At 64.1% G+C, this 108992-nt stretch carries 116 protein-coding genes, 1 tRNA gene and 2 pseudogenes (1 of these 119 running past the window's edge); 92 read left to right on the forward strand and 27 right to left on the reverse strand.

Going from position 1 to position 108992, the window contains the following annotated elements; all coding sequences use genetic code 11:
* From IVA81_RS09045 to IVA81_RS09285, 49 genes are all read left to right on the forward strand, one after another.
* Positions 1-68 carry the end of an SIS domain-containing protein gene (locus IVA81_RS09045; RefSeq protein ID WP_247314849.1) on the forward strand. The gene continues 520 nt to the left of window position 1, outside the view, so only the last 68 of its 588 coding nucleotides appear in the window; the start codon falls outside the window, past its left edge; its stop codon occupies positions 66-68.
* A gap of 12 nt (positions 69-80) precedes the next feature.
* Complete coding sequence (locus IVA81_RS09050) at positions 81-1097, forward strand: lysylphosphatidylglycerol synthase transmembrane domain-containing protein (RefSeq protein WP_247314851.1); 1017 nt, start codon at positions 81-83, stop codon at positions 1095-1097.
* Positions 1098-1182: 85 nt separating this feature from the next.
* A complete protein-coding gene (locus IVA81_RS09055) occupies positions 1183-2451 on the forward strand; it encodes a class I SAM-dependent methyltransferase (RefSeq protein ID WP_247314860.1) in 1269 nt (422 codons plus the stop codon).
* A gap of 372 nt (positions 2452-2823) precedes the next feature.
* A complete protein-coding gene (secE, locus tag IVA81_RS09060; protein ID WP_007602984.1) occupies positions 2824-3015 on the forward strand; it encodes a preprotein translocase subunit SecE in 192 nt (63 codons plus the stop codon).
* Complete coding sequence (nusG, locus tag IVA81_RS09065; protein WP_007602985.1) at positions 3015-3569, forward strand: transcription termination/antitermination protein NusG; 555 nt, start codon at positions 3015-3017, stop codon at positions 3567-3569. The genes secE and nusG overlap by 1 nt, the downstream gene beginning before the upstream one ends.
* A 132-nt stretch (positions 3570-3701) precedes the next feature.
* On the forward strand, positions 3702-4130 hold the full coding sequence (rplK, locus tag IVA81_RS09070; RefSeq protein WP_007602986.1) for a 50S ribosomal protein L11: 429 nt from the start codon (positions 3702-3704) through the stop codon (positions 4128-4130).
* A 6-nt stretch (positions 4131-4136) separates the two neighbouring features.
* Positions 4137-4829 (forward strand): 50S ribosomal protein L1, encoded by a 693-nt coding sequence (gene rplA / locus IVA81_RS09075; RefSeq protein ID WP_014494487.1) that lies wholly within the window; start codon positions 4137-4139, stop codon positions 4827-4829.
* A gap of 89 nt (positions 4830-4918) precedes the next feature.
* Positions 4919-5872 carry a 2-hydroxyacid dehydrogenase gene (locus IVA81_RS09080; RefSeq protein ID WP_247314862.1) on the forward strand — a complete coding sequence of 318 codons (954 nt, stop codon included), beginning with the start codon at positions 4919-4921 and terminating at the stop codon, positions 5870-5872.
* 584 nt (positions 5873-6456) lie between these two features.
* Positions 6457-6975 carry a 50S ribosomal protein L10 gene (rplJ, locus tag IVA81_RS09085; protein ID WP_247314864.1) on the forward strand — a complete coding sequence of 173 codons (519 nt, stop codon included), beginning with the start codon at positions 6457-6459 and terminating at the stop codon, positions 6973-6975.
* Between the two features lie 54 nt (positions 6976-7029).
* Entirely contained in the window at positions 7030-7407 is a 378-nt protein-coding gene (rplL, locus tag IVA81_RS09090; protein ID WP_247314866.1) for a 50S ribosomal protein L7/L12, read from the forward strand.
* A 485-nt stretch (positions 7408-7892) separates the two neighbouring features.
* Positions 7893-12011, forward strand: coding sequence for a DNA-directed RNA polymerase subunit beta (gene rpoB / locus IVA81_RS09095; RefSeq protein WP_247314868.1), 4119 nt, complete (start codon positions 7893-7895; stop codon positions 12009-12011).
* A 128-nt stretch (positions 12012-12139) separates the two neighbouring features.
* A complete protein-coding gene (gene rpoC / locus IVA81_RS09100) occupies positions 12140-16336 on the forward strand; it encodes a DNA-directed RNA polymerase subunit beta' (protein ID WP_247314877.1) in 4197 nt (1398 codons plus the stop codon).
* A gap of 193 nt (positions 16337-16529) precedes the next feature.
* The gene (locus IVA81_RS09105; RefSeq protein WP_247314887.1) at positions 16530-18590 is read left to right on the forward strand and encodes an FAD-dependent oxidoreductase; all 2061 of its coding nucleotides are present in this window, start codon (positions 16530-16532) and stop codon (positions 18588-18590) included.
* Positions 18591-18722: 132 nt separating this feature from the next.
* Positions 18723-20747, forward strand: coding sequence for an ABC transporter ATP-binding protein (locus IVA81_RS09110; protein ID WP_247314890.1), 2025 nt, complete (start codon positions 18723-18725; stop codon positions 20745-20747).
* 860 nt (positions 20748-21607) lie between these two features.
* Complete coding sequence (gene rpsL, locus IVA81_RS09115) at positions 21608-21979, forward strand: 30S ribosomal protein S12 (protein WP_007603006.1); 372 nt, start codon at positions 21608-21610, stop codon at positions 21977-21979.
* 15 nt (positions 21980-21994) lie between these two features.
* The gene (gene rpsG / locus IVA81_RS09120; RefSeq protein ID WP_200455588.1) at positions 21995-22465 is read left to right on the forward strand and encodes a 30S ribosomal protein S7; all 471 of its coding nucleotides are present in this window, start codon (positions 21995-21997) and stop codon (positions 22463-22465) included.
* A gap of 30 nt (positions 22466-22495) precedes the next feature.
* Positions 22496-24568, forward strand: coding sequence for an elongation factor G (fusA, locus tag IVA81_RS09125; protein ID WP_038950207.1), 2073 nt, complete (start codon positions 22496-22498; stop codon positions 24566-24568).
* Positions 24569-24608: 40 nt separating this feature from the next.
* Entirely contained in the window at positions 24609-25799 is a 1191-nt protein-coding gene (gene tuf / locus IVA81_RS09130; RefSeq protein ID WP_008136415.1) for an elongation factor Tu, read from the forward strand.
* An 83-nt stretch (positions 25800-25882) separates the two neighbouring features.
* Positions 25883-26191 (forward strand): 30S ribosomal protein S10, encoded by a 309-nt coding sequence (gene rpsJ, locus IVA81_RS09135; RefSeq protein WP_002712302.1) that lies wholly within the window; start codon positions 25883-25885, stop codon positions 26189-26191.
* Between the two features lie 52 nt (positions 26192-26243).
* Positions 26244-26960, forward strand: a complete 717-nt coding sequence (rplC, locus tag IVA81_RS09140; RefSeq protein ID WP_246916903.1) for a 50S ribosomal protein L3 — start codon at positions 26244-26246, stop codon at positions 26958-26960.
* Between the two features lies 1 nt (position 26961).
* Positions 26962-27582: a 50S ribosomal protein L4 gene (gene rplD, locus IVA81_RS09145; protein ID WP_020508797.1), complete on the forward strand. Its 621-nt coding sequence runs from the start codon at positions 26962-26964 to the stop codon at positions 27580-27582.
* On the forward strand, positions 27579-27881 hold the full coding sequence (locus IVA81_RS09150; RefSeq protein WP_194402791.1) for a 50S ribosomal protein L23: 303 nt from the start codon (positions 27579-27581) through the stop codon (positions 27879-27881). The genes rplD and IVA81_RS09150 overlap by 4 nt, the downstream gene beginning before the upstream one ends.
* 12 nt (positions 27882-27893) lie before the next feature.
* Positions 27894-28727, forward strand: coding sequence for a 50S ribosomal protein L2 (gene rplB, locus IVA81_RS09155; protein WP_247314892.1), 834 nt, complete (start codon positions 27894-27896; stop codon positions 28725-28727).
* A 12-nt stretch (positions 28728-28739) separates the two neighbouring features.
* On the forward strand, positions 28740-29018 hold the full coding sequence (gene rpsS / locus IVA81_RS09160) for a 30S ribosomal protein S19 (protein ID WP_008136357.1): 279 nt from the start codon (positions 28740-28742) through the stop codon (positions 29016-29018).
* Between the two features lie 10 nt (positions 29019-29028).
* The gene (gene rplV / locus IVA81_RS09165; protein WP_008136353.1) at positions 29029-29415 is read left to right on the forward strand and encodes a 50S ribosomal protein L22; all 387 of its coding nucleotides are present in this window, start codon (positions 29029-29031) and stop codon (positions 29413-29415) included.
* A gap of 17 nt (positions 29416-29432) precedes the next feature.
* Entirely contained in the window at positions 29433-30158 is a 726-nt protein-coding gene (gene rpsC, locus IVA81_RS09170; RefSeq protein WP_129268065.1) for a 30S ribosomal protein S3, read from the forward strand.
* Between the two features lie 30 nt (positions 30159-30188).
* Positions 30189-30602: a 50S ribosomal protein L16 gene (rplP, locus tag IVA81_RS09175; protein ID WP_008136349.1), complete on the forward strand. Its 414-nt coding sequence runs from the start codon at positions 30189-30191 to the stop codon at positions 30600-30602.
* Between the two features lie 5 nt (positions 30603-30607).
* Entirely contained in the window at positions 30608-30814 is a 207-nt protein-coding gene (gene rpmC / locus IVA81_RS09180; RefSeq protein WP_026202715.1) for a 50S ribosomal protein L29, read from the forward strand.
* Positions 30815-30827: 13 nt separating this feature from the next.
* Positions 30828-31076: a 30S ribosomal protein S17 gene (rpsQ, locus tag IVA81_RS09185; RefSeq protein ID WP_007603028.1), complete on the forward strand. Its 249-nt coding sequence runs from the start codon at positions 30828-30830 to the stop codon at positions 31074-31076.
* Between the two features lie 83 nt (positions 31077-31159).
* Positions 31160-31528: a 50S ribosomal protein L14 gene (rplN, locus tag IVA81_RS09190; RefSeq protein ID WP_007603030.1), complete on the forward strand. Its 369-nt coding sequence runs from the start codon at positions 31160-31162 to the stop codon at positions 31526-31528.
* Entirely contained in the window at positions 31528-31842 is a 315-nt protein-coding gene (gene rplX / locus IVA81_RS09195; protein ID WP_247314894.1) for a 50S ribosomal protein L24, read from the forward strand. Before rplN ends, rplX begins: the two co-directional genes overlap by 1 nt.
* Positions 31835-32392 carry a 50S ribosomal protein L5 gene (rplE, locus tag IVA81_RS09200; RefSeq protein ID WP_247314903.1) on the forward strand — a complete coding sequence of 186 codons (558 nt, stop codon included), beginning with the start codon at positions 31835-31837 and terminating at the stop codon, positions 32390-32392. Before rplX ends, rplE begins: the two co-directional genes overlap by 8 nt.
* A gap of 46 nt (positions 32393-32438) precedes the next feature.
* On the forward strand, positions 32439-32744 hold the full coding sequence (rpsN, locus tag IVA81_RS09205) for a 30S ribosomal protein S14 (protein ID WP_074116736.1): 306 nt from the start codon (positions 32439-32441) through the stop codon (positions 32742-32744).
* A 14-nt stretch (positions 32745-32758) separates the two neighbouring features.
* On the forward strand, positions 32759-33157 hold the full coding sequence (gene rpsH / locus IVA81_RS09210; protein WP_246916889.1) for a 30S ribosomal protein S8: 399 nt from the start codon (positions 32759-32761) through the stop codon (positions 33155-33157).
* Positions 33158-33173: 16 nt separating this feature from the next.
* On the forward strand, positions 33174-33707 hold the full coding sequence (gene rplF, locus IVA81_RS09215; RefSeq protein WP_028152982.1) for a 50S ribosomal protein L6: 534 nt from the start codon (positions 33174-33176) through the stop codon (positions 33705-33707).
* Between the two features lie 11 nt (positions 33708-33718).
* Positions 33719-34081, forward strand: a complete 363-nt coding sequence (gene rplR / locus IVA81_RS09220; RefSeq protein ID WP_007603036.1) for a 50S ribosomal protein L18 — start codon at positions 33719-33721, stop codon at positions 34079-34081.
* Between the two features lie 44 nt (positions 34082-34125).
* Positions 34126-34716: a 30S ribosomal protein S5 gene (rpsE, locus tag IVA81_RS09225; protein ID WP_015685409.1), complete on the forward strand. Its 591-nt coding sequence runs from the start codon at positions 34126-34128 to the stop codon at positions 34714-34716.
* A gap of 24 nt (positions 34717-34740) precedes the next feature.
* Positions 34741-34935, forward strand: a complete 195-nt coding sequence (gene rpmD / locus IVA81_RS09230) for a 50S ribosomal protein L30 (protein WP_011088137.1) — start codon at positions 34741-34743, stop codon at positions 34933-34935.
* Between the two features lie 76 nt (positions 34936-35011).
* Positions 35012-35497, forward strand: a complete 486-nt coding sequence (rplO, locus tag IVA81_RS09235) for a 50S ribosomal protein L15 (protein ID WP_011088136.1) — start codon at positions 35012-35014, stop codon at positions 35495-35497.
* Positions 35498-35645: 148 nt separating this feature from the next.
* The gene (gene secY / locus IVA81_RS09240; RefSeq protein WP_246916884.1) at positions 35646-36977 is read left to right on the forward strand and encodes a preprotein translocase subunit SecY; all 1332 of its coding nucleotides are present in this window, start codon (positions 35646-35648) and stop codon (positions 36975-36977) included.
* Between the two features lie 107 nt (positions 36978-37084).
* Positions 37085-38185: a preprotein translocase subunit SecY gene (locus IVA81_RS09245; protein ID WP_247314905.1), complete on the forward strand. Its 1101-nt coding sequence runs from the start codon at positions 37085-37087 to the stop codon at positions 38183-38185.
* On the forward strand, positions 38182-39075 hold the full coding sequence (locus IVA81_RS09250; RefSeq protein WP_247314906.1) for an adenylate kinase: 894 nt from the start codon (positions 38182-38184) through the stop codon (positions 39073-39075). Before IVA81_RS09245 ends, IVA81_RS09250 begins: the two co-directional genes overlap by 4 nt.
* A 184-nt stretch (positions 39076-39259) precedes the next feature.
* Positions 39260-39628, forward strand: coding sequence for a 30S ribosomal protein S13 (rpsM, locus tag IVA81_RS09255; protein WP_008549231.1), 369 nt, complete (start codon positions 39260-39262; stop codon positions 39626-39628).
* A gap of 132 nt (positions 39629-39760) precedes the next feature.
* Complete coding sequence (gene rpsK, locus IVA81_RS09260; protein WP_007603045.1) at positions 39761-40150, forward strand: 30S ribosomal protein S11; 390 nt, start codon at positions 39761-39763, stop codon at positions 40148-40150.
* Positions 40151-40262: 112 nt separating this feature from the next.
* A complete protein-coding gene (locus IVA81_RS09265; RefSeq protein WP_247314908.1) occupies positions 40263-41294 on the forward strand; it encodes a DNA-directed RNA polymerase subunit alpha in 1032 nt (343 codons plus the stop codon).
* 142 nt (positions 41295-41436) lie between these two features.
* The gene (gene rplQ / locus IVA81_RS09270; protein ID WP_247314910.1) at positions 41437-41853 is read left to right on the forward strand and encodes a 50S ribosomal protein L17; all 417 of its coding nucleotides are present in this window, start codon (positions 41437-41439) and stop codon (positions 41851-41853) included.
* 116 nt (positions 41854-41969) lie between these two features.
* Positions 41970-42806 carry a c-type cytochrome gene (locus IVA81_RS09275; RefSeq protein WP_247314912.1) on the forward strand — a complete coding sequence of 279 codons (837 nt, stop codon included), beginning with the start codon at positions 41970-41972 and terminating at the stop codon, positions 42804-42806.
* A 206-nt stretch (positions 42807-43012) separates the two neighbouring features.
* Positions 43013-43801 (forward strand): SDR family oxidoreductase, encoded by a 789-nt coding sequence (locus IVA81_RS09280; RefSeq protein WP_247314920.1) that lies wholly within the window; start codon positions 43013-43015, stop codon positions 43799-43801.
* Positions 43802-43809: 8 nt separating this feature from the next.
* On the forward strand, positions 43810-44103 hold the full coding sequence (locus IVA81_RS09285; protein WP_247314922.1) for a DUF1330 domain-containing protein: 294 nt from the start codon (positions 43810-43812) through the stop codon (positions 44101-44103).
* Positions 44104-44199: 96 nt separating this feature from the next.
* Here IVA81_RS09285 and IVA81_RS09290 read toward each other — a convergent pair whose 3' ends face one another.
* On the reverse strand, positions 44200-45213 hold the full coding sequence (locus tag IVA81_RS09290) for a zinc-binding alcohol dehydrogenase family protein (protein ID WP_247314924.1): 1014 nt from the start codon (positions 45211-45213) through the stop codon (positions 44200-44202).
* A 121-nt stretch (positions 45214-45334) separates the two neighbouring features.
* On the opposite strand from IVA81_RS09290, the gene IVA81_RS09295 reads away from it, so the two are divergent.
* Positions 45335-45712, forward strand: a complete 378-nt coding sequence (locus IVA81_RS09295) for a helix-turn-helix domain-containing protein (RefSeq protein ID WP_246916867.1) — start codon at positions 45335-45337, stop codon at positions 45710-45712.
* Positions 45713-45750: 38 nt separating this feature from the next.
* Here IVA81_RS09295 and IVA81_RS09300 read toward each other — a convergent pair whose 3' ends face one another.
* Positions 45751-47370 (reverse strand): OprO/OprP family phosphate-selective porin, encoded by a 1620-nt coding sequence (locus tag IVA81_RS09300; protein ID WP_247314926.1) that lies wholly within the window; start codon positions 47368-47370, stop codon positions 45751-45753.
* 324 nt (positions 47371-47694) lie between these two features.
* Between IVA81_RS09300 and IVA81_RS09305 the strand changes: the two genes are divergently transcribed.
* From IVA81_RS09305 to blaOXA, 7 genes are all read left to right on the forward strand, one after another.
* Positions 47695-49101 carry a DegQ family serine endoprotease gene (locus tag IVA81_RS09305; protein WP_247314927.1) on the forward strand — a complete coding sequence of 469 codons (1407 nt, stop codon included), beginning with the start codon at positions 47695-47697 and terminating at the stop codon, positions 49099-49101.
* Positions 49098-50435, forward strand: a complete 1338-nt coding sequence (locus IVA81_RS09310) for a replication-associated recombination protein A (RefSeq protein WP_247314929.1) — start codon at positions 49098-49100, stop codon at positions 50433-50435. Before IVA81_RS09305 ends, IVA81_RS09310 begins: the two co-directional genes overlap by 4 nt.
* A gap of 52 nt (positions 50436-50487) precedes the next feature.
* Entirely contained in the window at positions 50488-51702 is a 1215-nt protein-coding gene (locus tag IVA81_RS09315; protein WP_247314931.1) for an RluA family pseudouridine synthase, read from the forward strand.
* 137 nt (positions 51703-51839) lie between these two features.
* The gene (locus IVA81_RS09320) at positions 51840-52634 is read left to right on the forward strand and encodes an ATP12 family protein (protein WP_247314933.1); all 795 of its coding nucleotides are present in this window, start codon (positions 51840-51842) and stop codon (positions 52632-52634) included.
* Between the two features lie 57 nt (positions 52635-52691).
* Positions 52692-54284 carry a flagellar hook-length control protein FliK gene (locus IVA81_RS09325; RefSeq protein WP_247314934.1) on the forward strand — a complete coding sequence of 531 codons (1593 nt, stop codon included), beginning with the start codon at positions 52692-52694 and terminating at the stop codon, positions 54282-54284.
* Entirely contained in the window at positions 54281-54544 is a 264-nt protein-coding gene (locus tag IVA81_RS09330; RefSeq protein ID WP_247314936.1) for an EscU/YscU/HrcU family type III secretion system export apparatus switch protein, read from the forward strand. Before IVA81_RS09325 ends, IVA81_RS09330 begins: the two co-directional genes overlap by 4 nt.
* A 75-nt stretch (positions 54545-54619) precedes the next feature.
* Complete coding sequence (gene blaOXA, locus IVA81_RS09335; protein WP_247315462.1) at positions 54620-55438, forward strand: class D beta-lactamase; 819 nt, start codon at positions 54620-54622, stop codon at positions 55436-55438.
* A 223-nt stretch (positions 55439-55661) separates the two neighbouring features.
* Here the strand turns inward: blaOXA and IVA81_RS09340 are convergent, their stop codons facing one another.
* Positions 55662-56666 carry a dienelactone hydrolase family protein gene (locus IVA81_RS09340; RefSeq protein WP_247314938.1) on the reverse strand — a complete coding sequence of 335 codons (1005 nt, stop codon included), beginning with the start codon at positions 56664-56666 and terminating at the stop codon, positions 55662-55664.
* A gap of 73 nt (positions 56667-56739) precedes the next feature.
* Entirely contained in the window at positions 56740-57159 is a 420-nt protein-coding gene (locus IVA81_RS09345) for a hypothetical protein (protein WP_247314940.1), read from the reverse strand.
* Between the two features lie 95 nt (positions 57160-57254).
* Between IVA81_RS09345 and IVA81_RS09350 the strand changes: the two genes are divergently transcribed.
* Positions 57255-58187 carry a LysR family transcriptional regulator gene (locus tag IVA81_RS09350; RefSeq protein WP_247314942.1) on the forward strand — a complete coding sequence of 311 codons (933 nt, stop codon included), beginning with the start codon at positions 57255-57257 and terminating at the stop codon, positions 58185-58187.
* Between the two features lie 36 nt (positions 58188-58223).
* Here the strand turns inward: IVA81_RS09350 and IVA81_RS09355 are convergent, their stop codons facing one another.
* Positions 58224-58817 carry a hypothetical protein gene (locus tag IVA81_RS09355; RefSeq protein ID WP_247314944.1) on the reverse strand — a complete coding sequence of 198 codons (594 nt, stop codon included), beginning with the start codon at positions 58815-58817 and terminating at the stop codon, positions 58224-58226.
* A gap of 136 nt (positions 58818-58953) precedes the next feature.
* Entirely contained in the window at positions 58954-59358 is a 405-nt protein-coding gene (locus IVA81_RS09360) for a DUF4260 domain-containing protein (protein ID WP_247314946.1), read from the reverse strand.
* Positions 59359-59507: 149 nt separating this feature from the next.
* Here IVA81_RS09360 and IVA81_RS09365 point away from each other — a divergent pair, with 149 nt between their 5' ends.
* Positions 59508-61040, forward strand: a complete 1533-nt coding sequence (locus IVA81_RS09365) for an acyl-CoA carboxylase subunit beta (protein ID WP_247314948.1) — start codon at positions 59508-59510, stop codon at positions 61038-61040.
* Between the two features lie 97 nt (positions 61041-61137).
* Positions 61138-61485 (forward strand): CsgG/HfaB family protein, encoded by a 348-nt coding sequence (locus tag IVA81_RS09370; protein WP_247314949.1) that lies wholly within the window; start codon positions 61138-61140, stop codon positions 61483-61485.
* 21 nt (positions 61486-61506) lie between these two features.
* Here IVA81_RS09370 and IVA81_RS09375 read toward each other — a convergent pair whose 3' ends face one another.
* The gene (locus tag IVA81_RS09375) at positions 61507-61659 is read right to left on the reverse strand and encodes a hypothetical protein (protein WP_247314951.1); all 153 of its coding nucleotides are present in this window, start codon (positions 61657-61659) and stop codon (positions 61507-61509) included.
* A 76-nt stretch (positions 61660-61735) separates the two neighbouring features.
* The gene (locus IVA81_RS09380; protein WP_247314953.1) at positions 61736-62389 is read right to left on the reverse strand and encodes a glutathione S-transferase family protein; all 654 of its coding nucleotides are present in this window, start codon (positions 62387-62389) and stop codon (positions 61736-61738) included.
* Between the two features lie 129 nt (positions 62390-62518).
* On the opposite strand from IVA81_RS09380, the gene IVA81_RS09385 reads away from it, so the two are divergent.
* Entirely contained in the window at positions 62519-62833 is a 315-nt protein-coding gene (locus IVA81_RS09385) for a hypothetical protein (RefSeq protein ID WP_247314955.1), read from the forward strand.
* A gap of 221 nt (positions 62834-63054) precedes the next feature.
* Positions 63055-63333 carry a twin-arginine translocation signal domain-containing protein gene (locus IVA81_RS09390; RefSeq protein WP_247314957.1) on the forward strand — a complete coding sequence of 93 codons (279 nt, stop codon included), beginning with the start codon at positions 63055-63057 and terminating at the stop codon, positions 63331-63333.
* 161 nt (positions 63334-63494) lie between these two features.
* Here the strand turns inward: IVA81_RS09390 and IVA81_RS09395 are convergent, their stop codons facing one another.
* The 3 genes from IVA81_RS09395 to IVA81_RS09405 all read right to left on the reverse strand — a co-directional run bounded on the left by IVA81_RS09395 (position 63495) and on the right by IVA81_RS09405 (position 65780).
* The gene (locus IVA81_RS09395; RefSeq protein WP_247008038.1) at positions 63495-63743 is read right to left on the reverse strand and encodes a hypothetical protein; all 249 of its coding nucleotides are present in this window, start codon (positions 63741-63743) and stop codon (positions 63495-63497) included.
* 191 nt (positions 63744-63934) lie between these two features.
* Entirely contained in the window at positions 63935-64942 is a 1008-nt protein-coding gene (locus IVA81_RS09400) for an alpha/beta hydrolase (protein WP_247314959.1), read from the reverse strand.
* A gap of 139 nt (positions 64943-65081) precedes the next feature.
* Entirely contained in the window at positions 65082-65780 is a 699-nt protein-coding gene (locus IVA81_RS09405) for a winged helix-turn-helix domain-containing protein (protein ID WP_247314960.1), read from the reverse strand.
* A gap of 193 nt (positions 65781-65973) precedes the next feature.
* Here IVA81_RS09405 and IVA81_RS09410 point away from each other — a divergent pair, with 193 nt between their 5' ends.
* The 3 genes from IVA81_RS09410 to IVA81_RS09420 all read left to right on the forward strand — a co-directional run bounded on the left by IVA81_RS09410 (position 65974) and on the right by IVA81_RS09420 (position 67568).
* Positions 65974-66282, forward strand: coding sequence for an NIPSNAP family protein (locus IVA81_RS09410; RefSeq protein WP_247314962.1), 309 nt, complete (start codon positions 65974-65976; stop codon positions 66280-66282).
* Between the two features lie 74 nt (positions 66283-66356).
* Positions 66357-66707: an antibiotic biosynthesis monooxygenase gene (locus IVA81_RS09415; RefSeq protein ID WP_247314964.1), complete on the forward strand. Its 351-nt coding sequence runs from the start codon at positions 66357-66359 to the stop codon at positions 66705-66707.
* Between the two features lie 51 nt (positions 66708-66758).
* The gene (locus tag IVA81_RS09420) at positions 66759-67568 is read left to right on the forward strand and encodes an isocitrate lyase/phosphoenolpyruvate mutase family protein (RefSeq protein ID WP_247314971.1); all 810 of its coding nucleotides are present in this window, start codon (positions 66759-66761) and stop codon (positions 67566-67568) included.
* Between the two features lie 49 nt (positions 67569-67617).
* Here IVA81_RS09420 and IVA81_RS09425 read toward each other — a convergent pair whose 3' ends face one another.
* Positions 67618-68046, reverse strand: coding sequence for a hypothetical protein (locus tag IVA81_RS09425; RefSeq protein ID WP_247314973.1), 429 nt, complete (start codon positions 68044-68046; stop codon positions 67618-67620).
* 173 nt (positions 68047-68219) lie between these two features.
* On the opposite strand from IVA81_RS09425, the gene IVA81_RS09430 reads away from it, so the two are divergent.
* Positions 68220-68864 (forward strand): trimeric intracellular cation channel family protein, encoded by a 645-nt coding sequence (locus IVA81_RS09430; RefSeq protein WP_247314975.1) that lies wholly within the window; start codon positions 68220-68222, stop codon positions 68862-68864.
* A 154-nt stretch (positions 68865-69018) separates the two neighbouring features.
* Here IVA81_RS09430 and IVA81_RS09435 read toward each other — a convergent pair.
* Positions 69019-70244: pseudogene (locus IVA81_RS09435) on the reverse strand (cytochrome c).
* A gap of 283 nt (positions 70245-70527) precedes the next feature.
* Between IVA81_RS09435 and IVA81_RS09440 the strand changes: the two are divergent.
* The 9 genes from IVA81_RS09440 to IVA81_RS09480 all read left to right on the forward strand — a co-directional run bounded on the left by IVA81_RS09440 (position 70528) and on the right by IVA81_RS09480 (position 83789).
* Positions 70528-74019: an indolepyruvate ferredoxin oxidoreductase family protein gene (locus IVA81_RS09440; RefSeq protein WP_247314977.1), complete on the forward strand. Its 3492-nt coding sequence runs from the start codon at positions 70528-70530 to the stop codon at positions 74017-74019.
* Positions 74020-74420: 401 nt separating this feature from the next.
* Positions 74421-75578 carry a thiolase domain-containing protein gene (locus tag IVA81_RS09445; protein WP_247314979.1) on the forward strand — a complete coding sequence of 386 codons (1158 nt, stop codon included), beginning with the start codon at positions 74421-74423 and terminating at the stop codon, positions 75576-75578.
* Positions 75578-75967, forward strand: a complete 390-nt coding sequence (locus IVA81_RS09450) for an OB-fold domain-containing protein (RefSeq protein ID WP_247314989.1) — start codon at positions 75578-75580, stop codon at positions 75965-75967. Before IVA81_RS09445 ends, IVA81_RS09450 begins: the two co-directional genes overlap by 1 nt.
* A 228-nt stretch (positions 75968-76195) precedes the next feature.
* Positions 76196-77056 (forward strand): MaoC family dehydratase, encoded by an 861-nt coding sequence (locus IVA81_RS09455; protein WP_247314991.1) that lies wholly within the window; start codon positions 76196-76198, stop codon positions 77054-77056.
* A 153-nt stretch (positions 77057-77209) separates the two neighbouring features.
* Positions 77210-78088, forward strand: a complete 879-nt coding sequence (locus tag IVA81_RS09460) for an SDR family oxidoreductase (RefSeq protein WP_247315010.1) — start codon at positions 77210-77212, stop codon at positions 78086-78088.
* Positions 78089-78214: 126 nt separating this feature from the next.
* Positions 78215-79168 (forward strand): dihydrodipicolinate synthase family protein, encoded by a 954-nt coding sequence (locus tag IVA81_RS09465; RefSeq protein ID WP_246922994.1) that lies wholly within the window; start codon positions 78215-78217, stop codon positions 79166-79168.
* 4 nt (positions 79169-79172) lie between these two features.
* Positions 79173-79988, forward strand: a complete 816-nt coding sequence (locus IVA81_RS09470) for an NUDIX hydrolase (protein WP_247315012.1) — start codon at positions 79173-79175, stop codon at positions 79986-79988.
* A gap of 80 nt (positions 79989-80068) precedes the next feature.
* The gene (locus IVA81_RS09475) at positions 80069-80983 is read left to right on the forward strand and encodes an EamA family transporter (protein ID WP_247315014.1); all 915 of its coding nucleotides are present in this window, start codon (positions 80069-80071) and stop codon (positions 80981-80983) included.
* Positions 80984-81101: 118 nt separating this feature from the next.
* Complete coding sequence (locus IVA81_RS09480) at positions 81102-83789, forward strand: PAS domain S-box protein (RefSeq protein WP_247315016.1); 2688 nt, start codon at positions 81102-81104, stop codon at positions 83787-83789.
* On the opposite strand, the gene IVA81_RS09485 is transcribed toward IVA81_RS09480, so the two are convergent.
* On the reverse strand, positions 83790-84143 hold the full coding sequence (locus IVA81_RS09485; RefSeq protein WP_346659380.1) for a GrlR family regulatory protein: 354 nt from the start codon (positions 84141-84143) through the stop codon (positions 83790-83792).
* Between the two features lie 257 nt (positions 84144-84400).
* Between IVA81_RS09485 and IVA81_RS09490 the strand changes: the two genes are divergently transcribed.
* The gene (locus tag IVA81_RS09490) at positions 84401-84913 is read left to right on the forward strand and encodes a hypothetical protein (RefSeq protein ID WP_247315020.1); all 513 of its coding nucleotides are present in this window, start codon (positions 84401-84403) and stop codon (positions 84911-84913) included.
* A gap of 41 nt (positions 84914-84954) precedes the next feature.
* Here IVA81_RS09490 and IVA81_RS09495 read toward each other — a convergent pair whose 3' ends face one another.
* Complete coding sequence (locus IVA81_RS09495; protein WP_247315022.1) at positions 84955-85341, reverse strand: VOC family protein; 387 nt, start codon at positions 85339-85341, stop codon at positions 84955-84957.
* Positions 85342-85526: 185 nt separating this feature from the next.
* Here IVA81_RS09495 and IVA81_RS09500 point away from each other — a divergent pair, with 185 nt between their 5' ends.
* The 3 genes from IVA81_RS09500 (at position 85527) to IVA81_RS09510 (ending at position 87012) form a co-directional block, all read left to right on the forward strand.
* On the forward strand, positions 85527-86099 hold the full coding sequence (locus IVA81_RS09500) for a hypothetical protein (RefSeq protein ID WP_247315024.1): 573 nt from the start codon (positions 85527-85529) through the stop codon (positions 86097-86099).
* A 161-nt stretch (positions 86100-86260) separates the two neighbouring features.
* On the forward strand, positions 86261-86782 hold the full coding sequence (locus IVA81_RS09505; RefSeq protein ID WP_247315025.1) for a hypothetical protein: 522 nt from the start codon (positions 86261-86263) through the stop codon (positions 86780-86782).
* Between the two features lie 153 nt (positions 86783-86935).
* Positions 86936-87012: transfer RNA gene (locus IVA81_RS09510), tRNA-Arg, on the forward strand.
* A 71-nt stretch (positions 87013-87083) separates the two neighbouring features.
* Here the strand turns inward: IVA81_RS09510 and IVA81_RS09515 are convergent.
* Positions 87084-88038: pseudogene (locus IVA81_RS09515) on the reverse strand (helix-turn-helix domain-containing protein).
* 449 nt (positions 88039-88487) lie between these two features.
* Positions 88488-88778, reverse strand: coding sequence for a hypothetical protein (locus tag IVA81_RS09520; protein WP_247315036.1), 291 nt, complete (start codon positions 88776-88778; stop codon positions 88488-88490).
* A gap of 234 nt (positions 88779-89012) precedes the next feature.
* Between IVA81_RS09520 and IVA81_RS09525 the strand changes: the two genes are divergently transcribed.
* A complete protein-coding gene (locus tag IVA81_RS09525; protein ID WP_247315038.1) occupies positions 89013-89423 on the forward strand; it encodes a DUF3775 domain-containing protein in 411 nt (136 codons plus the stop codon).
* A gap of 39 nt (positions 89424-89462) precedes the next feature.
* On the forward strand, positions 89463-89924 hold the full coding sequence (locus IVA81_RS09530) for a host attachment protein (protein WP_247315040.1): 462 nt from the start codon (positions 89463-89465) through the stop codon (positions 89922-89924).
* Between the two features lie 29 nt (positions 89925-89953).
* Here the strand turns inward: IVA81_RS09530 and IVA81_RS09535 are convergent, their stop codons facing one another.
* Positions 89954-90214, reverse strand: a complete 261-nt coding sequence (locus IVA81_RS09535) for a hypothetical protein (protein WP_247315042.1) — start codon at positions 90212-90214, stop codon at positions 89954-89956.
* A 291-nt stretch (positions 90215-90505) separates the two neighbouring features.
* Between IVA81_RS09535 and IVA81_RS09540 the strand changes: the two genes are divergently transcribed.
* The 3 genes from IVA81_RS09540 (at position 90506) to IVA81_RS09550 (ending at position 92758) form a co-directional block, all read left to right on the forward strand.
* Positions 90506-90949: a hypothetical protein gene (locus IVA81_RS09540; RefSeq protein WP_247315044.1), complete on the forward strand. Its 444-nt coding sequence runs from the start codon at positions 90506-90508 to the stop codon at positions 90947-90949.
* Between the two features lie 96 nt (positions 90950-91045).
* Positions 91046-91918, forward strand: a complete 873-nt coding sequence (locus IVA81_RS09545; RefSeq protein WP_247315046.1) for a DMT family transporter — start codon at positions 91046-91048, stop codon at positions 91916-91918.
* 96 nt (positions 91919-92014) lie between these two features.
* Positions 92015-92758: a hypothetical protein gene (locus IVA81_RS09550; protein ID WP_247315048.1), complete on the forward strand. Its 744-nt coding sequence runs from the start codon at positions 92015-92017 to the stop codon at positions 92756-92758.
* A 54-nt stretch (positions 92759-92812) separates the two neighbouring features.
* Here the strand turns inward: IVA81_RS09550 and IVA81_RS09555 are convergent, their stop codons facing one another.
* Both IVA81_RS09555 and IVA81_RS09560 read right to left on the reverse strand, forming a co-directional pair.
* Entirely contained in the window at positions 92813-93130 is a 318-nt protein-coding gene (locus IVA81_RS09555; protein WP_247315050.1) for a histone, read from the reverse strand.
* Between the two features lie 54 nt (positions 93131-93184).
* A complete protein-coding gene (locus tag IVA81_RS09560) occupies positions 93185-94576 on the reverse strand; it encodes a deoxyribodipyrimidine photo-lyase (RefSeq protein ID WP_247315464.1) in 1392 nt (463 codons plus the stop codon).
* Positions 94577-94742: 166 nt separating this feature from the next.
* Between IVA81_RS09560 and IVA81_RS09565 the strand changes: the two genes are divergently transcribed.
* Positions 94743-96473 (forward strand): Cache 3/Cache 2 fusion domain-containing protein, encoded by a 1731-nt coding sequence (locus IVA81_RS09565; RefSeq protein WP_247315053.1) that lies wholly within the window; start codon positions 94743-94745, stop codon positions 96471-96473.
* A gap of 119 nt (positions 96474-96592) precedes the next feature.
* Here IVA81_RS09565 and IVA81_RS09570 read toward each other — a convergent pair whose 3' ends face one another.
* The gene (locus tag IVA81_RS09570) at positions 96593-97252 is read right to left on the reverse strand and encodes a peroxiredoxin (protein ID WP_247315055.1); all 660 of its coding nucleotides are present in this window, start codon (positions 97250-97252) and stop codon (positions 96593-96595) included.
* A 391-nt stretch (positions 97253-97643) separates the two neighbouring features.
* Here IVA81_RS09570 and IVA81_RS09575 point away from each other — a divergent pair, with 391 nt between their 5' ends.
* Positions 97644-98216, forward strand: a complete 573-nt coding sequence (locus IVA81_RS09575; RefSeq protein ID WP_247315057.1) for a hypothetical protein — start codon at positions 97644-97646, stop codon at positions 98214-98216.
* Between the two features lie 67 nt (positions 98217-98283).
* Here the strand turns inward: IVA81_RS09575 and IVA81_RS09580 are convergent, their stop codons facing one another.
* The 5 genes from IVA81_RS09580 to IVA81_RS09600 all read right to left on the reverse strand — a co-directional run bounded on the left by IVA81_RS09580 (position 98284) and on the right by IVA81_RS09600 (position 105004).
* A complete protein-coding gene (locus IVA81_RS09580; protein WP_247315059.1) occupies positions 98284-100149 on the reverse strand; it encodes an alkaline phosphatase family protein in 1866 nt (621 codons plus the stop codon).
* A gap of 1113 nt (positions 100150-101262) precedes the next feature.
* A complete protein-coding gene (locus IVA81_RS09585; protein ID WP_247315061.1) occupies positions 101263-101580 on the reverse strand; it encodes a LuxR C-terminal-related transcriptional regulator in 318 nt (105 codons plus the stop codon).
* A 51-nt stretch (positions 101581-101631) separates the two neighbouring features.
* Positions 101632-102855, reverse strand: coding sequence for an ABC transporter permease (locus IVA81_RS09590; protein WP_247315064.1), 1224 nt, complete (start codon positions 102853-102855; stop codon positions 101632-101634).
* On the reverse strand, positions 102852-103577 hold the full coding sequence (locus tag IVA81_RS09595; protein ID WP_247315067.1) for an ABC transporter ATP-binding protein: 726 nt from the start codon (positions 103575-103577) through the stop codon (positions 102852-102854). Before IVA81_RS09595 ends, IVA81_RS09590 begins: the two co-directional genes overlap by 4 nt.
* Positions 103574-105004, reverse strand: a complete 1431-nt coding sequence (locus IVA81_RS09600; protein WP_346659381.1) for an efflux RND transporter periplasmic adaptor subunit — start codon at positions 105002-105004, stop codon at positions 103574-103576. The genes IVA81_RS09595 and IVA81_RS09600 overlap by 4 nt, the downstream gene beginning before the upstream one ends.
* 603 nt (positions 105005-105607) lie before the next feature.
* Between IVA81_RS09600 and IVA81_RS09605 the strand changes: the two genes are divergently transcribed.
* From IVA81_RS09605 to IVA81_RS09630, 6 genes are all read left to right on the forward strand, one after another.
* A complete protein-coding gene (locus IVA81_RS09605) occupies positions 105608-106255 on the forward strand; it encodes a response regulator (protein WP_247315073.1) in 648 nt (215 codons plus the stop codon).
* A gap of 178 nt (positions 106256-106433) precedes the next feature.
* Positions 106434-106835 carry a curlin subunit CsgB gene (locus tag IVA81_RS09610; RefSeq protein ID WP_247315076.1) on the forward strand — a complete coding sequence of 134 codons (402 nt, stop codon included), beginning with the start codon at positions 106434-106436 and terminating at the stop codon, positions 106833-106835.
* A gap of 121 nt (positions 106836-106956) precedes the next feature.
* A complete protein-coding gene (locus tag IVA81_RS09615) occupies positions 106957-107349 on the forward strand; it encodes a curlin (protein WP_247315079.1) in 393 nt (130 codons plus the stop codon).
* 26 nt (positions 107350-107375) lie between these two features.
* Positions 107376-107786, forward strand: coding sequence for a curlin (locus IVA81_RS09620; RefSeq protein ID WP_247315082.1), 411 nt, complete (start codon positions 107376-107378; stop codon positions 107784-107786).
* 87 nt (positions 107787-107873) lie between these two features.
* Positions 107874-108293, forward strand: coding sequence for a curlin (locus IVA81_RS09625; RefSeq protein WP_346659382.1), 420 nt, complete (start codon positions 107874-107876; stop codon positions 108291-108293).
* A 12-nt stretch (positions 108294-108305) separates the two neighbouring features.
* Entirely contained in the window at positions 108306-108599 is a 294-nt protein-coding gene (locus tag IVA81_RS09630) for a hypothetical protein (protein WP_247315084.1), read from the forward strand.
* A gap of 53 nt (positions 108600-108652) precedes the next feature.
* On the opposite strand, the gene IVA81_RS09635 is transcribed toward IVA81_RS09630, so the two are convergent.
* A complete protein-coding gene (locus IVA81_RS09635; protein ID WP_247315085.1) occupies positions 108653-108934 on the reverse strand; it encodes a hypothetical protein in 282 nt (93 codons plus the stop codon).
* Between the last annotated feature and the right edge of the window lie 58 nt (positions 108935-108992).

Below are 108992 nucleotides of genomic sequence, written 5' to 3' on the forward strand. Positions count from 1 at the left end.
CGCACCAGTTCTGGATGATGGCCGCGATCGACCTCGTCATCGGTCGCGCGGAATATCCGGCATCCTGAGGCGGGCACCCGATGCAGTCGCGGTTCAAACAGGCGGCCCTGTTTTCGGTAAAGCTGCTGCTGTCGATCGCCGTGCTGGTCTACATCGCGCGCGGTCTCGACCTGCAACGATTGCGCAGCCATCTCGTCTCGGTCGATCCTTTCCTGTTCGTCCTCGCGCTGGCGCTGATCTTCTTCCAGACCTTCGTGCTCAACGGCCGGTGGGAGCTGATCATGCGCGCGCTCGGCGTGTCGCTGGACTGGCTCGCGGGCTGGCGCATCCTCATGATCAGCCTCTGGTTCAATCAGGTGTTGCCGTCATCGGTCGGCGGGGACGCGGTGCGGATGTGGCTGCTGCGTCAGCGAGGCGTGCAGTGGCCGGAGGCGGTCAAGGGCGTCGCGGCCGACCGTTTCACGGCATTGATCGGGCTGATCGTGCTGATGGTGGCCGGATTGCCGTTGCTGCTGTCACGCGTGTCCAATCAGGCAGCGATCCTGGCCATCGGCGGGCTGACGCTGGCAGGCGTCGCCGGCACCGTGGTCCTGTTGACGCTCGACCGTCTGCCGAGGCGCCTCATTGCGCATCCGGCGATCGCAAGTTTCGTCCGGTTCGGAACGCTTGTCAGGTTTCTTCTCCTGCAGTCCGAGCGCCGCGCTTTGCTGTTCGGATCGGCGCTCCTCATCCATCTCGTGACCGCGGCGGCCTGCTACGCCTTGGCGCGCGGTGTCGGAGCGCAGCTCTCGGTGCTGGACGCCGTCGTCCTGATTCCGCCGGTGGTGCTGTTGACGGCCGTCCCGATCTCGATCAGCGGCTGGGGCGTTCGTGAGGGGGCGATGGTCGCCTGCCTCGGTCTGGCGGGCGTGCCTTCCGAGGAGGCGCTGTCGGTTTCGCTCCTGCTTGGCGCCATCAGCGTGATCATCGGGCTCGTCGGCGGTGCGATCTGGCTGGCAAGTCCGGAGCGCGGCTCGTATTCCGCGGACAAGGCTGCCAAGGCGGCGGAGGAAGCTCCCAGCTACGGGCTGGGCAAGGAAGTCTCGAGCCACCCATGACCCTTTTGCGCTCGTTGCTGCAGGTCTGGTTTTCACAGGGTGGGATTGCCTCACCCGCCCGCGCATCTCATGTTTCGGTTCCACGATGAAAAATCTGTTCTACGTCCGCCATACCTGCCGCCTCTGTCATTCGGACAAGCAAGAGCTGGTCGTCCCGATGGCAGGCATGCCCATCGGAACGCCGAACTTCCAGGTCCCGGACGCCAGCGTCGACGATCCGGTGTTCCGGGCCGCGGTGCCGATGGCGCTGCATCTGTGCAGGGATTGCGGCCATCTCCAGATTCTCCATGTCGGCAATCCGGAGATCCAGTACCGCAACTACGTCTACACCACCTCGCTCTCGCTCGGCCTGCGGGAGCACTTCGCGGGCTATGCCAACGACGTCGTCAGCCGCTTCGCCATCGCGCCGGGCTCGCTGGTCGTCGAGCTCGGAAGCAACGACGGATCGTTGCTCGGGTTCTTCAAAGAGCGCGGTATGCGGGTGCTGGGTGTCGATCCCGCCGTCGACATCGCGCGGCGCGCGACGGAAGCGGGGATCGAGACCATCGGCGATTTCTTCACCGATGCCATCGGTCACCGCATCCTGCAGAGCCACGGTGCGGCGAGCGTTGTGATCGCCAACAACATGATCGCCAATGTCGACAATCTCGATCCGCTGGTGATTGGGGTTCGCGACGTGCTTGCGCCGGACGGGTTGTTCGTCTTCGAAACGCAATACGGCGTCGACGTCACCGAGAAGAACCTGCTCGACACCGTCTATCACGAGCATCTGTCGTATTTTAACATCAAGCCGCTGATCCGTTTCTTTGCCCGGCTCGGCATGGAGCTGATCGACGTCCAGCACATCTGGACCAAGGGTGGCTCGATCCGCGTGACCGTGCAGCGTGCCGGTGGCGCCAAGAAACCGTCGGCCGAGGTCGCTCGCTTCGTTGCCGAGGAAGAACGGCTCGGCGTCGATCAGCCGGCCTATTATGCGCCCTACGTGAAGAGGATCGCCGCTATCCGCGACGAGCTGGTCGCGATGGCTGATGCCGCCCATGCGCGCGGGCAACTCGTTGCCGGCTACGGCGTCTCGGTCGGCACCACGACCCTGCTGCCGCAGTTCGGCCTGGAGAACAAGATCGACTTCCTGGTGGACGACGACCCCAAGAAGGGGAGCGTGATGGCCGGCCCGGGCTATGACATCCCGATCCTGCCGCCTGCCGCCCTCTACGAGCGCAAGCCGGCATTCGTCGTCGTCTTCGCCTGGCGTTATGTCGACCCGATCCGGGCCAAGCACGCCCGCTATTTCGCCGAAGGCGGAAAGTTCGTGGTGCCGCTGCCGGGCACTTCGATGGTCGACCGGGCCGACTGAGCGCGCGAGGGCGCCGAAGAGGCGCGAGCGCTCAAGTGGAGCGTTCTGAAGGAACCGGCTGGAGCTGCGGTCAGGCCTTTGCGAGGGTGGGGCAGATAAGCTCTTGATTCGCCTGGGCTCTGCTTTACCGCCCGGGAAGGGCGGCTCGTCGAGGCTATCCCCCTATATCTTGACCTTTGGTCCCATCCGCAGTAGATACCCCGCACTCGCAGCCGGCCCGTTAGACGCGGATCTCCGGCGCGGCTTTGAAATCCCCGAACAATCGAGCCCGGTTTCCGGCTCATCCTTCGAGACAGAGGGCTGGGCCAACGGCGGCTGTTCGGATCCCTGAAATTCATTCGCGTCTGTCGACGGACGTTGGACATCAAAACGATGGCAGTCAGCCCGTTCAAGTTCTTGCAGGAAGTGCGCTCGGAGACGGCCAAGGTCACCTGGCCGACCCGCCGCGAGACCACGATCACCACCATCATGGTGTTCGTCATGGTCGCCGTGGCCTCGATCTTCTTCTTCGCCGCCGACCAGATCATCCGGGTCCTCATCACCTTCCTTCTGGGCATTCACTGATGGCAACAGCAACCGCTCAACTGTCTGACAAGCGCTGGTACATCGTCCACGCCTATTCGAACTTCGAGAAGAAGGTCGCCGAATCGATCCGCGAGCAGGCCAAGCAGCGCGGGCTCGAGGAGCTGTTCGAGCTGGTGCTGGTGCCGACCGAGAAGGTCACGGAAGTGCGCCGCGGCCGCAAGATCGACGCCGAGCGCAAGTTCTTCCCGGGCTATGTGCTGGTGAAGATGAAGCTGACCGACGAAGCGTTTCATCTGATCAAGAACACGCCGAAGGTCACCGGCTTCCTCGGCGCCGAAAACAAGCCGATGCCGATCTCGGAGGCCGAAGCCATGCGCATCCTGCACCAGGTGCAGGAGGGCGTGGAACGGCCGAAGGCGTCGGTGTCGTTCGAGATCGGCGAGAACGTGCGCGTGGCCGATGGCCCGTTCGCCTCGTTCTCGGGTGTCGTCGAGGAAATCGACGAGGCGCGCTCGCGCGTGAAGGTCGCGGTGTCGATCTTCGGCCGCGCCACGCCGGTCGAACTGGAATTCGGTCAGGTCGAGAAGGTCTGATCGGGAACGCGTGAGGCTTCGGTCTCGCGCAGCAAGAGGCCGTGGGAGGACGAGGGCGGTTGCCAGCCGCCTGTTGATCCCGACCACGAACCTGAAACCGCCGGCGACATGCCGGCACAACAGGAGTGATACATGGCAAAGAAAGTGACCGGATACCTGAAGCTTCAGGTCCCGGCCGGTGCGGCGAATCCTTCGCCCCCGATCGGTCCCGCGCTTGGTCAGCGCGGTCTCAACATCATGGAGTTCTGCAAGGCGTTCAACGCCCAGACCCAGAAGGAAGAGAAGAACACCCCGATTCCGGTGGTGATCACGATCTACGCCGATCGTTCGTTCACCTTCGAGATGAAGACGCCCCCGATGTCGTTCTTCCTCAAGCAGGCCGCCAAGATCCAGTCCGGCTCGAAGGCACCGGGCCGCGACAAGGCCGGCGCGGTGACCAAGGCGCAGGTGCGCGAGATCGCCGAGAAGAAGATGAAGGATCTGAATTGCGACTCGATCGAATCGGCCATGAAGATGGTCGAGGGCTCTGCCCGTTCGATGGGTCTGGAAGTGGCGGGGTAAGCGGTCATGGCAATCGGAAAGCGTTTGAACAAAGCCCGCGAAGGTGTTGACCGCGAAAAGCTTTATCCGCTCGCGGACGCCATCAAGATGGTCAAGGAACGCGCGAAAGCGAAGTTCGACGAGACCATCGAGGTCGCGATCAATCTCGGCGTCGATCCGCGTCACGCCGACCAGATGGTCCGTGGTGTCGTGACCCTGCCGAACGGCACCGGCCGTACGCTCCGCGTCGGCGTGTTCGCCCGCGGCGCCAAGGCTGATGAGGCCAAGGCTGCGGGTGCTGACGTCGTCGGCGCCGAAGATCTGGTCGAGAAGGTGCAGAACGGTTCGATCGATTTCGACCGCTGCATCGCCACCCCCGACATGATGCCGCTGGTCGGCCGTCTCGGTAAGGTGCTCGGCCCGCGCGGCCTGATGCCGAACCCGAAGATCGGCACCGTGACCATGGACGTCACCGGTGCGGTGAAGGGTGCCAAGGGCGGCTCGGTCGAGTTCCGTGTCGAGAAGGCCGGCATCCTGCAGGCCGGCGTCGGCAAGGCCTCGTTCTCCGAGGAGAAGCTGGTCGAGAACATCAAGGCTCTGGCCGATGCTGTCTCCAAGGCCAAGCCGGCCGGTTCCAAGGGCACCTACATCCAGCGCGTTGCGGTGTCCTCGACGATGGGCCCGGGCGTGAAGGTCGAGCCGGGCACCATCCTCGGCTAAGTCTGGAAATTGCATGAGGCGAGGGGCGGAATTGGGCAACCGATTCCGCCCCTCGTCGTTTGTGAAGGCGTTCACCGGGAACAAGAACAATGGCTGACAAGGTCCTGATCTATTCACGCTTTCCCAAGTCGATGATGGCGCGGTTCGCCGAGCGGTTCGAATTGCTCGACACCGGCGGCAGGCCCGCGGGGGAGGTGTTTTCGGCCGACGAACTCGGCGGCGTCCGCGCGATGCTGACGGCGGGCGGCACGCCGCTCGGTGCGGAGGCGATGGATCTGTTTCCAAAACTCGGCGCCATCGTCTGCTACGGCACCGGCTATGACGGTGTCGACCTGGAGGCGGCAGCCAGCCGCAATATCGCGGTCGCCCACAGTCCCGGCGCCAATGCGGCCTCGGTCGCCGATATCGCGATGACCCTGATGCTGGCGACGACGCGGCGGATCCTGGTTGCCGACCAATATGTCCGCAGTGGCGATTGGGCGGCCTCGAAACAGTCGCCGATGATGCGCCCGCAGGCCGGCATGCCCGGCCGCCACATCGGCGTCTACGGCATGGGCGAGATCGGCCGCAAGATCGCGGCGCGCTGCGCCGCCTTCGAGAGCGAGGTCGGCTATTTCAGCCGCAGCAAATACGATCTGCCCTATCAATACTTCCCGACGCTGGAGGCCCTGGCCGATTGGTGCAGCGTGCTGATGATCGCGGTCCGGGCAGGGGCCGAGACCCAGCATGTCGTCAATGCGGATATCCTGAGGCGTCTCGGCGCAGACGGCTACGTCGTCAACATCTCCCGCGGTTCGGTGATCGACGAGAAGGCCCTGGTCGCGGCCCTCAGCGACAAGACCATCGCCGGCGCCGGCCTCGACGTCTACGAGAAGGAACCGCACGCGCCCGATGCGCTGACCGTGCTGCCGAACGTGGTGTTCGCCCCGCATATCGGCGGTCACACCCTCGAATCGCACGTCGCCATGCAAGCCTGCGTGCTGGCGAATCTGACCGCGTTCTTCGAAGGCAAGCCGCTGCCCCACGCGGTCAAATCGGCCTGAATCGGTCCTTATCGGCCCGGGTCAAGCGCCCGCGGCAACAGATTGGAACTGGTGTGAATTTTGCTCTTGGCAAGCAGGCAGAGAGCGGTTAAAGAACCGCTTCCGGACGTGCCGGCCTCGGCTGGCGCGTTCGTGCACGCATTCAGAAAACCCGACACGATAGGAGATCATTCCTTTTCAGGACGTCCGTGAGGATTTGCCCGAAAAGGAAGGAAAACCCGTCGGTTGGTGGAATGCGGGCAGAGGTCGGGCGGTTCGCCGGCTGACCTTGTCCTGTCCAAGACTGCAGGCGCCTGCGAGGAATCTCGGTTTCTCAACGGCTTAATCGCATGGCCTGCATAGACGGGTGAAGACCGGATTTCACTTCGCGTCCAGCTTTAAGGGCTGGTTTCGCGAAACGGGTCTGGTTCGGACCTCGACACGCCGTGGGCCCAGGGGCTCCCGGAGGGCAGGCTTTGAATCGTCGTGTCGCCCGGCGCGTGTCCGATGGGTTTTGGCCCGGAGGTTCAGGTTTTGGGTGGGACGATGGGTGCAACCCGGCGGTCCCGCTTCTCGCGATGACCGCCAACCGGAAAGAGCTTGCTGTGGAACGAGCGGCAAAAAAGGAAGCGGTCGAACAGCTCAACGGGGTCTTCAAGACCACGAGCGTCGCGGTCGTTGCCCAATATTCCGGCCTGACCGTTGCCCAGATGCAGAAGCTGCGCATGCAGATGAAGCAGGCTGGCGCCTCGGTGAAGGTCTCGAAGAACCGTCTCGCCAAAATTGCTCTTGAAGGCACTGACGTCGTTGCCATCGGTCCCATGCTGAAGGGACCGACCGTGATCGCTACTTCGAACGATCCGGTTGCGGCGCCAAAGGTCGCCGTCGAATTCGCCAAGGCGAACGAAAAGTTCGTCATCGTCGGCGGTTCGATGGGGAAGACCGTCCTGAATGTCGACGGCGTGAAGGCGCTTGCCTCGCTGCCGTCGCTTGATGAACTGCGCGCCAAGATCGTCGGCCTGCTTGTGGCCCCGGCGACCAAGATCGCTCAGCTCACCAATGCGCCCGCGGGCAAGCTCGCGCGCGTCATCCAGGCTCATGCCTCAAAGGGCGAAGCGGCCTGACGCCCTTCGCAAAACTCAAACCCGAACCAGACTTACACCTAAGGAAACTGAACAATGGCTGACTTGCAGAAGATCGTTGACGACCTCTCGAGCCTCACCGTGCTCGAAGCTGCTGAACTGGCGAAGCTCCTCGAAGAAAAGTGGGGCGTTTCGGCTGCCGCGGCTGTCGCCGTGGCCGGCCCGGCTGGTGGTGGCGCTGCCGCCGCTCCGGCGGAAGAGAAGACCGAGTTCACGGTCGTTCTCGCCGGCGCCGGCGACAAGAAGATCGAGGTCATCAAGGAAGTCCGCGCCATCACCGGCCTGGGCCTGAAGGAAGCAAAGGACCTCGTCGAGGGCGCGCCGAAGCCTGTCAAGGAAGGCGTGAACAAGGACGAAGCCGACAAGATCAAGGCCCAGCTCGAGAAGGCTGGCGCGAAGGTCGAGCTCAAGTAAGCAACGCTTGCTGGCGAGATCCCGGGCGAGCGTCAGCGAAGCCCGGGATCTTGGCTTGCCCCTCAACAAGGGGTGTGCCGGATGCAAAAGGCGTGCGACGGAACGTTCCGACGCGGGCCGAACACGAAAAAGTGTGGGGATTTGCGGGTTTCACCCTCGAATCTGCACTATTGTCGCCCCATATCGGTTCGGCAGCACGAAAGCGCGGTGGGCAGGGATGTCGGATTTCCCTGTAAGCCGTTGGGAGAGCAGGCTATTTCGGGCTTTTGCAGTCCGTGAAGACAATCGTTGTGACGGGCGGGCGCGCACCAGCGCCCCGCGCGTCGTTTTGCGTTTTGAAGGTCTGAAGAACAGATTCAGGACATTCTCGCCTGAAACTGAGTCTCCGGTCCCCAAAACGGGTTCGAAAAATTCAACCCGGGGAGCGGTGGCAGCCGCGTCTCGGACGGCGCGCCCGGAGCGGGCGACGAAAATGAGAGGCCACCATGGCGCAGCAGACATTCACCGGTCGCAAACGCGTTCGCAAGTTCTTCGGACACATCAAGGAAGTCGCCGAGATGCCGAACCTCATCGAGGTTCAGAAGGCGTCCTATGACCAGTTCCTGATGGTCGATGAACCCCAGGGTGGCCGTCTCGACGAGGGTCTGCAGGCGGTCTTCCGCTCGGTGTTTCCGATCTCCGACTTCTCGGGCACCTCGATGCTGGAATTCGTCCGCTACGAGTTCGAGCAGCCGAAATACGACGTCGACGAGTGCCGCCAGCGCGGCATGACCTTCGCGGCTCCCCTCAAGGTGACGCTGCGCCTCATCGTGTTCGATATCGACGAGGAAACTGGCGCGAAGTCGGTGAAGGACATCAAGGAGCAGGACGTCTACATGGGCGACATCCCGCTCATGACGATGAACGGCACCTTCATCGTCAACGGCACCGAGCGCGTCATCGTCTCGCAGATGCATCGGTCGCCCGGCGTGTTCTTCGATCACGACAAGGGCAAGACCCATTCCTCGGGCAAGCTGCTGTTCGCCGCCCGCGTCATCCCGTATCGCGGCTCCTGGCTCGACATCGAGTTCGACGCCAAGGACATCGTCTATGCGCGTATCGACCGTCGCCGCAAGATTCCGGTGACGTCGCTGATGTTCGCCCTCGGCCTCGACGGCGAGGCGATCCTCAGCACGTTCTACAAGAAGATCCTCTACAAGCGGACCAAGGAAGGCTGGCGCGTTCCGTTCGACGCCAACCGCTTCCGCGGCTACTCGACCGTCAACGATCTGATCGACGCCGACACCGGCAAGGTCGTGCTCGAGGCCGGCAAGAAGCTCACCGTCCGTGCCGCCCGCCAGCTCCAGGAGAAGGGGCTGAAGGCGCTGCGCATGTCCGATGAGGAGCTGGTCGGCAATTACGTCGCCGAGGACCTCGTCAACCCGAAGACGGGTGAGATCCACGCCGAAGCTGGTGAGGAGATCACCGACAAGCTGATGAAGGGGCTCAACGAGCACGGCTACAAGGAGCTGCCGCTGCTCGACATCGACCACGTCAATGTCGGTCCCTACATCCGCAACACGCTCTCGGCGGACAAGAACATGACGCGCGAGGATGCGCTGTTCGACATCTACCGCGTGATGCGTCCGGGCGAGCCGCCGACGCTGGATTCGGCGCAGGCGATGTTCCAGTCGCTGTTCTTCGACGCCGAACGCTACGACCTCTCCGCGGTCGGCCGCGTCAAGATGAACATGCGCCTCGACCTCGATGCGCCCGACACCCAGCGCACGCTGCGCAAGGAAGACATCCTCTCCGTCATCAAGACGCTGGTGGACCTGCGCGACGGCAAGGGCGAGATCGATGACATCGACCATCTCGGCAACCGCCGTGTGCGCTCGGTCGGCGAGCTCATGGAGAACCAGTACCGTATCGGCCTCCTGCGCATGGAGCGCGCGATCAAGGAGCGCATGTCCTCGGTCGACATCGACACGGTGATGCCGCAGGATCTGATCAACGCCAAGCCGGCGGCTGCCGCGGTGCGCGAGTTCTTCGGCTCCTCGCAGCTCTCGCAGTTCATGGACCAGACCAACCCGCTGTCGGAGATTACCCACAAGCGCCGCCTCTCGGCACTTGGACCGGGCGGTCTGACCCGCGAGCGCGCCGGCTTCGAGGTGCGCGACGTGCATCCGACGCATTACGGCCGCATCTGCCCGATCGAGACGCCGGAAGGTCCGAACATCGGCCTGATCAACTCGCTCGCGACCTTCGCGCGCGTGAACAAGTACGGCTTCGTCGAGACGCCGTATCGCAAGGTCAAGGACGGCCGCGTCACCGACGAGGTCGTGTATCTCTCGGCGATGGAAGAGGGCCGCTACACGGTCGCGCAGGCCAACGTGCCGCTCGACCCGAAGGGCCGCTTCACCGAAGACCTCGTGGTCTGCCGTCACGCCGGCGAAGTCTTGCCGGTGACGCCCGACAAGGTCGACTACATGGACGTGTCGCCGAAGCAGCTCGTTTCGGTCGCCGCGGCGCTGATCCCGTTCCTCGAGAACGACGACGCCAACCGCGCGCTGATGGGCTCGAACATGCAGCGCCAGGCGGTGCCGCTGGTTCGCGCCGAGGCGCCGTTCGTCGGCACCGGCATGGAAGGCGTGGTTGCGCGTGACTCGGGTGCCGCGATCGCGGCGCGCCGTTCCGGCGTGATCGACCAGATCGACGCCACCCGCGTCGTCATCCGCGCCACGGAAGATCTCGATCCGACCAAGTCGGGCGTCGATATCTACCGGCTGATGAAGTACCAGCGCTCCAACCAGTCGACCTGCATCAACCAGCGTCCGCTGGTGAAGGTCGGCGACATCGTCAAGAAGGGCGACATCATCGCCGACGGCCCCTCGACCGATCTCGGTGAGCTCGCGCTGGGGCGGAACGTGCTCGTCGCGTTCATGCCGTGGAACGGCTACAACTTCGAAGACTCGATCCTGCTCTCCGAGCGGATCGTGAAGGAAGACGTATTCACCTCAATTCATATCGAAGAATTCGAGGTGATGGCCCGCGACACCAAGCTCGGCCCCGAGGAAATCACCCGCGACATTCCGAACGTCTCGGAAGAAGCGCTGAAGAACCTCGACGAAGCCGGTATCGTCTACATCGGTGCGGAAGTGCGCGCCGGCGACATCCTGGTCGGCAAGATCACGCCGAAGGGCGAGAGCCCGATGACGCCGGAAGAGAAGCTCCTGCGCGCCATCTTCGGCGAGAAGGCTTCCGACGTTCGCGATACCTCGCTGCGCGTTCCTCCGGGCGTGCAGGGCACGATCGTGGAAGTGCGCGTGTTCAACCGTCACGGCGTCGACAAGGACGAGCGTGCGCTGGCGATCGAGCGGGAAGAGATCGAGCGTCTGGCCAAGGACCGCGACGACGAGCAGGCGATCCTGGACCGCAACGTCTACAACCGTCTTGCCGAGCTCCTCGAGGGGCGGCAGGGCATTGCCGGTCCGAAGGGCTTCAAGAAGGACACTAAGATCACCCGTGCGGTGCTCGAGGAGTACCCGAAGTCGCAGTGGTGGCTGTTCGCTTCGCCGAACGACAAGCTGATGGCCGAGATCGAGGCCATGCGGAAGCAGTACGACGAGTCGAAGAAGGGGCTTGAACAGCGCTTCCTCGACAAGGTCGAGAAGCTTCAGCGCGGTGACGAATTGCCGCCCGGCGTGATGAAGATGGTCAAGGTCTTCGTCGCGGTGAAGCGCAAGATTCAGCCCGGCGACAAGATGGCCGGCCGCCACGGCAACAAGGGCGTGGTGTCGAAGATCGTGCCGATCGAGGACATGCCGTTCCTCGAAGACGGCACCCATGCCGACATCGTGCTCAATCCGCTCGGCGTGCCCTCGCGCATGAACGTCGGGCAGATCCTCGAGACCCATCTCGGCTGGGCTTGCGCCGGCCTCGGCAAGCGTATCGGCCAGACGGTCGATGCCTATTTGTCGAAGCAGGACATCAAGCCGCTGAAGGAAACCTTGAAGAAGGTCTACGGTGAGGACGAGACGATCAAGTCGCTCAACGACAACGAACTGATCGAGCTCGGCCACAACTTAAGCCGCGGCGTGCCGATCGCGACGCCGGTGTTCGACGGCGCCAAGGAAGCCGACATCGAGGAGATGCTGAAGCTTGCCGGTCTGGACGCTTCGGGTCAGTCGACCGTCTATGACGGCCGCACCGGCGATCCGTTCGATCGGAAGGTGACGGTGGGCTACATCTACATGCTCAAGCTGCACCACCTGGTCGACGACAAGATCCACGCGCGTTCGATCGGTCCGTACTCGCTCGTCACCCAGCAGCCGCTGGGCGGCAAGGCGCAGTTCGGCGGCCAGCGCTTCGGCGAAATGGAGGTGTGGGCGCTCGAGGCTTACGGCGCGGCGTACACGCTCCAGGAGATGCTGACGGTGAAGTCGGACGACGTCGCCGGCCGTACCAAGGTGTACGAGGCGATCGTGCGCGGCGACGACACGTTCGAGGCCGGTATTCCGGAATCGTTCAACGTGCTGGTCAAGGAAATGCGCTCGCTCGGCCTCAACGTCGACCTGCACAACTCCAAGGTGGGACCGGCGCCGACGTCGGAAGCGGCCGAGTAATCGACCTGTTCATGCCCGGCCTTCCCGGCCGGGCACCGGCGCCCCGCCCGAGGCCTTGAGGGCAGGGCGCCCCGCTAAGTGATTTTCGAATTTGCGGCCGGAGGCGACCGGCACGCGAGGAGAAGACGATGAACCAAGAAATTATGAATCTCTTCAACCCGACGACGCCGGCTCAGGTCTTCGACCAGATCCGGATCTCGATCGCGTCTCCAGAGAAGATTCTGTCCTGGTCCTACGGCGAGATCAAGAAGCCGGAGACCATCAACTACCGTACCTTCAAGCCCGAGCGCGACGGCCTGTTCTGCGCCCGCATCTTCGGGCCGATCAAGGATTACGAGTGCTTGTGCGGCAAGTACAAGCGCATGAAGTACAAGGGCATCATCTGCGAGAAGTGCTCGGTCGAGGTCACGCTGTCGCGCGTCCGGCGCGAGCGCATGGGCCATATCGAGCTCGCAGCCCCCGTCGCCCACATCTGGTTCCTGAAGTCGCTGCCCTCGCGCATCGGCCTTCTGCTGGACATGACGCTGAAGGATCTCGAGCGGATCCTCTATTTCGAATACTATGTCGTGCTCGAGCCGGGCCTCACCGCGCTGAAGGACCGTCAGCTGCTGTCGGAAGACGAGTATCTGAAGGCGCAGGACGAGTACGGCCAGGATTCCTTCACCGCCATGATCGGCGCGGAAGCGATCCGCGAGCTGCTCAAGGGCATGGACCTCGAGAAGCTCGAATTGTCCTTGCGCGCGGAGATGCAGGAGACCGACTCCGACATCAAGCACAAGAAGCTGGCCAAGCGCCTGAAAATCGTGGAAGCGTTCCGCCACTCCGGCAACAAGCCGGAATGGATGATCATGACCGTGGTTCCGGTGATTCCGCCGGACCTGCGTCCGCTCGTGCCGCTCGACGGCGGCCGCTTCGCGACCTCCGACCTCAACGACCTCTACCGCCGCGTCATCAACCGCAACAACCGCTTGAAGCGGCTGATGGAGCTGCGTGCGCCCGACATCATCATCCGCAACGAGAAGCGCATGCTTCAGGAAGCGGTCGATGCGCTGTTCGACAACGGCCGTCGCGGCCGCGTCATCACGGGCGCCAACAAGCGTCCGCTGAAGTCGCTCGCCGACATGCTCAAGGGCAAGCAGGGCCGCTTCCGTCAGAACCTGCTCGGCAAGCGCGTCGACTATTCGGGCCGTTCGGTGATCGTGGTCGGTCCCGAGCTGCGCCTGCATCAGTGCGGCCTGCCGAAGAAGATGGCGCTCGAGCTGTTCAAGCCGTTCATCTATTCGCGGCTTGACGCAAAGGGCCTGTCCACCACCGTGAAGCAGGCGAAGAAGCTGGTCGAGAAGGAGCGGCCCGAGGTCTGGGATATCCTGGACGAGGTCATCCGCGAGCATCCGGTGCTGCTCAACCGCGCGCCGACGCTGCATCGTCTCGGCATCCAGGCGTTCGAGCCGGTGCTGATCGAGGGCAAGGCGATCCAGCTTCACCCGCTGGTCTGCTCCGCGTTCAACGCCGACTTCGACGGCGACCAGATGGCCGTGCACGTTCCGCTGTCGCTCGAAGCGCAGCTGGAAGCGCGCGTCCTGATGATGTCGACCAACAACATCCTGCATCCGGCGAACGGACAGCCGATCATCGTGCCGTCGCAGGACATCGTGCTCGGTCTCTACTACGTCTCGATCATGCGCGAAGGCCTGCCCGGCGAGGGCAAGGTGTTCGGCGAGATGGCCGAGCTCGAGCACGCCCTGCACGCGAAGGTCATCCACCTCCACACCAAGATCAAGTACCGGTGGGAAGGCATCGACGAGACCGGCAAGATCTCCAAGCGCTGGATCGAGACCACCGCCGGCCGCGTCATGCTCGGCAATCTGCTGCCGAAGAACCCGCGCGTCCCGTACGAGATCATCAACAAGCTGATGACCAAGCGCGAGATCTCGGGCGTCATCGACCAGGTCTACCGCCACTGCGGTCAGAAGGAGACGGTGATCTTCTGCGACCGCATCATGGCGCTCGGCTTCTACAACGCGTTCAAGGCCGGCATCTCGTTCGGCAAGGACGACATGGTCGTGCCGCACTCCAAGTGGAAGATCGTCGACACCACCCGTACGCTGGCGAAGGATTTCGAGCAGCAGTACAACGACGGTCTGATCACCCATGGCGAGAAGTACAACAAGGTCGTCGACGCCTGGTCGAAGGCCACGGAAGAAATCGCCAAGGCGATGATGAAGGAGATCTCCTCCACCAAGAAGACGGCGAGTGGAGCGGATGCCGACATCAACTCGATCTACATGATGGCTCACTCCGGTGCCCGCGGTTCGCCGGCCCAGATGCGTCAGCTCGCCGGCATGCGCGGCCTGATGGCCAAGCCGTCGGGTGAGATCATCGAGACGCCGATCATCTCGAACTTCAAGGAAGGCCTCTCGGTTCTCGAGTACTTCAACTCGACCCACGGCGCCCGCAAGGGCCTCGCGGACACCGCGTTGAAGACCGCGAACTCGGGCTACCTGACCCGTCGTCTGGTCGACGTGGCGCAGGACTGCATCATCACGCAGAGCGACTGCGGCACCAAGCTCGGCATCAAGATGCGCGCCATCGTCGATGCCGGCACCGTGGTTGCTTCGCTCGGTTCGCGCATCCTCGGACGCACGGCCTGCGAAGACATCCGTGACAGCTCGGGCAAGGTGATCATCAAGCGTGATACGCTGATGGAAGAAAGCCATCTGGACGCCATCCAGCAGGGTGGTGTGCAGGAGGTGAAGATCCGATCGGCGCTGACCTGCGAGCTCGTCAACGGCATCTGCGGCAAGTGCTACGGCCGCGACCTCGCCCGCGGCACGCCGGTCAACCACGGCGAAGCGGTCGGCGTCATCGCGGCGCAGTCGATCGGTGAACCGGGCACCCAGCTCACCATGCGCACCTTCCACATCGGTGGTGCGGCGCAGCTCAACGAGCAGTCGTTCGTCGAAGCCAACTTCGACGGCAAGATCGTGATCAGGAACAAGGCCATCGCCCGCAACAGCGAAGGTCATCTGGTCGCGATGGTGCGCAACATGGTGGTGGCGATCGTCGATGCCGACGGCACCGAGCGTGCGACGCACCGCGTCCAGTACGGCTCGCGCCTGCACATTGACGAGGGCGACAACGTCAAGCGCGGCCAGCGCATCGTCGAGTGGGACCCGTACACCCGTCCGCTTCTCACCGAGGTCGAAGGTACCATCGGCTTCGAGGACCTGATCGAGGGTCTGTCGATCTCGGAAACGCTCGACGAAGCCACCGGTATCGCCAAGCGCGTGGTCATCGACTGGCGCTCGACGCGTGGCGGCGGGGACTTGCGTCCCGCCATCGTGGTCAAGGGCAAGGACGGCAAGGTGCTCAAGCTCGCCCGTGGCGGCGACGCTCGCTACATGCTGTCGGTCGACGGCATTCTGTCGGTCGACATCGGAGCCAAGGTCCAGGCGGGTGACATCCTCGCCCGTGTCTCGACCGAAAGCGCCAAGACGCGTGACATCACCGGCGGTCTGCCGCGGGTGGCGGAACTGTTCGAGGCACGGCGTCCGAAGGACGCGGCGATCATCGCCGAAATCTCGGGCACCATCCGGTTTGGGCGCGACTACAAGAACAAGCGTCGCATCTCGATCGAGCCGATGGACAAGACCGACGAGGCGCGTGAGTACCTGATCCCGAAGGGCAAGCACATCCACCTTCAGGACGGCGACGTCGTCGAAAAGGGCGATTTCATCGTGGAAGGCAACCCGGCGCCGCACGACATTCTTGCGGTCAAGGGCATCGAGGAACTCGCGGCCTATCTGGTCAACGAGATCCAGGAGGTCTACCGGCTCCAGGGCGTGCTCATCAACGACAAGCACATCGAGGTGATTGTCCGTCAGATGCTCCAGAAGGTGGAAGTCACCGACCAGGGCGACACGGACATGATCTCCGGCGAGCAGGTCGACAAGATCGAGTTCGACGCGCTGAACGAGAAGGCCAAGGAAGAGGGCAAGAAGATCGCCACGGGTACGCCGGTTCTGCTCGGCATCACCAAGGCGAGCCTCCAGACCCGCTCGTTCTTCTCGGCGGCCTCGTTCCAGGAGACCACCCGCGTCCTCACGGAAGCGGCGGTCAATGGCAAGGTCGATCCGCTCGAAGGCCTCAAGGAGAACGTCATCGTCGGCCGGCTGATCCCGGCGGGCACCGGCGCTTCCATGGCCAAGATCCGCGAAGTCGCCGTGAAGCGCGACAAGATGATCCTCGACGAGCGCGAGAAGCAGGCGGCCGTCGTGTCGCCCGCGCCGGAAGCGGAGCTTCCTGCACTGCCGCCTGCGGAATGATGGTTCATCCGTAGGAATACCGAGGACAATGAAAAGGCCGGCGCAAGCCGGCCTTTTTGCTGCTTTCATTGCCTGCTGCGATGCGGGATCAACCTTTGTTCATCTTTCCTTCAGGCGCAAAAGAGCTTCTGCTAGGGGAGTTTAGACCGGTGGATCCCGTGACGGGGGCAGGGCCGGAGACCACGGAACTCACATGCTTGATCTCGCAATCGTAGGCGGCGGCCCCGGTGGGCTGATGAGCGCCTGGTATCTGAAGCGCAAGCTTGGCGATCTCTGTCGCGTCACCATCTACGAGGCCTCCGACCGGCTCGGCGGCAAGATCGTCACGCGCAAGTTCGATTCCGCGCCTGCGATGTACGAGGCCGGCGTTGCCGAGATCTACGATTACTCGATGACCGGGCCCGATCCGCTGCGCGAGCTGATTCAGCATTTTGGGCTGCAGACCATTCCGATGGATGCCGAGCAGGTGCAGTTCGGCGGCGAGCTGCTGAGCGACGTGCCCGGCATGCGCCGCAAATACGGCGCCAAGACCGCGGCTGCGATCGAGGCGTTCCGCAAACGTTGTACCGAGGTGATGTCGCCGATCGAATATTACGAGGGCGTCGGCGCGCACGACAACGACAATCCCTGGGCCTACAAGACCGCCGAGCAGGTGCTCGACGAGGAGGTCGAGGACGAGACGGCAAAGCGCTTCTTCAAGGTGATGGCGCGCTCCGACATCGCGACCGAGAGCCACAACACCAACGGCCTCAACGCGCTCAAGAACTATCTGATGGATGTCGACGGCTATATCGGCCTCTATTCCATCCAGAACGGCAATGAACAGTTGATCGAGTGCCTCCAGTCGGAGGTCAACGCCGATATCCAGCTCAATCACCGCGTGCTCACCGTGGGCAAGGCGCCGACCGGCCGCTACCAGCTCAAGATGATGAACGGCAAGGGACCGGAGACCCGCGACTTCGATCTCGTGCTGGTCTGCCTGCCGCATTCCTGGCTCGCCACCGTCGGCTGGGAAGGCGAGCAGCTGCGCAAGTCGATGGTCAAGCACGTCTCCTATTTCGACCGTCCCGCGCATTACCTGCGCGTCTCGATCCTGTTCGACACGCCGTTCTGGGGCGAGAAGATTTCCGGCGCCTGGTTCATGTCGGAAGCCTTCGGCGGCTGCTGCGTCTACAACGAGGGCGCGCGCCACGACGTCGGCAAGCACGGCGTGCTGAACTGGCTCATTCCCGGCTCGGACGCGCTGGCCTTTGCTAATCTATCGGACCAGGAGCTGATCGACGCCGCGCTGAAGTCGCTGCCGGCTTCGCTCGGCGATGCGCGTTTGCATTTCGTGGAAGGCAAGATCCACCGCTGGCTGTCGTCAGTGAACGCGATTCCGGGCGGTCTGCCCGTGCGCGACGTCATGACCAATCACCGGCCGGAGCCGAAGGAGCATCCGGGCATCGTGGTGGTCGGCGACTATCTGTTCGATTCGACGCTGAACGGCCTGCTCGACTCCTCCGACGCGGCGACCGACATCATCCTGACCGAGATGATGCGCCTGCGCCGCAAGCGCGCGCAGGATGGCAAGCCGGTCTCCGACAAGATCGACCGCGACTATTTCGAGAACTATCGCGGCCTCGGTGCCTATCACGAGGCATGGCGCCACTTCACCGACCCCGACTATCTCACCAAGCTGCTCGGCATCGTCTGGGGCAAGACCAAGGGCGCCAAGCTGCTCGTCGCGGGCTCGGCCAGCGGCGAGCTGGTCGGCGCGCTGCGCGAGCGCGGCATCGATGCCTTCGGCATCGAGAACAACCGTGCCATCCACGCCAGGACGCCGAAGGTGCTGAAGAAGTACAACAAGCTCGGCTCGATCAGCGACATGCCGTTCAAGGACGGCGCGTTCGACTTCGTGTTCGAAACCAGCCTCTGCCACGTTTCCCCGAAGCAGGTGGTCCGCGCGATCAAGGAGCTGAACCGCGTGGTCAAGACCGGCCTGGTGTTCGGCTCGATCACCTCGGACATGGCTCCCGCTCTGATTGATCGCTACGACCTCCTGCGCGGGGTCAAGAAGCTCGGCACCTGGTGGGAATGGTCCGAGCTGTTCTTCGGCAACGGTTTCGACCTCTCGATGCACCGCAAGGATTGCACCGATGCGCTCTGGGAAGCGACGCTCGCCGCCAACAAGGGGCCGGGGCAGTGGTACGCCGACGCCGACAGCTTGCGCTATTCCTTCTTCGACAAGGTCGAGGACGAGGACGACGATTAGCCGCTTGGAGCGAGCGCCTTCGCCAATTGTTTTGCCGAATTCATCTTGATCGCATAGAATCGGTGCAATAGCGGTTACCGCTATCTCCTGCTTTCTCTGCGGTCATGCCGGCCGTCAGCATCGGTTGGTTTCATGGCGTCCAAGCCCCTCCCGCCCGACAAACAGAAGCTCGCCGCCGACGAGGCGGCCGAGCTCGACGACAAGCTCGCCGCGGCTGCCAAGCCGGACCTCGAAGACGACGAGGACGATGAGGACGAGGCAGATGACGAGCTGGAGCTTGATGACGACGATGAGGACGAGGACCTCGTCGTCTTTACCGCGCGCGAGGCCGCCGGCGCGCTCGCGACCATCGTCGGGTTCGTCAAGCCCCATCTGACCAACTACAAGCGGATGCTGTCATTCGTGGCGTTTGGCGTCTTCGTCGAGACGCTGTTCAACGTCATCATGCCTCTCAGCCTCAAGTTCCTGATCGACGATGCGCTCGGCGAGGAGGACTTCCAGGCGCTGTACAAGATCCTCGGCGTGCTCGCCGTCGCCGGCATCTTCACCTCGATCGTCGCCGTCTGGTACGAGCGCTGGGATGCGCGGTTGGCTGCCTGTATCATCTCCGACGTCCGCAAGCGCCTGTTCGAGCACGTCCAGGACCTGCCGGCGGCCTATTTCGGCCGCACCAAGCGCGGCGAAATTCTGTCGCGCTTCTCGGTCGACCTGTCAGCCTTCGAAGGCTCGGTGAAGACTTTCGCCAACAGTGCCGCGCTGCCGTTTCTGGAATTGATCGCCGGCATCGTCCTGATGGTGTTCCTGAACTGGCAGCTGGCGGCCGTTGCGCTGCTCGTGTTCCCGATCACGCTGATCGGCCCGCGGATCCTGACGCCCAAGGCGGTGCAGGCCAATTACGAGCAGAAGCTCAACGAGAGCGCGCTGCTCGGCATGGTGCAGGAGAACGTGGCGGCGCAAGCCGTGATCAAGGCATTCAGCCTGCAGCGCAAGATGTTCGGCTTCTTCCGCTTCCGCAACGACGAGACGCGCAACAAGATCGCCTCGGCCACGTTCCTGTCGACCATGGTGGAGCGCACGGTCACTATTTCGGTGCTGCTGCTGCACCTCGTCGTGCTGGCCATCGGCGCGTACCTGGCGACCAAGGGCCAGATCACGATCGGCACCTTTGTCACCTTCGAGAGCGCGTTCTGGGAGGTCTCCTACAACATCGCCCACGTGATGCATTTCATTCCGGTGTCGATCTCCTCGGCCGCCGCGATCCGTCACATCCAGGAGCTGCTGGACCAGCCGACCCGCGGTGCCGATCGTCCTGGCGCGCCCGACCTGCCGCGCATCACCAACGACATCACCTTCGATCACGTCACCTTCCAGTACGAGGGCAGTCAGACGCCGGTGCTGGATAATCTCAGTCTCAAGCTCAATGCGGGCAAGCGCATCGCGATCGTCGGCCCGAGCGGCTCCGGCAAGAGCACGTTGCTCAACCTGATCCTGCGGCTCTACGTGCCCAACGAGGGGCGCGTTACCATCGATGGCGTCGACGTCCGCAAGGTGACGCTGGATTCACTGCGCCGGAGCATGGCGGTGGTGTTCCAGGAGAACATGCTGTTCAACATGTCCATCCGCGAGAACATCCGGCTCGGCAAGGAGGGCGCAAGCGACGAGGAGGTGGAGGAGGCGGCCAAGAAGGCCGAGATTCACCGCTACATCATGAGCCTGCCGCAGCGCTACGACACGCCGGTCGGCGAGCGCGGCGACACCCTGTCGGGCGGCCAGCGCCAGCGCATCGCGATCGCGCGTGCGATCATCCGCAACCCCTCGGTGCTGCTGCTGGACGAAGCCACCTCGGCGCTGGACCAGACCACGGAAGCTGCAATCAACCGGACGCTGCTCAAGGTCGCCAAGGGCCGTACCATGATCTGGTCGACCCACCGGCTGACCTCGGTGGTCGAAATGGACGAAATCATCGTGATTTCCGCGGGCAGGGCGATCGAACGCGGCTCGCATGCCCAGCTGCTCGCCAAGAACGGCACCTATCGCAAGCTATGGAACGACCAGACCCACCAGCCGCATGGCGCGGCGGCTCACGCCGACGACGGCAGAGACGATGATGATGAAGACGACCTCGAGGATGATGAGGACGAGGACGGGGAGGAGTGAGCGGGCCGCACCGATTCTGTGATTCCGGTCATCGGTGGTCGCTCGATCTGCACGTGACGATGAGTTCTTCGATTCGAAAACTCGGTCGGATAACTCTCGTGCGGATTGGTCAGGACGTCGAAATGCCCCGTGGCCGACAGCCGACGACTATGATGAAGTCCCCGCGCCGATTGCTCCCCTAAGCGAATAGATTAACGCCTCACGAGCAAAAAAGGCTTGCCGAGGGTCATAAAAGTGCTTTTCGCCCGGATATAAATGGCCGACAAGCTGGTGAAATGGAGGCTGCGGGCCCATATCGGGGTGACGCGGCAAGGGCGGCAAACAGCGATTTTGACAGGCTCCTGAGCGCCTTGTGACTGTCGTTTCGCCTTGACTTGATCGATTCTCACTTATAGAAAGCGCCTCACTTACGACAGGCGGTGAGCATCGCCAGCGTCGGAACGGGCCACCCGTTAGATCCCCAAGGACTAGATCCACCAGGAACTAGATCCACAAGGGTCGCTCAAGGCGGGCACCAACCTCGACGAATGCCGCTCAAACGCTGTCGATCATAGCTAGGCAATGCCAGTGCGACTTTAGTTCTCTTGAGCACGTTCTCTTGAGATCGAAATCGGATGCATGACCTCGGTGCGCGGGCCGCGGCTTTACGCTGACCGGCCTCATACTGCGGTCCTCTGTGGCGTCGAAGCGCTTTCCGCTCGTTGATGGAGCGGTTGGCGCAATTTCGCTTTGCGCGGATTGTTCCGCGAAGGGCGGCCTCGTCGGGCAGGTAGCTCGAAAGAATTTGCAGTCCCGGCAACGGGCTGCGGCAAGACAGCGGACCCGGAAGGGTCTGCGACAGAACAAAGGGTAAGGCCAGGATGCCGACGATCAACCAGCTGATCGCTCAACCGCGTGAAGTGCAGAAGTCGCGCAAGAAGGTGCCGGCGCTGCAGCAGTCGCCGCAGAAGCGTGGTGTTTGCACGCGCGTCTACACCACGACCCCGAAGAAGCCGAACTCGGCGCTTCGTAAGGTCGCCAAGGTGCGCCTGACCAACGGCTTCGAGGTGATCGGCTACATCCCCGGCGAGGGCCATAACCTCCAGGAGCACTCGGTGGTCATGATCCGCGGCGGTCGCGTCAAGGACTTGCCCGGCGTGCGCTACCACATCCTCCGCGGCGTTCTGGATACCCAGGGCGTCAAGAACCGTAAGCAGCGTCGTTCGAAGTACGGCGCGAAGCGTCCGAAGTAAGCGGGAACCAGGTCCATGTCTCGTCGCCACTCAGCGGAAAAGCGCGAAGTCCTTCCCGATCCGAAGTTCGGGAACATCATCGTCACGAAGTTCATGAACTCGGTGATGTACGCCGGCAAGAAGTCGGTCGCCGAAGGCATCGTCTACGGTGCGTTCGGTATCATCGAATCCAAGACCAAGCAGAACCCGCTCGGCGTGTTCGAGCAGGCACTCGAGAACGTCATGCCGACGATCGAAGTGCGCTCCCGCCGCGTCGGCGGCGCGACCTACCAGGTCCCGGTCGAGGTTCGTTCGACCCGCCGTCAGGCGCTGGGCATTCGCTGGCTGATCTCCGCTGCGCGCGATCGCAACGAGAAGACCATGACCGAGCGGCTGTCGGCGGAACTCCTGGACGCGTCGAACAACCGTGGCAACGCAGTCAAGAAGCGCGAAGACGTGCACCGGATGGCGGAAGCCAACCGCGCCTTCTCGCACTATCGCTGGTAACGGCGAAACACGGAATCTAAGGAACACCCAATGCCCCGCGTTCATGCCATAGAGAATTACCGCAACTTCGGTATCATGGCGCATATCGATGCCGGCAAGACGACGACGACCGAGCGCATCCTTTATTACACCGGCAAGAGCCACAAGATCGGCGAAGTGCACGAAGGTGCCGCGACGATGGACTGGATGGAGCAGGAGCAGGAGCGTGGCATCACGATCACTTCGGCTGCGACCACCGCGTTCTGGGCCGGCAAGCGTCTGAACATCATCGACACCCCCGGCCACGTCGACTTCACCATCGAAGTCGAACGTTCGCTGCGCGTGCTCGACGGCGCCGTCTGCGTGCTCGACTCCAACCAGGGTGTCGAGCCCCAGACCGAGACCGTCTGGCGCCAGGGCGACAAGTACAAGGTTCCGCGCATCGTCTTCGCCAACAAGATGGACAAGACCGGCGCCGACTTCTTCAAGTGCCTGGCCGACATCGTCGACCGCCTCGGCGCCAAGCCGATCGCGATCCAGCTTCCGATCGGCGCCGAGAACAACTTCAAGGGTCTCGTCGACCTCGTGAAGATGCAGGGCATCATCTGGAACGATGAATCGCTGGGGGCGAAGTTCGACTATGTCGACATTCCCGAGGATCTCGTCGAGCAGGCCAAGGAATACCGCGAGAAGATGGTGGAAGCCGCCGTCGAGCTCGACGACGACGCCATGGCCGCCTATCTCGACGGCAAGGAGCCGGACGAAGAGACGCTGAAGCGGCTGATCCGCAAGGCGGTTCTGACCGGCGCGTTCTATCCCGTGCTGTGCGGCTCGGCCTTCAAGAACAAGGGCGTTCAGCCGCTGCTCGACGCCGTCGTCGACTATCTGCCGTCGCCGATCGACGTGCCCGCGATCAAGGGCACCGACGACCGCGGCAACGAGGTCGTGCGCAAGGCGGACGACAAGGAGCCGCTCGCGCTGCTCGCGTTCAAGATCATGGACGACCCGTTCGTCGGCACCATCACCTTCTGCCGCATCTACTCCGGCGTTCTGCAGAGCGGCACCGGCGTCGTGAACTCGACCCGCGAGAAGAAGGAGCGCATCGGGCGCATGCTCTTGATGCATGCGAACAACCGCGAAGACATCAAGGAAGCCTATGCCGGCGACATCGTCGCGCTGGCCGGCCTGAAGGAAGCGCGTACCGGTGACACGCTGTGCGATCCCGACAAGCAGGTGATCCTGGAGAAGATGGAATTCCCCGAACCGGTCATCGAGATCGCGATCGAGCCGAAGTCCAAGGCCGACCAGGAAAAGCTGGGCGTGGCGCTGGCCAAGCTCGCCGCGGAGGATCCGTCCTTCCGCGTGTCGACCGACCAGGAGTCCGGCCAGACCATCCTCAAGGGCATGGGCGAACTCCATCTGGACATCAAGGTCGACATCCTCAGGCGCACCTACAAGGTCGACGCCAACATCGGCGCGCCGCAGGTTGCGTTCCGTGAGCGCGTCACCAAGAAGGCCGAGGTCAAGTACACCCACAAGAAGCAGACCGGCGGTACCGGTCAGTTCGCGGAAGTGTCGATCGTGGTCGAGCCGAACGAGCCCGGCAAGGGCTACGAGTTCGAGTCCAAGATCGTCGGTGGTGCGGTTCCGAAGGAATACATCCCCGGCGTCGAAAAGGGCCTCAACAGCGTGATGAGCTCTGGCGTGGTCGCGGGCTTCCCCGTGGTCGACGTCAAGGTTCAGCTCGTCGACGGCAAGTATCACGACGTCGACTCGTCGGCGCTCGCCTTCGAAATCGCATCGCGCGCGGCATTCCGCGAAGCGTTGCAGAAGGGCAAGTCCGTCCTGCTCGAGCCGATCATGAAGGTCGAAGTGGTGACCCCGGAAGACTACACCGGCTCGGTCATCGGCGACCTGAATTCCCGGCGCGGTCAGATCCAGGGTCAAGACATGCGCGGCAACGCCAACGTCATCAACGCGATGGTGCCGCTCATGAACATGTTCGGTTACGTGAATAACCTGCGCTCGATGAGCCAGGGTCGCGCAACCTTCACCATGCAGTTCGACCACTACGCAGAAGCGCCGGCCAACGTGTCGGCAGAAGTCCAGAAGAAGTTTGCCTGATTGTCGTCGGTCACGAACTGACGATTGAACGGAGAGTCAAATGGCCAAAGCAAAGTTTGAACGTAACAAGCCGCACTGCAACATCGGCACCATCGGTCACGTCGACCATGGTAAGACGTCGCTGACCGCGGCGATCACCAAGGTTCTCGCCGAAGCCGGCGGTGCGACGTTCACCGCGTACGACCAGATCGACAAGGCGCCGGAAGAGAAGGCGCGCGGCATCACCATCTCGACCGCGCACGTCGAGTACGAGACGCCGAACCGCCACTACGCCCACGTCGACTGCCCCGGCCATGCCGACTACGTGAAGAACATGATCACCGGTGCCGCCCAGATGGACGGTGCGATCCTGGTCGTGTCGGCCGCTGACGGTCCGATGCCGCAGACCCGCGAGCACATCCTGCTCGCCCGCCAGGTCGGCGTGCCCGCGCTGGTCGTGTTCCTGAACAAGTGCGACATGGTCGACGATCCGGAATTGCTCGAGCTCGTCGAGCTCGAAGTCCGCGAGCTGCTCTCGAAGTACGATTTCCCGGGCGACAAGATCCCGATCATCAAGGGTTCGGCGCTCGCCGCTCTCGAAGACTCCGACAAGAAGCTCGGTCACGACGCCATCCTCGAGCTGATGAAGAACGTCGACGAATACATCCCGCAGCCGGAGCGTCCGATCGACCAGCCGTTCCTGATGCCGGTTGAAGACGTGTTCTCGATCTCGGGCCGCGGCACCGTCGTGACCGGCCGCGTCGAGCGCGGCATCGTCAAGGTTGGCGAGGAAATCGAGATCGTCGGTCTGCGTGCGACCCAGAAGACGACCGTCACCGGCGTCGAAATGTTCCGCAAGCTGCTCGATCAGGGCCAGGCCGGCGACAACATCGGCGCGCTGCTCCGTGGCACCAAGCGCGAAGACGTCGAGCGCGGCCAGGTGCTGTGCAAGCCGGGTTCGGTCAAGCCGCACACCAAGTTCAAGGCTGAGGCTTACATCCTCACCAAGGAAGAGGGCGGTCGCCACACCCCGTTCTTCACCAACTACCGTCCGCAGTTCTACTTCCGCACCACCGACGTGACCGGTGTCGTGCACCTGCCGGAAGGCACCGAGATGGTGATGCCGGGCGACAACATCGCGATGGAAGTGCACCTGATTGTGCCGATCGCGATGGAAGAGAAGCTCCGCTTCGCGATCCGCGAAGGTGGCCGCACCGTCGGCGCCGGCGTCGTCGCCTCGATCATCGAGTAACAAGCGAATAGGGAATGGTGAGTGGCGAATAGGGAATTCTATTCGCTACTCGCTACTCGCCACTCACTAGAGAAAGCACGGCAATGAACGGCCAAAACATTCGTATCCGTCTCAAGGCGTTCGACCATCGTATCCTCGATACGTCGACCCGCGAGATTGTGAACACGGCGAAGCGCACCGGCGCGCAGGTCCGCGGACCCATTCCGCTGCCCACCCGCATCGAGAAGTTCACCGTCAACCGTTCGCCCCACGTCGACAAGAAGAGCCGCGAGCAGTTCGAGATGCGCACTCACAAGCGCCTGCTCGACATCGTCGATCCGACCCCGCAGACCGTCGATGCTTTGATGAAGCTCGACCTGGCCGCCGGTGTCGACGTCGAGATCAAGCTCTAAGATTTTTGGATCCCGTTCGCGCAAGCGGACAGAAAGAACAGGAAGCAAGCCGATGCGCTCCGGAGTGATCGCACAAAAGGTCGGGATGACGCGGGTCTTTACAGAGGCCGGCGAACATATCCCCGTGACCGTGCTGAAGCTCGGCAATTGCCAGGTCGTAGGCCACCGTACCGAAGAGAAGAACGGTTACGTCGCGCTCCAGCTTGGTTCTGGCAGCCGCAAGACCGTTTACATGCCCAAGGCGGAGCGCGGCCAGTTCGCGGTCGCCAAGGTCGAGCCGAAGCGGCAGGTCGAGGAATTCCGCGTCTCCGCGGATCAGATGATCCCCGTCGGCGCCGAGATCCTTGCCGACCACTTCGTCGTCGGCCAGTTCGTCGACGTCACCGGCACCTCGGTCGGTAAGGGCTTCGCCGGCGGTATGAAGCGCTGGAACTTCGGTGGTCTGCGCGCCACCCACGGCGTCTCGGTCTCGCACCGCTCGATCGGTTCGACCGGTGGCCGTCAGGACCCCGGCAAGACCTGGAAGAACAAGAAGATGCCCGGCCACATGGGTGTCGACCGCATCACCACGCTCAACCTTCGCGTCGTTCAGCTCGATGTCGAGCGCGGCCTGATCCTCGTCGAAGGCGCCGTTCCCGGCTCCAAGGGCGGCTGGATTCGCGTGCGCGACGCGGTCAAGAAGCCGCTGCCGAAGGAAGCTCCGAAGCCCGGCAAGTTCAAGGTTGCGGGTGGCGAAGCCGAGGCTGCGGCCCAGCAGGAGGGTGCGTGAGATGGAATTGAAGGTCACCACGCTCGAAGGTAAGGAAGCCGGCTCGGTCCAGCTGTCCGACACCATTTTCGGCCTCGAGCCGCGCCAGGACATCATTGCACGTTGCGTGCAGTGGCAGCTCAACAAGCGCCAGGCCGGCACGCACAAGGCCAAGGGCCGCGCCGAGATCTGGCGCACCGGCAAGAAGATGTACAAGCAGAAGGGTACCGGCGGTGCTCGTCACGGCTCGGCCCGCGTGCCGCAGTTCCGCGGCGGCGGCCGTGCCTTCGGTCCGGTGGTGCGTTCGCACGCCACCGACCTGCCGAAGAAGGTCCGTGCACTCGCGCTGAAGCATGCGCTCTCGGCCAAGGCCAAGGACGGCGATCTCGTCGTGATCGAGAAGGCCGCGCTGGAAGCCGCCAAGACCAAGGCGCTGCTCGGTCACTTCTCGGGTCTGGGCCTGACCAACGCGCTGATCATCGACGGCGCCGAGCTCAACAACGGCTTCGCCGCTGCGGCTCGCAACATCCCGAACATGGACGTGCTGCCGATCCAGGGCATCAACGTCTACGACATCCTGCGCCGTCAGAAGCTCGTTCTGACCAAGGCCGCCATCGATGCGCTGGAGGCGCGCTTCAAATGACGAAGAACATCGAGGCTCGCCACTACGACGTGATCGTGTCGCCGGTCGTGACCGAAAAGGCGACGATCGCCTCTGAGCACAACAAGGTGCTGTTCAAGGTGGCCGCCAAGGCGACCAAGCCGCAGATCAAGGAAGCGATCGAGAAGCTGTTCGACGTCAAGGTCAAGAGCGTCAACACGCTGGTCCGCAAGGGCAAGACCAAGATCTTCCGCGGCAATCTCGGCTCGCAGTCGAACACCAAGCGCGCGATCGTGACCCTCGAAGAGGGCCACCGGATCGACGTCACCACCGGTCTGTAAGGTCGTACGACGATGGCACTGAAGACATTCAATCCTACGACGCCGGGCCAGCGCCAGCTGGTCATGGTCGATCGTTCGGCCCTGTACAAGGGCAAGCCGGTCAAGGCGCTCACCGAGGGCAAGCACTCCTCGGGCGGCCGCAACAACACCGGTCGCATCACCGTGCGCTTCCGCGGCGGCGGTCACAAGCAGACGCTGCGCACCGTGGATTTCAAGCGCGAGAAGATCGACGTCCCCGCGACCGTCGAGCGTCTCGAGTATGATCCGAACCGCACCGGCTTCATCGCGCTGATCAAGTATCAGGACGGCGAGCAGGCCTACATCCTGGCGCCGCAGCGCCTTGCCGTGGGTGACACCATCATCGCCGGCAACTACGTCGACGTGAAGCCGGGCAATGTCATGCCGCTCGGCAACATGCCGGTCGGCACGATCATCCACAACATCGAGGTCAAGATCGGGAAGGGCGGCCAGCTCGCCCGTTCCGCTGGCACCTATGCCCAGCTCGTCGGCCGCGACCAGGACTACGTGATCATCCGCCTGAACTCGGGCGAGCAGCGCCTGGTGCACGGCCGTTGCCGCGGCACGATCGGCGCGGTGTCGAACCCGGATCACATGAACACCTCGATCGGCAAGGCCGGCCGTAACCGTTGGCTGGGCCGCAAGCCGCATAACCGCGGTGTCTCGATGAACCCGATCGACCATCCGCACGGCGGTGGTGAAGGTCGTACCTCGGGCGGCCGCCACCCGGTCACTCCGTGGGGCAAGCCGACCAAGGGCAAGAAGACCCGCACCAACAAGTCGACCAACAAATTCATTCTCCTAAGCCGCCACAAGCGGAAGAAGTAAGGAACGCCGGACATGGTTCGTTCAGTCTGGAAAGGCCCGTTCGTCGAGGGTTCTCTGCTCAAGAAGGCAGATGCCGCCCGCGCGTCCGGCCGTCACGACGTCATCAAGATCTGGAGCCGTCGCTCGACGATCCTGCCGCAATTCGTCGGCCTGACCTTCGGCGTCTACAACGGTCAGAAGCACGTGCCGGTGGCCGTCAACGAGGAAATGGTCGGTCACAAGTTCGGCGAGTTTTCGCCGACCCGGACCTTCCATGGCCACTCCGGCGACAAGAAAGCCAAGAAGGCTTGAGGATTAAACGATGAGCAAACCTAAGCGCGAACGGAGCCTCGCCGAGAACGAGGCCAAGGCGGTCGCCCGGATGCTGCGGGTGAGCCCGCAGAAGCTCAACCTGGTCGCCCAGCTCATTCGCGGCCGGAAGGCAGCTGCTGCGCTCGCCGATCTGCAGTTTTCGCGCAAGCGGATCGCGGTCGACGTGAAGAAGTGCCTGGAATCGGCTATCGCCAATGCCGAGAACAACCACGACCTCGACGTCGACGATCTCGTCGTGGCGCAGGCCTTCGTCGGCAACGGCCTCGTGATGAAGCGCTTCGCCGCTCGCGGCCGTGGCCGCTCGGGCCGTGTCTACAAACCATTTTCGCAGCTGACGATCATCGTTCGTCAGGTCGAAGCCGAAGCAGCCGCTTAAGGGCGCAGGAGAACACGATGGGTCAAAAGATCAATCCGATCGGTCTGCGTCTCGGCATCAACCGCACCTGGGATTCCCGCTGGTTCGCCGGCAAGCAGGAATACGGCAAGCTGCTGCACGAGGACGTCAAGATCCGTGAGATCCTGCACAAGGAGCTCAAGCAGGCGGCCGTCGCCCGCATCGTGATCGAGCGTCCGCACAAGAAGTGCCGTGTCACCATCCACTCGGCTCGCCCGGGCGTGGTGATCGGCAAGAAGGGCGCGGACATCGACAAGCTGCGCAAGAAGGTCGCGGACATCACCTCGTCCGACGTCGTCATCAACATCGTCGAAATCCGCAAGCCGGAGCTCGATGCGACGCTGGTGGCCGAGTCGATCGCGCAGCAGCTGGAGCGCCGCGTGGCGTTCCGCCGCGCCATGAAGCGCGCCGTGCAGTCGGCGATGCGTCTCGGCGCGGAAGGCATCCGCATCAACTGCTCGGGTCGTCTGGGCGGTGCGGAAATCGCCCGCATGGAGTGGTACCGCGAAGGTCGCGTGCCGCTGCACACGCTGCGCGCCGACATCGACTACGGCGTTGCGACCGCGTTCACGACCTTCGGCACCTGCGGCGTCAAGGTCTGGATCTTCAAGGGCGAGATCCTCGAGCACGATCCGATGGCCCAGGACAAGAGAATGGCCGAAGGCGAGACCAGCGGTGGTGGTGATCGCGGTGGCCGTGGGCGCCGTGACAACGCTGCGGCCTGATCCGCACTGAGAATTTGAGGGCTTAAAGCCATGATGCAACCTAAGAAGACGAAGTTCCGGAAGGCGCATAAGGGCCGTATTCACGGCGTTGCGTCGTCGGGCGCGACGTTGGCGTTCGGCCAGTTCGGCCTGAAGGCGACCGAGCCTGAGCGCGTCACCGCGCGCCAGATCGAAGCCGCTCGCCGCGCGCTGACCCGCCACATGAAGCGAGCCGGCCGCGTTTGGATCCGCGTATTCCCCGACGTTCCGGTGTCGAAGAAGCCGGCCGAAGTCCGCATGGGCTCCGGCAAGGGTTCGCCTGAATTGTGGGTCGCGCGCGTCAAGCCGGGCCGGGTGCTGTTCGAGATCGACGGCGTCAACACCCAGACGGCGCGTGAGGCGCTGACCCTGGCGGCCGCCAAGCTGCCGATCAAGACGCGCTTCGTCGAGCGCATTGCGGAGTAATGGCCATGGCCCAGATGAAGATCGAAGACATCCGCGCGATGAGCCCCGACCAGCAGGATGACGCCGTCCTGAACCTGAAGAAGGAGCGCTTCAACCTGCGCTTCCAGCGCGCCACCGGGCAGCTCGAGAACACCTCGCGCCTGCGCGAGGCCCGCCGTGACATCGCCCGGATCAAGACCGTCGCCGCGCAGACGCGCGCGAAGAAGAAGTAAGAGGCTTACGAAGATGCCGAAACGTACTTTGCAGGGCGTGGTCGTCAGCGACAAGCAAGCCAAGACCATCGTGGTGCGCGTTGATCGCCGCTTCACGCACCCGATCTACAAGAAGACGATCCGCCGTTCGAAGAACTACCACGCGCACGACGAGAGCAACGAGTTCAAGCCGGGCGACATGGTGTGGATCGAGGAATCGAAGCCGATTTCGAAGTTGAAGCGCTGGGTCGTGATCCGGGGCGAACACAAGAAAAGCGCCTGATCTGTTGGCTTTAGCCGACTGACTTCAGGGAAATGTTGAGCGCCGGCTGGGCTGGCGCAAAGAGAAGAGGACGAGGTGCATCAATGATTCAGATGCAGACCAACCTCGACGTGGCCGACAATTCTGGCGCACGCCGTGTCATGTGTATCAAGGTGCTCGGGGGCTCCAAGCGCCGCTACGCCACGATCGGCGACATCATCGTCGTTTCGATCAAGGAAGCAATTCCGCGTGGCAAGGTGAAGAAGGGCGACGTGATGAAGGCCGTCGTGGTGCGCGTCCGCAAGGACATCCGCCGCGCCGACGGTTCGGTCATCCGCTTCGACCGCAACGCCGCCGTCCTGATCAACAACCAGTCCGAGCCGGTCGGCACCCGTATCTTCGGGCCCGTGCCGCGCGAGCTGCGCGCGAAGAACCACATGAAGATCATCTCGCTCGCGCCGGAGGTGCTGTGATGGCTGCGAAGATCCGCAAGGGCGACAAGGTCGTCGTGCTGACCGGCCGCGACAAGGGCCGCACCGGCGAAGTGTTCGAAGTGCGTCCCGACGCCGGCACGGCGCTCGTGCGCGGCATCAACATGGTCAAGCGTCACCAGAAGCAGACGCAGGCCCAGGAGGGCGGCATCATCTCGAAGGAGTCGCCGATCCAACTGTCCAACATCGCGTATGTCGACAAGGATGGAAAGCCGACCCGCGTCGGATTCAAGATTCTGGCGGACGGCAAGAAGGTCCGCATCGCCAAGAGCTCGGGAGCTGAGATCGATGGCTGAGGCCGCTTACACGCCGCGCCTGCGCGCGGAATACGATGCGAAGATCCGCACGGCGATGACCGAGAAGTTCGGTTATGAGAACGTCATGCAGGTTCCGCGCCTGGACAAGGTCGTGCTGAACATGGGCGTTGGCGATTCCGTCAACGACCGCAAGAAGGCCGAGACCGCCGCCGCCGAGCTGACCCAGATCGCCGGTCAGAAGGCGATCGTGACCTATTCGCGTGTCGCGATTGCGACCTTCAAGCTGCGCGAGAACCAGCCGATCGGCTGCAAGGTCACGCTGCGCAAGTCCCATATGTACGAGTTCATCGATCGCCTGGTGACGGTCGCGCTGCCGCGCGTCCGCGACTTCCGCGGCCTGAACCCGAAGAGCTTCGACGGCCGCGGCAACTACTCGCTCGGCATCAAGGAGCACATCATTTTCCCCGAGATCGACTTCGACAAGGTCACGGAAGCCCGCGGCATGGACATCACCGTCTGCACCACGGCCAAGACCGACGACGAGGCGAGGGCCTTGTTGACCGCTTTCAATTTCCCGTTCCGGCAGTGAGACGCTGACCTAAAGCCTCTCAAACGCGGATACCCAGGAGCCAAGCATGGCAAAGAAGAGTTCAGTCGAGAAGAACAACCGGCGCAAGCGGATGGTGAAGAACGCCGCCCCGAAGCGCGAGCGGTTGAAGGCGATCATCGCCGACAAGAAGCTGCCGATGGAGGAGCGGTTCGCCGCCACCCTGAAGCTCGCGGAAATGCCGCGCAATTCGTCGGCAACCCGCATCCGCTTGCGTTGCGAGCTGTCGGGCCGCCCGCGCTCGAACTACCGCAAGAATAAGCTGTCCCGTATCGCGCTGCGCGAACTTGGCTCCAAGGGCATGGTCCCGGGCCTCGTGAAGTCCAGCTGGTAAGGAGGGTCGTTTAGATGTCTACGCACGATCCAATCAGCGATCTGATCACCCGTATCCGCAACGCGCAGATGCGCTCCAAGAACAAGGTCTCCACGCCTGGTTCGAAGATGCGCGAGAACGTGCTCGAGGTCCTCAAGAGCGAGGGCTACATCCGCGGTTACGCCACGCTCGAGCATTCCTCGGGCCGCAGCGAGATCGAGATCGAGCTGAAGTATTTCGATGGCGAGCCCGTCATCCGCGAGATCGAACGTGTCTCCAAGCCCGGGCGTCGCGTTTACGCCTCGGTGAAGAACCTGCCGCGGGTGAACAACGGACTCGGCATTTCGGTGTTGTCGACGCCGAAGGGGATCATGGCCGACCACAGCGCGCGCGACGCGAATGTGGGCGGTGAAGTCCTCTTCACGGTGTTCTGAGAAGGATTTTTGATCCATGTCACGTGTTGGCAAAAGGCCTGTAGCGGTGCCGTCGGGTGTTACCGCGACCGTCGACGGGCAGACCGTCAAGATGAAGGGGCCGAAGGGCCAGCTTCAGTTCGTCGTTCATGACGACGTCGAGGTGAAGCTTGAGAGCGGCCAGATCAAGGTCAAGCCGCGGCTCGAGACCAATCGCGCGCGCGCCCTCTACGGTACCGCTCGCGCCCAGGTCGCGAATCTGGTCGAAGGCGTCACCAAGGGCTTCGAGAAGAAGCTCGAAATCACCGGCGTCGGTTACCGCGCCGCGATGCAGGGCAAGAACCTGCAGCTCGCGCTCGGCTACAGCCACGACGTGGTCTACGCAATCCCGGAAGGGATCACGATCACCGTGCCGAAGCCGACCGAGATCACGGTGACAGGCAGCGACATCCAGCGTGTCGGCCAGGTCGCCGCCGAGATTCGCTCCTATCGTCCGCCGGAGCCCTACAAGGGCAAGGGCGTGAAGTATGTTGGCGAATTCATCTTCCGCAAGGAAGGCAAGAAGAAGTAACGGAGCCGGTCATGTCGAAAGCCAAGGTTACGAATGCCCGGCGCAAGCGGAGTGTGCGGCTGAAGCTGCGCCGCTCCGGTGGTGGTCGTCCGCGTCTGTCGGTGTTCCGCTCGTCCAAGCACATCTACGCCCAGGTCATCGACGACCTGAAGGGCGAGACGCTGGCCTCTGCCTCGTCGCTCGAGAAGTCGATGCGCGACGGCGGCAAGACCGGCGCCGACATCGATGCGGCGAAGGCGGTCGGCAAGCTGCTGGCCGAGCGCGCCGCCGAGAAGGGTGTCAAGGAAGTCGTGTTCGATCGCGGCAGCTACCTCTATCACGGGCGCGTCAAGGCTCTTGCCGATGCGGCGCGTGAGAGCGGGCTGAGCTTCTAACAGAATTTGAGGATTGAGGCGTAAGCCTCTGAAGGATTGGAAAAATGGCAGAACGCGAACAACGTGGTGGACGCGATCAACGCGGCGGACGTGACCGCCAGCAGCGCGAGGAGCGCGACAGCGAGTTCGTCGACAAGCTGGTCCACATCAACCGCGTGGCCAAGGTCGTCAAGGGCGGCAAGCGCTTCGGTTTCGCCGCGCTGGTCGTGATCGGCGATCAGAAGGGCCGCGCCGGCTTCGGTCACGGCAAGGCGCGCGAAGTGCCTGAAGCGATCCGCAAGGCCACCGAGTCCGCCAAGCGCAACCTGACCCGCGTGTCGCTGCGCGAGGGCCGCACGCTCCATCACGACATCGCCGGCCGTCATGGCGCGGGTCGTGTCTACCTGCGTGCCGCGCCGGCCGGTACGGGCATCATCGCGGGCGGCCCGATGCGCGCCGTGTTCGAGACGCTCGGCGTCCAGGACGTGGTGGCGAAGTCGATCGGCTCGTCGAACCCGTACAACATGGTTCGCGCGACCTTCGACGCCCTGAAGCATCAGGATTCGCCGCGCTCGGTCGCAGCCCGCCGCAACATCAAGGTGTCCACCCTCCAGTCCCGTCGCATCGGCGGTGACGCCGAGGCGGCTGCCGACTAACGGAAGCTTTCGGAGTAGACCATGATGGCCAAGGCCGCAAAGACGATCAAGCTCGAGCAGACTGGCAGCGCGATCCGCCGCCATCACTCGCAGCGTTCGACGCTGATCGGGCTCAAGCTCAACAAGATCGGCCGCACCAGCGAACTGCCGGACACCCCGGCGGTCCGCGGCATGATCGAGAAGGTTCACCATCTCGTCCGCATCGTCGACGAGAAGTAAGGCAAAGGCGCATGATCCCGAAGAGCGGGCACCGTTTTTCGGCGAAGATCGTGCGCAAGACACAAGGAGAAGGGCGATGAAGCTCAGCGATATCGCCGACAACGCCGGCTCGCGCAAGAAGCGTATGCGCGTCGGCCGCGGCATCGGTTCGGGCAAAGGCAAGCAGTCCGGCCGCGGCGGCAAGGGCCAGACCGCGCGTTCGGGCGTGCGCATCAAGGGTTTCGAAGGCGGTCAGATGCCGATGCATCGCCGTCTGCCCAAGCGCGGCTTCAACAACATCTTCCGCGTCGAGTTCGCCGAGATCAATCTCGACCGGCTCCAGGAAGCGGTCGATGCCAAGAAGATCGACGCCGGCAGCGTCGTGAACGTCGAGGCCCTGGTGAAGGGCGGCGTGCTGCGCCGCGCCAAGGGCGGCCTGCGGCTGCTCGGCCGTGGCGAGCTCAAGTCCAAGCTCAACATCGAAGTGCACGGCGCCACCAAGACCGCGATCGCCGCGGTCGAGAAGGCCGGCGGTTCGGTGAAGATCCTCGCCCCTGCCAAGGAAGAAGGCGAGGCGGCGTAACAACTGCGTCATTGGCCCGCGGCTCGTGGGCCTTTACGCATGCGGGACGTGGACTTATCGAAGCCGAGCCCCAGATAATGTCCGGCGTCCGCGAGAGTAGCCCGGCCGCGGGCATGACGGCGCAATAGGCGGCGGGAGAAAGTCCAAGATGGCCTCAGCAGCGGAACAACTGGCAGCCAATCTCAATTTCGGTGCGTTTGCCAAGGCTGACGAACTGAAGAAGCGCATCTGGTTCACCCTGGGTGCGCTGCTCGTTTATCGGCTCGGGACCTACATCCCGCTCCCCGGCATCGATCCCAATATCTGGGAGCAGGTGTTCCGTTCCCAGGCGGGCGGCATCCTCGGCATGTTCAACATGTTCGCCGGCGGCGGCATCCACCGCATGGCGATCTTCGCGCTGAACATCATGCCGTATATCTCGGCCTCGATCATCATCCAGCTCCTCACCACCGTCTCGCCGCAACTCGAGGCGCTGAAGAAGGAAGGCGAGTCCGGCCGCAAGCTGCTGAACCAGTACACCCGCTATCTCACCGTGATTCTGGCCGCGTTCCAGTCCTACGGCATTGCGGTGGGTCTCGAGGGCGCCGGCAACGTCGTCAGCGACCCCGGCATGTTCTTCCGCCTGTCCACCGCGATCACGCTGACCGGCGGCACCATGTTCCTGATGTGGCTGGGCGAGCAGATCACCTCGCGCGGCATCGGCAACGGCATCTCGCTGATCATTCTCGCCGGCATCGTCGCTGAGCTGCCCGCCGCGCTCGCCAACATGCTCGAGCTCGGCCGTCAGGGCGCGATGTCGACCGGCCTGATCCTGGTCGTCATCATCATGGCGGTCGCCGTGATCGCCTTCATCGTGTTCATGGAGCGCGCGCAGCGCCGCCTCTTGATCCAGTATCCGAAGCGTCAGGTCGGCAACAAGATGTTCGAGGGCCAGTCTTCGCATCTGCCGCTCAAGCTCAACACCTCGGGCGTGATCCCGCCGATCTTCGCGTCCTCGCTGCTGCTGCTGCCGACCACGGTGGCGAACTTCAACGCGGGCAGTGGGCCGGAATGGTTCCAGTGGATCACCACCCAGCTCGGCCACGGCCGTCCGCTGTTCCTGATCATGTATCTGGCGCTGATCGTGTTCTTCGCCTTCTTCTACACCGCGATCGTGTTCAACCCGACCGAGACCGCGGACAATCTGAAGAAGCACGGCGGCTTCATTCCGGGCATCCGCCCCGGCGAGCGCACCGCCGAATATATCGACTACGTGCTCTCGCGCGTCACAGTGCTCGGCGCGGTCTATCTGGCGATCGTCTGCTTGATCCCGGAAATCCTGATCTCCTACGCCTCAGTGCCGTTCTACTTCGGCGGCACCTCGCTGCTGATCGTGGTCAGCGTCACCATGGACACGGTGGCGCAGGTGCAGGGCTATCTGCTGGCACATCAGTATGAAGGCCTGATCCGCAAGTCGAAGCTGCGCGGCCGCCGTAGATGAGCAGGGAGCTCGCGCGCCGAATCGCTTTCACGATTGGCGCGCTGCTCCTTTTCAGGCTCGGCACACAGATCCCGATCGCGGGAATCGATGTTGCGCGCCTCTCGTCGTTGCCCAATTTCAACGTCCGCCTTTCGCTCTTTTCGCTCGGTCTCATTCCCTATCTGACCGCGGCGATCTTTGTCCGGTTGCTGTCCGTGGTGTGGCGCGGCCTGAGTTCGCTCGAGCGGTCGGGCGAGGAGGGCCGACGCAAGGTCGCCCGTGCCACGCTCGGACTCACGCTGGCTCTTGCGGCCTTTCAGGCTTACGGCATTGCCTCCACGCTGATTTCCTTTCCGGAGCTCGTCAGGAATCCCGATGGCTGGTTCGTGATGACCGCCACAGCATCGATGGTTGGCGGCGTCTTTGCGCTGGTGTGGCTGAGCGAACAGATCACCCGCTACGGCATTGGCAACGGCCTGGCGCTGATCTTGAGCGTCGGCATGCTCGTCTCACTGCCGCGAGACGTCGCCGGCATCGCAGATGTCGTGCGGAGCGGGGCGGTCTCGGGCAATCTCGTGTTCATTCACGCTGTGCTTTGGGTCGTGACCGTCGTCGTGATCGTGCTCGTCGAAGGTGCACGGCGAAATGTTCGCGTCACGTTCGGCGCGCTCAATGTCGGCTCCCGGCAACTGCCGGCGCGCAATGCCGTACTGCCGATCAAGCTCAACAGCGCCGGGTTCCTGATTCCGGTCACCGTGGCGCCGTGGGTCTTCTTTCTGCCGCTCGCCTTTGCGGGCTTCATCCTGGGTGCCGATCACCCTTTGGTCGCCGCGGCCTATCAACATCTCCGGCTGGGCCAGCCGGTGCACATGATCCTCGTGTCGATTGCGGTATTCGTGCTCGCCTTCGTCTACACGGCCTATGTCGTCGATCCCGAATACACGGCCAATTCTCTGGCTCAGCGAAATGGCGCAATTCCCGGTGTTGCGCCTGGCGAAGCCACGGCCGGCTATCTCGATCGCGTCGTGTCATTGACGACGGTCGTCGGAGCCGTCTACCTGACGGTATTGCAGTTGATTCCGGAGGTGTTCGACCTTTACGGGATAGGTCTGCCTTATAGTATGATCGTCAATGGTGGTGCGGCGCTGGTTGTGGTTTGCACTGTTCTTGATATCAAAACACAGGTGCGCGACGTATCGCTCACCAATCCGGGGGGCGTACGCCGATGAGAATTATACTTCTGGGGCCGCCGGGGTCGGGCAAGGGGACCCAGGCGCAGTTGCTGATCCAACGTTATGGCATCGTCCAGCTCTCGACCGGCGAGATGTTGCGCGCAGCCGTGGCGGCTGGAACGCCGGTCGGGCTCAAGGCCAAGGAGATCATGGCCAGCGGCGGCCTCGTGCCGGACGAGGTCGTGGTTAGAATCATCTCCGACCGGATCGACCTGCCGGACGCCAAAAACGGTTTCATCCTCGACGGCTTTCCGCGCACCGTGCCGCAGGCCGAGGCGTTGGACGAACTGCTCAAGCACAAGCATCTCAAGCTCGACGCTGTGATCGAGCTCCGCGTCAACGAGAGCGCGCTCCTGAACCGCGTCGAGACCCGCGTCGCCCAGATGCGTGAGCGCGGGGAGGAGGTCCGACTCGACGACACGCCGGAGGTCCTGACCAAGCGGTTAGCCAGCTACCGCAACCAGACGGAACCGCTGATTCACTACTATTCCGAGCGGCGGAAGCTCTCGACCATCGACGGTATGATGGCCATCGACGAGGTTACCCGCGCCATCCATCGGCAGCTCCTGGCGCTAGGGGCGGTCGAGCCGAAGACCCACGCCAGAAGCGCAGCCAAGGCGGCGCCGGTCAAGAAGGCCAGGGCGAGCAAGGCGGCGACCAAGAAAGCAGCCAAAAAGGCGACGAAAACGGCCAGAAAGCCCGCCAAATCGGCCAAAAAGGCCGTCAAATCGGCGGTGAAGGGCCCCAAGAAGACGGCCAAGAAGGCCGGCAAGAAAACCGTCAAGAAAGCGGCGAAAAAGGCAGCCAAAAAGACCGCCAAGAAGGCTGTCAAAAAGGGTGCCAAGAAGGCTGCAAAAAAGGTCACGAAAAAGCGAGCCAAACGCTAGCAGCGGTTGACGAAAGCCCCTGGAATCCCCTAATAAGCCCCGCATCCAAGTCGGATAGTTTCAGACGATGCCGGGCCCCAGGAAGACCGGGGGTGGGCGTCGTGTTCGCGTTTGTGAACACCTGCCCGAGAACACAAGCACTTAAGCCCGATCCTGACGAGGATCGGCGACAGGAGAGAAGGCCTTGGCCCGTATTGCCGGCGTGAACATTCCCACCAACAAGCGCGTGCTGATCGCGCTCCAGTACATCCATGGCATCGGTCAGAAGATCGCCGGTGAGATCCTGGAGAAGGTGAAGATCCCCGTGGATCGTCGCGTCAATCAGCTCAGCGATGCCGAAGTGCTGCAGATCCGCGAAGTGATCGACCGCGACTATCTCGTCGAGGGCGACCTGCGCCGCGAGGTCGGCATCAACATCAAGCGTCTGATGGACCTCGGCTGCTACCGCGGCCTGCGTCATCGTCGCGGTCTGCCGGTGCGCGGCCAGCGCACCCATACCAATGCGCGCACGCGCAAGGGTCCGGCGAAGGCCATCGCCGGCAAGAAGAAGTAAACTGGCGAATTGGGAGTGGCGAATGGCGAGTAGGGAGTTTCCCTATTCGCCATTCGCTACTCGCTATTCGCTTTTCACAGGTGTAGCCGCTGGCATTACGGCGGCGTTTGAGATCTTCAGGAAAGGTACTCTATGGGCAAGGAAGCCACCCGCGTTCGTCGTCGTGAGCGCAAGAACATCGCCTCCGGCGTCGCGCACGTGAACTCGTCGTTCAACAACACGACCATCACCATCACCGACGCGCAGGGCAACACGATTGCCTGGTCTTCCGCCGGCACGATGGGTTTCAAGGGCTCGCGCAAGTCGACCCCGTACGCCGCGCAGGTTGCCGCCGAGGACGTGTCCAAGAAGGCGCAGGAGCACGGCATGCGCACGCTGGAAGTCGAGGTTGCCGGTCCCGGTTCGGGCCGCGAATCGGCGCTCCGCGCGCTTCAGGCCGCAGGCTTCACCGTCACCTCGATCCGCGACGTGACCACGATCCCGCACAACGGTTGCCGTCCCCGCAAGCGTCGGCGCGTTTGATACCAGGTTGCGGGCGCATCGGCGCCCGCAATGACTTTTCTAAGAAGCCGCGGGATTGATCTGCGGCCTTTCTCCAACGCCAGTATTTGAACTGTCAAATTGACTGGCCTGTATGGGTGAAACAGTGACGATCCAGAAAAATTGGCAAGAACTGATTCGACCGAACAAGCTCCAGCTCACGGCCGGCAGCGATTCGAACCGTTTCGCGACCATCGTCGCCGAGCCGCTCGAGCGCGGCTTCGGCCAGACCCTCGGCAACGCGCTGCGCCGCATCCTGCTCTCTTCGCTCCAGGGCGCGGCGGTGCAGTCGGTGCATATCGACGGCGTGCTGCACGAGTTCTCCTCGATCGCTGGCGTTCGTGAGGACGTCACCGACATCGTGCTCAACATCAAGGACATCTCGATCAAGATGCAGGGGGAAGGCCCCAAGCGGATGGTCGTGAAGAAGCAGGGCCCGGGTGTTGTCACCGCCGGCGACATCCAGACCGTTGGCGACGTCGTCGTGCTCAACCCGGACCTGCAGATCTGCACCCTCGACGAGGGCGCCGAGATCCGCATGGAGTTCACGGTCGCTACCGGCAAGGGCTACGTGCCCGCCGAGCGCAACCGTCCCGAGGACGCGCCGATCGGCCTGATCCCGGTCGACAGCCTGTACTCGCCGGTCCGCAAGGTCTCCTACAAGGTCGAGAACACCCGCGAGGGCCAGATCCTCGACTACGACAAGCTGACCATGACGATCGAGACCAACGGCGCGATCTCGCCGGATGATTCGGTGGCTTACGCTGCCCGCATCCTGCAGGATCAGCTCAACGTGTTCGTGAACTTCGAAGAGCCGCGCAAGGAAGTCGCCCAGGAGATCATCCCGGACCTCGCCTTCAACCCGGCCTTCCTCAAGAAGGTGGACGAGCTCGAGCTGTCGGTGCGTTCGGCCAACTGCTTGAAGAACGACAACATCGTCTACATCGGCGACCTCGTGCAGAAGAGCGAAGCGGAAATGCTCCGCACCCCGAACTTCGGCCGCAAGTCGCTCAACGAGATCAAGGAAGTGCTGGCCCAGATGGGTCTGCATCTCGGCATGGAAGTGCCGGGCTGGCCGCCGGAGAACATCGACGAGCTCGCCAAGCGCTTCGAGGATCACTACTGAGCGAATTGGGAGTGGCGAATAGCGAATAGAACGTCCATTCGCTACTCGCCATTCGCTATCCGCGACCTAGGGCGAACGCAGGAAGCCCACCTGAAAACCAGTCGCTGAACCACCGCGACACAATCGAAAAAGGACTACACACATGCGTCACGGCAAGGTTCATCGGAAGCTCAACCGCACGGCCGAGCATCGCCGCGCGATGTTCGCCAACATGTGCGCCGCGCTGATCAAGCACGAGCAGATCGTCACCACGCTGCCGAAGGCGAAGGAATTGCGCCCGATCGTCGAGAAGCTGGTTACGCTCGGCAAGAAGGGTGGCCTCGCATTGCGCCGCCAGGCGATCTCCGAGATGCGCGACAAGGACCAGGTCAAGAAGCTGTTCGACGTCTTGGCGCCCCGCTACAAGGATCGCCAGGGCGGCTACACCCGCATCATCAAGGCCGGCTTCCGCTACGGCGACAATGCCGCGATGGCCGTGATCGAGTTCGTCGATCGTGACGTCGATGCCAAGGGCCAGGATTCCGGTCCGGTGCAGGAAAAGGAAGCCGAGGCGGCGTAAGCCGACCGGCACCGAGTTTTCAGAAAGCGGCGCCCCTGGGCGCCGCTTTTTTGTATGGCGCGGCGACATCTCATGCTGCGATCGTTTTGTTGAACGCATTCCGGGCGGGGGCTCTCATGAGGATTGTGTTTGGGATTGCGCTGGCGCTGCTGACGTTGCCGGCCTGTGGCGAGACGCTGGTCGAGCGCGGCGCCTATCTCGTTGGCAGCGTGATGGCCTGCCATAACTGCCACACGCCGCGCGGGCCGCAAGGGCTCGATCTCTCGCGCGCGCTCTCTGGCGGGAGCCAGGTTTTCGACGAGCCCGCGTTCAAGGTCACCGGCTCCAACATCACGCCGGACAAGGATACCGGCATCGGCAACTGGAGCGATGCGGAGCTGAAGCGGTTCCTCGTCAGCGGCATCAGGCCGAACGGCACCAAGGTCGCGCCGATCATGCCGACGGCGTTCTACACGGTGCTCACGGGCCGCGATCTCGACGCGCTCACGGCTTATTTGCGCTCGGTACCATCCGTGCGCCATGAGACGCGGGCGCCGGAATATAAGATCGCGCTGAAGTCGGAGGTACCGACCTATGCCGGCAAGCAGGCGAGCGAGCAGGAGCTGTCCGACCAGCTCGCGCGCGGCCGTTATCTGTTGACCATTGCCCATTGCCTGGAATGCCATACGCCGGAAGGCCCGTCCGCCGTGCACGATTTCGCCGCAGCGAGCGGCAAGGGCGGCCGGACGTTCAGGGGGCCGTGGGGCGAGTCCGTCTCTTCCAACATCACCCCCGATCGAGCGTTCGGCCTGGGCCAATGGAGCGACGACGAAATCAAACGTGCGATTACGCAAGGCATCGCGCGCGATGGCCACAAGCTCAAGCCGCCGATGGCTTATGCTGCCTATGCCAGCATGACGGCCCAGGATCTCGATGCGATCGTCGCCTTTCTCAGGACGCTGCCGCCGCGATGACGGACCCGTAGGGTGGGCAAAGGCACGCTCTTCGCGCGCCGTGCCCACCATCGGTCTAGCACCGTCTCGAAATGGTGGGCACGCTCCGCTTTGCCCACCCTACGATTCCTCCGTTGTGGCGGCCGATCCTCACGCGTCGGTGAGTGGCGATTGCATCCGTCTGCGCTGCGCACGATATCCGCACCAGCTTCGCATGGAGATGACGCATGAAGATCGACCTTTCCGGAAAGACCGCCCTCGTGACCGGCTCGACCGCCGGCATCGGCCACGCCATTGCCAAGGGCCTCGCCGCTTCAGGCGCCAGCGTTGTGATCAACGGCCGCGGCCAGGACAAGGTCGATGCCGCCGTACGCAAGCTGGAAGGGACGGGCGCCAAGGTGCGCGGCATCGCTGCCGACGTCTCGACCGCGGCAGGCTGCAAGGCACTCGTTGCGGCGTTGCCGGACGTCGACATCCTCATCAACAATGCCGGCATCTTCGAGCCGAAGGACTTTTTCGAGATCCCCGACGAGGACTGGAGCCGTTTCTTCGAGGTCAACGTCATGAGCGGCGTGCGGCTGTCGCGGGCCTACATGAAGGGCATGCTCAAGCGCAACTGGGGTCGCATCGTCTTCATTTCCTCGGAGTCCGGGCTCAACATTCCCGTCGAGATGATCCACTACGGCATGAGCAAGACGGCCCAGCTCTCGGTCGCGCGGGGCCTGGCGCAGCTTACCCGCGGCACCGGTGTCACCGTCAACTCCGTGCTGCCGGGCCCGACCATGTCGGAGGGCGTCGAAACCTTCGTGAAGGATCTCGCGAAGCAGAACGGACAGTCCGTGGACGAGGCCGCGGCCAATTTCGTCAAGCAGCACCGGCCGAGCTCGCTGATCCAGCGCTTCGCCAGCGTCGACGAGATCGCCAACATGGTGGTCTATGTCGCGTCGAAGGAAGCGTCTGCCACCAACGGCGCGGCGCTGCGCGCGGAAGGCGGCATCGTCAACACCATTGCCTGAGGCCGTGTATGACAGCCTATGTGATTTCCGAGGTCGAGATGCGCGATCCCGATGGATTTGACGCCTATCGGACGCTCGCCGCGACGACGATCGCGCAGTACGGAGGGCGCTATCTCGTCCGTGGCGGCAAAGCCGAACTGGCGGAGGGCAATCTTCCGCCGAAGGCCATCGTGATCGTCGAATTCCCTTCGATGGCGAGGCTGAAGGAATGGTACGCCTCGCCGGAATATGCCGAGGCGCTCAAGCTTCGTCAGACGGCGCTTGAGCGGCGGCTGCTGTTCGTCGAGGGCGCCGCGCCCTAACGGCGTTCGTCATGGCCGGGCTTGTCCCGGCCATCCACGTCGCACGAAGAGCGTGGATGCCCGGGACAAGCCCGGGCATGACGGAGCGTGCAGCGCCTACCATCCCTCCAGCACGATCTTGCCGCGCGACTTGCCGCTTTCGAGCAGAGCATGCGCGCGCTTGAGGTTGGCTGCGTTGATCGTGCCGAAGGTCTGGTCGAGCGTGGTGCGCAGCACGCCCTTGTCGATGAGGTCGGCGACGTCATTAAGCAGATGGTGCTGCGCGATCATGTCGGGCGTCTGGAACGAGGAGCGGGTGAACATCGATTCCCAGTGCACCGAGATCGCCTTGCCCTTGAAGGCGGCAACCGTGAACTCCGGGGGATCGTCGATCAGGCCGAACCTGCCCTGCGGCGCCATGAACTCGGCAATCGCCTTGTAGTGCTGGTCAGTGAAGGTCAGGCTCGCCACCAATGCGACCGGCGGCAGCTTGAGCTTCTCGATCTGCTCCTTCATCGGCTTGCCGTGGTCGACCACCGCATGCGCGCCGAGATCGAGGCACCACTTTTGCGACTCCGGCCGCGTCGCGGTCGCGAGCACCGTGAGGCCGGTGAGGCGGCGCGCGAGCTGGATCAGGATCGAGCCGACGCCGCCGGCGCCGCCCGTGATCAGCAGCGTGCGGGGATCGACGCTCTTGCCGGGCACCGCGCCGAGCCGGTCGAACAGCAGTTCCCAGGCGGTGATGGACGTCAGGGGAAGGGCGGCTGCTTGAGCAAACGAGAGCGACTTCGGCTTGTTGCCGACAATGCGCTCGTCGACCAGATGGAATTCGGCGTTGGTGCCCTGGCGCAGGATCGAGCCGGCGTAAAACACCTCGTCGCCCGGCTTGAACAGCGTGACCTCGGGCCCGACTGCATCGACCACGCCGGCCGCGTCATAGCCCAGGATCTTCGTCTCGCCCTCGGGCGGGGCGGCGCGTTTGCGCACCTTGTAATCGACCGGATTGGCCGAGATCGCCTTCACGGCGACGCGGATGTCGCATCCCCTGGGATCTGGCTTGGCGGTCTCGAAATCGAACAGGGCGTCCTGATCCTCGATCGGAAGCGATTTCTTGTAGCCGACGGCCTTCATGGCTTGTCTCCATCAGATGGCGTGCGCGCCTGCCGTCCTAACTGTCGCTATAGCTCCGATTTGGCAAGTACTGTAAATTCGGGGATATAGTCCCTGTTTGGATACTATTGGGAAAACATGCATGAAACGGCGAGACTTCGCCCGTCGTCCCGGCTGCTCGGTCGAGGCGACGCTGGATCTGATCGACGGCAAGTGGAAGGGCGTGATCCTCTATCATTTGCAAGACGGCACCCAGCGCTTCGGCGAACTGCGCCGCCGGATGCCCGGCATCACCCAGCGCATGCTGACGAAACAGCTTCGCGCGCTGGAGGAGGACAAGCTCGTCATCCGCAAGGTCTACGCCGAGGTGCCGCCGCGGGTGGAATATTGCCTCTCCGAGCTCGGTGAGAGCCTCAAGCCGGTGATCGATATCCTGAAGGCCTGGGGCGAGAGCCATCAGCAGCGATTGTCCTGTGCGCCAGCGCCGGTTGTCGTGAAGAAGCCCAAGCGCGCGGCGTAAACATCCGGGAGCAGTGTGCCGCTCCCGGATGAACGAGCCTAGAACGCGAACTGCGTGCGCATCGCGACGGCGTCGAACTTCGAGCCGACATCGGCGGTCGAGACCGGCGAGGCCTGCCTCGACACCGTGCCATGCAGGTAATCGAGCATGAAGCGGACGTTGCCGTTGACGTACCAGTTCAGCGCCGCGGTATAGACGGTCTGCCGCCCGCCCGCGATGCCGGTTGCCGTTCCCAGCTGATTGTTGAGGTCGATCGTCGAGAAGCGTCCCGCGATCTCCCACGCGCCCCAGCCGCCGCCGTCGAGCGAGAACGGATGCGCCGGCTTGACGCCGTTATAGGCGGCGTTGGCGGCGTTGTAGGTCCGGCCTTCGCCCGTCAGCACGTAGCCGGCCTGCGCATAGCCGCCCTGGAATTTCAGGCTGGGCGCGCCGACCAGCGGCACCCCGGTGTTGGCGGTGCGGTCGACATTGTACCAGAAGTATTCGCCTTGAACGATGAGCGGACCGTAGGTCGCCGCCGCCTCGACGCTGTAGACCTGCGCGCCGGAAGCGTTGGCGATCGCGCCGGTCGAGATCAGCGTCGTCGGATCAAGCCGCAGTTCCGGCCGGTCGCTGAGCGTCACCGTCTGCGTGTTGGCGATGAGATTGCGCGGCGGCTGGATCAGCCATTGCGCATCGGCACCGATATGCACCGAATAGTCCTTGCCGCTGATCGGGTTGCCGGCAATACGCGCCACGGCGCCATATTGTTCGCTCGTGCCCGCCGGCGCCGCGCTCGAAGCCGAGTGGATCGCGCCGGTCGATGGTCCCGTGACATAGCCGCCGATCCAGAGCTGGTCGTTGTACCAGCGCGTACCGGCAGCGGAGCGGAAGTCGCCGGCGGCGATGTTGGTCGCGATCACGCCCGGTGAGGCGCGCTCCATGAACATGATGTCGTTGGAGCTCGTCGCCTCGTCCATGGTGTAGGGCAGGTCCATGATGCCGGCTTCGATCGCCATCTTGCCGCCGAACGGCTTCAGGCCGGTGTAGCTGAGATAGGCATTCTCCACGCCGGAGACGCCGCCGCCGGGCAGCGATCCCGGAGCCGTTCCGCCAAATCCGTCGGAGGAGCCGCCGAAGTCGTAGACCAGCGCGAAATTCCAGTCGTTGAAGAATTTGCCGGTGACTCCGATGCGCGCGCGGCGGACGTTCTCGCCGCTATCGAGCTTCTGCGGCACGGTGGCCGCGGTGTTGGGGCGATAGTCATAGCCGCCGACGTCCCAGTGCACGCGGCTGGTGATGGCGACGCAGTTGGCCTGGTCGGCGGTGCAGATGGTGGGCCGGTTGTTCGGCATCGTCACGACCACGCCGGAGGCGGGCGCCGGTCCCTTGAGCGGTATCGCGGCGTTCGCGTTGGCCACGACCGCCTTCGCCTCTGACCGCGCTTCGGCCTTGGCTTCGGCCCTCACTTCGGCCTTCGCTTTCGCCGTGGCCGCCGTGTTTGCGGCGGTCTGGCTCTGGAGCTTGTCGAGCTTCTGCTCCAGCATCTTCAATTGTTGCTTGAGCAGCGCGATCTCCTGCTCGCTGCTGCTCGCCGATTGGGCCTGGGCCTGCGAGGCCGCCAGCGCGCCGGCGAGACCAATCGCCGTGGCTGCAACTCTTGTTCTGCTCCTGCTCACGTCACGCCTCCATGGTTTGATGAACTTCCCCAAGTCCCTGACAAGTCGCCGGCAGAGAGCCTAGGTATGATCGATGACTGCCCCGCGACGCTACGCCCCGCTTGCGTGGGTTCCCGCTGATGCAAATTCGCCGCAACCGAATCCGCTCGACATCACAATGCGGGATGATGCGCATCATGCCAATCGAGCCTTCAGGCCAATTGCCGATTCGCACGCTGAGCTTGCATCCTGGGCACACCGGAAAGGGGGCCAAATTGCCGCCCGCCGCCCTTCTATTGAGGAGCGAACGCGCCTATATTCCGGCGTCTTTTCCAAGAGGTAGGAATGTTTCGATCGACCTGGACCGCCGCCGTTACGGCATTGTGCATAGGCTTTTCCGCCCACTTCAATCCGGCTGCGGCGCAGGACCGCCGTGTCCCGTCCTCGTCGGCCGAGCTGCGGCTGTCCTATGCGCCGATCGTGCAGCGGGTGCAGCCGGCCGTGGTCAACGTCTATGCCGCCAAGGTGGTGCAGAACCGCAACCCGCTGCTCGATGACCCCATCTTCCGCCGCTTCTTCGGCGTGCCCGGCCAGCAGCCAGAGCAGATGCAGCGCTCGCTCGGCTCGGGCGTCATCGTGGATGCCTCCGGCCTCGTCGTCACCAACGTCCATGTCATCGAGGGCGCGGACCAGGTGAAAGTGTCGCTGTCGGACAAGCGCGAGTTCGAAGCCGAGATCCTGCTGAAGGATTCCCGCACCGATCTCGCCGTACTCCGCCTGAAGGACACCAAGGAGAAATTTCCGACCCTCGATTTCACCAACTCCGACGAATTGCTGGTCGGTGACGTCGTGCTTGCGATCGGCAATCCCTTTGGCGTCGGCCAGACCGTGACGCACGGCATCATCTCGGCGCTGGCGCGCACGCAGGTCGGGATCACCGACTACCAGTTCTTCATCCAGACTGACGCTGCGATCAATCCCGGCAATTCCGGCGGCGCGCTGGTCGACATGAGCGGCAAGCTCGCCGGCATCAACACCGCGATCTATTCGCGCTCCGGCGGCTCGCAAGGAATCGGCTTTGCGATCCCTGCCAACATGGTGCGCGTCGTCGTCGCCTCCGCCAAGAGCGGCGGCAAGGCGGTGAAGCGGCCGTGGCTCGGGGCAAGATTGCAGGCGGTGACGCCGGAGATCGCCGAGAGCCTGGGCTTGCGTTCGCCGACCGGTGCGCTGGTCGCGAGCGTGGTCTCGAACGGCCCCGCGGCGAAGGCCGGCCTGAAATCCTCCGATCTCATCACCGGGATCGACGGCCAGACCGTGGATGATCCCAACGCTTTCGATTATCGCTTCGCCACCCGTCCGCTCGGCGGCACGGCGCAGATCGACGTGCAGCGTAGCGGAAAGCCGGTCAAGCTGGCGGTGGCACTGGAGACCGCGCCCGATACGGGGCGCAGCGAACTCGTCGTCACCGCGCGCTCGCCGTTCCAGGGCGCGAAGGTCTCGACCATCACGCCGGCGGTTGCCGACGAGCTGCATCTTGACGCCGATACCGAGGGTGTCGTGATCACCGATCTCGGCGGCGACAGTGCGGCCGCGAATGTCGGCTTCCAGAAGGGCGACATCATTCTCGCGGTCAACAACCAGAAGATCAGCAAGACCGGCGACCTCGAAAAGGCGGCCGGCGAGCGCCCGAGGATCTGGCGCATCACGCTGGTGCGTGGCGGCCAGCAGATCAACGTCACGCTGGGCGGATGAGTCCGAAGCGACCACAGGAGACGCCAACTCTCTTCGCCGCGGCGGGGCTCGACCACGACGCCCCGCATCCGCTGCCGGACCGGCTGCGGCCGCGCGCGCTGTCGGAGGTCGTCGGCCAGGACCATATCCTCGGCCCCGACGGCGCGCTGACGCGCATGCTGGAGACCCGCACGCTGGGATCGCTGGTGTTCTGGGGACCGCCCGGCACCGGCAAGACCACGGTGGCGCGGCTGCTGGCGGATGCGACCGACCTGCATTTCGAGCAGATCTCCGCGGTGTTCTCCGGCGTCGCCGACCTGAAGAAGGCCTTCGACGCCGCGCGCGCCCGCCGCGAGATGGGCAAGGGCACGCTTCTGTTCGTCGACGAGGTGCATCGCTTCAACCGAGCCCAGCAGGATTCGTTTCTGCCGGTGATGGAAGACGGCACGGTGGTCATGGTCGGCGCCACCACCGAGAACCCGTCGTTCGAGCTCAACGCGGCGCTTCTGTCCCGCGCGCGGGTGCTGGTGTTTCGCTCACTCGACGCGGCCGCGATCGAAAAACTGTTCGCCCACGCCGAGGAGGTCGAGGGCCGCAAGCTGCCGCTCGATGAAGAGGCGCGCGCCGTGCTGGTGCGCATGGCCGACGGCGACGGAAGGGCATCGCTGACGCTGGCCGAAGAGGTCTGGCGCTCGGCGCGGACGGACGAGATCTTCAACGCCGCGCAGTTGCAGGACATCCTGCAACGCCGTGCACCGATCTACGACAAGTCGGCCGACGGCCACTACAACCTGATCTCGGCGCTGCATAAGTCGGTGCGCGGCTCCGATCCCGATGCGGCGCTGTATTATCTCGCGCGCATGTTAGACGCCGGCGAGGACCCCTTGTTCCTGGCCCGCCGCGTCGTACGCATGGCAGTCGAGGACATCGGGCTCGCCGACCCGCAGGCGCTCGTCATCGCCAATGCGGCCAAGGACGCCTTCGACTTCCTCGGCCATCCCGAAGGCGAGCTCGCGATCGCGCAGGCCGTGGTCTATCTCGCCACTGCGCCGAAATCGAACGCCGTCTACACCGCCTTCGGCACGGCGATGCAGGTCGCAAAACAGGCCGGCTCGCTGCTGCCGCCCAAGCACATCCTCAATTCCCCGACCAAGCTGATGAAGTCGGAAGGCTACGGCGCATCTTACGAATACGACCACGACGCCCCCGATGCCTTCTCCGGCCAGGACTACTTCCCGGAAGCCCTGGGCCGCCAGACCTTCTACGACCCGCCCGAGCGCGGTTTCGAGCGCGAGATCAGGAAGCGCCTGGAATACTGGGCGAAGCTGCGCAAGGAGCGGGGCAGCACGTGCTAGAAACGGCCATTTCGCCGTGACGGCAGCCGGCTTTTAGGGTACGCAGGCAGCCATGAGCCGCCGTATCAAAAGAACCGATCCAAAGCCCCGTTCGCGCGACGAGCGCAAGGAGGCGCGCCCGTTCAAGGCGCGCAGCGCGAAGACAGCCGGCCCGCGTCCGGGCGGCAAGCCGAGTGGCAAGCCGCCGCGCTTTGCGGGCGAGCGCGCCGAACGACGTGCGCCGAAAGTCGCGCAGGAAAGACCTGCGCCGGAAAAACCGGTCGAGGCATTGCTGCCGACCAAGGTGCAGACCGTCACGGTGACGGCCGACGAGAACAACATGCGCGTCGACCGCTTCCTCGAAGCGCGCTTTCCCGGCCTGTCGTTCTCCCACATCCAGCGCGTCGTGCGCAAAGGCGAGCTGCGCGTCGACGGCAAGCGTGTCGACAGCAAGGACCGCCTGGAGGAGGGCCAGAGCGTGCGCATTCCGCCGCTCAAGCTCGACACGCCGAAGACGGCCGGCCCGCTGTCGGAAGCCGCGCAAAAGACGCTCGCCGCGCTGAAGGAGATGACGATCTACGAGGATGACGACGTCCTCGTACTGAACAAGCCCGTGGGCCTTGCCGTGCAGGGCGGCTCCGGCATGACGCGGCACATCGACCAGATGCTGGAGGTGATGCGCGATTCCAAGGGCCAGAAGCCGCGCCTCGTGCACCGCATCGATCGCGAGACGTCGGGTTGTCTCCTGATCGCCAAGACGCGCTTTGCCGCCTCGCATCTGACCGGCGCGTTCCGCTCGCGATCGGCGCGCAAGGTCTATTGGGCGCTGGTGCCGGGCCTGCCAAAGCCGAAGCAGGGCCGCATCTCGACCTTCCTCGCCAAGGAAGAGAGCGAGGACGACACCATCATGCGCGTCGCCCAGCATGGCGACGAGGGCGCGAGCCACGCGGTGACCTATTACGCGGTGGTCGAGACCGCCGGTAACAAGCTGACCTGGGTCTCGCTGAAGCCGGTGACGGGCCGCACCCACCAGCTGCGGGCCCACATGGCCCATATCGGCCATCCCATCATCGGCGATCCCAAATATTTCAACATCGAGAACTGGCAGCTGCCGGGCGGCCTGCAAAACCGGCTGCATCTGCTGGCACGCCGCATCGTCATTCCGCATCCGCGCGGCGGCGTGATCGACGCCACCGCGCCACTGCCGCAGCACATGCAGCAGTCGTGGAATCTGCTCGGGCTCGATGCGAGCCGGTTTGATCCGATCGAGAATGCGCCGGAGGAATAGGGCTGAGCGACGCGGCCAGCCGGAGCCCGCTGAGCAGGGTCAGATGCCCGCAAGTTCCCTCATGCCCGCCGCTCGCTTTATCGGCCGCCGGGCTTATCTTAGAAGCCCGACGTTCAGCGGCAGGGACTTAAATCGATATGCGCGAATTGTTCGAAGAAGCCGCGGGGCAGCCCCCGCCGGATCCCCGGGAATCGGCGCGCGCGTCCGCGCGCCCGCCAGAGCGCAAGCGCTTCTACAAAGAGGCCGGCGTCACTGACGTCGAAGGCGGCTACGCCATCACCCTCGACGGCAAGCCGATCCGCACGCCCTCCGGCCGTCAAGTGGTGATCCCCTCGCGCGTCCTGGCCAACGCGGTGGCCGCGGAATGGGCGGCTCAAGGCGATACGATCGATCCCGTGACCCTGCCGCTGACGCGGATCGCCAACAGCGTCGTGGAGGGCGTCGTCGACCGCGTCGAGCTCGTCAGCGCCGACCTCGCAAAATACTTCGAGTCCGATTTGCTGTTCTATCGTGCCGGCCAACCCGAAGGGCTGGTCGCCCGCGAGGCCGCGCATTGGGATCCCGTGCTGTTCTGGGCCGCGGAGACGTTGGGTGCGCATTTCATCCTGTCTGAGGGCGTCATGCACGTGAAGCAGCCCGACGAGGCCGTCGAAGCCGCGCGCGCCGCGCTGCCAGGGGACGCCTGGTCAGTGGCCGCACTCCACGTGGTGACGACCCTGACCGGCTCGGCGCTGCTGGCGCTGGCTCTGGCGCATGGCGCGCGGGACGCCGGCCAGGTCTGGGCCGCTGCCCATGTCGATGAGGACTGGAACGCCGACCAATGGGGCGTGGACGAGGAGGCAGCTAGCCGCCGGGCCACCCGCGCGCGGGATTTCGAGGCCGCCGTGGCGGTTTTGGCCGCTATAAAGCCGCAAGCGGCCAAAGGTCCTTAACGAGAGGTTTACGACGGCGGCCTTAGGGTGTGGCCAGCGCTCCATGGGCCCCCTGAGATGCCGACGCCGGTCACTTCCATCGTTCCCGTCAGTGCCGCCAGCCCCGTGGCGGATGCGGCGACGCCTGACCTCGTGCTTCAGGCCGGCAGCGTCGTCGATGCCAGGGTGGTGAGCGTGCTCGCCGACAATCTGGTGCGGATTGCGATCGCCAACCTCTCGATGGACGTGATGTCGGAGGTATCGCTGACGCCCGGGCAGAATCTCCAGCTGGCCGTGTCGCAGAACGATGGCACCATCCGCCTCGCCGTATTGGGCGGGGCAGGCGAGGCGGCCACCGATCAGATTACGCTGACGCCGCGTGCGGCTTCGCTGGTGGAGAGCCCGCCGCTTGCGCCGTCGGTCAATGCGGCGCGCACTGCTCTGACGCCGACCGAACAGATTGCAGTCACATTGGCTTCGGCCGAGGCCGCGACCAGGCAGGGTAGCCAGGCGCCGCTGTTTGCCAATCTGGCGTCCGTCGTCACCGGCAGCAATCTGCCCGCCGGCTTGAAGCAGGCGGTGCTGGACGTCCTGGCGCAGCAGACGCCGCTCAATCCCGGGCTCAATGGCGCCGATGTCGAGTCCGCGTTCCAGAAATCCGGCTTGTTCCTCGAGGCCTCGCTGGCCCCGGGCGCGACGCCGCCCTCCGGCACGATGCCCGACCTGAAAGCGGCATTGCTGGTGCTGCGCCAGACCTTGGCCACGCTCGAGTCCGCTGCGCCGCAGGCGCAAGGCGCGGCGCTCCCGGCCAGCACCACGGGATCACCGCAGGTCGCCGCCGCGCCCGCTCAGGCGTCGTCGATCGAGCCGGAAATCGCCCAACAGCCGCAAATGCCGCGCAGTCCCAATCTCGCGGCCGCCGTGCTGGCCGACATGGCGTCAGACGCGCCGCAAACGGCGATGCCGCGGCTCGTGTCCGCCGGCCTTGCCGCAAGCCTCCTGCAGGAGGTCACGCAAGACCTGCCGCGCCTGACCGGCAACGTGCCCGGCTCCAACAGAGCCGTGCCCGACGGCCATATCTTCGAGGCAGCGGCGCGCGCGACACCGCCGCCGTTTCGTGGCGCGCTGCCGTCGCCGCAATCCATTGCCGCGCCATCGCTCGCGCCGGATACGCCGCTCTCCACGACCGTGCATCGCCTGCTCGACGATACCGATGCCGCGATCGCGCGGCAGACCCTGCTCCAGGTCGCTTCGCTCCCCGATCGCACCGACGCCAGCGGCCACCGCGTTGATCCGGCGGTGCCGCAGTGGAATTTCGAGATTCCCTTTGCGACGCCGCGGGGCACCGCGATGGCGCAGTTCGAGATCTCGCGCGACGGTGGCAACGAATCCGCCGATCCCGCCAAGCAAGCCTGGCGCGCGCGCTTCACGCTCAATGTCGAGCCGGCCGGCCCGGTGCATGCGCTGATCACGCTGAACGGCGACAAGACGTTTGTGCGGATGTGGGCGGAGCGGCCGGCGACCGCGCAGCAGCTCCGCGCCGGCGTCGGTGAGCTCAATCAGGCTTTGGCGCGAGCCGAGCTCAAGCCCGGCGATATCGTGGTTCGCGAGGGCATGCCCCCACAACCGGCACCGGCCCGCGCCGGCCATTTCCTGGATCGCGCCACATGAGCGATCCATCCAAGCTCGCGATTGCCCTGCACTACGAGAAGGGCACCAACGCGCCGGTCGTCGTCGCCAAGGGCAGGGGCACGATCGGCGAAAAGATCGTCGAGATTGCCAAGGCCCACGACATCCCGATCGAGGAAAACGAGGTCCTGGCCGGCGCGCTGTCCAAGGTCGAGCTCGGCGAGGAGATCCCGCCGGACCTCTACAAGGCGGTCGCCGAGGTGCTGGTGTTCGTGCTGCGGCTGTCGGGCCGGGGACGGTAAGACTTACCTGTCATCGTTTCACCACGTAGCGGCGGCATGGTCGCGACCGCTTTCATGACTCAACGGACATCGCTCTTGATCACCCGCCGTTCCACCCTCGGCCTGCTTGCCGCAGCCGCCACCCTGCCGTCTCGTGCGCTCGCCCACGTCGCGCCGCCGCGCAACGAGATCCGCGACAGCCTTGCAAAGCGCTTCACTGACCTTGGCACATCAGGCACCTTCGTTGGCTACAAGGTCGAGGACTATCTGGTCGTCGCCAGCGACAAGGAGCGCTCGGGCGAGGGGAAGCTGCCGGCCTCGACCTTCAAGATTGCGAACTCGCTGATCGCGCTTGAGACCGGCGTGGTCACCGATCCCGACAAGGACGTGTTTCCCTGGGATGGCGTGAAGCGCCCGATCGAGGCCTGGAACAAGGATCACACGCTGCGCAGCGCGATCGCGGTCAGCGCGGTGCCGGTCTATCAGGAGATCGCGCGCCGCATCGGCCAGGAGCGGATGCAAAAATACGTCGACGAATTCGACTACGGCAATCGCGACATCGGCGGCGGCATCGACCAGTTCTGGCTCACCGGGGCGTTGCGCATCGATCCGGTCGAGCAGATCGATTTCGTCGATCGGCTGCGCCGCCGCGCACTGCCGGTCAGCAAGCGCAGCCAGGATCTGGTCGCCGACATCCTGCCGGTGACCAAGGTGGGCGACAGCGTCATCCGCGCCAAGTCTGGCCTGCTCGGTGCAGAGCGCGGCGAGCCGTCGCTCGGCTGGATGGTCGGCTGGGCCGAGAAGGGCGAGGCGCACACCGTCTTCGCGCTCAACATGGATTGCAAGGAGCCGCGTCTCGTCAGTGAGCGCATGCCGCTGACGCAAGCGTGCCTTGCCGAGATCGGCGCGATCTAGCGAGCCAGGAAAGTGGTAGGGCCCGTCATTGCGAGGAGCTCGCGACAAAATTGCGAAGCAATTTTGCGCTGATGCGACGAAGCAATCCAGAGTCTTTCCGTTGAGGCGGTCCTGTAGGGTGGGCAAAGGCGCGTAGCGCCGTGCCCACCATTTCTCCATACGGACGATTTGGTGGGCACTCCGCTTTGGCCACCCTACGGTATCGCGTGCGGAGTAGGCATACTCACCCCAGCTTGAACAACACCTGCAAAAACTCCTCGACGGCCTTGCGCGCTTCAGCGGCCGTCTTCGGATTTCCGCCGACATGCGGGTTCAGCTCGACGCAGGAATCCTTGTAGGAGAAGGGCGCGTTGGTGTCGCCGTTCATCAGCACGCTGCCATCGCCTTCCCTGATGTGGCAGTTGCGTACGGTCTGCGCATTGGCTGATACGGCCACGGTGTTGACGCCGAGCAGGCCGCTGTCGAACCCGTGCGCGCTATCAGGGTATTCGGTCAGCACCACATCGCGCCCGGCGGTCTTGAGCCGCTCGACGAAGGCCTTACAGCTCTTGACGGGATTGTAGTCATCCGGCGTGCCGTGGAAGATGTGGATCGGGCGTGCGGTGACCTCGCTATCGCCGATGTACGTCGTCGAGCAGTCCGGATAGAAGGGGATATAGGCGGCGAACTGGATACCGGACTTGTTCCAGAGCTTGTTGAAGCGCTCCAGGCTCGCATAGAGCGTCGCCTGTCCGCCGCGCGAAAAGCCCATCAGCACGATACGGTCCGGATCGACGCGCGGGTGTTTCGCCAGGATTTCCAGCGAGCGGTAGATGTCGACGATCAGATTGAGCCGGCCAAGTAGCGCCTGGTTCGGTCCCACCACCGTCAGCCCGCGGCCGGTGAAACCGTCGATCACGAAGGTCGAGATGCCCATGGCGTTGAAAGCGTGCACCCAGGCCTCGGTGGTGGCGCCGACGCCGCTCGAGCCGTGCATCAGCACCACGACGGGAAGCTTGCCGGTGCCCTGGGCGACGCGCAATTCGCCCGCCACCGTCACCGGCTTGCCGGCCGCGGCATCGCCGCTGAGGAATTGCTGGTCGGAGAGGGTGAGCGAGGGGATCGGGTAGATCTCGGCGCGGGTGGCGACTTCCTTCGGCAGCGCCTGCGCGACGGCTTCGCCACCGACGAACGAGCTCGAAACGCACAGCGCGATCAGCGCTGCGACGGCGCGCCATGTCGTGGCCATTGGATGCTCCCCTGATTTTTGGTCAGTAGAACAACGGGCCCGCGCGCTGTCAATTGATGCGTGCAGTTGCCCGCTAGGCCGGCAACTGCACTTCAGTCGTCGCAATCAGGCGCCAGTCGGCAAGCGCGGCCAGGCGGTGCGGTTCGGCGTCACGTCGATAATCCGCGCTCAAGACAATGCGCTGAAAGGTTGCGAAGTCGGGGTAGCGGACGATGGCCGCATCGTGCCAGGCTTCGCCTTCCGTTCCCACCAGCAAAGCTCCGACCGATCCAAGCCAGTTTGGCACGACCCCTTGGTCGAGCGCCAGCTTGCGAAATGCAGGAACATATCGCGTGTAGTAGGCATCGCGGCCGCTGCAAGCGCCAAGCTTCGAGATCGCTCGGTACAAAGCCTCATCCCGATAGCGGAGGAGGTTGAGCATGAAGATCGGCTGATCTTCCGGCAATTTTGCGCGCGCCGATGCGAGTGATGCTTCGCCGATTTCAACAAACACTATTCTCTCCAATCGTCAGATCCATTGCTGCGATCTGATATCAGCCCTCACAGGCGGACTTGTAGTGGGCGCAATGTCATTGCTATGATGACCTCATGGCAACACCGCGCAGCCATCAGCAGCTCCTCAACCTGCTTCAGTTCGTCCGCGTCGTCGAAGCGGGCTCCTTTGCAGAAGCCGCCCGCCGCGCCGGAACGTCGACCTCGGCGATGTCGAAGGCGATTGCGCGGTTCGAGCAGATGCGGGGCGTGAAGCTTCTTCATCGCACCACGCATGCGATCTCATTGACGCATGACGGCGAACGCCTGCTGGAGAGCGCGCGTGATCTGTTGCGGCAGGCCGAGCAACTCGACGTGATGCTGGACGAAGCCACGGGCGGCGAAGCCGGACGCGTGCGCCTCGCAGCTCCGGGCGCTTTCCTCAGGGCGTGCATCGCGCCGAAGCTGCCCGCCATTCTAAAGGCCAATCCGGCGCTCGAGCTCGAACTGAAGGTAGACGATTTCGGCCTCGATCTGGGAACCGAAGGAATCGACATCGCTATTCGCTTCGGCTCGCTCGATCGCCACCCGGGCGTCACCGCGAAGCGGCTCGCGACGTTCCCCTGGGTGCTGGTTGCGACCCGCCGCTATGTCGAGGTCATGGGAGAACCGCGCTCGGTGCGAGACCTCAAGGCGCATCATCAGATTGGTTTTCGCGATCCGGCAACGGGACAGCTCATGCCGTGGCAGTTTCAGGATCCGTCGGACGGCGCGCTGATCAGGATGTTGCCGCGAAAGCGCGTGGTCGTCGAGGACATGTCGGTGGCGTGGGCGATGGTCTCGCGCGGCCTCGGAATAGCCTGGCTTCCGGCATGGTGCGGCCTGAAGGATCTCGAAGGCGGACGCATTGTGGAGTTGTTGCGTCCCTGGCGGGTGCCGAATACGCCGATCCACGCCGTCCAAGTCAGCCGCAAACAGATGCCGACGCGAATCCGCAGTCTGTTGCGGGTTCTCTCCGACAGTGCATCCACTTGGGACTATCACGGATAAATCCGCGGCATCACTTTCGCCGGCTGAGCCGGGCTCTCAGGCGGTGCCGGTCTTCTTCGCCGTCAGTGCCTGGTCGATCGCAAAGCCGCCGATCTCGCTCATCGCCTGCGAGATCACGTCGCCGCGTCTGGCAAAGCCGCTGGAGAGATAATCGAACTGCGTCCGCGCCAGCCGCAAGACCTCGATCGGCACGGAGACCAATGTCTCGTTGAAGCTGTCGACGGAGGCGCGCAAGCTGTCCAGCTCGGCTGTGAGCTTGCCGATGTGGCTCTCGGCATTCTGCATCAGGCCGATCAGCTTGCCGCGCTCGGCATCGAAGGCGGCACGCTCGGCTGCGGCTGCCGCGGTGACCTCGGCAAGCTGCGCCCGCAGCCCCTTGATCTGGCCGACCATGGCATCGGAGGCGAGCTCGGCGGCCTCGCGCAGCTCGGCGTTGCGCGTGCTCTCGACCTGCTGCTCGTGATAGAGCCGCTCGGCCGACATCGCCCGCTGCGCCAGCGACTCGATCAGGCTTGCGGCACGCAGCAGCACTTCGCCGTTCCGCCCCGACACCATGCTGGCCATCCGCCGCAGGAAGTCGATGGTTTCAGACGATGAGTTCGGCGGCAGGGGGATGACCGTCGCGGACATGTGTGATGCTGAGCCAGGACTTGGTGACCGCCGCCGTACCGACTGGGCGCACGCAACATTCGGCGCCTGATCGTAAGCTCGGAGCAAGCCTGAATCGGCGGGCCCGGTCAACCGGGCGGGGACACCAAATCTAAGGTCAGACGTCCTTCTGCCGCCCGATTCGCCCCAGATGGGTGAAGCCGAACCCGGCCGAATATTTCAGGCCATAGCCGAGTGCCCGGTCGATGCCGATATGGGCGAGCCAGATCAAGGCGATGGACAGGGTGAGCGGTGAGGTGAGGCCAAAACCCAATGTCAGCAGCGTCACCGGCGCCATGTAGCTGTGGGCAGCGTTATAGACGATCCCGCCGGAGCGCGCGTCGGCGAGGTATGCGAGGAAGCTGAGATCGGGGACGAAGAACAGCAGGGCAAACACCAGCCAGGAGCCGTCCCAGGCCCAGTAGAGCATCACCATGCCTGCGAACAGGGTCAGGCCCTCCAGGCGAAGCAGGATATTGACGCCGCCCGTCGCAGCTCCTGTTTCGGTAGCTCGGTCGTCCATCTTCGTCTCCCAGGCAAAACTTTGTAATTCCTTGCGCTTTCACGCTGCTTCAGGGCAGCCCTGCGACGCCGAAAGCCGCTTCCCGGTCCGCAAAACGCCGTGTTAGAACCCCCGCCAAGCATGTCCTAGTTAAGAACTGGCGGGAGCAAATGAAACACATCCTGGACGCCCTTGAAGATCGTCGTGCCGGCGCAAAGCTCGGCGGCGGGGAGAAGCGCATCGAGGCGCAGCACGCCCGCGGCAAGCTGACCGCGCGCGAGCGCATCGAGCTCTTGCTCGACAAGGGATCGTTCGAGGAATTCGACATGTTCGTCGAGCACCGCTCCACCGAGTTCGGCATGGAGAAGACCAAGGTGCCCGGCGACGGTGTCGTCACCGGCTGGGGCACCGTCAACGGCCGCAAGACGTTTGTGTTCGCCAAGGATTTTACCGTCTTCGGCGGCTCGCTGTCCGAGACCCACGCGCTGAAGATCACCAAGCTGCAGGACATGGCGATGAAGGCGAGGGCGCCCATCATCGGCCTCTATGACGCGGGCGGCGCCCGCATCCAGGAAGGCGTCGCCGCGCTCGCCGGCTATTCCTACGTGTTTCGCCGCAACGTGCTCGCCTCGGGCGTGATCCCGCAGATCTCCGTCATCATGGGCCCCTGCGCCGGCGGCGACGTCTATTCGCCGGCGATGACCGACTTCATCTTCATGGTGAAGAACACCAGCTACATGTTCGTCACCGGCCCCGACGTGGTGAAGACCGTGACCAACGAGGTGGTCACCGCGGAAGAGCTCGGCGGCGCCTCGGTGCACGCCACGCGCTCCTCGATCGCCGACGGCGCCTTCGAGAACGACGTCGAGACGCTCCTGCAGATGCGGCGCCTGATCGACTTCCTGCCCTCCAACAACACCGACGGCGTGCCGGAATGGCCGAGCTTCGACGACATCGGCCGGGTCGACATGTCGCTCGACACGCTGGTCCCCGACAATCCGAACAAGCCCTACGACATGAAGGAGCTTATCCTGAAGGTCGTGGACGAGGGCGATTTCTTCGAGATCGCGGATGCCTTCGCCAAGAACATCGTCACCGGCTTCGGCCGCATCGCGGGGCGCACCGTCGGCTTCGTCGCCAACCAGCCGATGGTGCTGGCGGGCGTGCTCGACAGCGACGCGTCGCGCAAAGCGGCGCGCTTCGTTCGGTTCTGCGATGCTTTCAACATCCCGATCGTCACCTTCGTCGACGTGCCGGGCTTCCTGCCGGGCACCGCGCAGGAATATGGCGGCCTGATCAAGCACGGCGCAAAGCTGTTGTTCGCCTATTCGCAGTGCACGGTGCCGCTCGTCACCATCATCACCCGCAAGGCCTATGGCGGCGCCTTCGACGTCATGGCCTCCAAGGAGATCGGCGCCGACATGAACTATGCCTGGCCGACCGCCCAGATCGCGGTGATGGGCGCCAAGGGCGCGGTCGAGATCATCTTCCGCAGCGACATCGGCGACCCCGACAAGATCGCCGCCCGCACCAAGGAATACGAAGACCGCTTCCTGTCCCCCTTCATCGCCGCCGAGCGCGGCTATATCGACGACGTCATCATGCCGCACTCGACGCGGAAGCGGATCGCACGGGCGCTGTCGATGCTGAAGGACAAGAAGGTGGAGACGCCGGCGAAGAAGCACGACAATTTGCCGTTGTGAACGCACGTAGCCCGGATGAGCGCAGCGACATCCGGGTCTTTGCCTAGGTCCCGCATGTCGCTGCGCTCATGCGGGCTACTCATTCTTTTGAATTGGCATGACCGAAGACGATCCGACCGACCAAATTTCCGACATCGAAGACCGGATCGAGCGGCTCGCCGAGATCGCCGAGCGGTGCCGGAAGTACATCCTGGCGTCCAAGATCGCCATCGGCGGTGGTGCCGCGCTGCTATTGATCACGATCCTTGGCCTGCTCGGGATGGGGCAGACCGCCGCGCTCGGGTCGATAGCGCTGGTGCTCGGCGGAATTGTTTCACTGGGCTCGAACGTCAGCACGTTGCGGCAGACCGAGAGTGCTATCGGCGCTGCGGAGGCGCGTCGCGCGGCGTTGATCGGCACGATCGACCTTCGCCTGGTCGCCGATGCCCCAATGAAGCTGGTGTGACGCGGCGAGCGGTCGAACGTTTCACGCGGCGGCTCTGTGCGTCAGCACGGACAACTCCGCGCGGCATTCGGCCGCGAACGCCTGAAGTTGCACTGCGGTCTGCCGGTCGAGGATGGCTTTGGCCAGCCGCTCGGCGCGGGCGATCTGTTGCTTGAGATATTCGATGCGGGCCATGGGGCACCTTGGAAATTGCATGATTTCAGTGGTGGCGATTGTACGCCGGGCTCTGGGGTCGATAATGTGAGGCGCATCACGCTCCGCGCGCTCTATCCGCCGCGGCGAAATGCGCCATCTGGTCCGCGTGCGCCTTTATGAATGCCGGGCGGGCCGTGGCGCGCGCGACGTAGGCGCGACAGGCAGGACTGTCCGCCAGCCCGTCGAATTGGCCGACGACGCGCAGCACATCCGACATCAGGATGTCGGCGACGGAAAAGGAGCCCGCCAGCCATTCGCGGCCGGCCAGCGCCGGCTCGAGATGCTTCAGGCGGAGCTTGAGGAAGTCGTCCACGAATTTCCATGCCGGCGTGTCGGTCGGATGTCCCATGAACTTCGACATTGCCCAGGGCAGGCTGGCCATCTCCACCGAATTGAGCGCGGCGAACACCCATTCCGTCGCCTCGCTGCGACCGCGCGGGTCGGTCGGCATCAGTTTCGCACTGCGCACGCCGAGATGCAGCAGGATCGCGCCGCTCTCGAAGATCGAAAGGTCGCCGTCGGTCAGCCACGGCACCTGGCCGAACGGCTGGTGCGCGAAATGCGCAGGCCCGCGATCGTCGAACGGCACGCCGGCGACACGATAGGGCAGCGCGGCTTCTTCCAGCGCCCAGCGCACGCGAAGGTCGCGCACGAAACCCCTGGGCATCTCGGGAACCCAATCGAACGTCGTCAGCGTGAGATCGGCCATTCTACATCTCCTTGTCCCGATTCAGAGCAGAGGACGAGCGAGGGACGTGCGTTCCGACATCGGGCCAGCTCTTTTTTGTCGTCGGCAATTTAAGCAGCCAGTCTGGCTTCAAACACAGGAGGAAACCCGATGCCATCAGCCTTCTTCGTCGTCCGCGCCACCGTCTCCGACGCCAGCAAGCGCGCCGCCTTCGACAGATGGTACGAGACGGAGCACATGCCCGACGCGGTGAAGGCATTTGGCGTCAACAATGCGTGGCGGTTCTGGAGCCTTGATGATCCCTCGCTGCACCAGGCGATGTATCGGTTCGATGACGAGGCCAAGCTCGCGGCGATGCTGAAAGGTGACGCGCTGCAAAAGCTCGTCGCCGATTTCAACCGCGACTGGCCCGACGTGAAGCGTACGCGCGAGACGCTGGTGCTGGCGCAGGAGTTTGTGAAGTAGCGAAGTCCTGTAGCCCGGATGGAGCGCAAGCGTAATCCGGGGCCTTCGCCCGAAGCACGAATCCCGGATTGCGCTGCGCTCCATCCGGGCTACGAATTCTCCATGTCGCTTCGCGTGTGAATGCGAACCCACGATTCAGCCTTGGTTGATTCAGCCTTGGTTCATGTCGCGAGCGCGACACTTCCTCTGCATCACTTGCTCGGTAGCCTAGAGGATATGTCATGGAGCGTCGGAACTTTTTGAAACTTGCATTGGGGGTGACGGCGGGCGCCGCCGTCTTCGCCGCGACGGCGCAGGCCGCGCCGCTGTCACCGCAGCCGGTCGGCGATCCCGCTCGCATGCCGCAGGGTAATCCCGACGCTCATCCAGCCGTCACCACCAGCGAGGAAGCCGGCAAGCTGACGCCCGAACAGGTTCACTGGCATGGCCGCCATCGCGGCTGGGGCCACCGTCATTGGCGCCGGCATCGCCGGCGCTGGCACCGCCGCCATCACTGGTAAGCTCGCGGCAAATCGCGAATCGGACGGGGATCGCCGCTGGCGGTCCCCGTTTCGATTCTGGAAGCGCTCCGATTTCACGGTAAACGAATCGTCGGTAGCAACCCCAAAAAAAATGGCCGCGCAGGCTTTCGCCGCGCGGCCATTTTCGCAAATGGACGAGATCAGAACGGGCGGCAGCGGCCGGCGTACCAGCGGAAGCCATAGGGGCACACGCGCGCGCGGGGCACGACGACGACCGGAGGGGCGACCACTACGGGGGCGGGGCGCACCACGACCGCGCCGCGCATCGGGCGGCAATTTCCATAGGGACCGCGATAGAACCCTCGGCCGCAGCCCTCGGCGGCACTGGCCGCCTCGCTGAAACCGACGACCGCGCTGGCGAGCATGGCGGCAGCGAACAGGTATTTCATTTGATCTTCCTTCTCGTCCTTGGGGCAAGTCTTTGGGGGCGGCGCTTGTGGCGCACAATGAATCAAAAGACGCGATTCGACATGTCAAATCTTGCAACACATCGGCACGGCGCGATCCAAACCTGCCAATCATGACCTGAATGCGGCATGAACGTTCCCCGCATGTGGCCTTGGGCGACATGTCAGCGTTGCTAGCGACCGAGAAAGCCCAGCACCAGCTCCCTGTACTTCTCCGGCGCCTCCAGGAAGACGAGGTGGCCCGTGTCCGGGATCACCTCGGCCCGCGCATTCGGCATCTTGGTGACCAGCGTCTTCGCGAGTTCGGCGTTCTGCCCCATTTTTGCGCGCAGCGCCTCCGGCGCCAGCGGCCGGCCCGGCGCGTTGTGGTCGTCGGAGCCCATGACGAACAGCGTCGGCACGGTGATGAGCGGGATCTCATGCGCCACGGGCTCGCGATAGATCATCTGCCCGGAACTGACGAAGGCGCGCAGCCAGCGCGGATAATCGGGGCTGCCCTTGATGTTGAAACGCGCGTCGATGAACGGGGTGATTGCCTCGCCCGGCAGCTTGATCGCGTAATTGGTCTGGAGCTGCTTGCGATAGCCCTCGGCGGTGAGCCTGTCCTCGGTCTCGATCATCTTGTCCGTCGGCGTCGGCGGCACAACGAGGCGGTAGTCTTCGAGCCCGATCGGCGCGGTCAGCACCAGATGGGCAACGCGGTCGGGATAGGCGCGGGCAATGCGCACGCCGAGCATGCCGCCGAGCGAATGCGCGACGAACTCGGCCTTGTCGATATTGAGGTGATCGAGCAGCGCCATGGTGTTGCGCGCCAGATTGTCGAAGTGGAGCTCGCCGGCGGGCTTGGACGATTTGCCGAAACCGATCTGGTCCGGCACGACGACGCGAAAGCCGGCCTCGCCCAGCATCTTGATCACGGGCGCCCAATAGCTCGACGGGAAATTACGCCCGTGCAGCAGCACCACGGTGCGGCCGTTCGGCTGCGCGGGGGCCACGTCCATATAGGCCATGCTAAGCTGCTCGCCGTCGTTGACGAGGGGCAGGAGGTGCACGGGATAGGGATAGGCAAAGCCTTCGAGCGCGATGCCATAGGGTTCGCGCGGCGCGATCCCGGCTGCGTGGGATGCAAGCGGGATGCTCAAGAGGGCGGCAGCGAGTGCGGCCGAGAAGATGCGGTTCATGGAGGTCTCCGTCATGCCCGGGCTTGTCCCGGGCATCCACGTGGCAGCCGCAATAAAGACGTGGATCGCCGGGTCAAGCCCGGCTATGACGACGGTGAGTGTTCACACGCGATTGTGTGCCGTCACGCAGCTTGCGTGATCAATCCTTTCCGTTACCGAACAGCGCGGCAAACTGCTTCTCGCCGGTACGGGTGAAATTCACGACGCGGCTGCCAGGCGTGGCGTCGCGCGCCGCCCATTTCAGCTCGGCGAAGCGCTGCATCATGGCGGCCCCCAGCGTGCCCGCGAGGTGATGCCGCCGCTCGCTCCAGTCGAGGCAGGCCTTGCACACCGGGCGGCGCGGGTGGCTCAGCATATCGGGCGAGATCTGCAGATGTTTGGCGAGGAAACGCTCGCCCTCGACCGTCAGCTCGATGTCCTGCTTCTTCTGCCTGACCAGATTCCGCTCGCGCAGGGAATCGAGCATTTGCACGCCGAGATCCCCGGCGAGATGGTCGTAGCAGATCCGCGCGCGCCGCAATGCCGGATCCTTTGGCCCGGTGCGCACCCGCATGTGGCCGGTCCGCGCCGCAAGCCCCGCCAGACCTTCGAGCACGCCCGCGACGTCGTCGTCGGTGAGGCGATAGTAGCGGTGGCGGCCTTGCTTCTCCGGCTCGACCAGCCCGCCGGCTTCGAGCTTGGCCAGATGCGAGCTCGCCGTCTGCGGCGTGATGCCGGCCTCCTGCGCCAGCTCGCTCGCAGTCAGCGCGCGTCCGTTCATCAGCGCGGTGAGCATGTTGGCGCGGGCGGGGTCGCCGACCAGCGAAGCGACCATGGCGATGTCGGGTCCTGATTTCATGCTTCGATGGTAGCCGAAGCATTGCGGTCGGGCAAGGGCGTAGCGTCTCACCAAGTCGTCATTGCGACGAGCGAAGCCGTAGGGTGGGCAAAGGAGCGTAGCGACGTGCCGACCATTCGTCGTTGCCGACAAACGACGTGGGCACGCTTCGCTTTGCCCACCCTACGAGACTTCGCAAAACAAGGAGCCCATTATGTCCGTCACCGTCTTCATCCGCTACCAGCTCGACCCCTTCAAGCGCGCGCAGTTCGAGGAATATTCAAAGCGCTGGCTCACCATCATCCCGAAATGCGGTGGCGATCTGATCGGCTATTTCATGCCGCATGAGGGCACCAACAACATCGCGTCCGCGCTGATCACCTTCGAGAGTCTCGCCGCCTATGAAGCCTATCGCGCCCGGCTGCGGCAGGATGCCGAAGGCATGGCCAATTTCCATTTCGCCGAGGAACACAAATTCATCCTCGCCGAAGAGCGCACCTTCCTGCGCAAGGTGGTATTGTAGGCGAGACAGCATGATCCGGAAAAGTGCAACGCGGTTTTCCGAACATGATCATGGTCAAATAAGAGGAGACGCCCATGATCGCCGTGATTTTCGAGGTCTGGCCCAAGCCCGAACACCGCCAGGATTATTTCGACCTCGCTGCCGATTTGAAGCCATTGCTGCAAACCATCGACGGCTTCATCTCGGTCGAGCGTTTCGAGAGCCTGACCGAGAAGGGCAAGATCCTGTCGGTGTCGTTCTGGCGGGACGAGGCGGCAGTGCAGGCCTGGCGCAACACGATGGAGCACCGCCGCACCCAGGCCAAGGGCAGGGCGCAGATTTTCGCCGATTATCATCTGCGCATCGCCAGCGTGGTCAGGGACTACAGCATGAATGATCGCGAACAGGCGCCGAAGGACAGTCGCGCCGTGCACGACGCGCACTAGCGCGACCGCGTGAGCGCGCCTATGTCTGCGCGGCCAACAAGGGAGAAAAACATGCACGTGACAACCGCTGACAAGCGCGCGACCTTCAGGAAGATGCATGAGAGCGGGTGCTTCATCCTGCCCAATCCGGTCGACGTCGGCAGCGCCAAGGCGTTGCAGCATCTCGGTTTCAAGGCGATCGCCTCATCGAGCGCGGGCTTTGCATGGACCATCGGCAAGGCCGACAACCACGTCACGGTCGAGGACGTCTGTCAGCATCTGGCAGCATTGAGCTCGGCGGTCGATATTCCGGTGAACGCCGATTTCGAGGGCGGCTTTGCAGTCGAGCCGGACAGGGTCGCGGACAATGTCGAGCGCTGCGTGCGAACCGGCGTTGCCGGCCTGTCGATCGAGGATTCCACCGGCGACAAGGACAAGCCGATCTACGAGCGCACCCTCGCGGTCGAGCGCATCAAGGCCTCGCGCAAGGCGATCGGCGACAGCGGCACGCTGCTGGTCGGCCGCTGCGAAGCTTATTTGTGGGGCGTGACCGATCTCAAGCTGGTCATCGACCGGCTCACCGCTTACGCGGACGCCGGGGCCGATTGCCTTTATGCACCGGGCTTGAAGACCCGCGAGGACATCATTGCCGTGGTGAAGGCGGTGCATCCGAAACCATTCAACCTGCTGATCGGTGCGTCCGGCCTGTCGTTGCAGGAAGCCGCCGACCTCGGCGTACGCCGGATCAGCGTCGGTGGTTCGCTTGCCCGCGCCGCCTGGGGCGGCTTCATGCGCGCGGCGAAGGAGATGGCGGAGAAGGGCACATTCACCGAACTCGGCGGGGGCTACTCCGGCGGCGAGCTCAACAAGATGTTCAGCTAAACGAAGAGCGGCGGGACATCGTCCCGCCGCTCTTACGTCTCATTGCAAACTATTGCTTCGCGCCATCAGACGGCGTCTGCGCATCCGGCGCCGGCTTCGCAGCAGGCGTATCCGGAGCCGGGGCAGCCGGCCTGCTCGGCGCCGCACCCGTGGTCACGCCCGGGCCGGTGTTGGTGCGCGGCGTCACGTCGCGCATGCCGGAAGGCGCGGCCGGATTGGCGGACTGCGTCTGTGCCGTCTGCGAGGCCGGTGCGTTGCTGGCCTCATTGGTCGTGCTGGTATTGTTCAGGCCGTAGAACACGGCACCCAGCACCAGTGCGATCGCAACGGCGAACAACGCAACCTTGCCGCTGGAGGCGGGGCCTTCGCCAAGCTCGGGATCGGCCTGAAGGTCGGCATCCCGGCGCGCCGTGCGAAGATACTCATCGTCGGCGAGGTTCGGGCGGTACGGATCGTTGGGAAAACGGTCGTCAGCCATCGATTAGGTCTCCTCGGTTAAGACGCCTGGACAACCCGTGGATGCGAGATTCTGTTCCGCGCTCCCTATGCTTTCGTCGCATGTTGCTCTCATGCCGGGAATCGGGAACCTGTCTGGCAGGGAACTGGACGCGAGTTCCATGACGAAGGGAACAAGCCCAGGGGGAATAAGCTATGTGGAGCCTGCCGCCGACGGATAGCGTGCTGCATCTTCTGGGGCTCGTCGCCATCACGGCAGAGGGCATGACCGCGGCGCTGGCCGCCGGCCGGCGCAGCATGGATTATGTCGGCGTTTGTCTTCTCGCCTGCGTCACCGCGCTCGGCGGCGGCACGCTGCGCGATTTGTTTCTCGGTCACTATCCGCTGGTGTGGGTGGCCAATCCGATCTACCTCGCACTGCCGGGTGGTGCGGCGCTGCTGACGATCCTGATCGCGCGGCTGGTGCATCGGCTGCACCTCGCCTTCATCGTGCTCGATGCCATCGGCCTCGTTGTCTTCACCATGATCGGCTGCAATGTCGGCTGGCAGATGGATGCCTCGCTGCCGATCGTGATCGTCGCGGGCATGGTGACGGGCTGCGCCGGCGGCGTGTTGCGCGACGTGCTCTGCAACGACGTGCCGTTGTTGTTTCGCTCCGAGCTCTACGCCAGCGTCTCGGTGCTGACCGGCCTGTTCTATGCCACGGCGTTCGGCCTCAATCTCAATGCCGAGCTCTGGACGATCTTGACCTTCGTCCTCGGTCTCAGCTTCCGCCTGCTCGCGGTGCGCTACAGATGGGAGATGCCGAAATTCGTGTTCACCGGGGATGAGGAGAAATAGGGGTTCGTCTGCTCTCGGAGTTTGAGGTTCGCGCTCTCCACGGCGTCATGGCCGGGCTTGTCCCGGCCATCCACGGCTTTGCGCCGGCACCAAGAACGTGGATGCCCGAGACAAGCCCGGGCATGACGACCTCGGTGAATGCCGATGAGGCGAACTACGGCGCTTCTTCGCGCGCCTTCGCCACTTGCGCCGGCGTCACCAGCACGCCGGCATTGCCCCAGGAATTACGCATGTAGTTCGTCACCGCCGCGATCTCCTCATTGGACAGCTGCTTGGCATAGGCCGGCATCTCGCCGGTGTTGAGCGCGCGCGGGGTGGTCACGGTGTGGGCGCCGTCAAGGATGATGCGCAAGGTGGAGGATGGATTGATCGATTGCAGCAGCGCATTGCCGGGCAGCGGCGGATAGATGCGCGGTGCACCGCCGCCGTCGGCTTCATGGCAGGCGATGCAGAGTTTTGCATAGACGGCCTGACCGGCCTTCATCTCGGCGTCGTCAGGCGGCGTCACGATCGTCTCACGCCGTGCCGGCGGCAGGCTCTTCAAGTAGACCGCGATCGCGCGCACATCTTCATCGCTCATCTTCGAGGTCGAATTGACGACCACTTCCGCCATCGGTCCGCCGGCGTGGCTCCTGGCGTTGCGTCCGCTCTGCAGATACTCCGTGATATCAGCCTCGCTCCACGATTTCAGCCCGGTGCGGGTGGCGCCATCGAGGCGCGGGGCGAACCAGCCGCCGATCTCATTGCCGGATAGCGCCTGCGCGTCCCTGTCGGCGCCGAAATAATCTTCGGCGTGTGGCAGGCGCCGCAATGACCGAGCCCGGTGACGAGATAGCCGCCTCTGTTCCAGGCCGCGCTTTTGCTCTGGTCCGGCTCGAACAGGCCGGGCTTGAAATACACAGCGTTCCAGACCCGGATCAAGCCGCGATAGCCGAACGGCCAGCGCAGCTCCGGCGGCTTGTTGCGGCTGGTGACGGGCGCCAGCGTGCCGAGATAGGCGCGGATCGCCAGCGTGTCGTCCTTCGTCATCTTCGTGAAGTAGGGGTAGGGGAAGGCCGGATAATAGTTCGAGCCGTCAGGCGCGATGCCATAGCGCAAGGCGCGGGTGAAATCGGAGTCTAGCCAGGCGCCGATCCCGGTGTCGCGGTCCGGGGTCAGGTTCGGTGCATAGATCGCGCCGAAGGGCGTGTCGATGCGCTTGCCGCCCGCGAACGGCTTGGCGGGATCGGCGGTGTGGCAACCCGCGCAATCGCCGGCCTCGACCAGCGTCTTGCCGTAGGCGATCAGCTCCGGCGACGGCTCGGCCGCGTGCGCCACGCTTGCAACCGCACTGCACAACGCCAAGCCCGCAACGGCCAGGCCAGCCAGAATCGTCCGCATCAAAGCCACTCCTGCGACCAATCGCCCGCATCCCCGCACGAGGCCGCGTCAATTCATTTCGCGGCGGCGGGGGTATGGTGACACAAATTGAAAATGCCCAGCGTGTTTCAGGCCACGAAATTGCGATTTTTACCCGGCGCTCCCTTTGGTCCAGATTTGTGATGCGGATCGTGAAATATCCGACATAGAGTGGCGGAGGTGGTCGGCGCGCCCTAGCTAAAAATAACGGGCAAGCAACGGCTTAAGCGGCAAGACCTGAACAGGGCGTTGGAAAGAGGACAGCATGGGCATCAACCAGGGTCTGATCAGTCTCGATCAAAAATACACCCAGGAAACCGGGCACGTCTTCACCACGGGCATCCAGGCTCTGGTCCGCTTGCCCATGGCCCAGATCCGGCGCGACCGCGCCAGCGGCCTCAACACCGCGGGCTTCATTTCAGGCTATCGCGGCTCGCCGCTCGGCGGCTACGACCAGCAGCTCTTTGCCGCCCGCAAGCATCTCGAAGCGTACAACATCAAGTTCCAGCCTGGCGTGAACGAGGATCTGGCGGCCACCGCCGTCTGGGGCTCGCAGCAGCTCAGCCTCTCGCCGGGCGCCAAATACGACGGCGTGGTCGGCATCTGGTACGGCAAGGGTCCCGGCGTCGACCGCTGCGGCGACGTGTTCCGCCACGGCAATGCCGCAGGCTCGGCCAAGAACGGCGGCGTGCTGTGCCTTGCCGGCGACGACCACGGCGCAAAATCCTCCACCGTCCCGCATCAGTCCGATCATGCCTTCATGTCGGCGCTAATGCCGTATCTGTATCCGTCGAGCATCCACGAGATGATCGAGATGGGCCTGCTCGGCATCGCAATGTCGCGCTATTCCGGCTGCTGGGTCGGCATGAAGGTGATCACGGAGACGGTGGAGACCACGGCCGAGATCGACCTCACCGACGAGATGAAGCCGTTCATCATCCCCAGCGATTTCGAGTTGCCGCCCGGCGGCCTCAATCTGCGCTGGCCCGACGACCGCTTCGACCAGGATCGCCGCCTGCAGGACTACAAGGGCTTTGCCGCCATCGCCTTTGCGCGCGCCAACAAGGTCAACCGGGTCACCATGGACTCGCCGAATGCCCGCTTCGGCATCATGGCCTCAGGCAAGAGCTACGAGGACGTCCGTCAGGCGCTGCGCGAGCTCGGGATTACCGAGGAGGTCGCCGCAAAGATCGGCCTTCGCCTCTACAAGATCGGCATGCCCTGGCCGCTGGAGCCGGAAGGCGTGCATGAATTCGCGGTCGGTCTAGAGGAGATATTCATCGTCGAGGAGCGCCGCGAGATCGTCGAGAACCAGGTCAAGCAGGTGCTGTTCAACTGGCGCGACGATGTTCGTCCGCGCATCGTCGGCAAGATGGACGAGCACGACAAGCGCTTCCTCACCTTTGCCGCCGAGCTCAGCGTCGCCTCGCTCGCGACCTCGCTCACCGAGCGGCTTCTAAGGCTTAATCTGAACCCCGAGATCGCGGAGATGCTCCGCGTCAAGGCCGATTGGTTCAACGGCCGTCAGGCGACCCAGATGCAGGCGGTCGCACCCGTTTCCCGCACCCCGTATTTCTGCTCCGGCTGTCCCCACAACACCTCCACAAAAGTCCCCGAAGGCAGCCGCGCGCTGGCCGGCATCGGTTGTCACTTCATGGCGCTGTGGATGGACCGTTCGACCGAGACCTTTACGCATATGGGCGGTGAGGGCGTGCCCTGGGTCGGCATCGCGCCGTTCACCAACGAGAACCACATCTTCGCGAACCTCGGCGACGGCACCTATTTCCACTCCGGGCTGCTTGCGATCCGCCAGGCGGTCGCCTCCAAGGCCAACATCACCTACAAGATCCTCTACAACGACGCGGTGGCCATGACCGGCGGCCAGCGCCATGACGGCGATCTCTCGCCGCAGCAGATTACGCATCAGCTCCACGCCGAAGGCATCCGCGAAATCTATCTGGTCTCGGAAACACCTGACGCCTATCCGGCCGACACCATCGCGCCCGGCGTGAAGCTGTATCATCGCGATGAACTGCAGAACGTCATGAAGATGTGCAGGGAACACAAGGGCACCTCGGCCATCGTCTTCGTGCAGACCTGCGCCGCCGAGAAGCGCCGCCGCCGCAAGCGCGGCCTGATGGAGGATCCGGCGCGCCGCGTCATGATCAACCCGGCGGTCTGCGAAGGTTGCGGCGACTGCTCGGTGCAGTCGAACTGCATCTCGGTCGAGCCGCTGGAGACCGAGTTCGGCCGCAAGCGCGCCATCAACCAGTCCTCCTGCAACAAGGATTATTCCTGCCTCAAGGGTTTTTGCCCGTCCTTCGTCACCGTGGATGGCGGCAAGCCGCGCCACCGCGCGCCTAGCGAGCTCGCTGATATCGGTGAGCTGCCCGAGCCGGCCTCGCGCCCGACGCTCGACAAGCCCTACAACATCGCGGTCGGTGGTGTCGGCGGCACCGGCGTTCTCACCATCGGCGCACTGCTCGGCATGGCCGCCCATATCGAGGGCAAGGCCTCGATGATCCTCGACATGTCGGGCCTCGCGCAAAAGGGCGGTGCTGTGCTCAGCCACGTCCGCCTGTCGGACCATCCGGCGGAAGTGACCTGCTCGCGCATCGTCACCGGCACGGCCGATCTCGTGCTCGCGGCAGATGAAGTGGTTGCGGTCGCCAAGGACACGATCTCGCTCTGTGACTCCAACCGTACCCACGGCATCATCAACAGTCATGTCATTCCGACCGCCGATTTCGTCCTCAACCGCGACTTCAACTTCCAGACCCGCAAGCTGAACGGGTTGCTGGAGACGGCGCTGCACAAGGACTCCGTCTTCTTCGATTTCACCAAGCCGGCCGAGCAGCTGCTCGGCGATGCCATCGCCACCAACATGATGATGATGGGCTATGCCTATCAGAAGGGACTGTTCCCGCTGTCGGCGGAGGCGATCGAGCAGGCGATCGAGGTCAACGGCGTCTCGATCAAGATGAACAAGGAGGCCTTCCGCCTCGGCCGGCTCGCGGTCGCCGATCCCCAGCGCCTTGCCGACATGCTGAAGGGAACGGACGAGGTGGTCGCTCCCAAGATGCTGGACGCGATGACGCTGGACGAGGTCATCGAGCACCGCGCCAAGCATCTGACCGCCTACCAGAACGGCCGCCTCGCCAAGCGTTACCGCAAGCTGGTCGATCAGGTCCGCGATGCCGCGGTGAAGGGCGGCTACGGCGAGGCGCTGCCGCGCGCGGTCGCGGTGAACTATGCCAAGCTGCTGGCCTACAAGGACGAATACGAAGTCGCGCGCCTCTACACCGACGGGGCCTTCGAGCAGCAGCTTCGCGACCAATTCGAGGGCGACTTCAAGTTCAACTTCAACCTCGCTCCGCCGATCTTGGCCTCGGGAGTCGACGCGCTCGGTCGCCCCAAGAAGCGCGCGTTCGGCCCGTGGATGCTGAACGTCTTCCGTGTGCTGGCAAAGTTCAAATTCCTGCGCGGCACCGCGCTCGACATCTTCGGACGCAGCGCCGACCGCAAGCTCGAACGCGATTTGATCGCCGGCTACGAGAAGGACGTCTCGACCGTGCTCGGCCTGTTGTCGCCCGTGACGATCGACACCGCCGTCGAACTGCTCTCACTGCCCGACCGCATCCGCGGCTACGGCCCGGTGAAGGAGAAGGCCGTCGCGGATGCCAAGACGCGCTACGCCCAGCTCGCGGCCGACCTCGCGAGCCCGCCGCCGGCTCCAAGGCAGATCGCGGCGGAGTAGGGAGGTCTCGTAGGGTGGGCAAAGGCGCAACGCGCCGTGCCCACCATTTCACCAGGATTGCACGAGAAGACGTGGGCACGCTTCGCTTTGCCCACCCTACGATTTCTGTTTCCGGAGGGGAGCAAGATGGAAGCAAAGCTCGGGCGAGATGCGCCGCGAGGATGCGGGGGTGTGTCTGCAAGATAGGTTTCGTCGCCATAAGCGCGTTTACGCGCGTCTTCGACGCACTATGGCTCTGCGCAGCAACGCTGAAGCGTTGCAGCGCGTCGGGGACACGAGAGCATCACCACTTGCCCCAATCCGCTGCCCTCTCGCCCGACGGAATATTTCCGCGCTTGCCAATCCGCCCACCGCGGTTCAGAAAAACGGGGCAATAAGAAACGCGAGCGGAGACCTCTGTTTTGACCATCAAGGGCAAGGCCTACATTGCCGGGATATACGAACACCCGACCCGGCATGCGCCGGACAAATCCACCGCGCAGCTCCACGCCGAGGTCGCCAAGGGCGCGATCGAGGATGCCGGGCTCTCCAAGGACGATGTCGACGGCTATTTCTGCGCAGGGGATGCGCCCGGCGGCGCCTGGCCGATGGTCGATTATCTCGGCCTGAACACCAAGAAGCTCCGCCACGTCGATTCCACCGAGACCGGCGGCTGTTCCTATATCATCCATCTCGGCCATGCCGCCGAGGCGATCGCGGCGGGCAAGTGCTCGATCGCGCTGATCACGCTGGCCGGCAAGCCGCGCACCGGCGTGATGCCGCCGCGCGCCGCCGGCGCCGAGGCCGATTTCGAGACTGCCTATGGCGCGACCACGCACAATGCCTACGGCATGTGTGCCATGCGCCATATGCACGACTACGGCACCACCTCCGAGCAGCTTGCCTGGATCAAGGTCGCGGCCTCGCATCACGCGCAATACAATCCGCATGCGATGCTGAAAGATGTCGTCACCGTCGAGGACGTGCTGAACTCGCCGATGATCTCCGATCCCCTGCATCGCATGGATTGCTGCGTCGTCTCCGACGGCGGCGGCGCGCTGATCGTGACGACGCCGGAGATCGCCAGGAGCCTGAAGAAGCCGCTGGTCAAGCTGATCGGCCATGGCGAGGCGATGAAGGGGCCGCGCGGCGGCAAGGATCTCGATCTCACGTACTCTGCCGGTATCTGGTCCGGCCCGCGTGCGTTCGAAGAAGCCGGCATCACGCCGAAGGACATCAAGTATGCCTCGATCTACGATAGCTTCACCATCACGGTGCTGATGCAGCTCGAAGACCTCGGCTTCTGCAAGAAGGGCGAGGGCGGCAAGTTCGTCGCCGACGGCAATCTGATCTCGGGCGTTGGCAAGCTGCCGTTCAACACCGACGGCGGCGGCCTCTGCAGCAACCATCCCGTCAATCGCGGCGGCATGACCAAGATCATCGAGGCCGTGCGGCAGCTGCGCGGCGAGGCGCATCCGAAGGTGCAGGTTAGGAATTGCGATCTCGCCATCGCCCACGGCACCGGCGGCCTCTTGGGCGTTCGCCACGCCGCCTCGACCGCCATTCTGGAGCGCGTGTGATGAGCGAGACGAAGAAATATCCGGCACCGGTCACGAACCCCGAGACCGCCGCGTTCTGGGACGCGGCCAAGCAGGGCAAGTTCATGATCAAGCGCTGCACCGCCTGCGGCGAAGCGCATTACTTCCCGCGCTCGATCTGCCCGTTCTGCTATTCCGACAAGACGGTGTGGGAAGAAGCGTCGGGCGAGGGCACGATCTACACCTGGAGCCTGATGCGGAAATCGCCGACCGGTCCTTACGCGATCGGCTACGTCACGCTGAAGGAGGGCCCGTCGGTGCAGACCAACTTCGTCGACTGCGATCTCACGACGCTGAAGATCGGCCAGAGGGTGAAGGTGGTGTTCAAGCCGACCGATGGCGCGCCGCTGCCGTTCTTCACGGTGGCCTAAGAGTCTTCCCTTCTCCCCTCATGTCCGCCGAAGCCTTGGCGAAGGCGGATGCGGGGGAAGGTGGCGCGAAGCGCCGGATGAGGGGTATCGCTCCGCAGAAAGACTTTCACTGCGGAGCCAACCCCTCACCCAAATGAGTTTGCCGCACCGTCTTCGCTGCCCTCTCCCACAAGGGGAGAGGGCTCATCAACTGGCGGTGCCGAAGACATTCGGGAGGAAACCAGAAAAATGTCCGCCAGATACGAAGAACTGAAATCCCTCAAAAACCTCGGCCAGAAATATGCCTACACCGACCGCGAGGTGATGCTCTACGCCTACGGCATCGGCCTGGGCGCCGATCCCATGGACGAGAACGAGCTTGCCTTCGTCAACGAGGGCACGTTGACGCCGCGGCCGCTGAAGGTGGTGCCGACATTCGCGTCCGTCGCGGCGTGGGGCTCGGGGCCGGGCGAGATGAATCTCAACCGCGTGATGGTGGTCGACGGCGAGCGCGACATCACCTTCCATCAGCCGCTGCCCGTCGCGGCGAACATCACCGCCGACTCCTCCGTCGTCGAGGTCTACGACAAGGGCAAGGACAAAGGCGTCGTCATCGCTCATCAGACCGTGCTGAAGAACGAGAAGGGCGAGAAGCTGGCAACGTTGGTCGCCTCGCGCTTCGCCCGCGGCGACGGCGGCTTTGGCGGGCCGAACCTGACCCAGCCCGATCCGCACAAGATCCCCTCGCGCAGCCCCGACAAGACCATCGACATCACCACGCGCCCCGACCAGGCGCTGGTCTATCGCCTCTGCGGCGACCGCAACCCGCTGCACTCAGACCCCGAGTTCGCCAAGAAGGCCGGCTTCCCGCGTCCGATCCTGCACGGCATGTGCACCTATGGCATCACCTGCCGCGGCGTGCTCCAGACCTATGCCGACTACGACGCCAGTGCGTTCCGCCAGCACGTCGCGCGGTTCTCCTCGCCGGTCTATCCCGGCGAGACCGTGACCATGGACCTCTGGAAGGACGGCAACGTGATCTCGTTCGAAGCCAAGGTGAAGGCGCGCGGGGTGACGGTGATCAAGAACGGCAAGACGGTGCTGGGTTGATCGGGCCGCTTGCGCGGCTCTGAGATACTTCGTCATGCCCGGGCTTGTCCCGGGCATCCACGTTCTTTCGCGCAGTTGGCGACACAAGTTCGTGGATGGCCGGGACGAGCCCGGCCATGACGGAGCAAGAAACAAAAACAGGGAGAGGCCACCATGGGACTACTCGACGGCAAGGTCGCGCTGATCACCGGCGCGGGCGGGGGCCTCGGTGAGGCCTACGCAAAGCTGTTCGCGCGGGAAGGGGCCTCGGTCGTCGTCAACGACCTCGGCGGGCCCCGCGACGGCTCCGGCGCCGACAAATCAATGGCGCAGCTTGTGGTGGACGCGATCACGGCCGAGGGCGGCAAGGCCGTCGCCAACGGCGCCGATATCTCCACCATGGAGGGCGGCCAGTCGGTGTTCGACGACGCCATCAAGCACTTCGGCCGCGCCGACATCCTGGTCAACAATGCCGGCATCCTGCGCGACCAGACCTTTGCCAAGGCCTCCGAATCCGACTGGGACAAGGTCATCAAGGTGCATCTCAAAGGCACCTTTTGTTGCACCATGCCGGTGTTTCGCTGGATGCGGGAAAACGGCGGCGGCGTCATCGTCAACACCTCCTCGACCTCAGGCCTGATCGGCAATTTCGGCCAGACCAACTATGGCGCAGCCAAGGGCGGCATCTGGGGCCTCTCCAACGTGCTGGCGATCGAAGGCCGCAAATACAACATCCGGATCTGGACGCTGGCGCCGGGCGCGCTGACCCGCATGACCGCAGACCTGCCCCGCTATAAGGAGAACCCGGGCGCGGCGCTGGGGCCGGACGGCATCGCGCCGGCCGTGCTATACATGGTCAGCGATTTGTCGGGCGACCAAACCGGCAAGGTGCTGGGCGTGTCCGGGCCCCGCGGCGTGCGCGAGATGCGGATGATGGAGATGGAAGGCTGGAAACCGCCGCACACGGGCTGGAAGGCCCAGGACGTCGTTGAGCATGCCAAGGAGATCTTCTTCTCCGAGGAGCAGATCAAGATGGGGGCGCGGCGGTTCTGATTCACTGTCGTTCCGGGGCGCGCGTAGCGTGAACCCGGAACCTCGAGATTCCCAGGTGCGCAATTGCGCACCAGAGTTCGGCTCTGCGAGCCGCCCTGGAATGACGAACAAGAGGACAAAGGACTTATGAAACTCACCGCCGACGCCAAGGGCACTTTCGCAATCGCGCCGACGCCGTTCCACGACGACGGCCGGATCGACGAGCGCTCGATCGACCGCTTGACCGATTTCTACGAGGAGGTTGGCTGCGACGGCGTCACGGTGCTCGGCATCCTCGGTGAGGCGCCTAAGCTCGACGCCACTGAAGCCGAGCAGGTGGCGGTGCGCTTCGTCAAGCGCGCGAAGAAAATGCAGGTGATCGTCGGCGTCTCCGCGCCGGGCTTTGCCACCATGCGCTCGCTGGCGAAGGCCTCGATGGATGCGGGCGCGGCCGGCGTGATGATCGCGCCGCCGCCGTCCTTGCGCACCGACGATCAGATCATCGGCTATTTCAAGCAGGCGGCGGAAGCGATCGGGCCGGATGTGCCCTGGGTGCTCCAGGATTATCCGCTGACGCTGTCGGTGGTGTTCACGCCCGCCGTGATCCGCAAGATCGTCATGGACAATCCGAACTGCGTGATGCTCAAGCACGAGGACTGGCCGGGGCTGGAGAAGATCACGACACTGCGCGGCTTCCAGAAGGACGGTTCGCTCCGTCCGCTCTCGATTCTCTGCGGCAATGGCGGCACGTTCCTCGACTTCGAGATGGAGCGCGGTGCCGACGGCGCCATGACCGGTTACGCCTTCCCGGAGCTTCTGATCGACGTCGTGAACCTCTCCAAGGCCGGCAAGCGCGATGCCGCGCATGACCTGTTCGACGCGCATCTGCCGCTGATCCGCTACGAGCAGCAGCCCGGTGTCGGCCTGACTATCCGCAAATACGTGCTGCAGAAGCGGGGCATCATCGCCTCCAGCGCCCAGCGCAAGCCCGGCGCGACCATCACGGCGATGGCGAAGGCGGAGGTCGAGTACCTGCTGTCGCGCGTCGCCCGGGTCGACAAGCGCGCCAATCTCGGCCCGCAATCCAGCGCCGCAGGTTAGTTGCATGGCCGAGACATCAGCATCACGCCCGGCGTCGACCATTCTCCTGCTGCGCGACGGCGCAGCTGTCGACGGCAAGAGCCGCGACGAGATCGAAGTCTTCATGATGGTCCGCCATCATCAGATCGAGTTCAACTCGGGCGCGCTGGTGTTTCCCGGCGGCAGCGTCGATGCCGGCGACAAGGAGATCGTTGCCCGCACTGACCTCTATTCCGGCGGCGAGGGCCTCAGCGAAGCGGACCGCGGCTTTCGGATTGCCGCGATCCGCGAGACCTTTGAGGAAAGCGGCATCCTGTTGGCGCGGTCGAAGGCTTCGGGCATGCCGATCGATGCCAAGCGCGCCGGCGAGATTGCGGATGCCCACCGCGTCGCGCTGAACGAGCACAAGGTCAGCTTCCTCGATATCCTCGCCGACAACGGTCTGCAACTCGCGCTCGACACGCTGGTGCCTTACGCGCACTGGATCACGCCCGAGGGCATGCCAAAACGCTTCGACACCTGGTTCTTCCTGGCCGCAGCGCCGCCCGACCAGCTCGGCGCCCATGATGGCCGGGAGTCGACGGATTCGATCTGGGTCTCGCCGCGCGAGGCGGTGGAGGGCGGCGAGAGCGGCCGCTTCAAGCTGCCGTTCCCGACCACGCGCAATCTGATCCGGCTGGCGAAGCAGCCAACGGTGCAGGCTGCGATGGAGCATGCCAGAGGCATGTCGATCGTCACGGTGATGCCGGTCATGACCAAGACCGAAACCGGCCGCCAGCTCCGCATCCCCCGCGAGGCCGGCTATGACGGCGAGGTGTTCGAGGTGGGGGCAATGGGCTGACACACTTCGGCGCCCGACGAAGTATTGAGGGCCACGGTCGCGCTAGGTTCCGTCCTTCTCGAATGGATGGGACGCACAGAATGGACAACCGGCAGGACACCAACATCGCCGTCGAGCTGGCGCTCCTGGTCGCGCTCGCAACGCTCTGGGGCGGTTCCTACACCTTCATCAAGCTTGGCGTTGCCACCATCCCGCCGATCACGCTGATCGCGGCGCGCACCACGATCGCGGGCCTGTTGCTGCTGGCCGTCATGTGGGCACGCGGCGTTCAAATGCCGACGGATGCCGCGACCTGGCGGCGGTTCGCGTTCCAGGCCGTACTCAACAGCGTGATCCCCTGGACGCTGATCGCCTGGGGCGAGCGCCACGTCGATGCCGCGCTGGCCACCATCCTCAACTCGGCTGGCCCGATCTTCACCTTCCTGCTCACTGCAATGGTGACCCGTCACGAAGCGACGACACCCCGAAAATTGTTCGGCGTCGTCGCCGGCATGGCCGGCATCCTGCTGATCGTCGGCGTCGATGCCTTCCATGACATCGGCGGCGGCCTCGTCGCGGAGGCCGCGATCGTCGCCGCCACCATCTGCTATGCCTGCGCCGCCATCTTCGGCCGCAGCTTCAAGGGGCTCGATCCCATGGCGCCGGCAGCCGGCTCGCTGCTGGCCGGGGCCGCCGTCCTGATCCCGGCCTCGCTCGTGGTCGAGCAGCCCTGGACGCTGTCGCCCTCGCAAAGTTCAGTGCTGGCGCTGCTCGCGCTCGCCGTATTCTCGACGGCCGCAGCCTTTGCGATCTATTTCCGCCTGATCCAGACCCTGGGCTCGGTCGGCACCACCGCGCAGGCCTATCTCCGTGTGCCCATCGGTGTCGCCATCAGCGTCGCCCTTCTCGGCGAGAGCCTGAGCCGGACCGCCTGGATCGGGCTTGCCTGCGTCGTCCTCGGCGTCGCCGCCATGACGATCCCGGCCCGGCGGCAGGCAAGCATCAAACCGTCATAGATTGGGGACAGGGCTCCCAGGCCGCAATATTAAGGATAATCGGCGGCCCGAGGCATGTTCCCCCCGGGCGGCAATACGTCGTATATTGGGCCTCCAATATCCCGGTCCTCAAAGCCCAATGTCCGCCGAATTGACGCCGACCCCTGAGAAAAAGCGAACATTCTCGCTCTCCATCGGCCAGCTCACCTTCGGCAGCTTCCTGTTGGTGCTGGCGGTGATCATCGTCACCTCGACTGCGAGCGTGATCGCGATCCGGCACATCGACACGACCTTTGCCGAGCTGCAACGGCTCCAGAGCGTCGGCGACCTCGCCGAGGACATCGACCGCCGCATGAACGAACTGCGCCTTGCCGCGCGCGACTTCGTCACCGATCCCGGCGCCGGCACCCAGTTCCAGCAGGTCGGCGAGGCGGCCTCGACGCTCAGCGACATCCTGAAGAAGACCCGCATCGAGCTCGCGCCCGAGCAGCAGGACATGATCGACGGGGTCACCGAGCGCCTCGCGACCTATCGGACCGGCCTCGAGCGGATCTCGACCCTGATCGATCGCCGCGCCCAGCTGCTCGCCGGTCTGCCGCCGCTGCGCGACCAATTCGATGTAGCCGTCTCCCGCACCGCCGACCGCGAGCTGGCCTCGCGGCTGTCGGAGGCGCAGAGCCGCATCGCGATCGGGCTGCTCGCGCGCAACCCGTCCGCGGCGGAGCAGGCCGCGCAGAACATGCGGGCGCTGAACATTGACGATGCCAGGCTTAGGTCGGCGGTGAACGATTATGCGGAGGCCATCATGGCCGTGGCCGTCCGCGAGCGGCAGATCGCCGACATCGACCGCGAGGTGCTGGGAACCGAGGGTCGGCTGATCGGCCGCGTCACCGAATTGCTGCGCGAAGTCAGCGACCGGCGCGGCCACGTGCTGTCGCGCGACTTTGCCCGTACGCTGACGGAAGCGCGATGGCAGAGCATAGTGCTCGGCACCATCGGCGTTCTGATCGGCATTCTCGCGGCCGGCTTCGTGGTGCGGCGGACGGTCCGTCCGCTCGCCCAGATCGCACGCTCCATTCGCGCGCTTGCGGCGGGCCAGAAAGACACCTCCATCCCGTCCGCCGACCTCGGCAATGAGATCGGCGACATCGCGCGTGCGGCCGAAGTGTTCCGCCGCGCGCTCGAGGAGGCCGACACGGCGCGCGAGGCGGCGGTGCGCGCGCTCACCGAGCAGCGCCTCGCCGAAGAGAGCTACCGGAAACTGTTCGAGGGTTCGGTCGACGGCATCTATGTGACGACGCCGGCCGGCGATCTCCTCAACGCCAATCCGGCGCTGGCGCGAATGATGGGCTACGACAGCCCGCAGCAGCTGATCGACAGCATCAACGACATCGCCCACACGATCTACGTCCATCCCGAGGCGCGCGTCGAATACCAGCGGCTGATGGCGCGCGACGGCATGGTGCGCGAGTTCGAGTATCAGGTGCGCCAGCGCAGCGGCGACATCCTGTGGCTCTCCGACAGCGCCACCGGCGTGCGTGACGAAGCGGGCAACATCGTCCGCTACGAGGGCACGCTGCGCGACATCACCGACCAGAAGCGCGCGGAAGACGCCATCGCCGAAGGCCGGCGCCTGCTCCAGCAGGTCATCGACACAGTGCCGGCGGTGATCAACGTCAAGGACCGCGACCTGCGCTACGTGCTGATGAACCGCTACATGGCCGGCATCTTCGGCATCGAACCGGGCGACGCGCTCGGCCGCACCACGGCCGACCTGATGTCGCGCTATGGCGCGGCCAAGTCCGACGAGAGCGACAAGCGGGTGCTCAAGCTCCGCAAGGGCCTCGGCTTCTACGAGGAGGAGTACAAGGACGCCTCCGGCAACATGCGGCAATGGCTGGTCAACAAGCTGCCGCTGCTCGATGCCGAGGGCGAGATCGAGCGGATCGTCACCGTTGCGCTCGACATCGGCGAGCGCAAGCGCGGCGAGCAGGAGATGCGCAAGGCCAAGGAATCCGCCGAGACCGCGCTGCGCAATCTGCGGGAGACGCAGGCCTCGCTGATCGAGGCCGAGAAGCTCGCTGCGCTCGGACGCCTCGTCGCCGGCGTCGCGCACGAGGTCAACAATCCCGTCGGCATCAGCCTCACGGTCGCCTCCGCGCTGGAGCGCAAGACGGCGATGTTCACTGCCGAGGTCGAGCGCGGCGAGCTCCGCCGCTCCACGCTCAACGACTTCCTCAACACCAGCCGCGATGCGTCCTCGCAGCTCGTCTCCAATCTCAACCGCGCCGCCGAGCTGATCCAATCGTTCAAGCAGGTTGCCGCCGACCGCAACTATTCGGACCAGCGCACGTTCGATCTCGGCGACCTCACCGAGCAGGTGGTGATGAGCCTGCGGCCGGGCCTGCGCAAGCACAATCTGACGCTCAATGTCGAGTGCCAGCCGGATCTGGCCATGAACAGCTATCCAGGCCCGTACGGCCAGGTGCTGACCAATCTGTTTCTCAATTCGGTGGCGCACGCCTTCCCGGACGGGCGGCCGGGGACGATCGACATCCAGGTGCGGGAGTCCGGCAAGGACAATGTCGAGATCATCTTCTCGGACAATGGCTGCGGCATGTCGCTCGACGTCCGCCGCCGCGCCTTCGATCCGTTCTTCACGACGCGGCGCGACCAGGGCGGCACCGGCCTCGGCCTGCACATCGTCTACAGCATCGTCACCAACCGGCTCGGCGGACGGCTCGATCTCGATTCCGAGCCGGGCAGCGGCACCCGCATCCAGATCATCCTGCCGCGCACGGCGCCGCTCGAGCAGGCCGCGGAATAGCTAGTCGACGTCAGCCAGCTTGTGCAGAGTCGCGCCGAAGATCTGGCTGGCCTTGCCGACCAGCGCGGTGCCCGTCATCTCTCCGCGCGTCTCCGTGAACGTGCCACTGACGCCGATGCCAACCGGGGCAGGGCCGCCGAACAGCGGATTGTCGTTGCCCCGAGGCGAGGTGTGCCGTTGCACCAGCACCTCACCTTTGAAGGTGCTGTTGTCCTTCACCACGTAGCTGCCGGTGTAATAGAGGTAGGCATCGCCGCCAAGAATCTTGCCGTCGCGAAAAAGAATGACGCCGCTGCCCTTGCCGGCTCGACCGTCGAGCAGGGTCACATGAATCGAATAGAGGCCGTTCTTCATAACGTCCCGCAGGCCGGCCGCCATCGCCCAATGGCGTAACCGGTCCTGCTTTTATGCCAAAGCGCATCCGCTCGCGCAACGCGGCAGTTTGCCGACCGGCCGCGGGAGTTGCCGCCTCGAGCCGTAGTTGTCCCGGCTTGTGCGCGACGCCCTCATGACGGTCTGATGATGGAGCGCGGCCGGTCGTTGCGAATCAGAATTGGCCCGCGAAATGCATAAAATTAGCTGCACTGGCCGCGGGGTGCTGGAGCAAGACGATGAGCAACTGGATCGATTCCGGCGGCGATGAGCCGCGTCTGTACAGTGCGCGTCCCACGAATTGCAAAAGCGAACGACGGCGCTCCGGCAGCGCAACACGCTGGCGAAGCGTGACAGGGCTGGCTTCCGTGAGGCTGGCTACCGTTTTGGCCCTGATTGCGCTCGCAGCTCCGTTCGGGCATGCGCGCGACCGCGGCCAGTTCGTCAATACCAATGCGGATTTGAAGGCCTGGTTCGACGGCCTGCGCAGCGGCAAGGGGCCGTGCTGCTCCGATGCCGACGGTTCGGCGCTCTCGGATACCGACTGGGACAGCAAGGACGGACACTATCGTGTCCGCCTCCCGCGCTATGCCTCCGGGCTCGAAGGGCAGCCGCAGGAACTCGTCTGGGTCGAGGTCCCCGAGGAGGCCGTGATCTCCGAGCCGAACCGGGTGGGGCGCACCATGGTGTGGCCGATCTACGGCTACATGGGCGTCACCATCCGCTGCTTCATGCCGGGCAGCATGACCTAGCCGCATCGGACGGCATGTCGTCCGGTGCGGCACGCGCCGCGTCAGGTGTATTTCTGGTCGCGCTCCAGCAGCTCGATGGAGATGCCTTCGGGGCCGCGGATGAAGCAGATGCGCACGCCGGGCCGGATCGTGGTCGGCTCGCGCGTGAAGGTGACACCCTTGGCCTTGATCTCGGCCGCGACGGCATCGATGTCCTTCACCGTCAATCCGATATGGTCGAGGCCCTGATGCGGGTGCGGAGGCGGCGGGTTGACGGGGCTATCGCCCTCGAGCGGTGCGATGAAGATCCTGGCACCGCCAAGGTTCACGTCGATCCGTCCCGGCGCATGCACGATCTCGCCGCCGAGAATGTCCCGCAGCCAAGCCGCGGTGGCCTCTGGATCGGGGCTGCGCAGATGGACGTGATCCCAGGTGACGACGACTGGCATTTCAATTCTCCCAACGCGATCGTTCGATGTTGCGGCGCATGTTAACGGCCCCGGCCGGTGATCGCCACCGTCCTTGCCGATTCGTAGGGAACCTTAGTTCGTGTTCTGGATTGAAGTAAGCTGCGGCCGAGTCCGTGTCGCGAGTCCGCCGTCGAACGTGCTCAGCCGCCATCGGTGATGCAATCATGAACGCCAGGCTCGACCGGATCGGATTGGGGCGCTTCGCCGGAACCGGCGAGCGACTGGCGCGGGCCGTGACAATGGCGAGCGTTTCATTTGGCCGAAGCCTGCTGTGGCTGATGGCCGCCATCATCGTCGGTTGCGGCGTCTGGATGCTGCTCCCTCTCTCCAAAGGCAATAGCGCTGAGCCCCTGAAGTCGGAGCTGGCAGCAGTCGAGCCGGCTCCTTCGGGCGATCCGGCAGCATCGGCCTCGCTGGCTTCCGAAGTTCAGGTACCGGCCATGGCGGACCTCGGTCGTCTCAGGATTTCATCACAGACCTGGCGCCGCGGTGGCCTTGGCTCAAAAGCCCTGGTGACGTTCACGCTGCGAAACGACAATGACTATGCCGTAAACAACGTCGAGATCGTCTGCGCCTTTGCGCGGCGCGACGGCAGTCATCTCACTGATCGCAGCCGCGTGCTGGCAGATCGGGTCAGCATGAAGAGCCGCAAGACCTTTGCGCGGATCTCCGTCGGCTTTGTCAACGTCAATGCCGATCAGGCGAAATGTTCGCTGGTTGCGGCACGTCGCGCGTAAGGACGGCATGTTCCGGTAGCGGAAAAGTTACCCTCCCTAGTGCTTGGCAAAAAAACCTGGCGTCGCCATTTGAACCGAACGGCTGGGCCAGGAACCAATTAAATGATCGCCTGTTGAAGGCGAAGAGCCCACGCGGGGATGCGGGGGGCGGAGCTCGGCCAATGCCCATCTTTCGGTATTTCGTCTTTGTCGGTGGAGCCTTGCTCGCACTGCTGTTTGCAGCGAACTATGTTCTGCCATCGCAACCGGCTGCGCAGGCTGTCGCCACCGTAAGCAATGATCAGCCCCTGATCCGGATCCGCTCCGACCGCCATCTGCCCGAGCGTGTCGTGCTCGACACGACCCAGCCTACGATTGTGGCGCCCGCGGTGAAGACCGCCGCAGTCGTGCCTCCCCAGCCGCCGGTGCAAGAGGGCCTGTCGCTGGCCGAGCTGTCGGCCAAGGCACGAGTGCGCGAGACGTTCGCCCAGTTCACGCCGCCGAAGGCCGATACTGCCGCGGCCAGGAAGCCCGAGGCCAAGCCGCAGGTTGCTCAGGCGCAGGTTTCCCAGGCCCAAGCTGCTCCAATCCAAGCTCAGCCCAAGCGCAGGGTCGCCAGGGCGCATTCGGCGCCGCCTCCGGGCCGGCCGATGATGCAGGTCGCCCAGCAGCCGCATTTCGGCCTCTTCAACACGACCTGGTGACAGCGCCTTCGATCCGTCTCGAGGGAGGGGGCTTTTTATTGGCCAGCCTCTCTGCTAATTCGAGCCCGTCCGAACGCCGCCCGGTGTGCTGGCTCGTCAGCAGCAAGCCGGTCGGCCAAGTCTCGGTTTGCGGCCCGGTAGCCCCGGCCCAAGGCGCTCGTAGCTCAGCTGGATAGAGCATCGGATTTCGATTCCGAGGGTCGGAGGTTCGAATCCTTCCGAGCGCGCCAATCCCCTGGCGTTCCAGATATGTTCCGAAATGACGCCGATGCCGGGTCACCGTCGCGAGGGGGGTGCTGCGTCAATCAGTCTGCTGCCGCCCCCGGGCCAGCGTGTCCGAAGGCGTCTCGTGGAACGTCGCGCGGTAGGCTGCGGCAAATTCACCGAGATGATGGAAGCCCTGGGCACGCGCGCACGTCGCGACGGTGGCGCCGCCACCCCTCAGGAGGCGGACGCGGGTCGCCCACTGCCTCTTGAGGCGAATGTACTGGTGCAGGCTCATGCCACGCACCTTGCTGACTGCGCCGCCGAGCGTCCGGATCGAGACGCCGAACTCGCCGGCGAGATCGGCGGTATAGATCGGCGCGGTCGGGCGGGTTGCGACGTAGTCGTCGATCCGCTGCACGAGCTTGATCGCGCGCTCGCCCTGGACCGAGGCGCTCAGATCCGACATCGAATCGATCCGAAACAAATCGTCAAGCGCGAGCAGCAGACCTTCCTGGAGATGGGCGGCCATCTCGCTGGTTTCAAACAGAATGGGCTGCACGGACGCGGTTCGCAGGATGTCGAGCAGGAGTTGGCGCGTGTGGAGCAGGGCAGGCCGGTTCGCGACACGGGCCCGCAAGTCGTCGGCGTGATCGAACCAGCCCCGGTCTCCCAGCTCGGGGGAGAAGATGATCATGGCATGATGATTGGTCTGAGGCTCGACGAAATGGCATTCATCGTTGCCGCGGAGCGCAACGAAGAAGCGTGCATCGAGATCCAAGCCTTTGAAGTTGACCTGGAGGTCGTCGGTCATGGACAGGATCACCATCCCGCCCGGCATCCGATAGGCGGTGTCGAGGATGCGCGCGAACGATCTCATCATGATGATGCGGCATGCCGGCAGGGAGACCACGGCGCGGGCCGCCGCGAAGTTCGCAACGTCGAGCGGAATGCTCCTCGCGTCCTCCATCGTCTCGATCGGCCGAAACGCATCGACGTCGGCAACGCCGATCAGTTGGAGCGCGGAATGGAGCGAGGGCCTCGAATAACATGGATTTGGCCGGCTGCTGAAATGTGACAATCAAATGAACGTCGGTACATCGCCATCAATGGCGGAACATCGCGTTCCAGTAAATCGAAGTCCAGGCCTAGTATTGCGGACATCATGCCACGACATCCGCAAGATCAATGCCACCGTCAACGTTCTCGGCTCATCGGTTGGCCGGAGGCGAGGTCGATGAAATGCAGGCGCGTGCAGGCCGGGCAGGCGAAGGACGCAAAGCTTCGTCCCTCCTGTCTCAGCTGCTTCTCAAGATGCGTCTGCACGTTCATGCCCGTCTGAGGGCATCGAAAAACGATCAACTCGGCCATCACCGCAGAATGACGGTGCGGGCCGATTTCATCCTTGATCTAGATCAGTTTTGGAATCGCTCCAGGCCGGCGACAACCGCGCAAGACATGATCTCGAAAAAGCGAAGGGGCCCGAGGGCCCCTTCAGATGTCACCAGCGGCGATAGCGTGGGCCATAGCCATAATAGCGTGGCCCGTAAACGCGTGGTCCATAATACCGCGGGCCGTAATACGGCCGCGGACCGTAATACCCATAATAGTTCGGACGCCGCCAGCAGCGTCCCCAGGCGTCGCAGACCATGCGAACCTGCTCGACGCCGGAGACCTGCGGTGTCGCAGGCGCGGGCGCGATGGGCATGGCGGACGCCGCCGGCGATGTCGCCAAGGCACCCAACGTGGCACCGAACAGGGCTGCGGCGACGAGGCCGATCTTGAGAGTCATGATGTCTTCCTCCGCTTACGCGATACAGGATATCGAAGTTGTTCTGATCAAATTGTGGCGGAAGCGAAATGTAATGCTGATGAACAAATTCAGCAAATCCGCCCGGCTGGCCGGCTTTGGCCGCATCGCCGGTGCCGGAGACCTTGATCCTGCGCAATTCGCAAGTCTGCCTCGGCTCTTAGTATTGCTGGTGTGGCAGTGGCGTGGTGCTTGCTGCCGGGCAAGGTGAACTGGATGCGGGTCATTCCAAATCTGTCGATCTCGCCGGAGAAAGTCTTCTTCGTCATCTCGAAATCGCGCCGGTCCGACAGCGAGGCGGCCGGAGGGGGCGTCATCGTGGACTTCGGCGACGATGACATGAGCTATGGCCGCAGTGGACGCGGCGGGACCACCGACCGTGCGGAGCTCGTGGGCTTTATCCGCGATCTCAATGTCGACGAGCAGATCGACCTCGTGGCGCTGACCTGGCTTGGTCGCGGCGACGGTGATCTCTCCAATTGGCGCGAATTGCATATCCAGGCCGCGCAGGCGCACAACCAGCGCACCGCTTCCTACCTGATCGGCACGCCAATGCTCGCTGACTATCTGGAGGAGGCGATGGCGCAATTCGGCAAGTCCTTCGAGGAATTCGAAGAACATCTCTGATGCCGGACGCGGCGTCGATAAGTTTCAAGGAGAGTTGCAATGGACAAGATGAGAATCGACAAGGGTGACTGGCTGGTCGTGTGCGATGGGCGCAAGGCGCTCATTCTGGAAAACCTTGGCGACGAGATGTTTCCGAACCTTCACACCAGGGAGGTGCACGAGCAGCCCAATCCCGCGACCAGCGCGCAAGGGACCGACGCGCCGGGCCGCCTGCATGCCGCTACCGGCGGCGTGCGCAGCTCGGCCGAGCAGACCGACTGGCATGATGAGGCCGAGCGCGCCTTCCTGCGAAGCCTGGCGGGCCGGCTCGATGCCGCCGTGAACTCCGGCGAGACCACGGCCCTGACCATGGTGGCCTCACCACGTGCCCTCGGCATGATCCGGGCCGATTACTCGGAGGTCATGCGCAAGGCGCTTCGGGGCGAGGTCGGCAAGGATCTCGTCAAGCTGCCGGTCTACGAGATCGAGAAGCAATTGCTGCTGTCGGGCGCCGCCAAATAGGGGCGCCCGCAAAGACCGCGCCGGCGTCCTCAGTAGCAGGGGTGCCGGCGGCGGTCCTGGCCGACATAGGCGGCCGCGCTCTGGTAGCAATGGTTGGTCGACGGGCCGTCGTAATAGGCGAAGGTGCCGGGGGTGATGCCGGGACCGTAATTGTGCAAATAGCTGATCGGGTAGGGCAGCGGGTTGACGTAGCGGTGATGCCGGTGGTGTCCCCGCGCCTCCGCGAGGCCAGGGGCTAGGATTGCGGCCGACAGGGCAGCAACCGCGGCTACAAGCTTCAACTTGCTCATCTTGATTCTCCGGGACCCGCGCGAATAGGTCGGCCATCTATAGCCACTTCGAGCCTCCGGGGCACCCGTCCGGCGCCCGGAAATCCGGGATAGTCCCGCAGATTCCCGGGTGGGTGTGACAGAATTGCCCGAAACGCCGTCCCTGCTTGCCCATTTTTGGCCTTTTCGGGATGCTTAACGAATTCCCCACACAAGTATGACCAAAGACTATTCAGTTAAGAATCCTGTCGCCGGCCTTTTGGGGTCCTTCGAGGCCGGTCCATTCCTGAAGGCTTTCGCCGTCACGCCGCCATGCGCATCACGCTTCTGAGCCTGCTGTTGCTCTCCATCGCCGCCGCCCCGGCGCGGGCCGAGTTGCGTATTACCCGCGACCACGGTGGCTATGTCGAGGAATACAAGGCCAAGTACAAGCGCGTGCGCGAGAAGGGCGAGCGCGTCATCATCGACGGCATCTGCAATTCAGCCTGCACGCTGGTGCTCGGCATGGTGCCGATGAACAAGATCTGCGTGACGCCGCGCGCCAGCCTCGGCTTCCACCAGGCCTATTACGACAAGGCCTTCACCTTCGGCATCAAGGTCACCAGCTCCGAGGGGACGTCTGACTTGATGTCCTACTACCCCGATACGGTGAAGGACTGGATCCGCCGCAATGGCGGGCTCACCACCGACATGAAGAAGATCAAGAACGGCGTCGAGCTCTGGAAGATCATCGACCCCTGTCCGGACGAGTGGTGAGCGGCTGACCTGAACCGCCGTCGTCCGTCGCAGCGCAGCATCGTCCGGACGAAATTCGCATTGCCGCATAGCCCCCGGTGGGGCAAGAGGGCGGCAATGGACCACAATCAAGAAGCCCTGACCGCCCGCGCCGCGCCGATCCTGTTCGTCCTGCTCTGGAGCACCGGATTCATCGGCACCAAATACGTCGTCAACAACGCCGATCCCTTGACCTATCTCGCCATTCGCATGGCGATCGTGGTCGGCCTGATGGTGATGATCGCGGCGATCGCGCGGCCGAAATGGCCGGATCGTATCGGCATCGCGCACAGCGCAGTCGCCGGCATTCTCGTCCACGGCTTCTATCTCGGCGGCACGGCGATCGCGATCGCGCATTCGATCCCGGCCGGACTCTCCGCGCTCATTCCAGGCCTTCAGCCGATCCTGACCTCGACCATCGCCAACCGCTGGCTCGGCGAGCGGGTGACGCCGCTGCAATGGGCCGGGCTCGTGCTCGGCCTCGGCGGCGTGGTGATGATCCTGCACAACCGTCCCATGACCGGCGAAGCCGGGCTTGGCTGGCTCGCCTCGGTGGTTTCGCTGATCAGCATCACGCTCGGCACGCTCTATCAGCGCCGCTACTGCAACCAGATCGACTGGCGCGCCGGCAATCTCGTGCAATATGCCGCTGTCACCATTTTCTTCGCGATCGGGGCCTTCCTGTTCGAAGACCGCGTGGTGCACTGGACGCAGGAGTTCGTGCTCGCGCTCGCCTGGCTCGCCGTGGCACTCTCGATCGGATCGATCGGGCTATTGTACTGGCTGATCCGCCACGCCGCGGCGACCTCGGTCGCGAGCCTGTTCTATCTGGTGCCTGCCGTGACCGCGCTGATGGCTTATTTGCTGTTCGGCGAGAAGCTCGATGGGCTGGCGATTGCCGGCATGGCGATGTGCGCGGCCGCGGTGTTCGTCGTCAACCGGCGCTTCTAGGCAGACAGGGCAGGACGCCGGAATACATCCCTGACGTGCGGGACGCGCTCGTGTTAGGTTGGGCTGATTTCAGCTTCCCTTTCACACGGTGATTTCATGAAGAAGGCGCGGCGCGCACTGCTCGGCAGGTCCTTAAGGCCTGTCCGGATTGCCTGCATCAATTACGCGGAGGAGATGATAAGCGACCGGATGATGGCGAGGCTCACGGCCGCGCTTCAGAAATGCTACGACGATCACTTCCTGCCAATATGGGGCTACCCCGTCGATCTCGACGTCACCCGCAAGCCGAAGCCGACGGACTGGCAGCTCGTCTATTTCGACGATGCCACCCACGAGAACTTCCTCGGACGGCACGAGTTGACCCATCGGGGGCAGCCGATCTCGAAGATCTTCGTCAAGGCGCTGGGTGACGAGCCCGTCAGCATGGCGGCGTCGCACGAGCTGTTCGAGATGGTGCTCGATCCCATGGCCAATCTGTGGGCCGACAAGACCCGCCACACCCAATATGCCTACGAGGTCTGCGACGCCGTGGAGGAGGAGTCTTTTCTCGTCAACGGTTTTCCGATGTCGAACTTCGTCTATCCGTCCTGGTTCGAGCCGTTCGGGCATCCCCGCGGCACCAAATTCGACCATATGGGATCGTTGAAGGAGCCGTTCTCGATGACCGAAGGTGGCTACGTCATCAAGAAGGTCAACGGCAGGCGGCTGATCAAGCAGTTCGGCTCGCCGGAAAAGCGGCGGCGCTTCAACGCTGAGGACCGCCGCGGCCATCGCAGCGAATTCCGCGATCCGAAGGGAGAGCATCACCCCGGCCGGCGTGCAGCCAAGCGGCGAGGGTAGGGTGTCGCTGTCTCCGGGTGCGTCCGCACCCGGAGACGTCTCCAAGCGTTAGGCTCAGCGCTTGGCCTTTTTGGCCTTCTTCTTCGACTTGGTGACTTTCTTGGCGGCCTTCTTCGGAGACTTCTTGGTGGCCTTTTTCGCGGCTTTCTTTGAAGACTTCTTCGCCGCTTTCTTCGTGGACTTCTTCGCAGCCTTCTTGGCTTTCTTCTTGGCAGTCTTCTTCGGGGCTACTTTCTTCGCGACCTTCTTGGCGGCTGTCTTCACCTGCTTGACGGCGGTGACTGCGGCGTCCTTGGTCGCTTCCACCGCATTGGTGATCGTGTCCATCGCCTGCTCGGTGATCGGCTTCTCGTCGTCCCTATCGTCCCCCATTGTTTGAATAGAGCGATGACGATAGCGGGTTTCGAAATTGTGTCAAAGCAGCGCTCAACCTTTGCGGATCTTGGCGTAAGCGGCGAGCGCGCGCTCGCGCCCCCTGGCATGATCGACGATCGGCTGCGGATAGGTCTTGCCGGGCGTAATGCCCGCGCTCGCAAGCTCGATCGGCGTCGCCCGCCACGGCTGGTGGATCAGCTTCAACGGCAGGTCTTTCAGCTCCGGCACCCAACGCCGAACGTAGGTTCCATCGGGATCGAACTTCTCGCCCTGGAGCTGCGGGTTGAACACGCGGAAATAGGGCGCGGCGTCGGCGCCGCAGCCGGCGACCCACTGCCAGTTGGCGGGATTGCTGCCCGCGTCCGCATCGACCAGCGTATCCCAGAACCAGGCTTCGCCCTCGCGCCAGTCGATCAGCAGGTGCTTGACCAGGAACGAGGCCACCACCATCCGCACCCGGTTGTGCATCACCCCGGTGTGCCAGAGTTCGCGCAGACCGGCATCGACGATGGGATAGCCGGTGCGCCCGCGCTGCCAGGCGGTGAGCGCCTTCTTGTCCGGTTTCCAGGGGAAGCCATCGAAGTTCGCTTGGAGGTTTTCGGTGGCGAGGCCGGGATGATCGTGGAGCAGGTGGCGGCAGAATTCGCGCCAGCCGAGCTCGCTCAGGAACTTTTCGATGCCCGGTCCGAGTGCCGGATCTTCATCCGCGGCGAACCGCGCCGCGTGCCAGACCTGGCGCGGGCTGAGCTCGCCGAACCTTAAGTGCGGCGACAGGCCTGAGGTGCCTTCGCGATCCGGGCGGTCGCGATCGCTGACATAGTGGCGCGCGGTGTGCTTGAGGAAGTCGCGCAGGCGCGTGCGGGCCGAGACCTCGCCCGGTATCCAGCTCTCGCACAGGCCGCCCGCCCAGTCTGGTTTGGTCGGCTCAAGCTTCCAGCTCTCCAGCCTGTCGCTCGCAATTGTCGCGGCCGGGCGAAGCTCTTTCGGAGCAGACAACGGTTTTGGCGGATCGCCGAGCGACAGCACGCGCCGCCAGAACGGCGTGAACACGCGCAGGCCGCGGCCTTCCTTGGTGCGGATCGCCGAGGGCGGGACAAGGAGGTCGCCAGGGAAGCTCTGCGAATCGACGCCGAGCCTTGCCAGCGCCGCTTCCAGCTGCGTCTCAACGGCCTGATGCGGCGCCTGCGCGATCCCGTTCCAGTAAACGGCCCGGGCGCCGCTCTCTCGCGCCACATCGGGGATCACCCTGGCCGCAGGTCCCCTGCGCAGGACCAGCGATCCGCCGCGCGCGGCGATCTCGGCTCCGAGCGCCCGCAGCGACTGCGCCAGCCACCAGCGCGTTGCGGCGCCGGGTGGACGGCCGGCGCTGTCGTCGAGGACGAAGAGGCAGAGTACCGATGCGCCGGTTGTCGCGGCGGCGTGGAGCGCGGGATGGTCGGACAGACGAAGATCATCGCGGAACCAGACGATGATGGGCGCGCTTGGCGTGGTCAGGGAGGGCCTCGTTTACCAATTGGAAACCATGCCGGGTGCGGCGGTGGGAACCGCCGTTAATGCGGCCGTAAGCCGATTGCACGAATATGCAGGAATTACGGGGGTCATTCCATTCATGTCTAATCTTCTAACGGCGAAGTTCCTGCCGCAGTTCAAGCTCGGCACCAAGGCGGTCCTGTGTGCCGTGCTGCTGATCGCCGTGAACACGGCACTCGTGGTCGGCGCCGGCTATTGGTCGCTGACGTCCGCCTTCAATGATCGCGCATTGCGCGACATCGAGGTCAATCTGCGCACGCTGGCGCTGGCCTTTACCGAGACCGTTCCGGCCGCCAAGGTCACGATGCGGGATGGCGCGGTGGTGCGCGCCGAGATCCCCAAGATGCCCGACTTCAATGATCACGCCATCGTCGATCGTGCCGTGTCCTATGTCGGCGGCAATGCGACCCTGTTCGTGTTCGACGATGCGAGCGGGCAGTTCGTGCGACGCTCGACCAATGTGAAGAAGGAAAACGGCGACCGCGCCGTCGGCACCCAGCTTGCGGCCGACCATCCGGGGCAGGCGCCGCTGCGCCGGGGTGAGGCCTATAGGGGGCCGGCCACGCTGTTCGGCAAGTCGTTCATGACCGCCTATTTCCCGGTCGCGGACGCCACCGGCAAGGTCGTCGGCATTCTCTATGTCGGCATTCCCATGATCCAGTACGAGAGCATGCTGGCCCACGCCATCGAGAGCATGGCAGCGGCCGCCGGGCTCGCCGCGCTTCTGGTGCTGGTCCTGACCCTGCTGGTCGTCCGCCGCGTCACCCGGCCGCTGACCTCGGTCACGCGCTCGCTCACCGCGCTTGCCAACGGCCAGAGCGACGTCGCGATCGAATGCGAGGATCGCGCCGACGAGATCGGCGAGATCGCCCGCACGGTCGCGGTGTTCAAGAGCAATTCGCTGGAGCGGGCGCGGATGCGCAGCGAGCAGGCGGCGGCCTCGGCCGCAGCGGTCGAGCAGCGCAAATCCGACCTGCGCAACTTCGTCGAGGAGTTCCGCGGCAGCGTCGGCGGCGTCCTCGACAAGGTGCTGACGTCGTCGGGCGAGTTCGAGCGCGTGGCGCGGCAACTCACCGACGTCGCGCGCTCCACTGCCGATCTGTCGGCTCAGTCCGCCGGCGCTTCCGAAAATGCCTCCGCGCATGTGCGTTCGGCAGCGTCAGCCTCCGACGAGCTGTCTCAATCGATTTCCGAGATCACCCGGCGCGTGCAGGAATCGAACGAGATTTCCGCCGAGGCAGTGCAGCAGGCCGAGGCGACCGACCAGCGCATCGCGCAGCTTTCCGAGGCGGGCGCGCGCATTGGCGACGTCGTCAAGCTGATCACCTCGATCGCCGAGCAGACCAACCTGTTGGCGCTGAACGCCACCATCGAGGCCGCGCGCGCGGGCGATGCCGGCCGCGGCTTCGCGGTGGTGGCCCAGGAGGTCAAGACGCTCGCCGGCCAGACTGCCAAGGCGACCGACGAGATCTCGAGCCAGATCGAGAGCATGCAGCTCGCGACCGAGGAATCGGTTGCCGCCATCAAGGCGATCAGCCAGACCATCGAGCGCATCAGCGGCATCGCGGGCTCGATCTCGGCTGCGGTCGAGCAGCAGAAGAGCGCGACCCACAACATCGTGGCCAGCGTTCGTGCCGCGGTGTCGGGCACCGCCGATGTCGCCGTCAACGTCCGTCACGCCGCCGAGGGCGCGAGCGAGACCGGCGAGACCTCGAGCCGGATGTTTGTCTCCGCACAGGCTCTGTCGGGCGAGAGCCTGCAGCTGAAGGCTGAGGTCGACAGGTTCCTCGACCGCGTGCACGCGGCGTAAGTTGTCACCGTCATTCCGGGGCGGTGCGAAGCACCGAGCTACGGTGCGCAATTGCGCACCTGAGAATCTCGTCATTCCGGGTTCGGTCCTGCGGACCGCCCCGGAATGACCGTTCGTTGTTATTTCGGCTGCGGCACGATGCGGATATAGGGCTTCGGCTCCTTCCAGCCCTGCGGGTAGATCGTCTTGGCCTCGTCATTGGAGACCGAGCCCGCGATGATGACGTCCTCGCCCTGCGACCAGTCGGCGGGGGTGGCGACGCGATGCTTGGCGGTGAGCTGGAGCGAGTCGATGACGCGCAGGATCTCCTGGAAGTTCCGCCCCGTCGTCATCGGGTAGACCAACACCAGCTTGATCTTCTTGTCCGGCCCGATGACGAAGACGTTGCGGACGGTCTGGTTGTCGGCGGCGGTGCGGGTGAGGGGATCGCCCGAGATCGCGGCCGGCAGCATGCCGTAGAGCTTCGAGACGTTGTAGTCGGTGTCGCCGATCATCGGATAGTTGGGAGCTGCGCCTTGCGTCTCCTTGATGTCTTCCGACCATTTGGCGTGGCGGTCGACCGGATCGACCGACAGGCCCATCAGCTTGACGCCGCGCTTGTCGAACTCCGGCTTCAGCTTGGCGAGCGCGCCGAGCTCGGTCGTGCAAACCGGCGTGAAGTCCTTGGGATGCGAGAACAGGAGCGCCCAGCTGTTGCCGATCCAGTCGTGGAACTTGATCTTCCCTTCGGTGGTCTCGGCTTCGAAGTCGGGTGCGGTGGTGCCGATCGGAAGTGTCATGGTTCTACCTCATCGCATTGAATTTACTGGAAAATTCAGTTCTGCCGTCATCCTCAGTATAGAGGCCTTACAAGACCAAGTGAACGCCCACTGAACCGGCTCAAGTAAAATGTGAATTCCTTCCTTCAAGGCCTGATTTTCTAGCAACTTATTGTTACAGCGGCACCTGCGGCGAAACAGCTCCACCCGGGGTCACACGGTCTCGCTCGCCCCGATTAAGCCTTTTATGACTTTCATCACGCTCGCCCGGCGCTGCCAGAACCAAAACGGTCCTGACAGCGACCAATTGGCAACCATCTCGAAAAGTCGCGATCGCCGTATCGAATCGTTAACCACCCCTTTACGCCGGCATGAAAATGCTGGTCGATCAGAAGAAGTCTGGAAGTGAACTATGTCTGCCGCTGCGCCTAAATCTGTTGAGTCGCCGTCCCTGGAACCGTCCTGCCGCGATACCGCGGCCCATGCGCTGAGCATCGTGCGCGATGGCGTGATCACGGGCGAAGGCCCGACCACCAAGGGAAGGGTGCATTTCTCCCGCTCGCTCGATGCCGATGACACCGCCTGGTGCACGCGCATCCTGACCGCCACCGCCGTCAACGACCAGCCGGTCAGCCGCACTGAGGCTGAAGTGCTGTTCGAAATCAACGAGGCCGCGACCGAGCGCACCGATGGCGGCCGCTTCGACGACCTGCTCGCCAAGGCCGTTGCACATTATGCCGCAAGCGCCTCGGGCCTGAAGGTGCCGCCGCGCAGCGTCGCGCTGTCGGCCGACACCGACATCGAGAGCTGGGCGCCGTCCTATGCCTCCAAGGTCAACAGCGAGATGCTGGAGTGGATCGCCGGCCAGATGCGCGGCAAGCGCCACAACAACCGTCGCCTGATGGCGATGGTGGCGACCTTCCTGGGCGCCACCGCGCTGCCTCTGGCGGGCCAGCTGCCGAACGTGTTCGACATTGGGATGTAAAAATCTGGGCATGTAACAACCGAGATCTTCTCGCGCCCGGTGCGGGGCGCGAGCGAAAGCGGCGGGGTTATTTCCCCGCCGTTTTTTGTTTGCCGGCGTCCGGCTCGAGCCCGAGCGTGCGGCCAGGGAAGCCGGCGGCGTCGAAATAGCGCTGGCTGCCGACGCGCTGGAAGTTCAGCACGGTGGTCAGGCCGCCCTCGGCAGGCTTGGACTTCTGCGTGCCGGTATAAGCCTTCGGCACGACGCCGTTGGGCAGCGCCTCCGACATCACCCGGCCGACCAGGCCGCCGTTCTGGGCGGCGCGCAGGCCCATGAGCTGGACGGCCGTCATGCCGACGTCGGCATTGCTGACCGGCAGCTCGTCGACGAAGCCGGCTTTGAAGTCCGGCCCGATCGCCGCCATGAAGTTCATGGTGTCGCCGCGGCTGAAGCTGCCATGCATGCCCTGGCCCTGGCGCAGCACGGTGTCGGCGACCTGCACCGAGCAGTTGGTCGGCGCCTCGCCGCAATCGCTGGCATAGGAGCGGAAGTTGACGACGATCGACGGCGTCGGCGTTGCCGACTTGCCGCGCAGATTGATGCTCGACAGCGGCAGCGTGCCGGGGAAGCGGCCGAGCGAGTCGTCGACGAACAGGCCGGAGACGTAGTCCTGCTCGAGCAGCGCCTTGACGGTTTTCGCCGCCAGCTTCTTGTCCCTGTTCGGCAGATAGACCAGGTCGGAGCCGCCATTGGTGGCGACGACGAGATCCGGCTTGGTGGGATCCTTGCCGAGCACGCCGTTACCGGCCTTGGGATGCTTGTTGCCTTCGACCTTCGCGTTCTTGTCGTTGGGGTCGAACAGCGGCAGGTCGAGCGCCTTGGCGAGGTCGAGCGCCAAAAAGCCCATCGGCAGGAAATCCTTCGGCGTGTCGTCGTAGCTGACCTTGGCCGAGGGGCTGGTCTTGCTCTCCTTGGAGATGGTGGAGAAGCCGTGGTCGGCCGACACGATGATGTTGGTCGAGGCGGCGAGCCCGAGCTCGTCGAGCGCCTTGCGGAGCTGGGCGAGGTTGGTGTCGGCGTTCTTGATGCCGGCCATCGAGGTCGGGCCGTTGATGCCGGGCTTGATCTGGTTGAGGCTGTCGCCGGTGTTGTGCTGGCTGCCGTCGGGGTCGCGTGACCAGAACACCAGCACGAACGGCTTGTTGCGCGCCTTGAACATCGGCAACACGACCTTGGTGGCGACGTCGGCGAAATAGGCCTGCTGCGCGACGTTGGCAGACGTCGTGCCGGGCGTCTTGGCATCGCCCGCCTTGGAATTGTCGCCGCGCGGCGGCGTGGCGGTGGGCAGGCCGGCCTTGGTCAGCGCGTCCTTCACCTCGTCCGATAGCCCGACGCCGTTCTTGCCGCCGGTGGAGTCGTCGAACACGACAGAATGCAGGCCGGCCTTTTCGGGCTTGTCGGTGTGGTCGAACTGGTAGGTCGGGCCGACCTTGCCGATCGCCGCGGTGCTGAGGCCCTTGTCGCGGGCCAGCTTCAAAATGGTCTCCTCGTTGAGATAGTCGCCCTTGAAATGCTCGTCGATGTCGCCGAGCACGGCGTCGTTCTCGATGAAGGGGACCACGGTGTCGCCGGCGGGCACGGAGGTGTAATTGGTCCAGATCGTGTTGGAGAACACGCCGGTATCGCCGAGATAATGGCCGGTCGACATCGCCGAGCCGTTGGCCATGGTGAAGGTCGGGAAGAGCGAGTGCGAATTCTTGAAATTGACGCCCTTGTCGCGAACCTCAGCCATGGCGGGCGCCGTTTCGGGGTTGACCTTCAGCGCGCGCAGGCCGTCCGGAATGAACAGGATCAAATTGCGGGGCGTGTTGTTCTGGGCGGAGGCAAGTCCGTTGACAAGTCCGGTGGACAGCACTGTCAGTCCGGCGGACAGCAACACCAGTGAACGGCGCATCAAAATCTCCCTGCGGTGAGGCGGCCTGGCCGCCGACCGCGGCCTCCGGTTCGTTTAGTTTCGCTGGATGTCAGTTTTGTTACAAGAGCGGAGAGCCATGCAAAGAAGGGCAGGGGAGGTGATCTCGTGTCCCGGACGCGCTGCAGCGCTCTTGCGCTGCTGCGCAGAGCCGGGACCCAGGAGGCCACGGCACTCGCTGCCAAATGGGCCCCGGCTCTGCAGCGCATCACTTCGTGCTGCGCCGCGTCCGGGGCACGAGAGTGCGGTGTTTGGCGCGCAACTGTCTCAACATCGTCATTGCGAGCGCAGCGACTGGTCCGCCGAAGCCTCCGCGAAGGCGGAAGCAATCCAGACTGCCGCTGCGGTGGCAGTGCCGTAGGGTGGGCAAAGGCGCACAGCGCCGTGCCCACCAATTCAATCGCGACAGGCAAAGATGGTGGGCACGCTCTTCCGCTTTGCCCACCCTACCGATGTCCGAGCTTGTGATACGCAGCTGAAATCACAGACACACCCTCGCATCCTCGCGGCTTGTTTCGCCCGAGCTTTGCTTCATCGCTTCGCCCTCAATTGAAAGAGGGCGCAGGGAAGACCGGGTGCCGGCTGGCCCCCGCGGTCCACTGTGCGAAAGGCAGTAGCGAAATCTGCACAGCGGCATACAGGTGAAGCCAAACAACCGGCCTTCCCTGCGCAGTGGTTTGACGGCTTATGTCGTGCTCTCCCCGGGGAGCGATGCACTATTGCCCCCGTCGCCTTGCGGATGATCGATGCGCGGACCCGGTTGGGCCGCCACATCACCGCTGAGACTTGACGCACAGACCCCGGGCGTCAGGACCACACGATTTTGCCCTACGCCGATCACACCGGTCGTGTGCGCGACACCCTCGCTCACGGTTGCCCGCCCTGCGAAGCTCTTCGCGCCAATGCAATCAGCGTCCACCGCCGTCCGGCCCGCGTTCGTGACGATCGCGATACGCCCCTCTTCCTTGGGCCGGGTTGCCGCGACACATACGTCATTTCCGAATTTCGGTAAAGTGGAATATTTCTCGCTGCGCGCATTGACCCAGGGCTCGCGTGTTTTGCCCGTCGGGCAACGCAACGGATTGTGTCCGGCGTTCAATCCGGCGCGGTCAGCACCGGTGAACTTTGAGCAGGCGCCTGCGCGGGTTTTGGCGCCGTCGGACGGCGGTCGGGCCTGGCAAGATCGCGGCGTAGCGACAATGGCGCCGCGTGAAGGGCAAACGCGATCGCGATCTGCGTTCGGTTCGAAAGCCGGTATTTGCGCATGATGTTGCCGATATGCGCCCGGACCGTGTTCTCCGAGATCTTGAGCTCGTAGGCGATGTTCTTGTTCTGCAGCCCCCGCGCGATCAGCATCATCAGCTCACGCTCGCGCGGTGTCGGTGTAATCGAATCCTTCGGATCCGGGCTCATGATGGGCTCCTCGCTGGTCTTCGGGCTGAATTGGCCGCCTTCGGCATCTTCTCACTCCGTTTTGAGCGCCTCGATCGGGCTGAGCTTGGATGCCTTGTGGGCGGGATAGAAACCGAAGACGATGCCGGTGGCGATCGAGAAGACCAGGGCAAGGCCGATCGCCTGACCATCGATCGAGGTGACCCATCCTGCCATGCGGGCGACCGTCATCGAGAGCGTGACGCCGCCGGCGACGCCGATGGCGCCGCCGAGCAGGCAGAGCACGAGCGCCTCGCAGAGGAACTGCAGACGGATGTCCCGCATCCGCCCGCCGAGCGCGCGGCGGATTCCGATCTCCCGCGTGCGTTCGGTGACCGAGACGATCATCACATTCATGATGCTGATGCCGCCGACCAGCAGCGAGACCGAGGCGATGGCGACGAGCAGCAGCGCGACGGTGCGGATCGCCCCCTGCTGTGCTTCCATGGCGGCGGCCGGATCCTGGACCTTGAAGTCGTCCTCCTGGCCGGCGGGGATGCGGTGGCGCTGCCGCAGCAGGTTCTCGATCTCCGATCGCGCCCCCGCCATCTGTCCGTCGCCGGCCACCTTGGCGATGATATAGGCAACCGAATCCCGATTGATGTTGCTGGCACTGCCGAGAAAGCGCAGCTTGGCGGTGGCGAGCGGCACGAAAGCGACGTCGTCCTGCGCCGGTCCCTTGCGATCGAGCACGCCGACCACTTCGAGCGGCACCTTCATGATCCGGATCTGCGCGCCGATCGGGTCGTCGCCGGGCGCGAACAGCTCGCGCGCGACCGTGCTGCCGAGGATCACGACCTTGCCGGCGCCGGCCTCCTCGGAGCCGGAAAAATAGCGCCCGCTCGCGAGCTGCCAGTCGCGCACCATGAAATGCCCCGTCGTCGTGCCGTTGATGGTCGTATTCCAGTTCTTGCCCTCGTGGATGACCTGCGCCGTTCCGGCGATCGAGCCGGCCGCAGCCTGGATTTCCGGAATCTGCTCGAGGATGGCCTGCACGTCACTCTCGGTCATCGTCAGCTTGCTGCCGTCCTTGAGACGCACGCCGCCCTGATAGACCGCGCCGGGGGTGATCATCAGCACGTTGGCGCCGATCGAGCGGATCTGCTCCTGCAGGCGAAGCTGGGCGCCGGCTCCGATCGCAAACACGGTCACAATGGAGGCGACGCCGATCACGATGCCCAGCATGGTGAGGAAGCTGCGCAGCGGATTGAGGCGCAAGGCGTGCAGAGCGATCTGGAAGCCCTGGAGCATCGTCATGACACGGCGCTCCGTTTCGGCAGGATCGGGACCAGGGTCTCGTCACTGACGAGCTCGCCGTCATGCAGGCGGATGGTGCGGCGGCACTGCGTCGCGATGCCGGGATCATGCGTGATCATCACGATGGTCTGACCGGTCCGGTTGAGCGCCGCGAACAGCGCCAGGATCTCGGCGCCGGTGCGGCTGTCGAGCGCGCCGGTCGGCTCGTCGGCGAGCACGATCAGCGGGGAGGCGATCAATGCGCGCGCAATCGCGACACGTTGCTGCTCGCCGCCGGAGAGCTGCCGCGGGAAGTGATGGGCCCGGTGCAGCATGCCGACGGACTGAAGGCTCTGCTCGGCGCGCGCCAGACGTTCCTTGCGAGCGATGCCGCAATAGACCAGCGGCAGCGCGACATTCTCGATTGCATTGTGGCGGGCAAGCAGATTGTAGGACTGGAACACGAAGCCGATGCTGCGGGCACGCAAGGACGAGCGGCGATCTTCCGACAGGCCGGCGACGTCGGCGCCCCGGAGATAGACGGCGCCCTCGTTCGGCAGGTCGAGCAGCCCGATCATGTTCATCAATGTCGATTTGCCGGAGCCGGACGGTCCCATCACGGCGACGATCTCGCCTTGCGCGATCTCGAAACTGACATTGCGCACCGCAGTTACCGCGACCCCGTCGGTGCGATAGATCCTGCTGACCGACTGGAGGCTGATGAGGGGCGGGGAGGCGGTCATGATCCGAACCTGATTCCGAGAAATTCAAAGCCCGCCGGACGGATCGCCTGGCCGACGGCCACCTGGCTGCCCTCGTCGAGATCTCCGCTCTTGAGTGCGACTTGTTCGATGCCGGCCGCGCCCACCGTTACGGCGATGCGCTGGAGCGCGCCGCTCGTGGTGCGGACCCACACCCCGCTGCGCGTGCTGCCTGAGTCCGGCCGCGTGCCGGAGGGCTGGAAGCGCAGTGCGGCGAGCGGCACCTTCAGAACGTCGTCCTGCCGCTCGATCACGATCTTCACCAGGGCGGTCATTCCGGGGAGCAGCGCGCCGTCCAGGTTCGAGGTCGCGAGGACCACGGTGTAGGTGACGACGTGCTGCTGGTTCTGCGGCGCCTTGCGCACCTGCCGCACCACCGCCTCGAAGCGGCGGTCCGGGTAGGCGTCCACGGTGAAATGCGCGCGCTGGCCGGGGGCGATGCGGCCGATGTCGGCTTCGTCGACCTGCGCGTGGATCTCCATGTCCTCCAGGCGATGCGCCACCACGAAGGTGGTGCGCGATTCCAATCCGACCGCGAGCGTCTGGCCCTCGTTGACGAACCTGCCGACGACGACGCCATCGATCGGCGAGCGGATCACGGTGCGGTCGAGATCGGCCTGGGCCGCGGCGAGAACGGCCGCTTTCTCCGGCACGGCCATGCGCGCCTGCTGCAGCTCCGCCTCGATCCGGCGGACGTCGGCCTGCGCGCCCTCCACCGAATAGGAGTTGAGGGACATCAGGACCTCGGCCTCGCGCTCCTGGGCGAGGCGCGCGGTGAACTCGGTCTGCGCGTCGTCGACCGTCGTCGTCGCCACCACGTTTTGCGACTGGAGCGCCAGCTTCCGCTGCAGGGTCTTCTGCGCCGAGCTCTTGACCGCCTGGGCGCTTTCGAGCTTGGCGGCGAGCACGTCCCGGCTGCCTCTGGCATTTTGCAGGTCGATCTTGGCGCGATCGAGCTTGGCCCTGGCGATGTCGACCAGGGAATTGGCGACGGCAAGGGACGCCTTGGCCTCGTCGACCTTGGCCGCGAAGCTGCGCGGATCGATCAAGGCGAGCGGCTGATCCTTGATGACGGTGTCGTTGAAATCGACATAGACGCGGGCAAGCTGCCCGGACAATTGGGAACCGACCTCGATCGTCTTGACCGGCTGAAGGGCCCCAGTGACGGTGACGGTCTGCTCGATGCTGCCGCGCTGGATCGAGGCATAGCGGAACATTGGCGCATCGGACCCGAAAGTCGGGACGTCTTGCCCAGTGGGCACGAGCAGGCGCCTGGTCGATTCCAGGGCGTGCGACGCCCTGTCCGCAGCGCTCCCGGCCGCGCCGGTGATGACGGCGGGCCCGGCGGCGTAAATCGCGGCGAGGCTGCATGCAGTTCCGAGCAAGGCAATGACTGGTACAAATCGCATATCAAAAACCCGCCTCTTTGAAATGGCCTCGATGGCGGCACTGACAAAGATCGCGCTATGGTTGTAAATCTCCCAAAGCGATATCGATCGTCCATATGTCGCCGCTGCCGGGGCGACGGTCGGGCTCGATTCATCATCCAGTAGTAAAGCCGGTGTCGTGCTACTTTTCGTGATTTGATCGAAATGCATACCGAGCGTATCGATATGACGCGCGCGGTATCGAACTCGATAGACTGACTGAACGTCCCGTCTGCTTTGGCGAAGCGGACGGTGCCCGGCGTTCGAGTCGGCACATGAGTGGCGATGCATGACGCAGTTGGCGATACTGCTTTCAAGATACCGGACTGCACGACACCGGATTGTCGTATTTTTGCGATCAAGCGCTGCGGACGGCGGCGAGCTCAAATCCTTCCAATCACGAAGCCCGATATGTGAACGCCTTCACTCGTCACGAGCGCGTGTTGGCCCTAAGACGTCGAACCGGTGGACCGATGCTCTTCGCCCGATCCCCGCGAATTCATCCAAGCACATTGTTTTCGCTTGCAAGAAGAATGGATGGCTCGTTGCTTGCTCATCGAGCCCCAAGCCGGGGAGTCCGTTGCCATGAATTCAGGTCAAGCCATAGTTTATATCGTTGACGACGAGATTCAGATTCGAACTGCGATCGGAAGTCTCTGCGAGGAGACCGGACACCAGGTGAAGTTGTTCGCCTCGACGGAAGAATTCCTCGCGGAGAATATTTCGCCCGGGCCCTCGTGCCTCGTGCTCGATGTCCGCTTTCCCGGGACGTCGCCGACCGGGCTCGAGCTTCAGCGCCGGCTCGCCGAGACGGGCGTGCCTATCCCGATCGTCTTCATCAGCGGCCATTCCGACGTCCGCGTCTCGGTTGAAGCCATGAAGCGTGGCGCGGTCGAGTTTCTGCCAAAACCGTTTCGCGAGCAGGAGATCCTCGATGCTATCAGGCATGGCATCGAGCGCGATCGCAGGCGGCTGGAACGCGAAGATACCGTGCGTGAAGCCCGCCAGCGCGTCGACACGCTGACGGCGCGAGAGCGCGAGATCATGCTGCTGATGGCCGAAGGGCTGGTCGCCAAGCAGATCGCGGCGCGGCTTGGCGTGAGCGAAGTGACGGCGAAGGTCCATCGCGCCAGGATGATGCGAAAGCTGGAGCTGCGCACGCCGATCGAAGTGGTGCGGCTGATCGACAGCATGGGGCGCGAAGCGGAGACGACACGCGCCGGCATGGGATAGAATCTGCTCTTGCGCTTCCATGTGCCGACATTTCGCGCAACGTCTAGTCCGTACCGATTAGCATGAACTGCAGTCTGTCGCGCAGGCCACGATCGGTTCACAGTATCCCTACGATGTCGGCCTCTTCCAAGACGGCATCCGTACTCAGTCAGACAACTTGGCCAGAAAGGGATACTCCATGCGTAAATTTCTTTTTGCTTCCGTTGCATTGTTCGCCCTGTCCTCCGCCGCGCAGGCCGCCAACACCTCCACCACGGTGCAGGTCGGCGTCGTGAACGGCTCCACCGTTTCGCAGCAGGGCCTCACCAACGACACTTCGTCGACCAGCCAGCTCGGCATCATCAACAGCGCGACCACGATGCAGGGCACCAGCTCGGCCTCGCTCAACAACGGCAGCACGGTGAACCAGATCGGCGTGCAGAACACGGCAGCCACCGGCCAGGTGGCGTTCGGCAACAACGGCAGCTCGATCACCCAGAACTCGTTCGGGCCTCCCGCGCTGCAGAACAACGCTGCCGCTGTTGGCCAGCTCAGCGGGTTCGGCATCAACAGCAGCACCGTCTCGCAGACGGCGCACTGAACCACGCAACCGTTTGGCCGGACGCATCCAGTTGCGGTGCGTCCGCGCCATCCTCGAAATGCACCGCAACCGGCCGGCCGATCAATTGCGATGGCTCGCTTATTCTCGCGGAGGAATTGACATGCGGATCACCTATTTCATTGCAACGGTTGCAGCGTTCGGTGCGCTGACGGCCGCCGATGCACAGGCCGGCAACAGCGCCAGCGTGCTGCAATTCGGAACCACCAACACTTCGTTCATTTCGCAGAGCGGCGGCACCAGCAACAGCGCTACGACGCTGCAGTTCGGCGCCACCAATAGTGCGACCACCTTGCAGACGGGCTCGCTCCTGACCGTCAACAATTCGGTGATCGGGCAGGGCGGCACCACCGCGACGGCGTCGAACACCGCGCTGGCCGGCCAGGTCGGCGGCTCCAATTCGAGCCTGATCGGGCAGATCGGCGCCAACAACACCGCCGGCGTCGGACAGCTCGGAATCCTGAACGGCTCGACGATCATCCAGCAGGCTCCGTGAGCAGATATGAAGTGACGAGGCATGTCATGAAACATCATTTGGGATGCGCGGGCGCCGTCTTGCTCGCTCTGTGCTCGGTCGGCGCCGGCTCGGCCGGCGCCCAGACCGCCGACATCAAGACCATCGTCTCGGTCGGCGGGCCGCCCGTCGTGCTCAATCAGAACAGTCAGCTCAACATGGCAGGCGTGTTCATGATCGGCGGCAGCACCAGTGCGACCGTGACGCAGAACGGCACTAACAATGCCACGGGCGTTCTGCAATTCGGCGGGACGAATTCCGCATCGATCGGGCAGGCCGGAACGAACAATTTCGCCTTCGTCGGTCAGACCGGCCAGTCGGCGACCAGCCTGATATCCCAGCTCGGCGCGATGAATGCGGGCACGGTGGCGCAATTCGGCACGGTCAACAATTCCACGATCGTCCAGACCGGCCCGTAACACGCGAGCGAGCTCATCGGCGTCGGCAAGCAGCGGGGAAACGCGATGCGATGCGGCAGACGCGTTTTGAAGCACGCTTTGGCCGCGGTGGCGTTGCTTGCGGCCGTCGCGTCGGCGACGCAGGCGAGCGCCGGGTCGGTCCAGCGCAGCGTGACGAACCGGAACGTGACCATCGAAACGATCGTGCAGTTCGGCAACGACGTTCAGCCGGTCACGATCGAGGAGAACAGCCGCATCAATATCGCGCGGGTCATCCAGATCGGCGGCACCGGGACGGTGGACGCGACCATCATCCAGAACGGCACGCGCAACTATGCCAATGTGATCCAGGTGGGCGGCACCACCAATACGGTGATCGGTCAGTCCGGTGTGAGCAACACCGCCGATATCACCCAGATCGGCAATTCCACCAACGCGCTCCTGCTCCAAATCGGAGACATGAATACGGGAGCCGTAAGGCAGTTCGGGCGTTTCAACTGGCTGGCGATCTTTCAGTTCAGCCGATGATGGAGATGTGACATGAGGTTGCTCCTGCTCGCAACCGGAATAGGACTCATGAGCGTGGTTGCGGCGGCGCCGGCCGGCGCCGGCGACGGTCACACCACGGTGGTCCAGGACGAGAACGGCACGTCGGTGATCACCCAGAGCGGCGATCCGGCGCAGGCCGAGGTCAAAATCGAAAAGGAGCCCGGGCGCACGACAGTCTATCGCCGCAGCGGCGGCAACACTGCCATCGTGACGCAAGGCACCGGACAAGGCACCGGAACGGCGCAGGACATGCTCGACTGGCTGCGCAAGCAGCAGGGCCATTGACGCACGAAGGCCCACCGTCCGCTTTCGGACGGTGGGCCTGACGTCGCGCGGCTCTACCAGCGATAGCCGCCGGTCAGCGTGCCGTTGTTGTTGCCATCAGGGCCGACATCGCCCTGAGTCGAGCTCGGGGTCGGATGGTTGCTGCCGTTGATTGCGCCATAGGGCCCGGCGACATCAGGATAGTACGCCCGCGGCTGAACCGGCTCGTAAGGGGACGCGGTGCGGTCCCAACCTGCGCGCGGGCCGTTCCAGTCGTAGCCCTGCGCCGAGGCAGCCGCAGTGCCGGCGACGAGTGATGCCGTGATCAGGCACAGGAGTTTTGACTTGTTCTGCATTCGAGATGCTCCTTGCTTGTGTCGGGAGCCAACGGTTGCAGTGCGGGAGCGTTCCGAA

Origin of the sequence: Bradyrhizobium sp. 141, from assembly GCF_023074055.1 — a bacterium.
Classification (GTDB): Bacteria; Pseudomonadota; Alphaproteobacteria; order Rhizobiales; family Xanthobacteraceae; genus Bradyrhizobium.

What these genes read in the sequence shown, in the direction of transcription:
- IVA81_RS09425 (WP_247314973.1), bottom strand. Translation starts at nt 68,046, where the DNA reads ATGGCTGACGACCGTTTTCCCAACGATCCGTACCGCCCGAACCTCGCC.
- IVA81_RS09355 (WP_247314944.1), bottom strand. Translation starts at nt 58,817, where the DNA reads ATGTCCGCGACGGTCATCCCCCTGCCGCCGAACTCATCGTCTGAAACC.
- IVA81_RS09550 (WP_247315048.1), top strand. Translation starts at nt 92,015, where the DNA reads ATGAAGAAGGCGCGGCGCGCACTGCTCGGCAGGTCCTTAAGGCCTGTC.
- rplA (WP_014494487.1), top strand. Translation starts at nt 4,137, where the DNA reads ATGGCAATCGGAAAGCGTTTGAACAAAGCCCGCGAAGGTGTTGACCGC.
- IVA81_RS09375 (WP_247314951.1), bottom strand. Translation starts at nt 61,659, where the DNA reads ATGGCCCGCATCGAATATCTCAAGCAACAGATCGCCCGCGCCGAGCGG.
- tuf (WP_008136415.1), top strand. Translation starts at nt 24,609, where the DNA reads ATGGCCAAAGCAAAGTTTGAACGTAACAAGCCGCACTGCAACATCGGC.
- IVA81_RS09340 (WP_247314938.1), bottom strand. Translation starts at nt 56,666, where the DNA reads ATGGCCACGACATGGCGCGCCGTCGCAGCGCTGATCGCGCTGTGCGTT.
- IVA81_RS09570 (WP_247315055.1), bottom strand. Translation starts at nt 97,252, where the DNA reads ATGACACTTCCGATCGGCACCACCGCACCCGACTTCGAAGCCGAGACC.
- rplX (WP_247314894.1), top strand. Translation starts at nt 31,528, where the DNA reads ATGGCTGCGAAGATCCGCAAGGGCGACAAGGTCGTCGTGCTGACCGGC.
- IVA81_RS09495 (WP_247315022.1), bottom strand. Translation starts at nt 85,341, where the DNA reads ATGCCAGTCGTCGTCACCTGGGATCACGTCCATCTGCGCAGCCCCGAT.
- IVA81_RS09330 (WP_247314936.1), top strand. Translation starts at nt 54,281, where the DNA reads ATGAGCGATCCATCCAAGCTCGCGATTGCCCTGCACTACGAGAAGGGC.
- rplO (WP_011088136.1), top strand. Translation starts at nt 35,012, where the DNA reads ATGAAGCTCAGCGATATCGCCGACAACGCCGGCTCGCGCAAGAAGCGT.
- IVA81_RS09310 (WP_247314929.1), top strand. Translation starts at nt 49,098, where the DNA reads ATGAGTCCGAAGCGACCACAGGAGACGCCAACTCTCTTCGCCGCGGCG.
- IVA81_RS09520 (WP_247315036.1), bottom strand. Translation starts at nt 88,778, where the DNA reads ATGACTCTCAAGATCGGCCTCGTCGCCGCAGCCCTGTTCGGTGCCACG.
- IVA81_RS09420 (WP_247314971.1), top strand. Translation starts at nt 66,759, where the DNA reads ATGCACGTGACAACCGCTGACAAGCGCGCGACCTTCAGGAAGATGCAT.
- IVA81_RS09490 (WP_247315020.1), top strand. Translation starts at nt 84,401, where the DNA reads ATGAGCAACTGGATCGATTCCGGCGGCGATGAGCCGCGTCTGTACAGT.
- IVA81_RS09390 (WP_247314957.1), top strand. Translation starts at nt 63,055, where the DNA reads ATGGAGCGTCGGAACTTTTTGAAACTTGCATTGGGGGTGACGGCGGGC.
- rpsE (WP_015685409.1), top strand. Translation starts at nt 34,126, where the DNA reads ATGGCAGAACGCGAACAACGTGGTGGACGCGATCAACGCGGCGGACGT.
- rplR (WP_007603036.1), top strand. Translation starts at nt 33,719, where the DNA reads ATGTCGAAAGCCAAGGTTACGAATGCCCGGCGCAAGCGGAGTGTGCGG.
- IVA81_RS09320 (WP_247314933.1), top strand. Translation starts at nt 51,840, where the DNA reads ATGCGCGAATTGTTCGAAGAAGCCGCGGGGCAGCCCCCGCCGGATCCC.
- IVA81_RS09615 (WP_247315079.1), top strand. Translation starts at nt 106,957, where the DNA reads ATGCGGATCACCTATTTCATTGCAACGGTTGCAGCGTTCGGTGCGCTG.
- IVA81_RS09440 (WP_247314977.1), top strand. Translation starts at nt 70,528, where the DNA reads ATGGGCATCAACCAGGGTCTGATCAGTCTCGATCAAAAATACACCCAG.
- rpsG (WP_200455588.1), top strand. Translation starts at nt 21,995, where the DNA reads ATGTCTCGTCGCCACTCAGCGGAAAAGCGCGAAGTCCTTCCCGATCCG.
- IVA81_RS09050 (WP_247314851.1), top strand. Translation starts at nt 81, where the DNA reads ATGCAGTCGCGGTTCAAACAGGCGGCCCTGTTTTCGGTAAAGCTGCTG.
- rplL (WP_247314866.1), top strand. Translation starts at nt 7,030, where the DNA reads ATGGCTGACTTGCAGAAGATCGTTGACGACCTCTCGAGCCTCACCGTG.
- rplP (WP_008136349.1), top strand. Translation starts at nt 30,189, where the DNA reads ATGATGCAACCTAAGAAGACGAAGTTCCGGAAGGCGCATAAGGGCCGT.
- IVA81_RS09630 (WP_247315084.1), top strand. Translation starts at nt 108,306, where the DNA reads ATGAGGTTGCTCCTGCTCGCAACCGGAATAGGACTCATGAGCGTGGTT.
- rpsJ (WP_002712302.1), top strand. Translation starts at nt 25,883, where the DNA reads ATGAACGGCCAAAACATTCGTATCCGTCTCAAGGCGTTCGACCATCGT.
- rplN (WP_007603030.1), top strand. Translation starts at nt 31,160, where the DNA reads ATGATTCAGATGCAGACCAACCTCGACGTGGCCGACAATTCTGGCGCA.
- rpoC (WP_247314877.1), top strand. Translation starts at nt 12,140, where the DNA reads ATGAACCAAGAAATTATGAATCTCTTCAACCCGACGACGCCGGCTCAG.
- IVA81_RS09275 (WP_247314912.1), top strand. Translation starts at nt 41,970, where the DNA reads ATGAGGATTGTGTTTGGGATTGCGCTGGCGCTGCTGACGTTGCCGGCC.
- IVA81_RS09295 (WP_246916867.1), top strand. Translation starts at nt 45,335, where the DNA reads ATGAAACGGCGAGACTTCGCCCGTCGTCCCGGCTGCTCGGTCGAGGCG.
- IVA81_RS09280 (WP_247314920.1), top strand. Translation starts at nt 43,013, where the DNA reads ATGAAGATCGACCTTTCCGGAAAGACCGCCCTCGTGACCGGCTCGACC.
- IVA81_RS09110 (WP_247314890.1), top strand. Translation starts at nt 18,723, where the DNA reads ATGGCGTCCAAGCCCCTCCCGCCCGACAAACAGAAGCTCGCCGCCGAC.
- rplB (WP_247314892.1), top strand. Translation starts at nt 27,894, where the DNA reads ATGGCACTGAAGACATTCAATCCTACGACGCCGGGCCAGCGCCAGCTG.
- IVA81_RS09500 (WP_247315024.1), top strand. Translation starts at nt 85,527, where the DNA reads ATGAACGCCAGGCTCGACCGGATCGGATTGGGGCGCTTCGCCGGAACC.
- rpsQ (WP_007603028.1), top strand. Translation starts at nt 30,828, where the DNA reads ATGCCGAAACGTACTTTGCAGGGCGTGGTCGTCAGCGACAAGCAAGCC.
- IVA81_RS09505 (WP_247315025.1), top strand. Translation starts at nt 86,261, where the DNA reads ATGCCCATCTTTCGGTATTTCGTCTTTGTCGGTGGAGCCTTGCTCGCA.
- rplK (WP_007602986.1), top strand. Translation starts at nt 3,702, where the DNA reads ATGGCAAAGAAAGTGACCGGATACCTGAAGCTTCAGGTCCCGGCCGGT.
- IVA81_RS09595 (WP_247315067.1), bottom strand. Translation starts at nt 103,577, where the DNA reads ATGACCGCCTCCCCGCCCCTCATCAGCCTCCAGTCGGTCAGCAGGATC.
- rplC (WP_246916903.1), top strand. Translation starts at nt 26,244, where the DNA reads ATGCGCTCCGGAGTGATCGCACAAAAGGTCGGGATGACGCGGGTCTTT.
- rpsL (WP_007603006.1), top strand. Translation starts at nt 21,608, where the DNA reads ATGCCGACGATCAACCAGCTGATCGCTCAACCGCGTGAAGTGCAGAAG.
- IVA81_RS09620 (WP_247315082.1), top strand. Translation starts at nt 107,376, where the DNA reads ATGAAACATCATTTGGGATGCGCGGGCGCCGTCTTGCTCGCTCTGTGC.
- IVA81_RS09315 (WP_247314931.1), top strand. Translation starts at nt 50,488, where the DNA reads ATGAGCCGCCGTATCAAAAGAACCGATCCAAAGCCCCGTTCGCGCGAC.
- IVA81_RS09590 (WP_247315064.1), bottom strand. Translation starts at nt 102,855, where the DNA reads ATGACGATGCTCCAGGGCTTCCAGATCGCTCTGCACGCCTTGCGCCTC.
- IVA81_RS09455 (WP_247314991.1), top strand. Translation starts at nt 76,196, where the DNA reads ATGTCCGCCAGATACGAAGAACTGAAATCCCTCAAAAACCTCGGCCAG.
- IVA81_RS09305 (WP_247314927.1), top strand. Translation starts at nt 47,695, where the DNA reads ATGTTTCGATCGACCTGGACCGCCGCCGTTACGGCATTGTGCATAGGC.
- IVA81_RS09600 (WP_346659381.1), bottom strand. Translation starts at nt 105,004, where the DNA reads ATGCGATTTGTACCAGTCATTGCCTTGCTCGGAACTGCATGCAGCCTC.
- IVA81_RS09350 (WP_247314942.1), top strand. Translation starts at nt 57,255, where the DNA reads ATGGCAACACCGCGCAGCCATCAGCAGCTCCTCAACCTGCTTCAGTTC.
- IVA81_RS09415 (WP_247314964.1), top strand. Translation starts at nt 66,357, where the DNA reads ATGATCGCCGTGATTTTCGAGGTCTGGCCCAAGCCCGAACACCGCCAG.
- rpsK (WP_007603045.1), top strand. Translation starts at nt 39,761, where the DNA reads ATGGGCAAGGAAGCCACCCGCGTTCGTCGTCGTGAGCGCAAGAACATC.
- IVA81_RS09475 (WP_247315014.1), top strand. Translation starts at nt 80,069, where the DNA reads ATGGACAACCGGCAGGACACCAACATCGCCGTCGAGCTGGCGCTCCTG.
- rplE (WP_247314903.1), top strand. Translation starts at nt 31,835, where the DNA reads ATGGCTGAGGCCGCTTACACGCCGCGCCTGCGCGCGGAATACGATGCG.
- IVA81_RS09105 (WP_247314887.1), top strand. Translation starts at nt 16,530, where the DNA reads ATGCTTGATCTCGCAATCGTAGGCGGCGGCCCCGGTGGGCTGATGAGC.
- IVA81_RS09410 (WP_247314962.1), top strand. Translation starts at nt 65,974, where the DNA reads ATGTCCGTCACCGTCTTCATCCGCTACCAGCTCGACCCCTTCAAGCGC.
- IVA81_RS09450 (WP_247314989.1), top strand. Translation starts at nt 75,578, where the DNA reads ATGAGCGAGACGAAGAAATATCCGGCACCGGTCACGAACCCCGAGACC.
- rpsS (WP_008136357.1), top strand. Translation starts at nt 28,740, where the DNA reads ATGGTTCGTTCAGTCTGGAAAGGCCCGTTCGTCGAGGGTTCTCTGCTC.
- IVA81_RS09465 (WP_246922994.1), top strand. Translation starts at nt 78,215, where the DNA reads ATGAAACTCACCGCCGACGCCAAGGGCACTTTCGCAATCGCGCCGACG.
- rpsN (WP_074116736.1), top strand. Translation starts at nt 32,439, where the DNA reads ATGGCAAAGAAGAGTTCAGTCGAGAAGAACAACCGGCGCAAGCGGATG.
- IVA81_RS09480 (WP_247315016.1), top strand. Translation starts at nt 81,102, where the DNA reads ATGTCCGCCGAATTGACGCCGACCCCTGAGAAAAAGCGAACATTCTCG.
- IVA81_RS09385 (WP_247314955.1), top strand. Translation starts at nt 62,519, where the DNA reads ATGCCATCAGCCTTCTTCGTCGTCCGCGCCACCGTCTCCGACGCCAGC.
- IVA81_RS09360 (WP_247314946.1), bottom strand. Translation starts at nt 59,358, where the DNA reads ATGGACGACCGAGCTACCGAAACAGGAGCTGCGACGGGCGGCGTCAAT.
- IVA81_RS09635 (WP_247315085.1), bottom strand. Translation starts at nt 108,934, where the DNA reads ATGCAGAACAAGTCAAAACTCCTGTGCCTGATCACGGCATCACTCGTC.
- IVA81_RS09365 (WP_247314948.1), top strand. Translation starts at nt 59,508, where the DNA reads ATGAAACACATCCTGGACGCCCTTGAAGATCGTCGTGCCGGCGCAAAG.
- rplF (WP_028152982.1), top strand. Translation starts at nt 33,174, where the DNA reads ATGTCACGTGTTGGCAAAAGGCCTGTAGCGGTGCCGTCGGGTGTTACC.
- rplV (WP_008136353.1), top strand. Translation starts at nt 29,029, where the DNA reads ATGAGCAAACCTAAGCGCGAACGGAGCCTCGCCGAGAACGAGGCCAAG.
- IVA81_RS09080 (WP_247314862.1), top strand. Translation starts at nt 4,919, where the DNA reads ATGGCTGACAAGGTCCTGATCTATTCACGCTTTCCCAAGTCGATGATG.
- IVA81_RS09430 (WP_247314975.1), top strand. Translation starts at nt 68,220, where the DNA reads ATGTGGAGCCTGCCGCCGACGGATAGCGTGCTGCATCTTCTGGGGCTC.
- IVA81_RS09285 (WP_247314922.1), top strand. Translation starts at nt 43,810, where the DNA reads ATGACAGCCTATGTGATTTCCGAGGTCGAGATGCGCGATCCCGATGGA.
- IVA81_RS09545 (WP_247315046.1), top strand. Translation starts at nt 91,046, where the DNA reads ATGGACCACAATCAAGAAGCCCTGACCGCCCGCGCCGCGCCGATCCTG.
- IVA81_RS09325 (WP_247314934.1), top strand. Translation starts at nt 52,692, where the DNA reads ATGCCGACGCCGGTCACTTCCATCGTTCCCGTCAGTGCCGCCAGCCCC.
- IVA81_RS09400 (WP_247314959.1), bottom strand. Translation starts at nt 64,942, where the DNA reads ATGAACCGCATCTTCTCGGCCGCACTCGCTGCCGCCCTCTTGAGCATC.
- IVA81_RS09370 (WP_247314949.1), top strand. Translation starts at nt 61,138, where the DNA reads ATGACCGAAGACGATCCGACCGACCAAATTTCCGACATCGAAGACCGG.
- IVA81_RS09470 (WP_247315012.1), top strand. Translation starts at nt 79,173, where the DNA reads ATGGCCGAGACATCAGCATCACGCCCGGCGTCGACCATTCTCCTGCTG.
- IVA81_RS09585 (WP_247315061.1), bottom strand. Translation starts at nt 101,580, where the DNA reads ATGAGCCCGGATCCGAAGGATTCGATTACACCGACACCGCGCGAGCGT.
- rplD (WP_020508797.1), top strand. Translation starts at nt 26,962, where the DNA reads ATGGAATTGAAGGTCACCACGCTCGAAGGTAAGGAAGCCGGCTCGGTC.
- rpsC (WP_129268065.1), top strand. Translation starts at nt 29,433, where the DNA reads ATGGGTCAAAAGATCAATCCGATCGGTCTGCGTCTCGGCATCAACCGC.
- IVA81_RS09395 (WP_247008038.1), bottom strand. Translation starts at nt 63,743, where the DNA reads ATGAAATACCTGTTCGCTGCCGCCATGCTCGCCAGCGCGGTCGTCGGT.
- IVA81_RS09610 (WP_247315076.1), top strand. Translation starts at nt 106,434, where the DNA reads ATGCGTAAATTTCTTTTTGCTTCCGTTGCATTGTTCGCCCTGTCCTCC.
- IVA81_RS09580 (WP_247315059.1), bottom strand. Translation starts at nt 100,149, where the DNA reads ATGCGCCGTTCACTGGTGTTGCTGTCCGCCGGACTGACAGTGCTGTCC.
- IVA81_RS09055 (WP_247314860.1), top strand. Translation starts at nt 1,183, where the DNA reads ATGAAAAATCTGTTCTACGTCCGCCATACCTGCCGCCTCTGTCATTCG.
- IVA81_RS09380 (WP_247314953.1), bottom strand. Translation starts at nt 62,389, where the DNA reads ATGGCCGATCTCACGCTGACGACGTTCGATTGGGTTCCCGAGATGCCC.
- IVA81_RS09290 (WP_247314924.1), bottom strand. Translation starts at nt 45,213, where the DNA reads ATGAAGGCCGTCGGCTACAAGAAATCGCTTCCGATCGAGGATCAGGAC.
- rplQ (WP_247314910.1), top strand. Translation starts at nt 41,437, where the DNA reads ATGCGTCACGGCAAGGTTCATCGGAAGCTCAACCGCACGGCCGAGCAT.
- IVA81_RS09565 (WP_247315053.1), top strand. Translation starts at nt 94,743, where the DNA reads ATGTCTAATCTTCTAACGGCGAAGTTCCTGCCGCAGTTCAAGCTCGGC.
- IVA81_RS09485 (WP_346659380.1), bottom strand. Translation starts at nt 84,143, where the DNA reads ATGAAGAACGGCCTCTATTCGATTCATGTGACCCTGCTCGACGGTCGA.
- IVA81_RS09405 (WP_247314960.1), bottom strand. Translation starts at nt 65,780, where the DNA reads ATGAAATCAGGACCCGACATCGCCATGGTCGCTTCGCTGGTCGGCGAC.
- IVA81_RS09250 (WP_247314906.1), top strand. Translation starts at nt 38,182, where the DNA reads ATGAGAATTATACTTCTGGGGCCGCCGGGGTCGGGCAAGGGGACCCAG.
- IVA81_RS09150 (WP_194402791.1), top strand. Translation starts at nt 27,579, where the DNA reads ATGACGAAGAACATCGAGGCTCGCCACTACGACGTGATCGTGTCGCCG.
- IVA81_RS09540 (WP_247315044.1), top strand. Translation starts at nt 90,506, where the DNA reads ATGCGCATCACGCTTCTGAGCCTGCTGTTGCTCTCCATCGCCGCCGCC.
- rpoB (WP_247314868.1), top strand. Translation starts at nt 7,893, where the DNA reads ATGGCGCAGCAGACATTCACCGGTCGCAAACGCGTTCGCAAGTTCTTC.
- nusG (WP_007602985.1), top strand. Translation starts at nt 3,015, where the DNA reads ATGGCAACAGCAACCGCTCAACTGTCTGACAAGCGCTGGTACATCGTC.
- IVA81_RS09265 (WP_247314908.1), top strand. Translation starts at nt 40,263, where the DNA reads ATGGGTGAAACAGTGACGATCCAGAAAAATTGGCAAGAACTGATTCGA.
- rpmD (WP_011088137.1), top strand. Translation starts at nt 34,741, where the DNA reads ATGGCCAAGGCCGCAAAGACGATCAAGCTCGAGCAGACTGGCAGCGCG.
- IVA81_RS09460 (WP_247315010.1), top strand. Translation starts at nt 77,210, where the DNA reads ATGGGACTACTCGACGGCAAGGTCGCGCTGATCACCGGCGCGGGCGGG.
- rpsH (WP_246916889.1), top strand. Translation starts at nt 32,759, where the DNA reads ATGTCTACGCACGATCCAATCAGCGATCTGATCACCCGTATCCGCAAC.
- IVA81_RS09525 (WP_247315038.1), top strand. Translation starts at nt 89,013, where the DNA reads ATGCGGGTCATTCCAAATCTGTCGATCTCGCCGGAGAAAGTCTTCTTC.
- secY (WP_246916884.1), top strand. Translation starts at nt 35,646, where the DNA reads ATGGCCTCAGCAGCGGAACAACTGGCAGCCAATCTCAATTTCGGTGCG.
- secE (WP_007602984.1), top strand. Translation starts at nt 2,824, where the DNA reads ATGGCAGTCAGCCCGTTCAAGTTCTTGCAGGAAGTGCGCTCGGAGACG.
- IVA81_RS09575 (WP_247315057.1), top strand. Translation starts at nt 97,644, where the DNA reads ATGTCTGCCGCTGCGCCTAAATCTGTTGAGTCGCCGTCCCTGGAACCG.
- rpmC (WP_026202715.1), top strand. Translation starts at nt 30,608, where the DNA reads ATGGCCCAGATGAAGATCGAAGACATCCGCGCGATGAGCCCCGACCAG.
- fusA (WP_038950207.1), top strand. Translation starts at nt 22,496, where the DNA reads ATGCCCCGCGTTCATGCCATAGAGAATTACCGCAACTTCGGTATCATG.
- IVA81_RS09535 (WP_247315042.1), bottom strand. Translation starts at nt 90,214, where the DNA reads ATGAGCAAGTTGAAGCTTGTAGCCGCGGTTGCTGCCCTGTCGGCCGCA.
- IVA81_RS09605 (WP_247315073.1), top strand. Translation starts at nt 105,608, where the DNA reads ATGAATTCAGGTCAAGCCATAGTTTATATCGTTGACGACGAGATTCAG.
- IVA81_RS09555 (WP_247315050.1), bottom strand. Translation starts at nt 93,130, where the DNA reads ATGGGGGACGATAGGGACGACGAGAAGCCGATCACCGAGCAGGCGATG.
- IVA81_RS09530 (WP_247315040.1), top strand. Translation starts at nt 89,463, where the DNA reads ATGGACAAGATGAGAATCGACAAGGGTGACTGGCTGGTCGTGTGCGAT.